103 protein-coding genes, 1 tRNA gene and 2 pseudogenes (2 of these 106 only partly in view) are annotated in these 112,811 nt (G+C 68.8%); 40 read left to right on the forward strand and 66 right to left on the reverse strand.

Features of this window, described 5'->3' with window-relative positions; genetic code table 11:
• Nucleotides 1–462, forward strand: partial view of a 2-hydroxyacid dehydrogenase gene (locus tag HDC34_RS11505; RefSeq protein ID WP_179556931.1) — the 3' end only. 567 nt of this gene lie to the left of the window's left edge; 462 of the gene's 1,029 nt are visible here — the last part of the coding sequence; its start codon lies off the left edge, out of view; the stop codon is at nt 460–462.
• 120 nt (nt 463–582) lie between these two features.
• On the opposite strand, the gene HDC34_RS11510 is transcribed toward HDC34_RS11505, so the two are convergent.
• Nucleotides 583–2,163: an aldehyde dehydrogenase (NADP(+)) gene (locus HDC34_RS11510; RefSeq protein ID WP_179556932.1), complete on the reverse strand. Its 1,581-nt coding sequence runs from the start codon at nt 2,161–2,163 to the stop codon at nt 583–585.
• Between the two features lie 353 nt (nt 2,164–2,516).
• Here HDC34_RS11510 and aqpZ point away from each other — a divergent pair, with 353 nt between their 5' ends.
• Complete coding sequence (aqpZ, locus tag HDC34_RS11515) at nt 2,517–3,281, forward strand: aquaporin Z (protein ID WP_179556933.1); 765 nt, start codon at nt 2,517–2,519, stop codon at nt 3,279–3,281.
• 123 nt (nt 3,282–3,404) lie between these two features.
• Here aqpZ and HDC34_RS11520 read toward each other — a convergent pair whose 3' ends face one another.
• The 3 genes from HDC34_RS11520 to HDC34_RS11530 form a co-directional block, all read right to left on the reverse strand.
• Nucleotides 3,405–4,736, reverse strand: a complete 1,332-nt coding sequence (locus tag HDC34_RS11520; protein ID WP_179556934.1) for a glucose-6-phosphate dehydrogenase — start codon at nt 4,734–4,736, stop codon at nt 3,405–3,407.
• 82 nt (nt 4,737–4,818) lie between these two features.
• On the reverse strand, nt 4,819–5,535 hold the full coding sequence (locus tag HDC34_RS11525) for a DUF4166 domain-containing protein (protein ID WP_179556935.1): 717 nt from the start codon (nt 5,533–5,535) through the stop codon (nt 4,819–4,821).
• Complete coding sequence (locus tag HDC34_RS11530) at nt 5,535–6,275, reverse strand: TetR/AcrR family transcriptional regulator (protein ID WP_179556936.1); 741 nt, start codon at nt 6,273–6,275, stop codon at nt 5,535–5,537. Before HDC34_RS11530 ends, HDC34_RS11525 begins: the two co-directional genes overlap by 1 nt.
• A 26-nt stretch (nt 6,276–6,301) precedes the next feature.
• On the opposite strand from HDC34_RS11530, the gene HDC34_RS11535 reads away from it, so the two are divergent.
• The 4 genes from HDC34_RS11535 to HDC34_RS11550 are packed head-to-tail and all read left to right on the forward strand — an operon-like array spanning nt 6,302 to nt 10,638.
• On the forward strand, nt 6,302–7,318 hold the full coding sequence (locus tag HDC34_RS11535; RefSeq protein ID WP_179556937.1) for an epimerase: 1,017 nt from the start codon (nt 6,302–6,304) through the stop codon (nt 7,316–7,318).
• Nucleotides 7,319–7,364: 46 nt separating this feature from the next.
• Complete coding sequence (locus HDC34_RS11540; RefSeq protein ID WP_179556938.1) at nt 7,365–8,282, forward strand: WcbI family polysaccharide biosynthesis putative acetyltransferase; 918 nt, start codon at nt 7,365–7,367, stop codon at nt 8,280–8,282.
• Nucleotides 8,279–9,256, forward strand: a complete 978-nt coding sequence (locus HDC34_RS11545; RefSeq protein ID WP_179556939.1) for a hypothetical protein — start codon at nt 8,279–8,281, stop codon at nt 9,254–9,256. Before HDC34_RS11540 ends, HDC34_RS11545 begins: the two co-directional genes overlap by 4 nt.
• On the forward strand, nt 9,253–10,638 hold the full coding sequence (locus HDC34_RS11550) for a glycosyltransferase (protein ID WP_218854963.1): 1,386 nt from the start codon (nt 9,253–9,255) through the stop codon (nt 10,636–10,638). The genes HDC34_RS11545 and HDC34_RS11550 overlap by 4 nt, the downstream gene beginning before the upstream one ends.
• A 23-nt stretch (nt 10,639–10,661) precedes the next feature.
• On the opposite strand, the gene HDC34_RS11555 is transcribed toward HDC34_RS11550, so the two are convergent.
• The gene (locus HDC34_RS11555; protein WP_179556940.1) at nt 10,662–10,982 is read right to left on the reverse strand and encodes a hypothetical protein; all 321 of its coding nucleotides are present in this window, start codon (nt 10,980–10,982) and stop codon (nt 10,662–10,664) included.
• A gap of 157 nt (nt 10,983–11,139) precedes the next feature.
• On the opposite strand from HDC34_RS11555, the gene HDC34_RS11560 reads away from it, so the two are divergent.
• Together HDC34_RS11560 and HDC34_RS11565 are read left to right on the forward strand one after the other, a co-directional pair.
• Entirely contained in the window at nt 11,140–12,885 is a 1,746-nt protein-coding gene (locus tag HDC34_RS11560; protein ID WP_179556941.1) for an ABC transporter ATP-binding protein, read from the forward strand.
• Complete coding sequence (locus tag HDC34_RS11565) at nt 12,882–14,768, forward strand: ABC transporter ATP-binding protein (protein ID WP_179556942.1); 1,887 nt, start codon at nt 12,882–12,884, stop codon at nt 14,766–14,768. The genes HDC34_RS11560 and HDC34_RS11565 overlap by 4 nt, the downstream gene beginning before the upstream one ends.
• 75 nt (nt 14,769–14,843) lie before the next feature.
• Here HDC34_RS11565 and HDC34_RS11570 read toward each other — a convergent pair whose 3' ends face one another.
• A complete protein-coding gene (locus HDC34_RS11570; protein ID WP_104311665.1) occupies nt 14,844–15,314 on the reverse strand; it encodes a hemerythrin domain-containing protein in 471 nt (156 codons plus the stop codon).
• A gap of 32 nt (nt 15,315–15,346) precedes the next feature.
• Between HDC34_RS11570 and HDC34_RS11575 the strand changes: the two genes are divergently transcribed.
• The 4 genes from HDC34_RS11575 (at nt 15,347) to HDC34_RS11590 (ending at nt 19,714) form a co-directional block, all read left to right on the forward strand.
• On the forward strand, nt 15,347–16,003 hold the full coding sequence (locus HDC34_RS11575; RefSeq protein WP_179556943.1) for a pentapeptide repeat-containing protein: 657 nt from the start codon (nt 15,347–15,349) through the stop codon (nt 16,001–16,003).
• Between the two features lie 251 nt (nt 16,004–16,254).
• Nucleotides 16,255–16,719 (forward strand): DoxX family protein, encoded by a 465-nt coding sequence (locus tag HDC34_RS11580; protein ID WP_179556944.1) that lies wholly within the window; start codon nt 16,255–16,257, stop codon nt 16,717–16,719.
• A 138-nt stretch (nt 16,720–16,857) separates the two neighbouring features.
• Nucleotides 16,858–18,720: a long-chain fatty acid--CoA ligase gene (locus HDC34_RS11585; protein ID WP_179556945.1), complete on the forward strand. Its 1,863-nt coding sequence runs from the start codon at nt 16,858–16,860 to the stop codon at nt 18,718–18,720.
• A gap of 73 nt (nt 18,721–18,793) precedes the next feature.
• Entirely contained in the window at nt 18,794–19,714 is a 921-nt protein-coding gene (locus HDC34_RS11590) for a DUF1295 domain-containing protein (protein WP_179556946.1), read from the forward strand.
• Here HDC34_RS11590 and HDC34_RS11595 read toward each other — a convergent pair.
• From HDC34_RS11595 to HDC34_RS11630, 8 genes are all read right to left on the reverse strand, one after another.
• Complete coding sequence (locus HDC34_RS11595) at nt 19,695–19,955, reverse strand: hypothetical protein (RefSeq protein WP_179556947.1); 261 nt, start codon at nt 19,953–19,955, stop codon at nt 19,695–19,697. The genes HDC34_RS11590 and HDC34_RS11595 overlap by 20 nt on opposite strands.
• A 188-nt stretch (nt 19,956–20,143) precedes the next feature.
• On the reverse strand, nt 20,144–21,187 hold the full coding sequence (locus HDC34_RS11600; RefSeq protein ID WP_179556948.1) for an LLM class flavin-dependent oxidoreductase: 1,044 nt from the start codon (nt 21,185–21,187) through the stop codon (nt 20,144–20,146).
• A 35-nt stretch (nt 21,188–21,222) separates the two neighbouring features.
• The gene (locus tag HDC34_RS11605) at nt 21,223–21,420 is read right to left on the reverse strand and encodes a 4-oxalocrotonate tautomerase family protein (protein WP_104252646.1); all 198 of its coding nucleotides are present in this window, start codon (nt 21,418–21,420) and stop codon (nt 21,223–21,225) included.
• Nucleotides 21,421–21,425: 5 nt separating this feature from the next.
• Nucleotides 21,426–22,907, reverse strand: coding sequence for an aldehyde dehydrogenase (locus tag HDC34_RS11610; RefSeq protein ID WP_179556949.1), 1,482 nt, complete (start codon nt 22,905–22,907; stop codon nt 21,426–21,428).
• Nucleotides 22,900–23,676, reverse strand: coding sequence for an alpha/beta fold hydrolase (locus HDC34_RS11615; RefSeq protein ID WP_308807319.1), 777 nt, complete (start codon nt 23,674–23,676; stop codon nt 22,900–22,902). The genes HDC34_RS11610 and HDC34_RS11615 overlap by 8 nt, the downstream gene beginning before the upstream one ends.
• 10 nt (nt 23,677–23,686) lie before the next feature.
• Complete coding sequence (locus tag HDC34_RS11620; RefSeq protein ID WP_104311656.1) at nt 23,687–24,238, reverse strand: amino acid synthesis family protein; 552 nt, start codon at nt 24,236–24,238, stop codon at nt 23,687–23,689.
• Nucleotides 24,235–24,891, reverse strand: a complete 657-nt coding sequence (locus tag HDC34_RS11625) for an amino acid synthesis family protein (RefSeq protein ID WP_179556951.1) — start codon at nt 24,889–24,891, stop codon at nt 24,235–24,237. The genes HDC34_RS11620 and HDC34_RS11625 overlap by 4 nt, the downstream gene beginning before the upstream one ends.
• Nucleotides 24,892–24,936: 45 nt before the next feature.
• Complete coding sequence (locus HDC34_RS11630) at nt 24,937–25,644, reverse strand: GntR family transcriptional regulator (RefSeq protein ID WP_104311654.1); 708 nt, start codon at nt 25,642–25,644, stop codon at nt 24,937–24,939.
• Between the two features lie 117 nt (nt 25,645–25,761).
• Between HDC34_RS11630 and HDC34_RS11635 the strand changes: the two genes are divergently transcribed.
• On the forward strand, nt 25,762–26,706 hold the full coding sequence (locus tag HDC34_RS11635; RefSeq protein WP_104311653.1) for a flavin reductase: 945 nt from the start codon (nt 25,762–25,764) through the stop codon (nt 26,704–26,706).
• A gap of 69 nt (nt 26,707–26,775) precedes the next feature.
• Entirely contained in the window at nt 26,776–28,524 is a 1,749-nt protein-coding gene (locus HDC34_RS11640; RefSeq protein ID WP_179556952.1) for a BCCT family transporter, read from the forward strand.
• 91 nt (nt 28,525–28,615) lie between these two features.
• Here the strand turns inward: HDC34_RS11640 and HDC34_RS11645 are convergent, their stop codons facing one another.
• Nucleotides 28,616–29,107 (reverse strand): SRPBCC domain-containing protein, encoded by a 492-nt coding sequence (locus tag HDC34_RS11645; protein ID WP_179556953.1) that lies wholly within the window; start codon nt 29,105–29,107, stop codon nt 28,616–28,618.
• A 211-nt stretch (nt 29,108–29,318) separates the two neighbouring features.
• Nucleotides 29,319–31,058 carry an FAD-binding protein gene (locus HDC34_RS11650; RefSeq protein ID WP_179556954.1) on the reverse strand — a complete coding sequence of 580 codons (1,740 nt, stop codon included), beginning with the start codon at nt 31,056–31,058 and terminating at the stop codon, nt 29,319–29,321.
• Nucleotides 31,059–31,135: 77 nt separating this feature from the next.
• Between HDC34_RS11650 and HDC34_RS11655 the strand changes: the two genes are divergently transcribed.
• The gene (locus tag HDC34_RS11655; RefSeq protein ID WP_179556955.1) at nt 31,136–32,062 is read left to right on the forward strand and encodes a LysR family transcriptional regulator; all 927 of its coding nucleotides are present in this window, start codon (nt 31,136–31,138) and stop codon (nt 32,060–32,062) included.
• 19 nt (nt 32,063–32,081) lie between these two features.
• Here HDC34_RS11655 and HDC34_RS11660 read toward each other — a convergent pair whose 3' ends face one another.
• The 3 genes from HDC34_RS11660 to HDC34_RS11670 are packed head-to-tail and all read right to left on the reverse strand — an operon-like array spanning nt 32,082 to nt 35,297.
• Entirely contained in the window at nt 32,082–33,620 is a 1,539-nt protein-coding gene (locus HDC34_RS11660) for a tripartite tricarboxylate transporter permease (RefSeq protein ID WP_104311648.1), read from the reverse strand.
• A 1-nt stretch (nt 33,621) separates the two neighbouring features.
• Nucleotides 33,622–34,257, reverse strand: a complete 636-nt coding sequence (locus tag HDC34_RS11665; protein ID WP_179556956.1) for a tripartite tricarboxylate transporter TctB family protein — start codon at nt 34,255–34,257, stop codon at nt 33,622–33,624.
• Nucleotides 34,254–35,297, reverse strand: coding sequence for a tripartite tricarboxylate transporter substrate binding protein (locus HDC34_RS11670; RefSeq protein ID WP_257023109.1), 1,044 nt, complete (start codon nt 35,295–35,297; stop codon nt 34,254–34,256). Before HDC34_RS11670 ends, HDC34_RS11665 begins: the two co-directional genes overlap by 4 nt.
• Before the next feature lie 184 nt (nt 35,298–35,481).
• Between HDC34_RS11670 and HDC34_RS11675 the strand changes: the two genes are divergently transcribed.
• Both HDC34_RS11675 and HDC34_RS11680 read left to right on the forward strand, forming a co-directional pair.
• Nucleotides 35,482–36,768: an ATP-binding protein gene (locus HDC34_RS11675; protein WP_257023110.1), complete on the forward strand. Its 1,287-nt coding sequence runs from the start codon at nt 35,482–35,484 to the stop codon at nt 36,766–36,768.
• 115 nt (nt 36,769–36,883) lie between these two features.
• Nucleotides 36,884–37,666, forward strand: a complete 783-nt coding sequence (locus tag HDC34_RS11680; RefSeq protein ID WP_218854965.1) for a response regulator — start codon at nt 36,884–36,886, stop codon at nt 37,664–37,666.
• 31 nt (nt 37,667–37,697) lie between these two features.
• Here the strand turns inward: HDC34_RS11680 and HDC34_RS11685 are convergent, their stop codons facing one another.
• Both HDC34_RS11685 and HDC34_RS11690 read right to left on the reverse strand, forming a co-directional pair.
• A complete protein-coding gene (locus tag HDC34_RS11685) occupies nt 37,698–38,570 on the reverse strand; it encodes a cell wall-binding repeat-containing protein (RefSeq protein ID WP_179557181.1) in 873 nt (290 codons plus the stop codon).
• Nucleotides 38,571–38,573: 3 nt separating this feature from the next.
• Nucleotides 38,574–39,866, reverse strand: coding sequence for a hypothetical protein (locus tag HDC34_RS11690; RefSeq protein WP_179556957.1), 1,293 nt, complete (start codon nt 39,864–39,866; stop codon nt 38,574–38,576).
• Between the two features lie 134 nt (nt 39,867–40,000).
• On the opposite strand from HDC34_RS11690, the gene HDC34_RS11695 reads away from it, so the two are divergent.
• Complete coding sequence (locus HDC34_RS11695) at nt 40,001–40,795, forward strand: alpha/beta fold hydrolase (RefSeq protein ID WP_179556958.1); 795 nt, start codon at nt 40,001–40,003, stop codon at nt 40,793–40,795.
• Between the two features lie 78 nt (nt 40,796–40,873).
• On the opposite strand, the gene HDC34_RS11700 is transcribed toward HDC34_RS11695, so the two are convergent.
• The 6 genes from HDC34_RS11700 to HDC34_RS11725 form a co-directional block, all read right to left on the reverse strand.
• Nucleotides 40,874–41,812 (reverse strand): hypothetical protein, encoded by a 939-nt coding sequence (locus tag HDC34_RS11700; protein WP_179556959.1) that lies wholly within the window; start codon nt 41,810–41,812, stop codon nt 40,874–40,876.
• On the reverse strand, nt 41,809–43,506 hold the full coding sequence (locus HDC34_RS11705; RefSeq protein ID WP_179556960.1) for an ABC-F family ATP-binding cassette domain-containing protein: 1,698 nt from the start codon (nt 43,504–43,506) through the stop codon (nt 41,809–41,811). The genes HDC34_RS11700 and HDC34_RS11705 overlap by 4 nt, the downstream gene beginning before the upstream one ends.
• A 196-nt stretch (nt 43,507–43,702) precedes the next feature.
• Nucleotides 43,703–44,185, reverse strand: coding sequence for a DUF2809 domain-containing protein (locus HDC34_RS11710; protein ID WP_179556961.1), 483 nt, complete (start codon nt 44,183–44,185; stop codon nt 43,703–43,705).
• Nucleotides 44,182–45,426, reverse strand: coding sequence for an NAD(P)/FAD-dependent oxidoreductase (locus HDC34_RS11715; protein ID WP_179556962.1), 1,245 nt, complete (start codon nt 45,424–45,426; stop codon nt 44,182–44,184). The genes HDC34_RS11710 and HDC34_RS11715 overlap by 4 nt, the downstream gene beginning before the upstream one ends.
• A 136-nt stretch (nt 45,427–45,562) precedes the next feature.
• Entirely contained in the window at nt 45,563–46,249 is a 687-nt protein-coding gene (locus HDC34_RS11720; RefSeq protein WP_179556963.1) for an ABC transporter ATP-binding protein, read from the reverse strand.
• On the reverse strand, nt 46,246–47,373 hold the full coding sequence (locus tag HDC34_RS11725) for an ABC transporter permease (protein WP_179556964.1): 1,128 nt from the start codon (nt 47,371–47,373) through the stop codon (nt 46,246–46,248). The genes HDC34_RS11720 and HDC34_RS11725 overlap by 4 nt, the downstream gene beginning before the upstream one ends.
• A gap of 165 nt (nt 47,374–47,538) precedes the next feature.
• Between HDC34_RS11725 and HDC34_RS11730 the strand changes: the two genes are divergently transcribed.
• The gene (locus tag HDC34_RS11730) at nt 47,539–48,831 is read left to right on the forward strand and encodes a sensor histidine kinase (protein ID WP_179556965.1); all 1,293 of its coding nucleotides are present in this window, start codon (nt 47,539–47,541) and stop codon (nt 48,829–48,831) included.
• Nucleotides 48,828–49,454: a response regulator transcription factor gene (locus HDC34_RS11735; protein WP_179556966.1), complete on the forward strand. Its 627-nt coding sequence runs from the start codon at nt 48,828–48,830 to the stop codon at nt 49,452–49,454. The genes HDC34_RS11730 and HDC34_RS11735 overlap by 4 nt, the downstream gene beginning before the upstream one ends.
• A gap of 99 nt (nt 49,455–49,553) precedes the next feature.
• Here HDC34_RS11735 and HDC34_RS11740 read toward each other — a convergent pair whose 3' ends face one another.
• Both HDC34_RS11740 and HDC34_RS11745 read right to left on the reverse strand, forming a co-directional pair.
• A complete protein-coding gene (locus HDC34_RS11740) occupies nt 49,554–51,149 on the reverse strand; it encodes an HNH endonuclease signature motif containing protein (protein WP_179556967.1) in 1,596 nt (531 codons plus the stop codon).
• Nucleotides 51,150–51,330: 181 nt separating this feature from the next.
• Entirely contained in the window at nt 51,331–52,851 is a 1,521-nt protein-coding gene (locus HDC34_RS11745; RefSeq protein WP_308807320.1) for an amino acid permease, read from the reverse strand.
• A 128-nt stretch (nt 52,852–52,979) separates the two neighbouring features.
• On the opposite strand from HDC34_RS11745, the gene HDC34_RS11750 reads away from it, so the two are divergent.
• Nucleotides 52,980–53,483 (forward strand): VanZ family protein, encoded by a 504-nt coding sequence (locus HDC34_RS11750; RefSeq protein ID WP_179556968.1) that lies wholly within the window; start codon nt 52,980–52,982, stop codon nt 53,481–53,483.
• On the opposite strand, the gene HDC34_RS11755 is transcribed toward HDC34_RS11750, so the two are convergent.
• Both HDC34_RS11755 and HDC34_RS11760 read right to left on the reverse strand, forming a co-directional pair.
• Entirely contained in the window at nt 53,480–54,595 is a 1,116-nt protein-coding gene (locus HDC34_RS11755; RefSeq protein ID WP_308807321.1) for a HAMP domain-containing sensor histidine kinase, read from the reverse strand. The genes HDC34_RS11750 and HDC34_RS11755 overlap by 4 nt on opposite strands.
• Nucleotides 54,592–55,287 (reverse strand): response regulator transcription factor, encoded by a 696-nt coding sequence (locus HDC34_RS11760; protein ID WP_179556969.1) that lies wholly within the window; start codon nt 55,285–55,287, stop codon nt 54,592–54,594. Before HDC34_RS11760 ends, HDC34_RS11755 begins: the two co-directional genes overlap by 4 nt.
• 86 nt (nt 55,288–55,373) lie before the next feature.
• Between HDC34_RS11760 and HDC34_RS11765 the strand changes: the two genes are divergently transcribed.
• A complete protein-coding gene (locus HDC34_RS11765; protein WP_179556970.1) occupies nt 55,374–56,084 on the forward strand; it encodes a M15 family metallopeptidase in 711 nt (236 codons plus the stop codon).
• Between the two features lie 237 nt (nt 56,085–56,321).
• The gene (locus tag HDC34_RS11770) at nt 56,322–56,684 is read left to right on the forward strand and encodes a DUF1801 domain-containing protein (RefSeq protein WP_179556971.1); all 363 of its coding nucleotides are present in this window, start codon (nt 56,322–56,324) and stop codon (nt 56,682–56,684) included.
• A gap of 82 nt (nt 56,685–56,766) precedes the next feature.
• Here HDC34_RS11770 and HDC34_RS11775 read toward each other — a convergent pair whose 3' ends face one another.
• The 3 genes from HDC34_RS11775 to arfB form a co-directional block, all read right to left on the reverse strand.
• Nucleotides 56,767–58,191, reverse strand: a complete 1,425-nt coding sequence (locus HDC34_RS11775; protein WP_179556972.1) for a cytosine permease — start codon at nt 58,189–58,191, stop codon at nt 56,767–56,769.
• Nucleotides 58,188–58,604 carry a nuclear transport factor 2 family protein gene (locus HDC34_RS11780; RefSeq protein WP_179556973.1) on the reverse strand — a complete coding sequence of 139 codons (417 nt, stop codon included), beginning with the start codon at nt 58,602–58,604 and terminating at the stop codon, nt 58,188–58,190. The genes HDC34_RS11775 and HDC34_RS11780 overlap by 4 nt, the downstream gene beginning before the upstream one ends.
• Nucleotides 58,605–58,800: 196 nt before the next feature.
• Entirely contained in the window at nt 58,801–59,223 is a 423-nt protein-coding gene (arfB, locus tag HDC34_RS11785; protein ID WP_179556974.1) for an alternative ribosome rescue aminoacyl-tRNA hydrolase ArfB, read from the reverse strand.
• Between the two features lie 89 nt (nt 59,224–59,312).
• On the opposite strand from arfB, the gene HDC34_RS11790 reads away from it, so the two are divergent.
• From HDC34_RS11790 to HDC34_RS18285, 6 genes and pseudogenes are all read left to right on the forward strand, one after another.
• Nucleotides 59,313–59,987, forward strand: coding sequence for a cyclase family protein (locus HDC34_RS11790; RefSeq protein WP_179556975.1), 675 nt, complete (start codon nt 59,313–59,315; stop codon nt 59,985–59,987).
• Between the two features lie 251 nt (nt 59,988–60,238).
• Nucleotides 60,239–62,134 carry an ABC transporter ATP-binding protein gene (locus tag HDC34_RS11795; RefSeq protein ID WP_179556976.1) on the forward strand — a complete coding sequence of 632 codons (1,896 nt, stop codon included), beginning with the start codon at nt 60,239–60,241 and terminating at the stop codon, nt 62,132–62,134.
• A 63-nt stretch (nt 62,135–62,197) separates the two neighbouring features.
• Nucleotides 62,198–62,749, forward strand: a complete 552-nt coding sequence (locus HDC34_RS11800; protein ID WP_179556977.1) for a HEAT repeat domain-containing protein — start codon at nt 62,198–62,200, stop codon at nt 62,747–62,749.
• Nucleotides 62,750–63,073: 324 nt separating this feature from the next.
• A pseudogene (locus tag HDC34_RS11805) lies at nt 63,074–63,424 on the forward strand (ATP-binding cassette domain-containing protein); the annotation flags it as partial.
• Between the two features lie 343 nt (nt 63,425–63,767).
• A complete protein-coding gene (locus tag HDC34_RS11810) occupies nt 63,768–68,630 on the forward strand; it encodes a hypothetical protein (protein WP_179556978.1) in 4,863 nt (1,620 codons plus the stop codon).
• Nucleotides 68,631–68,716: 86 nt separating this feature from the next.
• Complete coding sequence (locus HDC34_RS18285; RefSeq protein ID WP_374757229.1) at nt 68,717–68,989, forward strand: hypothetical protein; 273 nt, start codon at nt 68,717–68,719, stop codon at nt 68,987–68,989.
• Nucleotides 68,990–69,188: 199 nt separating this feature from the next.
• On the opposite strand, the pseudogene HDC34_RS11815 reads toward HDC34_RS18285, so the two are convergent.
• A pseudogene (locus HDC34_RS11815) lies at nt 69,189–69,450 on the reverse strand (transposase); the annotation flags it as partial.
• A 139-nt stretch (nt 69,451–69,589) separates the two neighbouring features.
• On the opposite strand from HDC34_RS11815, the gene HDC34_RS11820 reads away from it, so the two are divergent.
• Complete coding sequence (locus HDC34_RS11820; RefSeq protein WP_179556979.1) at nt 69,590–71,212, forward strand: DUF6119 family protein; 1,623 nt, start codon at nt 69,590–69,592, stop codon at nt 71,210–71,212.
• A gap of 215 nt (nt 71,213–71,427) precedes the next feature.
• Here the strand turns inward: HDC34_RS11820 and HDC34_RS11825 are convergent, their stop codons facing one another.
• Nucleotides 71,428–72,777, reverse strand: a complete 1,350-nt coding sequence (locus HDC34_RS11825) for a RelA/SpoT domain-containing protein (RefSeq protein WP_179556980.1) — start codon at nt 72,775–72,777, stop codon at nt 71,428–71,430.
• Between the two features lie 602 nt (nt 72,778–73,379).
• Nucleotides 73,380–73,453 (reverse strand) — tRNA-Pro (locus tag HDC34_RS11830).
• Nucleotides 73,454–73,666: 213 nt separating this feature from the next.
• Here HDC34_RS11830 and HDC34_RS11835 point away from each other — a divergent pair.
• On the forward strand, nt 73,667–74,929 hold the full coding sequence (locus HDC34_RS11835; protein ID WP_179556981.1) for an MFS transporter: 1,263 nt from the start codon (nt 73,667–73,669) through the stop codon (nt 74,927–74,929).
• Nucleotides 74,930–74,950: 21 nt separating this feature from the next.
• Here HDC34_RS11835 and HDC34_RS11840 read toward each other — a convergent pair whose 3' ends face one another.
• Entirely contained in the window at nt 74,951–75,439 is a 489-nt protein-coding gene (locus HDC34_RS11840) for a hypothetical protein (protein ID WP_179556982.1), read from the reverse strand.
• 272 nt (nt 75,440–75,711) lie between these two features.
• On the opposite strand from HDC34_RS11840, the gene HDC34_RS11845 reads away from it, so the two are divergent.
• Complete coding sequence (locus HDC34_RS11845) at nt 75,712–75,894, forward strand: hypothetical protein (RefSeq protein ID WP_179556983.1); 183 nt, start codon at nt 75,712–75,714, stop codon at nt 75,892–75,894.
• 10 nt (nt 75,895–75,904) lie between these two features.
• Here HDC34_RS11845 and glsA (HDC34_RS11850) read toward each other — a convergent pair whose 3' ends face one another.
• The 4 genes from glsA (HDC34_RS11850) to HDC34_RS11865 are packed head-to-tail and all read right to left on the reverse strand — an operon-like array spanning nt 75,905 to nt 81,232.
• Nucleotides 75,905–76,951, reverse strand: a complete 1,047-nt coding sequence (glsA, locus tag HDC34_RS11850; RefSeq protein ID WP_307852768.1) for a glutaminase A — start codon at nt 76,949–76,951, stop codon at nt 75,905–75,907.
• A 10-nt stretch (nt 76,952–76,961) separates the two neighbouring features.
• Nucleotides 76,962–78,005 (reverse strand): glutaminase A, encoded by a 1,044-nt coding sequence (glsA, locus tag HDC34_RS11855; protein WP_308807322.1) that lies wholly within the window; start codon nt 78,003–78,005, stop codon nt 76,962–76,964.
• 9 nt (nt 78,006–78,014) lie between these two features.
• Nucleotides 78,015–79,727: a flavin monoamine oxidase family protein gene (locus HDC34_RS11860; protein WP_374757230.1), complete on the reverse strand. Its 1,713-nt coding sequence runs from the start codon at nt 79,725–79,727 to the stop codon at nt 78,015–78,017.
• Complete coding sequence (locus HDC34_RS11865) at nt 79,724–81,232, reverse strand: amino acid permease (protein ID WP_179556984.1); 1,509 nt, start codon at nt 81,230–81,232, stop codon at nt 79,724–79,726. The genes HDC34_RS11860 and HDC34_RS11865 overlap by 4 nt, the downstream gene beginning before the upstream one ends.
• Before the next feature lie 134 nt (nt 81,233–81,366).
• Here HDC34_RS11865 and HDC34_RS11870 point away from each other — a divergent pair, with 134 nt between their 5' ends.
• Nucleotides 81,367–82,875 (forward strand): PucR family transcriptional regulator, encoded by a 1,509-nt coding sequence (locus HDC34_RS11870; protein ID WP_179556985.1) that lies wholly within the window; start codon nt 81,367–81,369, stop codon nt 82,873–82,875.
• Here the strand turns inward: HDC34_RS11870 and HDC34_RS11875 are convergent, their stop codons facing one another.
• On the reverse strand, nt 82,876–83,460 hold the full coding sequence (locus HDC34_RS11875) for a hypothetical protein (protein ID WP_179556986.1): 585 nt from the start codon (nt 83,458–83,460) through the stop codon (nt 82,876–82,878).
• A gap of 228 nt (nt 83,461–83,688) precedes the next feature.
• On the opposite strand from HDC34_RS11875, the gene HDC34_RS18225 reads away from it, so the two are divergent.
• The 4 genes from HDC34_RS18225 (at nt 83,689) to HDC34_RS11895 (ending at nt 87,669) form a co-directional block, all read left to right on the forward strand.
• Nucleotides 83,689–85,431 carry an ATP-binding protein gene (locus HDC34_RS18225; protein ID WP_179556987.1) on the forward strand — a complete coding sequence of 581 codons (1,743 nt, stop codon included), beginning with the start codon at nt 83,689–83,691 and terminating at the stop codon, nt 85,429–85,431.
• Nucleotides 85,419–86,099, forward strand: coding sequence for a response regulator transcription factor (locus tag HDC34_RS11885; RefSeq protein WP_179556988.1), 681 nt, complete (start codon nt 85,419–85,421; stop codon nt 86,097–86,099). Before HDC34_RS18225 ends, HDC34_RS11885 begins: the two co-directional genes overlap by 13 nt.
• Nucleotides 86,100–86,173: 74 nt before the next feature.
• Nucleotides 86,174–86,734, forward strand: coding sequence for an RNA polymerase sigma factor (locus HDC34_RS11890; protein ID WP_179556989.1), 561 nt, complete (start codon nt 86,174–86,176; stop codon nt 86,732–86,734).
• The gene (locus HDC34_RS11895) at nt 86,731–87,669 is read left to right on the forward strand and encodes a hypothetical protein (protein ID WP_179556990.1); all 939 of its coding nucleotides are present in this window, start codon (nt 86,731–86,733) and stop codon (nt 87,667–87,669) included. Before HDC34_RS11890 ends, HDC34_RS11895 begins: the two co-directional genes overlap by 4 nt.
• A gap of 137 nt (nt 87,670–87,806) precedes the next feature.
• Here the strand turns inward: HDC34_RS11895 and HDC34_RS11900 are convergent, their stop codons facing one another.
• From HDC34_RS11900 to HDC34_RS11910, 3 genes are read right to left on the reverse strand one after another with little or no spacing between them, the layout of a single operon-like run.
• On the reverse strand, nt 87,807–89,033 hold the full coding sequence (locus tag HDC34_RS11900) for a serine hydrolase (protein WP_179556991.1): 1,227 nt from the start codon (nt 89,031–89,033) through the stop codon (nt 87,807–87,809).
• A 43-nt stretch (nt 89,034–89,076) separates the two neighbouring features.
• Nucleotides 89,077–90,735, reverse strand: a complete 1,659-nt coding sequence (gene dacB, locus HDC34_RS11905) for a D-alanyl-D-alanine carboxypeptidase/D-alanyl-D-alanine-endopeptidase (protein ID WP_218854966.1) — start codon at nt 90,733–90,735, stop codon at nt 89,077–89,079.
• Complete coding sequence (locus tag HDC34_RS11910; RefSeq protein ID WP_179556992.1) at nt 90,732–91,928, reverse strand: serine hydrolase; 1,197 nt, start codon at nt 91,926–91,928, stop codon at nt 90,732–90,734. Before HDC34_RS11910 ends, dacB begins: the two co-directional genes overlap by 4 nt.
• A gap of 167 nt (nt 91,929–92,095) precedes the next feature.
• Between HDC34_RS11910 and HDC34_RS11915 the strand changes: the two genes are divergently transcribed.
• Nucleotides 92,096–92,617 carry a hypothetical protein gene (locus tag HDC34_RS11915; RefSeq protein ID WP_179556993.1) on the forward strand — a complete coding sequence of 174 codons (522 nt, stop codon included), beginning with the start codon at nt 92,096–92,098 and terminating at the stop codon, nt 92,615–92,617.
• A gap of 111 nt (nt 92,618–92,728) precedes the next feature.
• On the opposite strand, the gene HDC34_RS11920 is transcribed toward HDC34_RS11915, so the two are convergent.
• The 12 genes from HDC34_RS11920 to HDC34_RS11975 all read right to left on the reverse strand — a co-directional run bounded on the left by HDC34_RS11920 (nt 92,729) and on the right by HDC34_RS11975 (nt 104,697).
• Nucleotides 92,729–92,956, reverse strand: a complete 228-nt coding sequence (locus tag HDC34_RS11920) for a hypothetical protein (protein ID WP_179556994.1) — start codon at nt 92,954–92,956, stop codon at nt 92,729–92,731.
• A 76-nt stretch (nt 92,957–93,032) separates the two neighbouring features.
• Nucleotides 93,033–93,254, reverse strand: a complete 222-nt coding sequence (locus HDC34_RS11925; RefSeq protein ID WP_179556995.1) for a hypothetical protein — start codon at nt 93,252–93,254, stop codon at nt 93,033–93,035.
• Between the two features lie 211 nt (nt 93,255–93,465).
• On the reverse strand, nt 93,466–94,488 hold the full coding sequence (locus tag HDC34_RS11930; RefSeq protein WP_179556996.1) for an MBL fold metallo-hydrolase: 1,023 nt from the start codon (nt 94,486–94,488) through the stop codon (nt 93,466–93,468).
• Between the two features lie 246 nt (nt 94,489–94,734).
• Nucleotides 94,735–95,682, reverse strand: coding sequence for an agmatinase (speB, locus tag HDC34_RS11935; protein WP_104312534.1), 948 nt, complete (start codon nt 95,680–95,682; stop codon nt 94,735–94,737).
• Between the two features lie 658 nt (nt 95,683–96,340).
• Nucleotides 96,341–97,600, reverse strand: a complete 1,260-nt coding sequence (locus HDC34_RS11940; RefSeq protein ID WP_179556997.1) for a M20 family metallo-hydrolase — start codon at nt 97,598–97,600, stop codon at nt 96,341–96,343.
• Complete coding sequence (locus HDC34_RS11945) at nt 97,597–98,571, reverse strand: NAD(P)-dependent oxidoreductase (protein WP_179556998.1); 975 nt, start codon at nt 98,569–98,571, stop codon at nt 97,597–97,599. Before HDC34_RS11945 ends, HDC34_RS11940 begins: the two co-directional genes overlap by 4 nt.
• Nucleotides 98,572–98,581: 10 nt before the next feature.
• Nucleotides 98,582–99,364 (reverse strand): amino acid ABC transporter ATP-binding protein, encoded by a 783-nt coding sequence (locus HDC34_RS11950; protein ID WP_271982391.1) that lies wholly within the window; start codon nt 99,362–99,364, stop codon nt 98,582–98,584.
• Entirely contained in the window at nt 99,364–100,311 is a 948-nt protein-coding gene (locus tag HDC34_RS11955; RefSeq protein ID WP_179556999.1) for an amino acid ABC transporter permease, read from the reverse strand. Before HDC34_RS11955 ends, HDC34_RS11950 begins: the two co-directional genes overlap by 1 nt.
• Before the next feature lie 40 nt (nt 100,312–100,351).
• The gene (locus tag HDC34_RS11960) at nt 100,352–101,242 is read right to left on the reverse strand and encodes an ABC transporter substrate-binding protein (RefSeq protein ID WP_104311599.1); all 891 of its coding nucleotides are present in this window, start codon (nt 101,240–101,242) and stop codon (nt 100,352–100,354) included.
• 171 nt (nt 101,243–101,413) lie between these two features.
• Complete coding sequence (locus tag HDC34_RS11965; RefSeq protein ID WP_104252584.1) at nt 101,414–102,007, reverse strand: helix-turn-helix transcriptional regulator; 594 nt, start codon at nt 102,005–102,007, stop codon at nt 101,414–101,416.
• Nucleotides 102,004–103,680, reverse strand: coding sequence for a thiamine pyrophosphate-binding protein (locus tag HDC34_RS11970; RefSeq protein ID WP_104311598.1), 1,677 nt, complete (start codon nt 103,678–103,680; stop codon nt 102,004–102,006). The genes HDC34_RS11965 and HDC34_RS11970 overlap by 4 nt, the downstream gene beginning before the upstream one ends.
• Nucleotides 103,681–103,683: 3 nt before the next feature.
• On the reverse strand, nt 103,684–104,697 hold the full coding sequence (locus HDC34_RS11975) for a dimethylarginine dimethylaminohydrolase family protein (protein ID WP_179557000.1): 1,014 nt from the start codon (nt 104,695–104,697) through the stop codon (nt 103,684–103,686).
• Nucleotides 104,698–104,869: 172 nt separating this feature from the next.
• On the opposite strand from HDC34_RS11975, the gene HDC34_RS11980 reads away from it, so the two are divergent.
• A complete protein-coding gene (locus HDC34_RS11980) occupies nt 104,870–105,325 on the forward strand; it encodes an SRPBCC family protein (RefSeq protein WP_179557001.1) in 456 nt (151 codons plus the stop codon).
• A gap of 9 nt (nt 105,326–105,334) precedes the next feature.
• On the opposite strand, the gene HDC34_RS11985 is transcribed toward HDC34_RS11980, so the two are convergent.
• The 8 genes from HDC34_RS11985 to fdhD form a co-directional block, all read right to left on the reverse strand.
• Entirely contained in the window at nt 105,335–105,802 is a 468-nt protein-coding gene (locus tag HDC34_RS11985; protein ID WP_104311595.1) for an SRPBCC domain-containing protein, read from the reverse strand.
• Between the two features lie 158 nt (nt 105,803–105,960).
• A complete protein-coding gene (locus HDC34_RS11990) occupies nt 105,961–107,475 on the reverse strand; it encodes an MDR family MFS transporter (RefSeq protein ID WP_179557002.1) in 1,515 nt (504 codons plus the stop codon).
• 95 nt (nt 107,476–107,570) lie between these two features.
• Entirely contained in the window at nt 107,571–108,728 is a 1,158-nt protein-coding gene (locus tag HDC34_RS11995; RefSeq protein ID WP_179557003.1) for an ABC transporter ATP-binding protein, read from the reverse strand.
• The gene (locus tag HDC34_RS12000) at nt 108,725–109,594 is read right to left on the reverse strand and encodes an ABC transporter permease (protein ID WP_179557004.1); all 870 of its coding nucleotides are present in this window, start codon (nt 109,592–109,594) and stop codon (nt 108,725–108,727) included. The genes HDC34_RS11995 and HDC34_RS12000 overlap by 4 nt, the downstream gene beginning before the upstream one ends.
• Nucleotides 109,591–110,427 carry a molybdate ABC transporter substrate-binding protein gene (modA, locus tag HDC34_RS12005; RefSeq protein WP_307852772.1) on the reverse strand — a complete coding sequence of 279 codons (837 nt, stop codon included), beginning with the start codon at nt 110,425–110,427 and terminating at the stop codon, nt 109,591–109,593. Before modA ends, HDC34_RS12000 begins: the two co-directional genes overlap by 4 nt.
• The gene (locus HDC34_RS12010; RefSeq protein ID WP_104311590.1) at nt 110,420–110,833 is read right to left on the reverse strand and encodes a molybdopterin-binding protein; all 414 of its coding nucleotides are present in this window, start codon (nt 110,831–110,833) and stop codon (nt 110,420–110,422) included. Before HDC34_RS12010 ends, modA begins: the two co-directional genes overlap by 8 nt.
• Nucleotides 110,834–110,932: 99 nt before the next feature.
• A complete protein-coding gene (locus HDC34_RS12015) occupies nt 110,933–111,415 on the reverse strand; it encodes a hypothetical protein (protein WP_104311589.1) in 483 nt (160 codons plus the stop codon).
• Complete coding sequence (fdhD, locus tag HDC34_RS12020) at nt 111,412–112,266, reverse strand: formate dehydrogenase accessory sulfurtransferase FdhD (protein WP_179557005.1); 855 nt, start codon at nt 112,264–112,266, stop codon at nt 111,412–111,414. The genes HDC34_RS12015 and fdhD overlap by 4 nt, the downstream gene beginning before the upstream one ends.
• Before the next feature lie 96 nt (nt 112,267–112,362).
• Between fdhD and HDC34_RS12025 the strand changes: the two genes are divergently transcribed.
• On the forward strand, nt 112,363–112,811 hold the beginning of the coding sequence (locus HDC34_RS12025; RefSeq protein WP_179557006.1) for a ThiF family adenylyltransferase. It continues 766 nt past the right edge of the window; only the first 449 of its 1,215 coding nucleotides appear in the window; the start codon lies at nt 112,363–112,365; its stop codon lies beyond the right edge, outside the window.

Genomic DNA, 112,811 nt, shown 5'->3' on the forward strand with positions numbered 1-112,811 from the left:
CGCCTCTCGGGCTTCGACTGCCCCATCAGCTACCACAATCGGCGTGAAGTCCCCGGCTCCCCCTTCCGGTACGTCGACTCGCTTGTGGAGCTCGCACGGAGCAGTGACGCGCTGGTCGTGGCGACCGCTGGGGGCGCGGACTCGCAGAAGCTCATCTCGGCCGAGGTGCTCGAGGCGCTCGGGCCGAACGGTGTCCTCGTGAACATCTCCCGCGGCTCCGTGGTCGACGAGGATGCGCTCGTCGCGGCCCTGCAGGCTGGCACTATCCGCGGCGCGGGCCTCGACGTGTTCGCCGACGAGCCGAACGTCCCGGAGGCGCTCATCGGTCTCGACAACGTGGTGCTGCTCCCCCACCTGGGAAGCGGCACGCGGGAGACTCGCGACGACATGCGGCAGCTGGTCGTCGACAACCTCAGGTCGTGGCTCGCGAACGGCGCGCTCGTGACGCCGGTCAAGCTCTAGCTGCGCATCGGCCAGATCGCGCCGAGCGGGCCTCGCTCGGACGCCGCGTGAACGGAGCTCACCCGTCCGGGTGAGCTCCTTCCACGTTCAACGAGTCGGCGCTTCGTTGGGCGCCGGGGCTCAGTACCCGCTCGGCAGCTGGATGCGCCCCTCGACGAGGCGCGGCACGCCCCACTCGTTCGCATCGCGCAGCGCCTCGGGCAGCAGCGCGTCGGGCACGTCCTGGTAGGCCACGGGGCGGAGGAACCGTTCGATGGCGAGCGCCCCGACCGACGTGGAGCGCGCATCCGACGTCGCCGGGTACGGCCCGCCGTGCACCATCGAGTACCCGACCTCGACGCCCGTCGGCCAGCCGTTGAACAGGATGCGCCCGACCTTGCGCTCGAGCACCGGCAGGAGCGCGCGGGCCGCGTCGGTGTCGTCGTCGGTCGCGAGGACCGTCGCGGTGAGCTGGCCTTCGAGCTGCTCGGCGAACTCGCGGAGCTGGTCGGCGTCGTCGTAGCGCAGCACGAGCCCGGCAGCACCGAAGATCTCGCCCTCGAGCGCCTCGCCGAACGCCTCGACGGCTTCGCTGAAGACGATGGGGGCCGGCGCGTTCAGGGTCGAGTCGCCCTGCCCCCTCGCCACGACCGTCGCCCCGGACGCCTCACGTTCCGCGACGCCCTCCCGGTAGGCGTCTCCGATGCCGTGCGTGAGCATCGTCTGCCCGTTCGCCTGGGCGATGCGCTCGCCGACTTCGCGCAGGAACGCGTCACCCGCGTCGCCGCCCGGCACGAGCACGATGCCGGGGTTCGTGCAGAACTGTCCGGAGCCGAGCGTGAGGGATCCGACGTAGTCGGCCGCGACCTTCTCGGGGTCGGCCGCGAGGGCGGCCGGGAGCACGAAGACCGGGTTGACGCTGCTCATCTCGGCGTACACGGGGATGGGCTCGGCCCGCTGCTGCGCGATGCGAACGAGCGCGAGTCCACCCGAGCGCGAACCGGTGAATCCCACAGCCTTGATGCGCGGGTCGGCGACGAGCCCCTGTCCGATCACCCGACCCGAGCCGAACAGCTGCGAGAACACCCCGCTCGGCAGCCCGGAGGCCTCGACGGCGCGGGCGATGGCGTGGCCGACGAGCGACGCGGTGCCGAGGTGGCCGCTGTGAGCCTTCACGATGACGGGGCTCCCTGAGGCGAGCGCGGACGCCGTGTCCCCACCTGCCGTCGAGAAGGCCAACGGGAAGTTGCTCGCACCGAAGACCGCGACGGGGCCGAGGGGAATCTTTCGCTGGCGGATGTCGGCGCGGGGCAGCGGGGTCCGATCCGGCAGTGCCTCGTCGATGCGGGCGCCCTGCCAGCCTCCTTCGGCGATGACCTTCGCGAACAGTCGGAGCTGGCCCGTGGTGCGACCGACCTCACCGGTGAGGCGCGCGACGGGAAGCCCGGTCTCCTCGTGCGCTCGGGCGATGATCTCGTCCTTGTCGGCCTCGATCTCCGTCGCGATGCGCTCCAGGAACGCCGCCCGGTCGGCCGGTGACGTCGCACGGTAGACGTCGAACGCGTCGTGCGCGGCCTGCACGGCCAGCTCGAGCTCCTCCGCGGTGTTGCTGCGGAAGGCCGGCGCGAGCACCGCCCCGTCTGCGGCGCGACGGGCGACGAGCTCGTCGCCTCCCCCGAGCTCGCTGCTTCCGGCGATGAGCGAATGTGGTGCCAGCGTCATTGCGTGCCTTTCGTCGTGCGTTGGAGCCTCGTGCGGCGACGAGCCTCGTGCGGTACTGAGTCCTTCTTCGAGGCTATGGCCGTCCGCCGACACTGGCGCTTCAGATTCGGCATGACCCGATGCAGTTTCGACATGCTCCCGGCGTCGGCATCGGTGTCGGCCCCGAGCGAAGCGACACGGGGCCGGGAACCGCCCCGAGCGACCAACCGGTGGGTTTTGTCGTACACTTCAGAGTCGATTCAGGGGGAACGATCCCCCAGGCGAGCCCTGGGTCGTGGGACGAGCATCCTCGTTTCCGAGATCACCGCGCGGTGAGAATTCTGATTCCAGCCGCCCACCTCCTAGGAGCATCTATGACCACCGATGTTGCAATCGCCGACGTCGCCATCGAACGCGACCCCTCGACGACCAGCCGCCTCGCCGCCGAGTTCTTCGGCACCTTCCTGCTCGTCTTCGGCGTCATCAGCGCCGCGATCTTCTCCGCGGCCAACGGCGTCGCCGAGACCGGAATCGGCTGGGTCGGCGTCTCGCTCGCCGTCGGCATCACCGTGATCGCAGGTGCCTACGCGGTCGGCCACATCTCGGGCGGCCACTTCAACCCGGCCGTCACCGTCGGTGCCGCCGCGGCTGGCCGCTTCGCGTGGAAGGACGTGCCCCTGTACGTAGTCGCGCAGATCCTCGGCGGCATCCTCGCCACGACCATCGTCGTCCTCATCGCCTCGAACGGCCCGGACGGCTTCCTCGCCGCGGCGCAGGCGGGCGGCTTCGCGTCGAACGGCTACGGCAAGGCGTCGCCAGGCGGGTTCGGCCTCGTCGCCGTCATCGTGACCGAGATCGTCGCGACGGCGCTCTTCCTCTACGTCATCCTCGGTGTCACCGACCGCCGCGCGCCGAGCGGCTTCGCTCCCCTCGCGATCGGCCTCGCGCTGACGCTCTTCCACCTCATGACGATCCCCGTGTCCAACGCGTCGCTCAACCCAGCCCGCTCCATCGCGACGGCCGTGTTCGGCGGGTCCGAGCCGCTCGCGCAGCTGTGGGTGTTCATCCTCGCCCCCGTCCTGGGCGCCCTCATCGCTGGCTTCACTTACAAGCCGCTCTTCGAGGGGCTTCGCAAGTAGGGCCCTCCATTCGGACCACCGCTCGCCTCGAGCGAGACCGCCGCGGGGCGGCACCAGTTCCTGCTGGTGCCGCCCCGCTGTGGTCCGCTCGCGCTGCCAGCGTCCGGCGTCCGGCGTCAGGCGTCAGGCGTCAGCGCCGACGGTGCCGGCCGCGTACTCGGGCAGCTCTCCTGCGTCGCTTTCCCATGCTTCGAGCACGGGCGTCACGATGCGCCACAGCTCCTCGGCGACGTCGCCGCGCACCGAGAGCAGCGTGTTCCCGGTCAGCAGGCCCGCGATGACGCGCGCGTACGGATCGGCGCTGCTGTCGCCCGCAGGGGCGCGGAGCGGGATGCGTGTGGGCGCCGACCCGTCGCCAGGGGTCAGGACGATCTCCTGCCGCGCCTCACCGATGGCCTTCGCGGAGCGCAGCACGAACGGCACGCCGCGCCACCTGGGGGTGTCGACCTGCAGTGTGATCTCGGCGAGCGTCTCCGTCCCGCGGTCGGCATCCACGTCGTCTTCGTCGACGTACGCCTCGAGCGGCTTCCCGTCGACCTCCCCGGCCGCGTAGCGGGCGCGGCGGGCGGACACTGGATGCTCGTCCCACAGGCGCACGGCCCGCAGGGCCTCCGCGAGGGCGTCGTCGAGCCCACCGGGCTCCTCGTCCGGCTGCCCCATGGCCGTCAGCGCGAGCATGAGCATGAGGTGGCTCTGCAGCATGTCCCGCAGCGCGCCGGTCTCGTCGTAGAAGGCGCCTCGCCCCTCGATGCCGAGGCCCTCCTCGAAGATGATCTCGACGCGGCCGGGTGACGCCGCGTCCCGCGCGTCCCCCGTGCCCTCCGTGTCCTCCGTCTTCGACCCAGCGTCGGCAACCGGCACGCCGCTCGCCTCGATGCGGTCCCGCGACCGGATGAGCTCCACCGCCGCCGGGGTCCCGAGGAAGTGATCGATGCGCCACAGGCGATCCTCCGGCACGACGGCGGCGAGCGCCTCGTTGAGCGCCCGCGCGCTTTCCTCGCTCTCGCCGAACGGCTTCTCGATCGCGATCCTGAGGTCGTCGGCGAGATCCAGTTCGGCGAGCGCCGCCGCGACCTTCTCGCCCATGACCGGCGGCAGCGCGACGTAGAGCAGCGGCGAGCTCGGGCACGCTTCGAGCAGCTCCCGCAGCTCGTCGGCGGAGGACGCGTCGGTCGGCACGAAGTCCGAGCGGGACACGAGCGCGTCGATCGTGTCCTCCGAGACGCCCGTGCCCTCGAGGCTCTGCCGGACGACGTCACGCCACTCGTCGCGCGACTGCGGGGTGCGGGCGGCGCCGATGATGTGCAGCTCGACGTCTGGGCTCGCGTCGGCGACCCTCGCGATCCCCGGCAGGAGGAGGCGCTCCGTCAGGTCGCCACCCGCGCCGAGGATCGCGATCGTCCGCCTGACCTTGCCGCCGGTGGCGACCTCTGGAATCTCGGTGCTCGTCTGCATGTGACCTCCAGGTGCTGGCTTCCTCGGCTGGGCTGTTCCGGCGCGAGACTACGCGCTCGTGCCCGAGAATCCGCCGGTCCTGTCAGGGCTCGCTGACGGTCACGACGTCGTACGCAAATGCACCGACGTAACGGAACACGTCGCCGATGATCGGCGACCGCAGGCGCACGTCAACGCATTGGCGACCGTCGCCGTCAGGATGCGCCCGCTCGTCGAGCGTCATGGTGACGACGCAAGGCAGTGGCACGCGAAGGACCGCGACTGCGACCGGGACCCGCATCCGGAGCCACAGGCCCGTCGAGCGCATGCGCAGGCCACCCTCGTGCACTCGGAGTTCGAGCTCGACCTCGAGGCCCCGTCTGCGACCGAGCCGGTCGACGAGCCGCGGCCTCCCGCCCGGCACTGGGATGGCCCTCATCGTGTCCTCCATGACGCGCGTGACGAGCGGGAACGCGAACTCACGCCTGGCGGAGAGGGCGCCATCGTCCTCCGGTCGGTTGCGGATCGTGAAGGGAACGCTGCGCCCGCGCTCCGGGAACAGGACGTGCCGCCAGGCGAGCCAGGCGAACACCGGCCGCAGCCCCGAGTGGCGGGGGCCCGCCCACGAGTAGACCCCACGACCCCGGCCCTCATTCCCCGCGGGGATGGGGCCGAAGTAGCGGCGAAGCTGCGGGTGGAGGCGTTCGATCTGCGGCCCGAGGACCTGCTCGTAGACCGACTGCAGCGGCTGCGTGTCGTGCTCGTCGACCGCGCTGCGTCCAGACGAGGCCGCTCCGAGTCCGAACACGGAGCGCGCCATCAGGCGCGCACCTCCCCCGCGAGCGCGAGCAGCTCCCGCAGCGGCGCCCGAACGACGGGGATGCGCGTGAGCGGCAGCGTCATGCGCAGCAGGTTGAGGGCGCGGTCGAGGATGCGGTGCGTGCGCTCCCGCCCCGGCGACGAGTCGTAGACCCAGAGGAGCGCCAACAGCAGGTGGCTCAGCACCAGAACCTGCGGAAGGCCGGTCTTGAACTCGTCGGGCAGCGGGGACTTCGCGTCGTCGACGGCACGCTCGAACAGGCCGCGGATCACCGCGAGCGCGGGCGCGGACTCCTCGGAGAGCGGGTTGATGGGCGACCTCGGCGACACTGCGGCGGCGAGGAACTCCGGCGCGTGCGGGTGGTAGGGCTCGAGCTGCTCCAGGCCGGTGCGGTAGACGATGGCGAGGCGCTCGGTGAGCTCGCGGATGCCCTCCAGCTGCGGGATCGCGGCGTCTGCGTGCGATTCCTGCACGTCCAGGTACAGCTCCTGCACGAGGTGGTTCTTGGTCGCGAAGTGGTAGTTGGTGGTGCCGACTGATACCCCGGCCTCTTCTGCGATGCGGCGGATAGTCGTCGCGTCGTAGCCGCGCTCGCGGAAGGAGCGGAGAGCGACGTCGCGGATGAGCGCCCGGGTGCGCTCCCTCTTGGTGGACGGCACCGCTGGTCCTCGCTCTTCTCGGGGTGCCTTGTCGACGGAACCGCCCGAGTCGCCGCTGCCACCGGATTCAAAACTGAACATGTTCAGAAAGTACTACACTCGGCCTCATGAAACAGCACAACCACGCCAGTCACGGGGCAGAGCGCCCCGACGCGCTCCGGGTCGTCATCGCGGGAGCGAGCGGATTCGTCGGCCGAGCGCTGGAGGACGACTTCGAGAGCCGCGGCTGGGAGGTCGTCCGCATCGGCAGGCGCGAGGCCGTGCGCTGGGGCGACGCAGACGCCATCCAGCGCGCCATCGACGGTGCCGAGGTGCTCATCAACCTCGCCGGCAAGTCCGTCAACTGCCGTTACAACGACGCCAACCGCGCCGAGATTCTGCGCTCCCGCGTGGAGACGACGGCCGAGCTGCGGGCCGCGGTCGCAGCAGTGCCGAACCCGCCGCGGGTGTGGTTCAACGCCTCCACTGCCACCATCTACCGCCATGCGACCGACCGGCCGAACACGGAGTCCGAGGGCGAGCTCGGGCAGGGCTTCTCCGTCGACGTCGCCCGCAACTGGGAACGTGCCTTCTTCGAGGGCACCCTCCCGAAGACGCGCCGCGTCGCGCTCCGCATGGCCATCGTGCTCGGCGACGGACCCGCCGCGAGCACCCTCTTCACCCTGGCCCGCCTGGGCCTCGGCGGCCCGAACATCGACGGCTGGGCCCCGAACCACCGGCGCTATCGCGGCATCGGTCCCGCACCGAGCGGTGACGGGCGTGCCCCGCAGTACCGGACGCGGGGTCGGCAGAAGTTCAGCTGGGTGCACGTCGACGACGTCATCGGCGCCGTCAGGTTCCTCATCGACCGCGACGACCTCGACGGTGTCATCAACGTGAGCAGCGCCAACCCGAGCGACAACCGAACGCTCATGGCGAGCATCCGCCGCGTCGTGCGCGCCCCGTTCGGGCTGCCATCCTGGCGGTGGATGCTCGAGCCCGCGATGGCCGTGCTGCGCACCGAGCCCGAGCTCATCCTGAAGAGCAGGTGGGTGACACCGCAGCGGCTCACGAATGCCGGCTACCACTTCGTGCACCCGGAACTCAACCCCGCGCTGCGCCAGGTCGCGCGGGAGCTAAGATAACTCGCCCCCCCACCCACCTCGGCAGGTTCGGAGACCTCTCCCCTCGATGACGCACGCCACCGCACGCCTCGCGCACTACGCAGACTTCTTCGCCTCCGGAAGCGACCCGTCTCCTGCCGGGGACGACCGGCCCATCGGCCTCACGATCGGCAACTGCCAGGCTGAGTCCCTGCGTCTCGCTCTCGGCGACGACGTGCGCTTCGTGCGCACGCCGCCCGTGCACGAGCTCGAGCCAGCCGACCTCCCGCACCTGGCGTCGTGGCTTGCACGCGCCAGCTTCCTCGTCGCGCAGCCCGTGCGCGACGACTACCGGGGGCTGCCTGTCGGCACGAAGCAGCTCAGCACCAGGCTGCGCGCCGGCGCACGCACCGCCCTGTTCCCCGTCATCAGGTTCGCGGGGCTGTACCCGTTCCAGGCGATCGTCCGGCCACCATCCGACACCTCGCTTGTGCCTCCCCTGGTCCCCTACCACGACCTCCGAATCCTGGCAGAGGCCGCGGGCCTGGATGCGCTGCCCCAGTCGCCGTCGCGCGATGCGATCAGGGCGGTCGGCGCCGAGTCGATCGCACAGCTGCGGGCCCGCGAGGACCGCCACGGCACCGTGCGCGTCTCCGAGCTCTTCGCCCGCCCCTCGTTTGCGCAGGCTCGCACGATCAACCACCCGGGAAACCCCATCTGGCTCGCGACCGCGGAGCGCATCCGCGAGCGCCTCGGCCTCCCGGAGCGGGAGCTCACGCTCGACCGGGAGATCCTGAACTCGATCCACGCGCCGCGCGAGCAGGCGGTCATCGACGCCTGGAGCCTCGACGCGGAGGCGACCGAGTCGTGGACACGCGACGGCGAGCCGATCGACAGCGAACGCATCCGTGCCGCTCACCTCGAGTGGTACGCCGAGCATCCCGACGCCGTTGCGGCCGGATTCGCGAGACACGGCGCGACGATCGAGACGTTGAGGGCCGCGTGAACGCCCCTCCGCTGCTCCTGCACCGCGACGACGAGACCCACGGTGTCGACCAGTACGCCCGCGCCGTCGCGACGGCCGTCGCGAAGCTCGACTCCGCCGTGACCTACCGCAGCGCGCACGGGCTCGTCTCGTCGCAGCTCGCGCACGTCCACTTCACCGACCGCCTGTGGGGCAGCACGCCCGAGCGGGCGGCTGAGCGCTTCGAGCGTCTCGCCGCGCGCGGCCCCGTCAGCGTCACGCTCCACGATGTGCCGCAGGCCTCTGACGGAGCGAATGGCTTTCCCCGCCGCACCGAGTGCTATCGCCGAGTGGTCGCGGCAGCCGCCGGTACCGTCGTCAACAGCACGCACGAGCAGCGCCTGCTCGAGGTCGCTCTCGGGAGCCGCGTGCAGGTGCACGTCGTGCCGCTCCCCGCGCAGCCACCCCAGCCGCGACCCGACGGGTGGCTCCCGACCGACGAGGTCGCCGTGCTCGGCTTCTACTACCCAGGCAAGGGGCACCTCGAGGTCGTCAACGCGGTCGCCGCCATTCCGAGCGAGCGGCGGCCCCGCGTCGTCGCGCTGGGATGCGCGTCGGCCGGGCACGAGCAGGAGCTCGCGGACCTGGAGCGGTACGCGGGCGGGCTTGGCGTGGAGTTCTCGAGCACCGGCTTCCTCTCGCCCGAGGAGCGCCTCGAACGTAGCCGCAGCGTGGCCGTTCCCATCATCGCCCACCAGCACGTCTCCGCCTCCGGCTCCCTCACCGACTGGCTCTCCGCAGGTCGCAGGCCCCTGACCGTGGACTCCGCCTACTTCCGCGAGATGGACGCCATCCGGCCAGAGACCATGCACCTCGTTCGGTCCGGCGAGCTCGCAACGGCGCTGCAGCTCGCGCTCCTGCAGCCCGAGTCGACGTGGCTCGACGACGGGACGTCGACCTCCCCGAGCATCGACGAGATCGCCCGCGCCTACCTCAGCTGGTGGGCGGCGCTGTGACCATCAGCACCCCGAGCCGCCCGCCGTTCGGACGCACGGTTCCGGGCAACCGCTGGGACCTGGCGGATGCGGACGGCGCTGACGGCGGCGCATCCGCCAGGTCGGTGTCGGTCATCGTCGCGCACTTCGAGCAGCAGGCCGAGCTCGACCGCACGATCGCGGCGCTCGCCCGGCAGACGCATCCGGAGCAGCTGATGGAGGTCATCGTCGTCGACGACGGCTCCCGCGTGCCCCCGACGGTCCCGGCAGGCGTCCGAGTGCTGGCCCAGGAGAACCTCGGGTTCCGGGCCGGCTCCGCCCGCAACCTCGGCGCGCGGGCCGCGACGGGCGACATCCTGTGCTTCCTGGACGCCGACACGTCCCCGGAGCCCGACTACGTGGCACGCATGGCGGCGCTTCCCTCGCTGCTTCCGGAGGCGGTCGTCGCGGGTCACCGCAAGCACGCCGACTTCACCGGGGTGGATGTGGATGCTCCCGTCGAGGCTGCGGGGCCGGCGCGCGAGCTCCCCGAACCCAGCTGGCTGGCTTCCGCCTACCGCGCGTCGAGGAACCTGCTCGACGCGGACGACCGCTCCTATCGGTTCGTCATCGGGGCCGTCTTCTCCTGCACGAAGTGGTTCTTCACCGAGACCGGCGGGTTCGACGAGGACTTCCTGGGCTACGGCGGTGAGGACTGGGATTGGGCCAGCCGCGCCTGGCTGGCCGGCGCCGTGCTGGCGCACGAGCCCCTCGCCGTAGCCTGGCATGACGGTCCGGACTGGGCGGGACGGAGCTCAGGCGATGCGAAGCGGCAGGAGCAGAAGAACCGAGAGACGCTGCTGCTCGCGCAGAAGATCGGCGTCGCCGGCTCCCGCCCGCGCGCCCTCCGCACGGTCGCCGCCGACGTCGTCGTCGTGCTGGGTGCGGCGCCGAGCGACGGCGCGGCCTTCGTCTGCGTCGACAGCCTGCTCGAGCAGCTGCCGCACGCGAGTGTCGTCGTCCCGGCCGACATGCATCCTCTGTTCGCGTCGGACCCGAGAGTGCTGTCCGCTTCGGGACCGATCCCGCGCGGTCGTGTGCGCATCGACATCGACGCCGCCGTGCACTTCGGCAGCCCTGTTCGGTCTGTCCAAGAGACCGGGGCTGCGACAGGAACGGAGTCCCCCGCGGTCGGGTCCACCGCCCTTCAGGACGCTGCCGCCCGAGTCGGCAGCTCCGACCTCGGCGCCGTGCGCGTCGGCGAGCACGTCACCGTGCGGTCCGAACGCGCGCTGCGACGCGAGGAACGCTGGGGCGAGGCAGCGGGCTGGCGCACCGAGTGCGTGACCGACGACGCTGTTCGCCCGCTTCCCGCCGACGTCAGTGTGGCCGCCCACCTCGGCGGGTGGCTCTCGCTCGACTGAGCGGCCACCGCGTCGCGACCACTTCAGTCAGCGCCACCGCCACCGCCCGGAAGCCTGGTCCGCCAGCTGGCCTCGAAGTCCGGATGCTCGTCCCACGTCGCCGCGAGCGTCACGAGCAGCTGCAGACTCAGCCGCTCGCCCTCGCTGGCGGGATCCGCGCCGAAGAGGTACTCGATCGCCTTCTCCTCTTCGTCGGCCCCGAGCAGCCAGTCGACGATGTCGTCATCCTCCCCGCCGGTGACGGCCTCGCCCGCGAGAGCGAGCAGCCGCCGATACGTGCGCTCCACACCGTCAGGCAGTCCGCCTTCGTCGAGCCGCGCCACCACGAAGTCCCTGGGATTCATGCGCTCATTCTGACGCGACGTGCCCGCACATCCACGGGGAGTGGGCGAAATTCGCGTTTGTAGGGAAAAATGGGAAGGTCGCCCTCACCACGGGCGTCGCTCGTTGCGGCTTCGCGCATCCGGAGCGCCCCGACCGAAGCCGCCAGGAGGCCGCCGCGTGCCAGCAGCAGCAGCAGCTCAGACGACCGGACCGCGTCGCCTCATCGTGCAGACCGCGCTTGGCGTGAAGCGCTGGCTGGCGCCCGCGACCACCCTGTTCGTCTCGCACCAGCTGTGCGAGGTGGCAGTGCCAGTCGTGGTCGGGCTCGTCATCGACCGCGGCATCGTCGACCGCGACCTCCCGCAGCTCGCGGTCTGGGCCGCGGTGCTCGTCGGCGTCTTCGTGCTCCTCGCCTGGTCGTACCGGGCGGGCGTGTACTTCCTCGTCAACGGCATCCAGCGGGCCCATCACGAGTTGCGCATGCGCGTCAGCGAGCGCTCCCTCGACCCGCGCGGCTTCGGCGACCGGCAGCGGCCCACCGGCGAGCTGCTCGGCATCGGCGGCTCGGATGTGCAGCGCGTCGCGTTCGGCGGCCTCCTCTTCGTGCACCCGGTCGCCGAGCTGGCGGCGGTCGCGGCGGCCGGGGCCGTCCTCATCAGCATCGCCTGGCCGCTCGGCCTCGCCGTCATCCTCGGCGGCCCCGTGTTCCTGCTCCTGCTCGACCGCTTCGGGCGGCACCTCCGTGCGAGGGCCGAAGACCAGCAGCGGCTCACCGCAGACTCCGCCTCGCTGGCAGCGAATGCCATCGCCGGCTTCCGCACGCTCACCGCCCTCGGAGCGACGGGGCGCGCCTCGCGCAGCTATGCCGAGGCCAGCGAACGCGCCCGCGTCGCGGCGATCGCGACGCGCCGCGCCGAGGCGTGGTTCGTCGCCGTCTCGAGCACGGCAACGGGCATCTTCGTCGTCGCGATCGGCGTCATCGCCGCGGCCCTCGCGTTCCAGGGCTCCATCACGGTCGGCCAGCTGATCACCGTCGTGGGTGTCGTGCAGGTCGTCATGGGCCCGATGGAAGCGCTCGCCGTCAACGTCGGAGCGGTGTGGGCCCGCGCGGGGGCCTCCGCGAAGCGAGTGCTCTCGCTGCTGGAGGCGCCGTACGCGCGGGAGACGCTCGTCGACACGACGAGGGTCGGCGAACCGCGAGACGACGATCGACGCCCAAACGGGACGGAGCCGGCCCTCGCCGTCGCCCGGCTCGCAGGCAAGCACCTGCGCGACCTGAGCTTCACCGTCGAGCGAGGTGAGACCGTCGGCATCGTCGCTGAGGCGCACGAGGCGGCCGAGCTCGTGCAGCTCCTCGGCGGTCGCATCCACCCGACGCAGGGATCCGTCACGATCGACGGCCTGCCCCTCGCCGAGGTCGACGCCGGCAGCCTCCACGAGCTGGTCACCGCGCCTCCGCACGCCGCGCATACGCTGCCCGGCACCGTCGCGGCCAACGTCGTCGGCATCGGCGCAGCCTCCCGTTCGCTCTATGAGGCGCACGAGGCGCTCGACGCGGCGGCGTTCACGGATGTCCTCGACCAGCTCCCCAACGGCATCCGCACCCCGCTCGGCGGCGCGGGCAGAACCCTCTCCGGCGGCCAACGCCAGCGCCTCGCCCTCGCGAGGGCCCTCGCGGCACCAGCTCCCGTGCTCGTCCTCCACGAGCCGACCGGTTCCGTCGACGCCGTCACCGAGCAGCGAATCGGCGAGCGGATGCGCGCCGCCACCGCGAGCCGGGCCACGGTCGTCGTGTGCTCGAACCCGCAGCTGCTCGTGCGCGCGCACCGCGTGCTGGTCGTCCGCGACGGCGCCCTCGCCGCCGAAGGCAGCCACGACGAGCTGCTCGCGACCAACGCCGACTACGCGGAGGCGATCGCGTGAGCGCCACCACCCCGGGCTCGCAGGCAGAGCCCCACCCCACGGCACCCGAGCAGCCCACCGCACCGGAGCAGCCCGCCGCATCAGGGCTCCCCATCGCGACGGGGAAGCGCTCCGCGCGCCTCGCCTGGCACCTGCTGACGCTGCGCCCGTGGATGCTCGTGCTCGCGATCGTGCTGCTCGGCGCGGCCGCGGCGGCTGCCCTGCTGGTCCCAGCGGGGCTCGGGCGCCTCGTCGATGCCGTCACGGGCGTCGACCGGAGCCTCGTCGAGGTCGCCCTCATGCTGCTCGCCGGCGTCGCTGGCAGCGCGGCGCTCGGAGCGCTGGGTTCGATGGCGCTCGCCGCGGTCCTGGAGACGGCGCTCGCACGGCTCCGCGAGGACTTCGTGGCGGCGTCGCTCGCCCTCCCCGCCGTGCTGGTGGACGAGGTCGCCGACGGCGAGCTCGTCTCGAGGGCAACCGACGACGTCGACACGGTCGGTGAGGTCACGACGGGCGCCGTCCCCGCGGTCGTGTCCGCCGGCCTGGCGGTCGTCGCGACGGGCGTCGGGCTCGCCGTGCTGAATCCGCTCTTCCTGCTCGCCATGGTGACGGTCGTTCCGGTGCACGCGTTCGCGCTCTGGCGCTACCTGCGGAAGGCGCCGCGCCTCTACGCCGCGGAACGCGTCGCCATCGCGTCGCGGTCCCGCGAGATGGTCTCCGCGATCCAGGCGCTCCCCACCGTGCACGCCTACGGCTGGGGCGGGGCCGTCACGGAGCGCATCCGCAACCGCTCCTGGAACGTGCTCAGGTGGGCGCTGCGCACCCGCATCGTGCAGAGCCGGTTCGGGTTCCGCATGAACATGGCGGAGGCGGTCGGGCTGACGTCCGTGCTCCTCGTCGGGGCGTGGCTCGCGTTCACCGGCGCCGCCACGATCGGCGAGGTCACGACGGCGGCGCTGCTCTTCCAGGCCTTGTTCGGCCCCTTCATCTCGCTGCTCATGCTCGTCGACGACCTGCAGTCGGCTGGCGCCTCGCTCGCTCGCGTCGCGGGTGTCATCCAGCTGGCGCCGGTCCCACCGGACGAGCAGCCGCGTGTGCGCGTTGCCCTCGGGGAGAGCCTCGCGAACGCGGGCGCGGCGATCGCCAGCGCCGCCGCTGGCGAACCGCCGGCCCCCGAGATCGCCCTCGAGTCCGTGGAGGCCGCCTACCCCGGGCGCCCGGTCGTGCTCTGGATCGACGAGCTGCGCATCCCCGCCGGCCAGCGGGTTGCCGTGGTCGGTTCGTCCGGCGCCGGCAAGAGCACGCTCGCCCGCGTGCTCATGGGCCTCCTCGAGGTGCGCGATGGGCGCGTCGACGTCGGCGGCCTCGATCCGGCAGAGATGAGCGAGCTCGAACGCGCGAGTCGCATCGTCATGGTGAGCCAGGACGTGCACGTCTTCTCCGGCACCCTCCGCCACAACCTGCTCATCGCGAGGGAGTCGGCGAGCGACGACGAGCTGCGGGATGCGCTCGAGTCGGTCGCGGGCCCCCGCTGGCGGCACACCTTCAGCGACGGACTCGACACGATGATCGGCGAGGGCAACGCAGAGGTGAGCGCAACGGATGCGCACCGCCTCGCCCTCGCGCGTGCGCTCGTGACGCGGGCGCCGATCGTGATCCTCGACGAGGCGACGGCGGATGCCGACACCGCCGACGCTCGCGACCTGGAGGCCGCCGCGGGGCGGGCGCTCGCCGGGCGGACGGTCGTGACCATCGCCCACCACCTGTCGCAGGCGAGCAGCGCCGAGCGGGTGCTCGTCATGGAGCACGGCCGGGTCGTCGAAGATGGAACGCACGACGAGCTGCTCGAGATCGAGGGACCGTACCGCGAACTCTGGGCTGCCTGGACCTCGCACCGCGCGTAGGCGGAGGGCGGCGGTGAGGGTCAGCGCTGAGCACTACCCGGCCCGCTCGGAGTGGCCTGTCGCCTCGCCACCGCGCTACAGGGGTCCGAGCACTGCCGCCGGGTCTGCGTCGAGAGCCAGTGTCTCCAGCACCCCGAGCAGCTGGCGCTCCTCGTAGCGGAAGTGCGACTCCATGATCGCCGCGATGCCCTCCAGGTGCCGGTCCAGCTCGCTCGGCGACTCCCCCGCATCCACGGACGCCTGCAGCCCGGAGATGAGGTGGCCGATCATCGAGTGGTCCTGCTGCAGGCGGGCGAGCGTGTCGCGCAGCTCGGGATGCGCCGCAGCGATCGCGGGGAACAGCTCGCGGTCCTCGCCCCGATGGTGACCGTCGAGCGCGGTGCAGAAGCCGTGGCAGTACAGCAGCAGGTCGCGGGTGGCGGGCTCAGCCGGGTCGCCGCGCTTCACTGCCTCACGCGTGACGGCGAGGGCCTTGCGCAGCCGCGCGTGGACGGCCCTCAGCTCGCTGCTCCACGCGGCCAGCCGGTCCTTCTCCTGTGCACTCATCTGATCGCCTCGCTCACCAAGATAGTCATCGCGTGGCAAGTACGCTCGACGGCATGAGTGCCGCCGACAGCAAGATCCTGCGCGACCGCTGGACCTCCTCGGAGCTCTCGTCGCTGCGGACCCAGCTCGCGCGGCTCTCCGAGGTGGTTCCAGGGCCGCATCGCATCACGCCGAGCTGGCACGATCCGGCATCCTCGGTGACCGACCTCCGAGGGCTGCAGGCCGGCAGCCTCGGCGTGAGCATCACCCACCTCGAGGTCTCCAAGGTCGACGCGAGCGGTTTCACGGGCGGCCTCACCGTCCGGGACAGCACGCTCACGCACGTCCGCTTCGAGCACGCGAAGGTCGCGGCGCACGCACGACTCGAGGGTGCTCTGCGGGCCTGCACCTTCACGGGGGCGAACATCCCGCAGGCGTCCATCGGACCCGAGGTGTCGGACTGCTCGTTCGCCGACTCGAAGCTGCGCCGCCTCCGCGCTGTGCCAGGAACCGTCTTCTCGAACTGCACCTTCGACGGCGCGGAGCTGTCGGGGGCGGAGTTCACCAACACGCGGTTCATCGACTGCAGCTTCACCGGCGCGAAGTTCAATGCGGCCACCACGTTCCACGGCTGCACGTTCGTTGGCGCGTCCCCGAAGTTCGGCAAGGCGAGCGAGACGGGCACGAAGATCGAACCGCTGGCTGGCTGACGTGGCCCGCCACACCCGGGAGCGCGCGGGCTGAGAGAGTCATAGCAACCTCATACGCGCTGGTACGTACTGAACGGGGCCGCGCTCGGGCCTTCCACGCGCAGGCACTGCGTTCAACGGCGCGTGACTGGTTCCGTGAACGGCGTTTCTCTTGCCGAACTCATGACCCGGGTCGTTCCCCGGGTTTCGCGGTGGCACGGTCGGCCGCCCCTCTCAGCATTCAGCTGAGGGGCCTTCCTACCGTCGAGCGCATGTCATCTTCAGCGAACGCCGCACTGCTCATCCTCCGACTCGCCCTCGGCGCCACCATGCTGCTGCACGGCATCCAGAAGCTCACGACGACCGGGATCGGCGGCGTGCAGGAGATGCTCGGCGGCCTCGGCATCCCCCTCGCGGACGTCGCCGGGGCTGCGCTCCCCTTCGTCGAGATCGTCGCCGGCGCCCTGCTCATCGTCGGGCTGTTCACGCGAGTCGCCGCCGCGCTGCTCACGATCGTCTCCCTGGGGGCCATGTTCACCGTGCACTTCACTGCTGGCTTCTTCGCCCAGGACGGCGGGTACGAGTTCGTGCTCGTGCTGGCGCTCGTCGGCATCGCGCTCGTGCTGACCGGTGGGGGCCGCTGGGCGGCGGACGCGCTCATCCGTCGGCCTCGGAGCAACCGCGAGAGCCACCCCGAGAGCCACTCAGAGCGTCGGTCTGCAGCGCAGGTGGCCTGATACCTAGTCCGCCTAGCTACTTGCGGCGGGTCGCGCCCGAGTGGCCGAGGTTTGCGATACGGTCCAATCCACCGGCCCCCCTGCTCCGAATCTCCTCGAACACGGGTGAAGTGACCCGGCGCGCGAAAGGCGGCTGCAGTGCTGGAATCAACCACCCCCCTCCTTGTGGGCCCCGAGACCATCGGATCCGCGGGCACGTACCGAAATGTGACCGACCTGCTCGTCCGACGCCTGGAAGTCGCGCCAGATCACGCCGCATTCGACGTGCCGAGCGACTCCGCTGACCGCTCGGCTCCCTGGCGTCAGGTCTCCACGCGCGAGTACACCGACGCGGTCCGGGCCGTCGCGAAGGGCCTCATCGCCCTTGGCGTGCGCCCCGGTGATTCGATCGCGATCATGGCACCCACCCGGTACGAGTGGGCCGTCGCCGATCTGGCGGTCTGGTTCGCCGGGGCCGTCGTCGTGCCCATCTACGAGACCTCGGCGCCCACGCAGGTCTCCGCGATCATCCACGACGCCCGCGTCGTCCTCGCGTTCGGCGGCAGCGCGCAGCACGTGCGTCTCCTTGAGGAACCGCTCACCGAGCGCGGCAGGGACGCCCTCGGCGTCTGGTCGATGGATGCGACCTCTGGCCGGAACGAGGGACACGACCTCGACCGCCTCGCCGCGCTCGGGGCCGGTGTGGCGGATGAGGCGCTCGAGGAGCGCCGACTGCTCGCGACGCCCGACTCCCCCGCGACGATCGTCTACACCTCCGGGACCACCGGCGAGCCCAAGGGCGCCGTCCTCACGCATGAGAACTTCCTCGGACAGGTGCTCAACATCGCGGCCGCCTACGGCGAGGTCGTGCACCCTGCCGGCAACACGATCATCTTCCTGCCCCTCGCCCACGTGCTCGCGCGAGGCCTGCAGCTCATCTGCCTCGCCAGCGGCATGCGCATCGCCCACCTCGCCGACCCGGCCGCTGTCGTGGGAACGCTCGGGCAGCTCACGCCGACATTCCTTGTCGTCGTGCCTCGAGTGCTGCAGAAGATCCAGGCCGCCGCGGGGGCCAAGGCCGCGGCCAAGGGCCTCGGCAAGGTCTGGGCTTCGGCGCAGCGCACGGCGGTGCAGTGGGGCGCGTTCCGCGAGACCGCCAGCCCGACGACGCGTGCGCCGATGGGTCTGCGCCTCCGCCACGGCGCCTTCGACCGGCTCTTCTTCAGCCGCCTCCGCGAGGTCATGGGCGGCCGCGTCACCCACATCCTCTCCGGCGGCGCCACGCTCGATGCCGAGCTGTCCCTGTTCTTCGGCGGCATCGGCGTGCCCGTCATCGAGGGCTACGGCCTCACCGAGACCACGGCGCCGCTCACCGGCAACCTGCCGAACGACATCCGCTCCGGCACCGTCGGCCGGCCGCTCCCCGGGTCCACGGTCCGCATCAGCGACGACGGCGAGATCCTCGCCCGCGGCATCGGCGTCTTCAGCGGCTACCGCAACCCGGAACACAACCGCGACGCCTTCGTCGACGGGTTCTTCCGCACCGGCGACCTCGGCCGCCTCGACGAGCAGGGGCGGGTCATCCTGGAGGGCCGCCTCAAGGACGTCATCGTCACCTCGAACGGCAAGACGATCGTGCCCATGAGGTGGGAGTCGTCGGTCGAGTCCGACCCGCTCGTCTCGCACGCCGTCATGATCGGCGAGGGACGCAACTACCTGTCCGCGCTCATCATCCTCGACCCGGAGGCGCTCGCCGAGTTCTCGGCGGAGATCGCCGCCGCCACCCACCCGGACCCCGCGCACCACGAGCTGCTCACCGTCGTGGACGCCCGTGCGCGCGACCACGTGCAGGCGGCCGTCGACCGGGCCAACGCGCTCGTCGCCCGAAGCGAGCAGGTTCGACGCTTCACGCTCATCGCGACCGACCTCGAAGACCCCACCTTCATCACGCCGACGCTGAAGCTCAAGCGCGCCGCCGTCCTGCAGCGCAGCACCGACGCCGTCGCGGCCCTGTACGCCTGACGCACGGCCCCACCGACTTTCCCCGTTCACCCGGCGCCAGTTCCAGGCGCCCGACGCCTCGAGAGGCACCAGCATGAGCAGCGAGACCACCGCGAGCAGCAGCACCGCCGGCAAGAAGAACAGGGCGACGATCGTCACGATCCTCATCGCCCTCCTCATCGGGGCGCTCGTCGCCCTCGCCGGGAGCCAGGGCGGAGCGCAGCTCGCCGGCATCCCCCTCTACGCGTGGGCGGTCGCGGCGGCCTTCCTCATCCAGGTCCTCGTGTACCTGCCGTCCGCGGCAGCGAAGACCGAGCGCTTCTTCGACCTCACGGGAAGCGCGACGTTCATCGTCGTCACGATCGGCCTCCTCGTCGCGGCCCCCGAACCGGATGCGCGCGCCTGGGTCCTCGGCGCCATGGTCATCCTGTGGGCGCTCCGCCTCGGGTCGTTCCTCTTCGCGCGCATCCACCGCTCCGGCTCCGACGATCGCTTCGACGACATCAAGGGCGACAAGCTGCGCTTCCTTCGCGTCTGGATCATGCAGGGGCTGTGGGTGAGCCTCACCGCGGCCGCGGCCTGGATCGCGATCGCGGGCGGAACCGACGACCGCGAGCCGTTCGGCTGGCTGGGCGTCGTCGGCGTCGTCGTGTGGGCGGCCGGGTTCATCATCGAGGTCGCTGCCGACCTGCAGAAGAACGCCTTCAAGGCGGATCCCGCGAACAAGGGCCGCTTCATCCGCTCGGGCCTCTGGTCGCGTTCGCGCCACCCCAACTACTTCGGCGAGATCCTGCTCTGGGTGGGCGTCGCCATCGTCGCCGCGCCGGTCCTGGTGGGCTGGCAGTGGGTCGCGCTCATCTCGCCGATCTTCGTCGCGCTCCTGCTCCTGCGCGTCAGCGGCGTGCCGCTCCTGGAGGCGAAGGCCGACAAGAAGTGGGGCGGCGACGCCGACTACGAGGCGTACAAGCGCGAGACGCCGGTGCTGCTGCCGCGGCTCACGAGCCCGAAGGCGTAGCGCCCGGACGGGGGTCCTCAGGTCGAGGGGCTCCCGGACGCCCGCCGCGCTTGGCCAGGCGGGCGAGGATCGCACCCGTCACGATGCCGAGGACGAGCCCGAGGTCGAGGCCGATCGCCCAGCTGTCGAGGATGAGGGCGAGGGCGACGCCGATCGCGAGTCCGACAGCGATGCCGGTCCCCATCTGGGTCGAGCCGTTGGCGCCGCCACCTCGAGTGCCGTCCTGCTGCGTGCTGTCCATGTCATCTCCCATCGTCGTTTCCGTTGCGCTCAACGCTACGGAGCCGACGCGGGCCGTGCTTCCCCCTGGCGGCTGACATCCCTCCCCCTGGTGCCGGAGATGCGCCTCGCCACAGCGGAGGCCGGTGGCGCACCTGCGGGCGGATGCGTGTCCGCACCCGCCCGCCTGTCCACCGTCTCGCGGAGGTCCTACGAGAACTCCGGGACGACCTTCTCGATGAACAGCTCGAGCGAGCGCTTCTTCTGCTCGTGTGAGAGCGAGTTGTCACTCCAGAAGCTGAACTCGTCGACGCCGAGCGCCTCGTACTCGCGCAGCCGAGCGATGACCTCATCCGCCGTGCCGATCATCGCGGTCTTGTGGAGCGCCTCGGGCGTGAACTCGGGCCGTTCGGCGAACTTCGCCTCAGGGCTCGGCTCGAGGAACCCGTCGACGGGGTCGGTCTTGTTGCCGAACCAGGCATCGAACGTGCGGTAGAACTTGTTGACGCCCTCGGCTGCCGGACGCCACCCCTCCGGGTCGGCGTCGTCGTGCACGTAGGTGTGGCGCAGCACCATGATGTCGGGGCGTGCAACCTCCGGATGGTTGGCGACGGCCGTCTCGAACTTGCTCACGAGGTCGGCGACTTCCTCGTCGCCCTTCATGAGCGGCGTCACCATGACGTTGCAGCCGTTGGCGACGGCGAAGTCGTGCGTGTCGGGGTCGCGGGCCGCCACCCACATGGGCGGCGTCGGCCGCTGAACGGGTTTGGGCACGCTCGTCGAGACGGGGAACTGCCAGATCTCGCCGTCGTGCGCGTAGTCGCCCTGCCACAGCTCGCGGACGGCGGGGATGAGCTCGCGCAGGTGCTGCCCGCCCTCCTTGCCCGGCATGCCACCGGCCAGGCGGTCGAACTCGAACTGGTACGCACCTCGGGCGAGCCCCACCTCTGCGCGGCCGCCGCTGATGACGTCGAGCAGCGCCGTCTCGCCGGCCACGCGCAGCGGGTTCCAGAACGGGGCGATGATCGTGCCGGCGCCGAGCCGGATCCTCGTCGTGACTGCTGCGAGGTATGCGAGCTGCGGCATGGGGCTCGGCGAGATCGTGTACTCCATGGAGTGGTGCTCGCCGATCCACACCGTGCTGAAGCCGGCTTCCTCCGCGAGGAGCGTCAGCTCGACGAGCTCCGCGAACAGCTGCTCGGTGCTGACGGAGTCGTCCCAGCGCTCCATGTGGATGAACAGAGAGAAACGCATTGTCGTGTCCTTTCGAGAGTGGATGTGCTCCGCGGTCAGCTGCGGCGGGCTCGTTCTGCGATCGTCGTGTTGCCGCGCGACCAGTGCTCGTGCTCGATCTCGCGGACGACGACCGTAATGTTCTCGGGCGCGGCCCCGACGGTCTCTTCGGCGACGCGGTGGACGCCGTCGATGAGGGCGCGGAGCTGCTCGGGTGTGCGCCCCTTGGCGATCGAGATGTCGATGAGTGGCATGGCCCCTACCCCCGCATCACGAAGGGGTCGGCGACGGGTGACTCGTCGGTGTTGATCCACACGCTCTTGAGGCGCGTGTACTCGTGCATCGACTCGATGCCGTGCTCGATGCCGACGCCGGAGCTCTTGAAGCCCTGCCTCGGTGACATGGGCGACATGGCGCGGTAGGTGTTGACCCAGATCGTTCCCGCCTCGAGTCGGCGTGACATGCGGTGCGCCCTCGCGAGGTTCTGTGTCCAGACGCCGGCGGCGAGGCCGAACTCGGTGTCGTTGGCGAGGCCGACGACCTCATCCTCGGTGTCGAAGGGCATGATCGCGGCGACCGGTCCGAAGATCTCCTCGCGGACGACGCGCATGCTGTTGGTCACGTCGGTGAGCACGGTCGGCTCGAAGTAGTAGCCGGGGAGGGCCACGTCGGGTCTGCCGCCGCCCGCGTAGAGGGTTGCACCCTCGTCGACGCCGATGCCGACGTAGGAGCGGACCTTCTCGAGCTGGTCGCCGAACGCGAGGGGCCCCAGCTCGGTCGCGTCGTCGAGGGGGTCGCCGATGACGATCGACTTCGCCCGCGTCGAGACGCGCTCGAGCAGCTCGTCGTAGACGGACCTGTGGGCGAAGACGCGGCTCCCGGCGATGCACGTCTGCCCCGCGGCCGCGTAGATGCCGGCGATGACGCCCATCGCCGCGTTCTCGATGTTCGCGTCGTCGAAGACGATGTTCGGGCTCTTGCCGCCGAGCTCCAGCGTGCACCCGATGAACCGGGCCGCGGCGCTCGCCGCGATCGCGGAGCCCGTGCGAGTCGACCCAGTGAAGGAGATCTTCGCGATGGTGGGGTTCTCGACGAGCGCGGCGCCCGCCTCTGCCCCGAAGCCCGTGACGACGTTGACGACGCCGTCGGGGAAGCCTGCCTCGCTCGCGAGCTGCGCGAAGCGGAGCACGGTGCGCGACGTGTACTCGCTCGGCTTGATGACCACGGTGTTCCCTGCGGCGAGCGCCGGGGCGAGCTTGGAGGTCGTGAGCGTGAGCGGGGAGTTCCAGGGCGTGATCGCGCCGACGACGCCGAGCGGCTCGTGCTGCGTGTAGTTGAGGATCTGCAGGTTGCTGGTCGGGATCTGCGAGCCCTGGATCTTGTCGGCGAGACCGCCGTAGTAGTAGAGGTACTCGGGCAGTGAGGCGAGCTGGCCGCGCATCTCGCGGAGGAGCTTGCCGTTGTCGAGGCTCTCGAGGCGGGCGAGCTCGTCGGCGTTCTGGGCGACGAGGTCGCCGAGACGCCGGAGGAGCTTCCCTCGCTGCGTCGCGGTGAGGCTGCTCCAGCTGGGCGCCTCGAACGCGCGTCGCGCGGCGGCGACGGCCAGCTCGACGTCGGCCGCATCGCCGCGGGCCGCCTCGTAGAGCACCTCGAGGGTCGCCGGGTTGATGCTCTCGAAGTAGGCGCCGCCTGCGGGGTCGCGCCAGGACCCATCGATGAAGTGTCCGTAGCGGTCAGTCATGGTGTGCTCCTTCGTGATGCCGTTGGATGGAGAGTTCTGCGTCGCCGATGAGCGCTTCGAGCTCGTCGACGAGCGTGGAAGGTGCTTCGACCGGGAGCATGTGCCGCACGCCGGGGACGACTTGGGTTCGCGTGCCGGGGATGGCGTCGGCCAGCCTGCGGGTCATGTCCGGGGTCGATCCTGGGTCGAGCTCCCCCGTGATGGCGAGGGTCGGCGCCGTGATCGCGCCGAGCGCGTCCGACACCTGCTGGTCGCCGGTCGCGAAGATCTCGTACGCGTGCCCGAACGACTCGACGTCGTTGGCCTCGAGCACTCGCCTCGTCTCGGCGATCGTCGAAGCGCTCACGCCGCTGCCCGAGTACCAGCGTTCGAGCGACCGCTCGACGGTCGCGCCGAAGTCGGTGCGCGCCGACGCGAGACGCTCGAGCACCGCGGCACGTTCATCCGGTGTGCGTCGGCAGACCGAGCTGACGCAGGTGAGCGTCGCGACGCGCTCCGGTGCGCGGCTCGCGATGTGCTGTGCGGCGAGCGCGCCGAGCGAGAAGCCGACGAGGTGGATCGGCCCGTCAGGCAGTCGCCGTTCGATGTCGGCCGCGAAGTCGGCGAGCGAGGTTGGTGCGCGCAGCGGGGGCTGGGCTCCGTGGCCGGGAAGATCGAGAGCGACGGCCCGCTCGCCGAGCAGGGCCTCGACCGGGGCCCACATCGTGCGGTCGAGCCCCACACCGTGCAGCAGCACGATGGGGGTCTGCTGCGCCTGGGTCGAGCTCACGGTCGCTCCCCTAGAGCTCGGTGGAGAGCGCCGCGAGCCGCTGCTGCGGGCGTCCCTGCGCCGCGCCTGCCAGCGCGATGAGGATCTCGTCCGGGTGCGGCGCATCCGCGATGCGCACCTCGAACGACTGGTGGTGCGAGCGGATGGTCGCGTCGGTGAAGTGCTTGAGGGGGATGTCGAAGGCCACTCCGGCCGGCCCGCGCTTCTCGACGGCGGGGAGCAGCGTGCTCGCGTTCGCCGCCTTGCGGAAGTGATCGCCGAACTTGAGCGTGTGGATCAGCGCCGACCCGTGCTCGACCTCGCCGTTCAGGCCGATGATCGCCGCCTTGCCGTAGGCCTCGAGCGGAGCGCCGAGCGCCTCGATGACGCGGGGTGCGAGCAGCTCCCCGAGCTCGGAGGCGACCGCGTCGATGCCCGCGGTCAGGTCCTCGACGAAGCCCTGGCCAGCCCACGGGTTGTCGATGATCGCCGCGACGACCGCTGTGCGTGCCGCCGGCGAGACCTCACGGCCTCCCTCGATGAGCGTCTCGTCGACGATGGTGATGACTCTGCGAACCTTCATGCGGTGATTCCTTTCAGGATGTCCGAGGTGACCGGCACGTCAGTCGTGCGGTCGCCGATTCGGGGATGTGGGCGGGGTCCAGAGGAGGCGACCGCGATGACCGCGATCTCATCGCGGTGCGGCGCATCCGCGAGGTGCACGTCGAGCGATTGGTAGTGGCTGCGCGTCGCGGCCGCAGTCTTGTGCCAGAGCGGCACACGGAGGTCGCCGCCGGCATCAGCCCTGGTGTCGGAGAAGCAGATGATCGAGGTGCCCTCGAGGAACTCGCGCAGCAGGTTCCCGAAGTACGGGGTGTGGATGAGGGCACCAGCGTGCTCGATCTCGCCCTCGAGTCCGACAACCGCCGCCTTGCCGAAGGCCTCGACCTTGCCGGCGCCACCGAGGGCAGCGAGGAGTCGGTCGCTGAGGAGCTTTGCGACGACCGGCGCGACCTCGGCGGTCGCTTCGGTGAGGTCGGCGAGCTTGCCCTGCCCGATCCACGGGTTGCGGACGACCGCAACGGCGCTTGCCTGCCGGATCGCTGTGGGCGCGTCGACGCCGCCGTCGGAGATGACGTCCTCGTACGCGGTGAAGATCTTCCGAACCCCGAGCGCGACGGCCCGTTCGAGCAGGGCATCGCCGCGCTGCTCTGTTGCAGTGACGGTGGTGGTCATGGTGGCTCCTGGTCTTCCTATCGTTCGCGAGCGAGCGCCAGCGGGTCAGGCGTGCGCCGACTCGCTTTCGGCGGGGTTGCCGTGGTCTTCCGGTGCGAGCGCTGCCCGACTCGAGGCCTCGACGTGGGTGCGCATCGCGAACTCGGCGCCGATGGCGTCCTTCTCCACGATCGACCGCACGATGGCATGGTGCTCATGGTCGGATGCGAGCAGACGGCCGGGGCGCTCGATGGTGCGGAGCACGATGCGGTGGTACGCAAGCTGGTTCATGAGGCGCTCGTAGTGCTCGGCGAGCTTCGCGTTGTCGGCTCCGAGCACGATCGTCCAGTGGAACTCGTGCACGAGGCGTGCGTACTCGGCCGTGTCGTTCGCGCGGACGGCGGCATCGCTCTCGTCGAGGTTGCGTGTGAGGGCCGCGAGCTCTGAGGTCGGCCCGCGCCGGGCGAGCAGGTTCGCGGCGAGGCCTTCCAGCGACTCCTTGAGTTGGAAGAGCTCCACGATCTCGCGCCGAGTCGGTGTCCGCACGAACGTCCCGACGCGGGGGCGGATCTCGACGAGGCCCTCGTTCTCGAGCTGCTTGAGCGCCTCGCGGATGGGCGTGCGGCTCACGCCGAACTCCTGCGCGAGCACGAGCTCCGGCATCGGATCGCCCGGAGGGTACGTCCCGCTCGTCACGAGGCGCCGGAGCCGCTCGAGGAGCGGGAGGTCTGCGTAGGCCTCATCACCGAGACCCAGGGGCGTGATCTGTTGCATACAAGAAAGCTAGCTGGCATGCCACAGGATTGTCAACGGGTCTCGTCTTTCCCAGGAAACACAACGTTTACAACGAATCGTTGACGCATACATGAACCCGGGGTTACGCTCCGTTGCATGCAAGCAAACATCAAAGATGCTGTCGCAGCTGCATGGTCCGACGCGTGGGATCGGGGTGACTTCGGTGCGTTCGAAGCTCTCGTGACGGAGGACTATCAGCGCGAGAGCACACGGTCAGGTCGAGTCTCCGCGCTCGACGAGTTCAAGCAGGAGGTCACCGAGGTGCGCGCCGCGTTCCCGGATCTCGTCACGCGCATCGATCGAGTCCTGGTCGAGGATGACGCCCTCGCCGTCTTCTGGACCTCCGACGGCACGTTCAGCCAGCCGCTCGGCACGGTCCCCCCGACGGGCAAGCGCGTCGTCACGAACGGATCCAACTACGGCACCCTTCGGGACGGGCTCGTCTCCTCCGAGCGTGTGACCTGGGACTCCGCGGAGCTCCTCGCCAACCTCGGCCTGCCCTCGCTGCGCTCGGCGTTCGAGGACGCTGAGGATGACTACGCTGACGAGTCTGCGGCGCCCCCGCGCGAGATGCTCAAGGCGTTCAACAAGCAGTTCATCTCCGGCGTCACGGTCGTGACCACGAAGGATGAGGAAGGCAAGCCGCGCGGTCTCGCCGTGAGCGCCTACTCCTCGGTGTCGCTCGACCCGCCCCTCGTGCTCGTCTGCGTGCAGAAGTCATCCTCGACCTACCCGTCGCTCTTCCGGTCCACGAACCTCGGCATCAACATCCTGTCGAGCGAGCAGCAGGATGTGCTCGCCACCTTCGCCTCGAAGAGTCCAGACAAGTTCGCCGACATCACGTGGCACGAAGGGCCAGATGGCAGCCCCCTCATCGACGGCTCGTCCGCGTCGATCGAGGTCGAGATCAAGGAACGCTTCCAGGCCCTCACCCACACCATCTTCATCGGCCGCGTGCACCACGCGACGACCACCGACGACGCGCCCATCCTCTACAAGGCCGGCAAGTTCTTCGATGGACGAGGGCTCTCAGAGCTCTGACCAGGTCATCACAACCGCGATGACCGTTCCGCCCTCCCGGGCCTGCCTCCTCCGAAGTGGAGCAACACCATGACTCTTCACCATCCCCCGAAGCCCGAGCTGCATGATGACGACGCACTCGATGGTCACGGGCTCGAGCCGACGTCCGGCCCGAGTCGAGCTCAGGCGGCGGCCGACGCGCTGCGTCACCGCCCCGGCGTCGTCTTCTGGGTGTCGATCGCCCTCATCCTCGCGTTCGTGTCGTGGGCTGCGCTGTCGCCCGAGACGCTCAACGCGTCGATGACGGGAGCCATCAACTGGGCCTCGGCAACCGTCGGCTGGTCGTACCTGCTTGTCACGACCGGCTGCATCGGCCTGCTCATCTACCTCGCGTGCAGCAGGTTCGGACGGGTCCGGCTCGGGGCCGACGAGGACCGCCCCGAGTTCAGCACGTGGGCCTGGCTCGCCATGATCGTCTCGACCGTGATGGGCGTCGGGCTCATCAGCTACGGTGTCGCCGAGCCGATCTCGCACTTCGTGCTGCCGCCGCACGCACTCGCCGACCCGGGCACCGCTGAGGCCGCGGTCGTCGCCATGCAGTACTCGTACCTCGACTGGGGCCCCCACGCCTGGGCCGTGTTCGGCGTCTTCGGCGTCGCGATCGCCTACTCGACGCACCGCAAGGGCAACACCGGTCTCGTCTCCCCCATGCTTCGACCCATTCTCGGCAAGCGCGTCGACGGGTGGCTCGGCAACGTCATCGACGTCTTCGCCATCATGGCGACGCTGTTCGGCACGACGACCTCGCTCGGCCTCGGAGCCTCGCAGATCACCGAGGGCCTGAACCGGGTCTTCGGCCTGCCCGCAGAGACCTTCACGCAGATCCTCGTCATCGCCGTCATCACGGTCATCTTCACGCTCTCAGCGCTGTCGGGCGTGAACCGTGGCATCAAGTACATCAGCCAGTTCACGATGCTCGCCTCGATCCTCCTCGCCATCTACGTCTTCTTCGCCGGCCCGACGAACTTCATCACGAACCTGTTCTTCCGGTCGACGGGTGCGTACTTCGCCGACTTCTTCTCGATGAGCCTCACGACGCCGCTCACGGCAGAGGACGGGCAGTGGATGCAGTGGTGGACGTACTTCATGATGGCCTGGTGGCTCAGCTGGGGTGCGTTCGTGGGCGTCTTCCTCGCAAAGATCTCGCGCGGCCGCACGATACGCCAGTTCGTGATCGGCGTGATGGTCGTCCCGAGCCTCGTCTTCTTCGCCTGGTTCACCATCTTCGGTGGGTCGGCGATCAAGTTCGACATGGACGGGGTCGGCAGCATCGGCGAGGCGGCGAGCGCCGACGTCAATACGGCGTTCTTCGAGATGCTCTCCAACCTGCCGCTGGTGGGCATTACCTCGGTGGTCGCGATCATCCTGGTCGTGCTGTTCTTCGTCTCCGGCGCTGACGCGAACACGTTCGTCCTCAGCATGATGTCGTCCCGCGGCGCGCTCGAGCCGACGAAGCTGGTGCTGGCGATCTGGGGTGCGCTGACCGGGCTCTGCGCGGCCCTGCTGCTCCTCACCGGCGGGTTGCAGGCGCTGCAGCAGGCGGCGATGCTCTCCGCGCTGCCGTTCACGGTCATCGTCGCGCTGCTCGCCGTCTCACTGGTCATGCAGCTGAAGAAGGACCCGCACTTCGACTACACGCGGGACGTGCGTCGGGAGGACCTCCGCACCGGGGTCCTTCGACTGCCCTTCCACGGCCCCGCGCGGAAAACGGAGTCCGATTCAGCGCCTGAGCCACCGGCCTCGGCGGGTCAACGGCCGCTCCTGCCTCCGGCGCCGTAGACGACGATCGCGGAGATGGGGATGGCGAGGAAGAAGATCCACGCCCATCCCCATCCCCATCCCCCGGCGTCTCGCCCCGAACCGGCTTTCGCTACTCCGAAGCCAGTTTCTCGGACAGCTCCGCCAGCGCTTCGGTGACTGCGCCCCAGCCGTCGAAGAAGCCGAGCTCCGCGTGCAGCGCACGTGCTGCCCCATCCACGTGACGGGCGAGAGCAACGTATTCGGTGCCCTCTGGGTGCTCGAGGAACAAGAACGATGCCACGATCGAGACTGGGGCAGGCTCGGCTGGGCGCAGCGCCGACGTGACCGCGTTCGTGAAGACGAGGCGTTCCCCCTCCTCCACGATCAGGAAGATGCCGTCGGTGTGCGGGACGAACATCTCGCCGTCGTCGCTCATCTGCGTCGTAAACGCGCCGCCGGGCCGGACATCGAGCTGCTCGACGCGGGTCATCGTCGGGGCGGGCGTCCACCAGCTAGCGAACAGCTCCGGGGTGGTCCAGGCGCGCCAGACCACGTCGCGTGGTGCGCGGATGACGCGACTCAGGGTGAGGTCGAGCTCGGGGTCGAGTGCTTCAGTTGTCATGGGCGCTTCAGTTCTACGATGACGAACAGCCCGATCCTGGCAGACCGCGAGCGTGCAGTCGACCCGGACCGGGCTGAATCGCCGTTCAGTTCCCGGAGTACGAGGTGTGGCTCTTGGAGCCGGCGCTGGGAGCGAACCTGTGGTCACGTCAGCTGCGTCTTGACGACCACACCTCCGCCACCGGTGCGTGGCCCGTCCGGGCCCCAGCGCGTTATTCGACGAGCTTGCCTTCGACGGAGACCTCTCCGATGAGCTCGGCGATCTCGGCAGGCACCGGCGGGATCTCCTCACGCGTGATGCCGCCCGTCGGCGACCACACGAGGTTCACCTGCATGGCCGGGTCGAGCTCGGGGAAGTCGCTGCGGTTATGGCAGCCGCGCGTCTCGCGACGCTCGAGGGCAGCCTCCAGCGTCGCCCGAGCGGCGAGGGCGGACGACTTGAGGTCGAAGGCGTGCGCGAGGTCCTGGAATCCGGCGATGTCGGGGTGGATGCCGACGTCCTCCATGCGCGACTCGATGACATCCAGCGCTGCGATGCCCGCCTTCAGCCCTTCTTCGTCGCGAACGACGCCCGCGTACTCGGTCATCGTGTCGCGGATCGCGCGCTGCAGGGCGCGCACGTTCTCGCGTCCGTCGGCCGAGAGGAGGTCGTTGATCTCGCCACGTGCCTGCGCGACGGCCGATGCTGAGCGGCGCTGCGCATCCAGTCCCCCGGAGTGGGCGACGGCTGCCTGGCCGACGATGCGGCCGAACACGAGCAGCTCGATGAGCGAGTTGCCGCCGAGGCGGTTCGCGCCGTGCAGGCCGCTGGATGCCTCACCGATGGCGTAGAGGCCGTCGACGTCGGTGCTGTGGTCGTCGGGGCGAACCCACACGCCACCCATCGAGTAGTGCGCGGTTGGCGCGATCTCGATCGGCTTCTCGGTGATGTCGAGCATCTGCAGCTCGAGCATCTGCTGGTAGATGCGCGGCAGGCGGTTCATGATCGTCTCGCGGGGCAGGTGCGACACGTCGAGCCAGACGCCGCCGTTCGCGGTGCCTCGCCCCTCCTTGATCTCCGTGTAGGCGGCAAGGGCGACGCGGTCGCGCGTCGAGAGCTCCATGCGCTCCGGGTCGTAGCGTTCCATGAAGCGCTCACCGAGGCCGTTGGTGAGGATGCCGCCTTCGCCGCGGGCGGCCTCGGAGACGAGCGTTCCGGCCGCGTTCTCGGGCTCGATGATGCCGGACGGGTGGAACTGCACGAGCTCAGGGTCGCGGAGTCGCCCGCCGGCTTCGACGGCGAGGCGGAACGAGTCGCCGGTGTTCTCGTCGCGGCGTGAGGACGTGCGCCGCCAGATGCGGTTGTGGCCGCCGGCCGCGAGGATCACGGAGTCGGCGTGGATGAGGTACCGGGTTCCGTCGTTGATGTCGAAGCCGTACGCGCCGAAGACGACGTTGTCGCTCACGAGGATGCGCGTGATGTAGACGGTGTCGAGGATCGGGATGTCGAGCTGCTCGCTGCGTGCGACGAGAGAGCGCTGGATCTCGAGGCCGGTGTAGTCGCCGGCGAAGGCGGTGCGGCGGAACTTGTGGGCGCCGAAGAAGCGCTGCGAGATGCGGCCGTCGCCTTCGCGCTGGAAGCCCATGCCGTAGCGCTCGAGGTCGCGGATGCCCTGCTCGGCTCCGCGGGTCACGATCTCGACGGTGTGCGGGTTGGCGAGCCAGTAGCTCTCCTTGATGGTGTCGGCGGCGTGCTGCTGCCAGCTGTCCTCCTCGTCCATGGTTCCGAGGGCGGCGTTGATGCCGCCGGCGGCGAGGGAGGTGTGGGCGTCGTGCTTGGGTCGCTTGCCGACGGCGAGCACATCCACGCCCTGCTCGGCGACTTCGATGGCGGCGCGCAGCCCGGAACCGCCGGTTCCGATGACGAGCACGGTGGTGGAGATCTGGCGTTCGATGGACGTTGTCGCGGTCATGACAGCAACGCTAGAGAGCTTCGTGTGATTACTCCAATGCATAGTCCTGCTCGTGGTGATGCGCGTAGGCTATGGCAATGAACTTGGACCAGTTGCGGAGCTTCGTCGAGGTCGCCTCGCAAGGGCACTTCACGCGGGCGGCGGAGGCGCTGCATCTCGCGCAGCCCTCGCTGAGCCGACAGATCTCGACCCTCGAGCAGGATCTCGGGGCGCCGCTGTTCAACCGCACGCCCGGCCGGGTCGCGCTCACCGATGCCGGCGAATCCCTGCTCCCCCTCGCGAGGCGAATGCTCGCCGACGCCGACTCCGTGCGCCGGGAGATGGCGGAGCTCGCCGACCTGCAGCGAGGCACGGTGCGCCTCGGCGCGACCCCGTCGCTCTGCGTGAGCCTCGTGGCGGATGCGCTGCAGTCGTTCCACGCATCGCATCCCGGCATCGAGCTGCACGTCTCGGAGAGCGGCTCGCAGGGGCTCATCGAGCAGCTCGCGGAAGGCGCACTCGACCTGGCGCTCATCACGACCCCCGAGTCTCGGCAGTCTCCGCGCGCGACGCTGAGCCGGATCCCGCTGCTCAACGAGGAGCTGCTCGTCGTCTCCTCCCTGACGGGCGACCGGGCGCTCGACGCCCAGACGCTCACCCTCGCCGATCTTGCGGCCAAGCCACAGGTGGTCTTCCACCGTGGCTACGACCTCCGCGCGACGACGGAGGCCGCCTACCTCGAGGCGGGTCTGCACCCGAACGTCGTCGTCGAGGGGCCGGAGATGGATGCGGTGCTCCGGTTCGTGGAGCTGGGCCTGGGCGTGGCGGTCGTGCCGGCCATGGTGCTCCGCGGACGGCAGGGCTTCCGCTCGGCCCGCCTCACCGACTCGAGCCTGCAGCGCACTGTGAGCCTCGCGCACCGCAGCGACGTGCCCCTCTCCCGCGCCGCACGCGCCATGGCGGCGACGATCGAATCGATCGCCGCCGCCATGGTCGGCCAGACGCCGGGAACCAGCAGCGTCTGAACCAACACGTCCCCGAGGGTTATCGTGCGTCGGAGCTCACGAGCTCCTTCTCCTCCTGCTTCGCACGCTTGCGAGCCACGAGACGGCCGCGCACGGTGAAGGCCAGCACCAGCGCCAGGAGGGTGTAGAGCGCGATCGCGATCGGCCCCTGCACGAGCACGGAGAAGTCGCCATTGGCGCTCATCGCCGCATCCCGCAGGCTCGTCTCGGCCAGTGGGCCGAGGACCATACCGATGATGAGCGGTGCGATCGGGAAGTCGAGAGCCCGCATCAGGAAGCCGAGCAGGCCGACCCCGAGCAGCATGAGCAGATCGAAGGTCGAACCCGACGTGGCGTAGATGCCGAGCGCGCAGAAGATCGTGATGCCCGCGTACAGGTAGGGGCGCGGGATGAGGAGCAGCTTCGCCCACAGCATCGCGAACGGCAGGTTCAGGACGAGCAGCACCACCATGGCGATGAAGAAGCTCGCGAGCAGCGCCCAGACCAGCTCAGGGGCGCGGTCGAAGAGCAGCGGGCCCGGCTGCAGGCCGTACTGACGGAACGCGGCGAGCATGATCGCTGCCGTCGCCGAGATGGGGAGGCCGAGCGCCAGGAGCGCACCCATCGCCATGCCCGTCGTCGCGTTGCCAGCGGCCTCCGGGGCTGCGAGGCCCCTGATCGCGCCCTTGCCGAACTGCGGGTTCGTGCGGCGCGCATCCAGTCGCTTCTCCAAGCCGAAGGCGAGGAACGTGGGGATCTCGGAGCCACCGGCCGGCACCACGCCGAACGGGAGACCGATGACGGTGCCACGCAGCCAGGCCGGCATGGCCTCCTTGAACTCCTTGCGGCTCAGCCACGGGCGCCCCTTCGGACGGATCAGACCCTTGTCGTTGACGTGCCGCTCGAGGCAAGCGACGTAGATGACCTCGCCGAGCGCGAGGACCGCGACCGTCACGGTCACCAGCGATATGCCGTCGAACAGCTGCGGGGAGTCCATCGTGAAGCGCGGGGCGCCGGAGACGCCGTCGATGCCGATGACGGCGATGCCGAGGCCGATGAACAGGGCCGTGAGCCCCTTGACGACGTTGTCAGTGACCACGGTGGAGGTCGCCGCGAACGCGAACACTGCGAGGGCGAAGAACTCCGCCGGCCCGAAGCTGCTGGAGAAGTCGGCAAGCGCGGGGGCCAGGAAGACCACCACGATCGAGGCGATGAAGCCGCCGATGAAGGCGCCGATGGCAGCAGTCGCGAGCGCCTGAGCGGCCCGCCCGTTCAGCGCCATCTTGTGGCCCTCGAACGTAGAGGCGATGGCTGACGCCTGGCCGGGCGTGTTCATCAGGATGCCCATGGTCGAGTCGCCGAAGAGGCCGCCGAAGTAGACGCCGGCGAACATGATGAACGCGGCCGTCGGCTCGAGGGAGAACGTGACGGGCAGCAGGAGGGCGACCGCCATCGAGGAGCCGAGGCCCGGCAGCACGCCGACGGCGGTGCCGAGGAGGCAGCCGACGAAGACCCACATGAGGTTCTGCCAGGTGAGGGCACCGGCGAACCCCTCCATGAGGAGTTGGAGCGTTTCCATGTCAGATACCTCCGAGGATGCCGGACGGGAGCGACATGCCGAGTGCCATGTCGAAGGCGATGTAGGCGAGCGAGCTCAGCGTGAAGCCCACGACGAGGCTCGCCACCGGCTTCTTGGAACCGAAGCCGCGGGCCACGCACCAGAAGAGGAGGGCGGCTGCGATGACCCAGCCGAGCAGGTTGAGCGTCAGCGAGAACACCAGGAACGAGCCGACGACCCAGGCGAACGACTTCACGTCGACGCGCACCTTGCGCGGGGCGTCTGCTGCACCCGCCGCGGCGAGCGCCTCGTCGTCGGCCAGTGCACGGGCGAGAAGCTCCTCCTCGGTCATAGTCGACGCGGAGGCCGCGGCCGCGGTCGCGCGCATCTCCCGGACAGCACCGACGGCGAGCAGAGCCGCGAAGAGGTAGAGGCCGGCGGCGATGAGGCCGGGGAAGAACTGCGGTCCAGGGAAGTCGGCGCCCTCTGGCACCTTCATCGTGACGATGCCGAAGACGAGGTAGGTGGCGAAGGCTGCGATGACCAGCGGCATCGTCAGTCCCTTGAGGAGGGTGGCCGTCTTGCTCGGGCCGGCGGCGAAGGTCAGGTCTCCGCCGATGACCGCTGACGCGGCCGTCGGGTTCGCGTGGTGCGTCATTGTCCCATCTCCTCGTAGAGCTCCTTGATGCGCAGTTCCTCTTCAGCGAGGAAGGTGTCGAGCTCGTCGCCCGTGATGAGGCGCTCGTTCCAGTGGTACCTGTCGATGGCGTCCTGCCACTCGGGCGTCTCCGTCGTCTGCACCACGAGTTCGGCGAGCGCGTCCGTCTGCTCCTCGGTCAAGCCGGAGGGAGCGTGAATCGATCGCCAGTTCGTGAGCGAGATGTCGTAGCCCTGCTCGGCGGCTGTCGGAATGTCGACGCCTTCGATGGGCTCCTTCGCCACGACCGCGAGCGCCCGCAGCCTGCCGGCCTCGATCTGGTCGATGTTGTCCGCGTAGCCTCCGGCCGCGGCCTGCGCCGTTCCGTTGAGGAGCGCCTGAATGGCCTCGCCACCGCCATCAGATGAGATGTAGGTGGTGTCGACGGGCTCGATGCCTGCGCTCAGCGCGAGGTCGGTCACCACGAGCTGGTCGAACGAGCCACCGCCCGTCCATGGAATGGACTTCGGGTCGGCCTTCCATGCCGTGGCGAGGTCCTCGAGGGTCTCGTACGGCGAGTCGGCAGGGACGACGATGACGTCGTACTCCTCGACCATCACCGCGAGCGGCGTGACGTCCTCGAGCTTCGCTGCGGAGTCGTACTGGATGGTGGCGGCCAGCAGGCCGGTTCCTCCGACGAGGAGGTTGTTGGGTTCACCATCGAGCACACTCACGTTGCCGAGCGCGATCGTTCCGCCGGCCCCGGGCATGTTGACCACCTGCACGTTGTTGACGAGCCCGTTGGCTTTCTGCGCCTGTTGCAGTTCGCGGGCGACGGTGTCCCAGCCGCCACCGGCAGCTGCCGGGGCGATGATCGTCATGGACGCGTTGATGTCCTGATCCGCCGCGGCGGACGTGATCGAGCCGAAGCTCGCGACGGCGATCGATGCGGCGGCCACGACCCCGCCGATGACGCGGCCGACGACGCGCCCGCCACCGGACTTGGCCCGCCGACCCGGTTCGTCCGGTGCCACCGGGTCTCTCGTTGCTCGGATCATCATTGCTCCATTCGCGCGGACATCGTTGTCTCCGCAATATCGCCCTAGGATTGCATCGCGTTCGAACGTGGGGAGCTCCACGAGGAGTTGTGCTCATAAGTGCTCGCGAGCCCGGTGCGAAGAGGCATCGAGTGGCGGCAGCGGGCCGGAGGGCCAGAGCGCGAGAGCGCGGGAGGTGAGGGTCACGTTGCCGTTCAAGCTCAGCCAGCGGGCCGTGCGCCTCGGGATGCTCGTGGTACCGAGTCTCATCACGCTCGGTTCCGTCTCGATCACGGCCGCGATCGCGTTCTCGGCGCAGGAACGTGAGCTGCGGGACACGACCGCCGAGCGCGTGCAGGAAGTCGCGTCGAGCCTCGCGGAGCTGGATGAGGTGCGGGGCGCGCTCGAAGGCGTCGCGAACGCGGGAACCGCGTCGGCGCTCGCTGACGCGGATGACCTCGCCGTGGCCACTGATGACCTGCAGCCGCTCGCAAGCCTCGTCGAGAACGCGACGGGCGTCTACTACGTCGTGGTGACCGACGACGAGGGCGTCCGCATCACGCATCCGGACCCCGCCGAACGCGGGGTGCAGGTCTCGACGGCCAATGCGTCCGTGCTCGCCGGTGAGCCATACCTCGGGACGGAGGAAGGCGCGTCCGGCCCCTCGCTGCGCGCGAAAGTCCCGGTGTTCGGGGAGGACGGCGCCATCGTCGGAATGGTCGCCGTCGGCGTGCTCGAGTCGAGCATCTCCGCGGAGGGCGCCGAGGCCCTCGGGGAGCTCCTCCCCTGGACGATCGGCGCGCTCGTCCTCGGCACGCTCGCCAGCTCGGCCCTCGCGTTCGCGGTCGAGCGCCGCTTCCGCAGACTCGACGCGCTCGCCGCCGAGCACGCGCAGATGCAGCGGACGACAACCGCCCTGCGGGAGCAGTCGCACGAGTTCAGCACCCGCATGCACGTGGTCCACGGCCTCGTCTCGAGAGGCGACGCCCAGGACGCGCTCGAGTACATCGACGAGGTCGTGCCGGTGCGGACGGCAGGGGTCGGTGCCCCCGACAGCACCGACTCGAGCGTCCACCTTCCCCTGCTTGACGCCACGACGCAGGCCGTGCGGGCTGAGCTGCACGAGCTGGGAGCGCAGGCGAGCTTCGACCTGGAGCTCGACGACGACATCGACGACGGAGTCGTGACCGTCATCGCGAACCTCTGCCGCAACGCGGGCGAGGCAGGCGCATCCCGGGTGCGCTGCACGCTTCGCGAGAGCGACAACCGCATCATCGGGCTCGTCGACGACGACGGTCCAGGTCTGGATGCCGAGGCGAGCGGCCGCATCTTCGCTCCAGGGTTCTCGTCCAAGGCGGACCCCACTGGGCTCGGACGGGGCATCGGCCTCGAGCTTGTCCGCCGGACGGTCACGTCGCGCGGCGGCACCATCGAAGTCGGGGCGTCCAGACTCGGCGGATCGCGCTTCGCCTTCGAGATCGAGCGTCTGAGGTGAACGCGATCGCGGAGGCAAACGCAGGCGCAGACCCAGACGCCAACGCGGGCGCAGAAGCGGCGGCGGCAGCAGCAGCAGGAGCAACATCAGCAGCGAAAGGGATGAGAGGAGCCGGATGAGCGATCGAGAAGGCAGCAGCCCGCGGGTGATCGCGAACCCGATCAGGGTGCTCGTCGTCGACGACGATCGCGGGGCTCGGGCGCTGCACAGCGGGTTCGTCGCCGACATCCCCGGGTTCGCCCTCGCCGGGACCGCCAGCACGGGTGAATCCGCACTCGCGCAGAGCATGAGCGGCGTCGACCTCATCCTCCTCGACATGCGGCTTCCCGACATCAGCGGCGTGGAGGTGCTGCACCGGCTCAGAACGCTCGGAGCGAAGGTGCCGGACGTGCTGGTGATCAGCTCCTCCCGCGACCAGACCACGGTGAGACAGGCCCTCGCGGCGCACGTCGTCGGCTATCTCATCAAGCCGTTCACGCAGGCGGCCCTGCACGAGCGCCTCGACCTCTACATCGCAGAGCGTCGGGCGAGCTCGGCGAACGACCGCGAGCGGCCGCTCGGCCAAGGCGAGATCGACCGCCTGCTGGCCACTGGCAGCATCCGCCAGCCCGCAGCGCCGCGAGGCCCCTCGAGCGCGGCCCGAAGCGGGGCATCACCGTCCACCGAGCTTCCCAAGGGGCTGGCCCAGGTGACGCTCGAGCGGGTCGTTGCTGCGCTCGACCCGGTGATCCCCGCGACGGTGCTCGACGTGGCCGAGGCATGCGAGATCTCCCGTGCGACGGCCAGACGCTACCTCGACCACCTCGTGGTCACAGGGGTGATCGACCTCGCGCACCGGTACGGCAAGCGCGGGCGGCCGCAGGTGCTCTACCGGTTGTCTCCTTCCCCCGAGCGCTGATCGGCGGTCGCGGGCACTGCGTGCTCGACTCCTACGTGCAGCGCTTCTTGTGGATGTCAGAGACGAGGTCGGTGGTCGTCCCGACGATGCTGTAGTTGGCACCCGGGTACTTCGATGTGACCTCACTCGCCCCCGCAGGGACGCACGATTGCTGGGCGAGCACGAGTGGATACCCGGTGCGCGCTGTGACGAGGAGGGCCACGGCGATGTCAGCGGCACTCCCGGAGTTCGCGATCGCGAAGCCCTTCGGGCGGACGCTGCCGGCATCGAAGTCCTTGAGCAGGGCCGCGTTGACGCTGAAAGCCTCCGAGGAATTGACCCGAGTCGTCGCCGCGACCTTGGCCTTCACCTCGTTGAAGACCGCCGCCGAGATCGATGTTCCTGTGCCGATGACGCGGGCGGAGGTGACCTTCCCGGTCGCGAAGTAGGCCTTGAAGTTGGCGCTGGTCTGCGTCGGGCCGGTCAGGAGCAGGGGCGCCTTGGCGAGTGCGGCCCGCCCGGCGGCGTTGGCGATGTCCGTCGCCATGCCGCTGTTGGCGATGTACACGGCGGGGTCGTTCGGGAAGAACCGCTTCGCCACCGCCAGCGCGGTCTCGGACTTGTCGGCCGCCGCGACGACCTCGAGCCTGGGAGTGAGCTTCCCGAGCGCCGTCTTCTGCGCTTCTGAGATCTGCCCGATCACGAAGATCGCCGAGGGTTTCAGTCTCGTCAGCTCTGCGGAGACGTTCGTCGGCAGTGCGCTGGGTTTGGTGAGCAGCATGCTGCCGCCGATCTTCGCGGCGACCGGGGCCGCGAGCAGCGCATCCACTCCCCCGTCTCCGCTGGCGATGACGAGCTTGCCGCCGACCGTGTTGAACTTCCCGGATGCCGTGACGGCGTTCGCGTAGGTGTCGGCCGAGCCGATGCGCTAGGCGACCCCGGGCTGCACCGTCGGCGTCGGGGTGGCCGTCGGCGTCGGCGTGGCCGTCGCGGTCGGGGTGGCGGTGGGTTTCGGGGTGGAGGTGGGCGCACCGAACTGCGGCAGCTTCGTGCTCGAGGTGATCTCGCCCCACTTGGTGAGGGTCCACGGGATCTTGTTGATCAGGTCGACGTTGCCGTGCTTGTCGTGCACGATGCCGCCAGGCAGGTACGGGTTGGGCTTGCCCTGGGCGGTGAAGGTCACGGGATGCTGCAGGTTGAGCGCCATGGTCCAGTAGTTCTGGTCGGTGACGATGCCCCCGTACTCCTGCAGGTTCTTGACGACGACCTTCTCGAAGCTGGAGAGGCCGAGGGCCGCGATCTTCGCGTTGGTCGCGGCATCGTTCGGGATCCAGAACCGCTGCCCCATCTTCGGCGCGTGCGCCTCGCTCAGCTTGCCATCCGTCTGATAGGCGGGCCACATCGCGGCCCCCGCGCGGGTCGATGGGAAGGTCCAGCTGGTGATGTGGTTGATCGACCCGGCAGCGATCTCCTCGGCGCCCGCCATGAGGAACTCGTTCATGACGCCACCCACGGAGCTCGTGCCGCGCTCCGTCTTGAGCCACTCGTTCTGATCGAACCAGTTCGTCGACTTCGGCGAGTTCAGCGTGGTGAGGTAGCCGCCGCCCATGAGCCAGGACCCGTCGGCCTGCTTGTCGGCGACGTAGTAGCCGCGCACGATGCCCGTGGCGATGTCGACGACGGTCATCGACTTGTCCCCTCCGGGCAGCGGCCCGCCTGGTTCGGCATGCGCCGGGATGACGACTTTCCCGTAGTTCTTGGTGTTCGACTGGAACGGGGTGATCTGGAAGCCGTAGGTGCCACCGGTGGCCGAGGCCGTCGCCTTGCCCTCCATGACGGGATGGATGTCCGGGTAGAGCGCGTAGCTCTGCATCTTGACGGTCACCCAGTTGGCGTCGGCCCTCGAGCTGTCGACCGTGTAGATGGGGATGGTGAAGTTCTCGCGGTTGGTCGAGGTCTTCAGGCGCCCCTTCCAGAAGTCGTTGAGGTACCGGTCGGGGAGGGTGTCGACCATCGCCGCGGTCTGCGCGGAGAGCGACGAGACCGGCGCGCCCTGGGGTGTGGTGGTCGCGTAGCTGCCCTTGGCGACGTAGTTCGCGGGCGACATGACGTCCTGGTTCACGACCCCGAAGGACGCGGCCTGCGCGGGCGTGGTTCCGAGGAACGTGAGGGCCGAGGCCGAGAGCAGGAGCGCGGCGAGGAGGGAGAGCGCCTTTTTCATGGTCACATCCGGGTTGTGTGATCGAGCGGTGGTCCCCCCAGGGTGAATCGTAGGGTGATTTCTGGACGAAACGCCGTTTTGCGTGCAAATTCACGCGGATCCGGACACACCGAAGCAGAGGTAGCGTTGCTGGCATGGCCAACTTCGACGGACATCTCGGCCTCGGCGGATGCACGGTCTGGTTCTCGGATACCGGCCCCGGCGCGGTGCCGGGCTCCGTCGTCTTCCTGCACGGCGCCGGCGCCGACCATACGATGTTCGAGCGCCAAGCCGCCGCGCTCCGTCGCGCCGGCCACCGTGTTGTGCTCGTCGATCTGCGGGGGCATGGCCGGTCACGCCCGACCACGATCGCGGTCTCCCCGGAGCTGCTGGCGAGCGACATCGAGCGGCTCATCGCCCACCTCGACCTCGGCGAGGTGTCGCTGGTGGGGCACTCGCTCGGCGGCAACCTCGCGCAGGAACTCGTCCGTCGCGCGCCGGAGCGCTACGGGAGGCTCGCGGTGCTCGACGCGACCTGGAACGCGGGGCCGCTGACTGTCGGCGAGCGCGCCGCGCTCCGGCTCGCAAAGCCGATGCTGCGGCTCATCCCGTCAGCCCGACTCCCGAAGCTCATGGCAGACGCCTCGGCGACCACGGCCTCCGCGCGAGGTGACCTGACTCGAACGTTCGCGTCCATGTCGAAGGGCGAGTTCATCGCCGTCTGGCGCGCGACGACCGAGTTCGTGCGTCCGGACGCCAGCTACCGCACCCCGGTGCCGACCCTGCTGGTGCGGGGCGAACGCGACACAACCGGCAACATCGCACGCGCCATGCCGGCCTGGGCGGCCGCCGACCGACTCACGGAGGTCGTGATTCCCGACGCGGGGCACGTCGTCACACTCGATGCGCCGGAAGCGACCTCAGAAGCCCTCTTGACCTTCCTCGCCTGAACACCCCAGCGCCCCACGTCCCAGCACCCCAGCGTCCTGAGGGCGCTCTCGTTGCGAGTTGACCAGCTCCTGTGCCGTTCACCGAGGGGCGAGGACCGATGGCACCTCGCGTTGACGCTGTCGCAGCGGCGAGGTCTGTCTGCGTGCTCGCGCAAGATGCAGGACGAGCGCGAGGAGCCCCGCGAGCACCGCGGCCCCGAGGGCAGGGGGCGCGAGCTCTCCCGCGAGGGGAACGAACAGCGTCCTCGCCAGATCCGTCATGAGGTACACGTCTCCGAAGGCGTTCCGCGTGCCAAGCGCGTACTGCACCGAGCCGAAGACGACGGGGAGCAGCCAGACGGCGGCAAGCGACCCCGCCCAGACGCCGATGCGTGCCCATGACGAGACGCCGAGCATCCCGAGCACCACGCCGACGGCCAGGCCGGGCGCCCAGCGGACGAGCTCGTACGAAGCCACCCCGCCGCCGGCCGGGCCGACAGAGAGCATGTACCAGAGGCCGAGCCACGTCCCGATGGGGACCACGCCGAGGCAGAGGCCGAGCGCTGAGACGGGCGCGCGGCGCGAGCTCACGAGCCAGTAGACCGCCTGGGACGCACCGACGACGGCGAGCGTCCCGAGGAGCATCCCGCCCGTGTAGGCGAGCGCCCGGATGCCCATGCCGAGACCGAAGGCGAGCCCCAGGCCCAGGCCGCCCGTGAGCGCGAAGAAGCTCTGGAAGACGGCGAGGAGCTGGACTGCGACGAGCGCGAGCGCCGCCGCCCGGTGAACCTCTGATGCGCGCTCGCGGAGCAGCCGGACGGCGAGGCCGGCCAGGGCTCCGCCGAGAACGAGCAGGGCGACCAGGTCGATGGCGAAGTACTGGTGGATCGGGAGCAGCGCTATCGGCATGTCAGCGGGCAGCGTGTCGGACGACCAGAGGTTCTGCCCGGGCAGGTTCGCGCCGGTGGCGAGCCAGGGCGCCAGTCCGAGGACCCCGGCGACGACTCCGATGACGGTTCCTCTGCCGGGGCTTCTCATCTGATCATCCTCGCATCAGCCACCGACATCGGCGCGGGCCCGCGGTCGGTGTCGCGGTCGCCCGGGCCTTCCAACCGGAGCTGCGGCCACTGCTCGGTGTCCCGAAGCAGCTGGCGGTCGTGCGTCGACAGCACGACGGCGGCCTGCGTCGCGCCGAGTGCCTCCGTGAGCTCGTCGACGAGCGCGATCGAGAGGTGGTTGGTCGGCTCGTCAAGCAACAGCACGTGAGGCCGCGAAGCGAGGACCATCGCGAGATCCAGTCTTCGCTGCTGCCCCATCGAGAGCTCGCCGACCCGTTTCCCGGCCTCCCTGGAGCGCAGCAGCCCGAGGTGCGAGAGGCCGACGGTCTCGCTCGCGGCGAGCATGCCGGATGCCTCGAGTTGTCCGAGATGCGCCTCGAACAGCTCGGCGGCGCGGCGCTCGGCGGGGAGTGACGACTCCTGCGACAGGACCCCGACCCTGGTGCCAGGCTGGACCCGCACCACCCCGGAGTCCGGGGGCAGCTTGCCGGCGAGCAGACTCAGCAGCGTCGACTTGCCGGCACCGTTCGGACCCGTGATCGCCAGCCTCCCCTCCCGTGAGAGCGCCACGGATACGGGCTCGGCGAGACGCCCGGCGACGGAGACGCCCACCGCCGTCAGGAGCTCGGCGCCCGCCCTCGCCTGGAGTTCCGGGAATCGGAAGCGCTGCGGCGGCACTGGCACCGTCACGGCATGCGCCGCCAGCGCTTCCTGCCGGCGATGCACGCTCTGCGTCAGGCCGGCGGCTCGGGTCGCGCGCCCGTGCTTGTTCGCTCCCTTCTCGGGCCGCCACCCCGTGACGAGCCGGTTCTGTGCGGCGCTCAAGCTGTCCTGCAGCCTCGCGTGTTCGAGCTGCTGCCGTTCGTACGTCTGCTCCCAGCGCTCGCGCTCCGCGAGCCGCCCCTCGCGGTAGCCGTCGAACCCGTTCCCGTACACGCGGGGAAGCCCATCCGGTGTCGGGTCGAGGTCGACGATCGTCTCGGCGACGTCTGCGAGGAGGGCCCTGTCGTGGCTCACGATGACCACCCCTCCTTTGCGGGATCGGAGCTGCTCGGTGAGGAAGTCGAGGCCGGAGCGGTCGAGGTGGTTGGTGGGCTCGTCGAGGAGCAGGAAGTCGAGGTCGGCGCCCAGCAGGCAGGCGAGGCGGACCCGGTAGCGCTGGCCGACCGAGAGCTCCGCGAGCCGTCGAGTCTGATCGGTCTCCGCGTCGAGCGCTTCCAGGGCGATCAGGACTCGACGTTCGGCGTCCCACGCGTCGAGCGCTTCGGCGGATTCGAGGGCCGCCGCGTAGCGGTCGTCGGCACCGGGTCCGCCCTCGGCGAGTGCGGCTCCGGCCAGGTCGAGCGCGGCGAGCGCGGCGATGGGCTGGGCGATGGCGTCTGCGATGGCCTGCCCCACGGTCCGGTCGTCGTCGGCGCTCATCTCCTGCTCGGCGATGCCGAGCGTTCCGACCCGATGCACGGTGCCGCTGTCAGGGGCGAGTGTGCCCGCGAGCACGTGGAGGAGCGATGACTTGCCTCGCCCGTTCTCGCCGACGATCGCGGTCCGCGACGCCGGCGTGACCGTGAGATCGACAGAGGTGAGGACCGGTGTTGCGCCCCGCATCAACGAGACGTCCGAGAGGGTGAGCTGCGCGCGATGGCGCGCTGGAAGAGCGATGGAGGTGGCGTGCATGGTGGTTCCTTCGAGCAGGCGCACACAGCGCTGCCAGGCCAGGCGGAAGCTGGCCTGCAGCAGGGTGCGAAGAACGGCGACCCGGGAGGGTCAGAGCTTTCGGCCGCCGCCTGCTCGGAGGGTCTCGAGGAGACCGAGCTCAACGAGCGCGGAGGGCCAGCTCAGCCGTTAGGAGAAAAGCAAAAGGAACACGCGTTCACCGTACCAGCGGTGTCGCGGCTCGTCGAGGGGCCTCAAGGCGTCGAGCACGGATGCGATGGACAACGAGGTCGGCCGCGCAGGCGAGCACGCCGGCGAGCGCGTAAACGAGGAGGTCGCGCGGGTCGAATCCCGCCCCGAGCACCAGTCGGGTTGGCGCGAACGCCTCGGCGGCGCGATGCGGCAGCTCCGTGAGCTGGAGGAACTCGACCGCGAAGGACCAGCCGACCGCGAGCGCGGCGAGCAGCCATGGTCGAGCCCGAGGCGCGAGCAGCATCACACCGAGGTAGACCGCGACCGTGTACAGGGCGTCGCCGGCGATGTCGGAGACGGCCCCCTCCGGAAGCAGGAAGTGGGTCGCGAGGCCGAGGGCGACCGTCACAGCGAGCAGCACGGCGGCGGCGGCGCGACGGCGGCGACGGCGGCGGCCAGCTGGCTTTACCCGTCCGGCGCTGTCGGGCTGCTGGGCGCGGGTCTTCATCGCGCGCCGCGCGCAGTCGCGCCCACGGGTTCGAGCGCTCGAGCCGCGCGCAGCCCGGAGACGACGGCGCCGTTGAGGGTCTGCTCGAGGCCCGTGTGCTCGCCGGCGAACGCGACGCGTCCGGCTGGGGCGTCGAACGCGTCGAGGTCGGCGGGGGTCCAGTCGAGGGACGCCGCCGAGTAGGAGCCGTGAGTCCACGGGTCGGCGCTCCAGTCGGTGAGCAGCACGTCGCCGTCGATGACCAGCTCGGGGCGCAGGGCGCGCAGCTGGCCGACCCAGGTGTCTGGCCCGTCTGCCGTGCGCAGCACGTCGAGCGTCGCGCGGCTGCCCGCGAAGCACGAGAGGGCAGGGATGCGGTGCTCCCCATCCGCAGACAGGGACCGCCACGACCACCAGCTCAGGTCGGCGCTCTGCAGTGCAACGTCGTCGTCGACCGCGGTGAGCGGCACGCCGAGCTTCGCGGCCGTGCCCATGATGCGGTGGTCGAGTGCCGTGCGCTGCGCATCCGGCAGCTCGAACCCGAGCCGCAGTCCGCGCAGAATCGGGAGCGGCACCGCGATGACGGCCGCGTCGCCGTGCAGGGCGGAGCCGTCGGCCAGCGTCACCTCGACCCCGGCCGCGGACTGGTCGACGGCCGTGATGGGATGCTCGAGCCGCACGGCCGTCCCCAGCCGGTGCGCGAGCTCGATCGACAGTGACTGGTTGCCGGCGACGAACCGCCCGCCGTCGTCGATGAACGGCTGACCGGCCTCGGGGTCGTGGAGGAGGGCCGATTCGGCGCTGACGAGCCTCGGGTCGTTCGCGAGCGACGTGACCACGCGCCGGTACACCGGGTCGTGTTGGCAGCCGGGGCCGAGCGCCTCCCTGTGCGCCTCGTCGACGGAGACTTGCGTGGCCCCGTCCGCGAGCATCCGTCGCAGCGTCTCGGTGACGCGCGCGGTCGTGGCCTGGAGCTCGGCGAACGACACGTGCCGGCCGTCGAGGGTGCGCCTGGCGTAGCGGACGTTGTGGCTGAGGATGGGCGCCCCGACCTCGGCGGCGAGGCGGCGGATCGCGAACTCGGTGGGGAACACGTACTCGCCGCCGCGCTCGGTGAGCTGCCCGTTGCCGAGTCGCTGCGACCAGGTGCGGCCGCCGACGCGGTCCCGCGCCTCGAGCACGGTGACCTCGTGGCCGAGCTTGTGCAGTTCCCAGGCGGACGTGAGTCCGGCGAGGCCGGCTCCGAGGACGATGATGCGCATGCGTTTTCGGCCACCTTCCTCAGCGGCCGGAGTTCGGTCGCCTCCCGATTCTCGCGCAGCTCGACCGCGTCCGTGCCAGCTTGGCGGAACCGAGCTCGCCTGGCTGCGTCGAAGCCGTCTGGCGGAGCCGCATCCGTCAGCTCTGGAGCCGCGCGAGGCGCCCGTCGACGAGCTGCACCGACGAATGCAGGCTGGGGAGGTGCGTCGGGTCGTGGGTGACGAGCAGGGTGGCGGTGTCGAGCTCCCTGCTGAGGCGCAGGACGAGCTCGATGATGGCCGCTCCCCGCTCCTGGTCGAGCGCGCTGGTCGGCTCGTCGACGAGCAGCGCGCTCGGACCGTTCATGAGGGCTCGCGCGATGTTGACGCGCTGCCGCTGGCCACCGGAGAGCTGGTGCGGGCGCTTCGCCCGGTGCTCGGTGAGGCCGACCGCGTCGAGCAGCTCGTCAGCGCGGGCGGACACGTCCCGCCGGCGCTCGCGACTGCCCGGCTCACCGAGCTCGTTCATGACGAGGAGCTGCTCGCGCGCCGTCAGCGAGGGAAGGAGGTTCGGCTGCTGGAAGACGATGCCGATGGAAGAGCGGCGCAGGGCGGCCGACTCGGAGCGGCTCAGCGTGCTTGCGTCGACGTCTCCGATGCGCACGCCGCCTGAGTCGGGGCGGATGAGGGTGGCCGCGACGGCGAGCAGGCTCGATTTGCCGGAGCCGCTCGGCCCTGTGATGCCCGTGACGGTGCCGGGCGCGGCCGTGAGGCTGACGCTCTCGAGCGCGGTGAGGCGGCCGGCGCCGTCTGGGAAGGTGAGCGTGACGTTGTCGAGGGTGATCATCGGTTGCCTCCGAGGGCGGTGAGCGGGTCTGCTGAGGTGACGGATCGCAGCGCGAAGGCGGCGCCGGCGAGGCCGAGCGCGACCATGATCGCGCCGGGAACGAGGGTCGTGAGGGGGCTGAGCAGGAACGGGAGCGCCTGGCCGGCGAGGGCGCCAAGGATCGCGACGAGCCCGATGCCGGTGCCGATGCCGACGAGCAGGACGAAGAGCGCCTGCCCCAGCGCATCCCGAGCCAGTGATCGTGTGCTCGCGCCGAGCGCCTTGAGGACCGCGACGTCGCCCTGGCGCTGCATCGTCCACACGGTGAAGAACGCGCCGATCACGAGGCCGGAGATGCCGAAGAGCATGGCCACCATGAGCAGCAGCGACCCCACTTCGGAACGGAACGCGGAGAGAGCGGTGAGCGATCCGACCAGGGTCTCCGAGACGACGCCGGCCTCCGCATCCACTGCGGCCCAGTCGGGGGCACCGGAGACGGCGAGCACGGTGGCGAACGCGTCGGGTGACCCGGTCGCCTCGGCGAGTGCGCGCCAGTCGGCGATGCTGATCTCGACGACGGGCGTGTGGCTGTACCAGGCGTCCGGGCCGACGCTGTCGACCCGGAACGACGTGCCGCCGATCGTGACGTCGTCACCCACGGCCGCGTCGAGTTCGTCTGCGGCCGCCTCGGAGAGGGCGATCGTGCTCTCGGCGGGTGCGGAGAAGGTACTCGCGCCGTCCGAGAGTGCGGAGCTGCCGGTGGTGTCGCCCTCCGCGGGCCCGGACATGCTGGAGTCTGCGGGGACGCCGAAGACGGCGACTGCGGCGCCCGTGGTCGGGCTCTCTGCGCGGAGCTGGCTGATCCCGAGCGGGTCGACCCGAGTCACTCCCGGCATGGCGGCGATCGTGTCGGCCTGGTCTCGGGTGGGCGACGACGTCGAGAAGCTCGGGGCGTCGTCGCCGGTGGGAACCGTGAACGCGAGCCGGTCGGCGGGCAGCGCGAGGATGCCCGAGATGTTCTGGGTGGCGAGGCCGCCGGTGAGGCCGCTGAGGAATCCGACGAGCACGGTGATGAGTGTCACGACGGCGCCGATGAGCAGGAATCGGCCGCGTGCGAAGCGGAGGTCGCGGAGGGCGACGAACATGGTGGTCCTTTCCCGTCGCCGGTTGCGGCGACTCAGGCAACCTTCTCGCCGCGGGTGGGGCGCGGGCATCGGCCGTCGGCACGGACCTTCTGCTCCACACGGCGGAGCGTCCCGTCCAACTTTCGAAGGATGCCGGCGCTCCCGCTCGTGTCTAGGCTGAGCGGCATGTCCCCCTCCGCGCTCACCCCTGTCTTCGTGGGGTTGCGCACGGGGCTCCACGTGCTGCTGTTCGGCCTGCTCGCGCTCGTCGCGGCTCGGTCACTCCTGGCGCCGGAGCCGAGCACGCCCGCTGTGCTCGGCGCGGTTGCGCTGTTCGGGGTGACGTACGCCCTCGGAATCGTCGCGAGTGCCCGCGCCAGCGCCGAGCCTGTAGCTCGCGCCGAGCGTGCAGCCAGCGCCGAGCCTGTAGCTGGCGCCGAGCGTGTAGCCAGCGCCGAGCCGGGCGCTCGCGACGAGCGTGCGGCCCGCTTCGAGCGTCGGCGTCTGCGTCTGCTCTGGCTGACCGCGCTGACGCTCGAGTGGATGCTGCTCCTGTGGCTCTCCAGAGAGGCCGCGTACCTCGTCTTCCCGCTGTTCTTCGTGGTCCTGCACGTGCTCGGTCGGCGTGCCGGGATGCTCGCGGTCGCCGCGATGACCGCCGTCGCCGTCATCGGGCTCGGCCTGCACGAGGGCTGGTCGGTGGCTGGTGTCATCGGCCCGTGCATCGGGGCCGGCGTCGCCGTGCTGATCGGCCTCGGCTACGCGGCGCTCGCGAAGGAGGCGAGGGAGCGGGAGGCGCTGATGCGGGAGCTGCTCGAGACGCAGGCGCATCTGGTTGCGACGGAGCGGGAGGCGGGGACGCTCGCTGAGCGGGCGCGGCTTGCCCGCGAGATCCACGACACGGTCGCTCAGGGGCTGGCGAGCATCCAGATGCTCTTGCACGCCGCCGAGCGCGCGGACCCGGAGGGGCCTGGCGTCGGGCACATCCGTCTCGCCCGGGAGACGGCTGCGGCTGATCTCGCGGAGACGCGGCGCTTCATCCGCGAGCTCTCGCCGCCGGACCTCGACGGTGCTGACCTGGAGCAGGCGCTCCGTCGGCTGGGCGAGGCGACGACCGCGGCGCACGGTCTGCGTGTCGACGTGCGCGCGAGCGCCCACCCGCTGCCGATGCCCGTGCAGACTGCGCTGCTGCGCATCGCCCAGGGTGCGCTCGCGAACGTCACCCAGCATTCGGGTGCTCGCCGCGCGACGATCACGCTTGACGAGACGGATGCCGGACTGGTGTTCACGATCGCCGACGACGGCCAGGGGTTCGATGCGGATGCGGCTTCGAGGGCGGCGCGGCCGAGCTCCGACTCGTTCGGTCTCGTCGCGACCCGCGACCGTGTGCAGCAGCTGGGCGGCACTCTGGCGTTGGCGTCCATGGCGGGCCGGGGCACGACCCTGACCGTCACGCTCCCTCGCGAGGTCGCCGCATGATCCGCATCGTCCTCGCAGATGACCACCCTGTGGTCCGTGCTGGCCTGAGGGCTCTGCTCGGCGGCGAGTCCGACATCGAGGTCGTCGCTGAGGCTTCGACTGCGGAGGAGGCGGTGCGCGCCGCGGTGGACACGCGGCCGGACCTGGTGCTCATGGACCTGCAGTTCGGGGCTCGCGAGAACGAGACGGGGGCTTCGGCGACGAAGCGCATCCGCGCCCTGCCGGCTCCCCCGCACGTGCTCGTGGTGACGAACTACGACTCGGACGGCGACATCCTCGGCGCCGTCGAGGCCGGCGCCAGCGGGTACCTGTTGAAGGATGCGCCCCCGCACGAGCTGCTCGCGGCGGTGCGGGCGGCGGCGGGAGGCGCGAGTGCGTTGGCCCCGCCGATCGCGTCGCGCCTCATGGATCGGCTGCGGGCGCCGCAGCAGAGTCTCTCGCCGCGGGAGATCGAGGTGCTCGAGCTCGTCGCGGCCGGCCGTTCCAACACGGAGGTCGCTGCAGCCCTGTTCGTCACGGAGACGACGGTGAAGTCGCACCTCGCGCACGTCTTTACGAAGCTCGGCGTGACGTCGCGCACGGCGGCGGTCTCCGAGGCGAGGACGCGCGGCGTTCTCCGCTAGTTCCCGCTCGTCCCCGCGGCGGCCCTTGCGTGCAGGTATGACCGCGCGCAGGAGTCAGGAGCAGCAAAGAACACGGCAACGGCAATGGCAACGGCGGGACTAGAACGGTGGAGTCGCGCTGCTGTTGGGCCGCGGCGGCAGGGCTTCACTGACGGAACGCGCTCGTTCGCGTCGCTCCGAGTGAACGGGCTCGCCTCGCCTGGGTTCTTCCGTCGGTCTGAAGAGTTGGTCGCTTGGTCTGAAGATCACGCCGTGTGGTTCGGGTCTGCTGATGTAGATCTTCCCGCTTGGTGTGGTCCATTCGAGGACGCCGCCGCCGAGTTGTCTGACTTTCCAGGCGGTGTGGTGTTTGACGATGTGGTGGTTCTTGCAGAAGTCGCTGAGGTTCCAGACTGCGGTCTTGCCGCCGTGCTGGTAGTCCTCGGTGTGGTCGAGCTCGCACCTCACGGCGGGTTGTCGGCAGCCGATGAAGCGGCAGTGGATGTCGCGGGCCTGCAGGAAGGCGCGCATCGCCGCGGTGGGCTTGTAGGAGTCGACGGCTTGTACGGCCCCGGTGATGGGGTGCGTGAGCACGCGGAGGAACGCTGGTGCGGTCGCGGCGAGGCGTTTCGCGTCCTCGATCGGCATGGGTGTCATCCCGTCGAGCATCGCGGGCGCCCGGCCCGGCTGGTCTCTGGCGGAGTCGCTGTCGGCGAGTACCGTCGTGATCGGGATCGAGAGCTGCACGCTGGCCTGGATACCAGCGGCCGCCGAGTTGCCCATCGGGTCGCTGGTGAGGAGCATGTCCGCGACGACGTCGGACATGACCTCGTTCAGACTCCGCTCGTCCAGGGCCGGGGCACTCTCCGCCCCGCTGTCGACACCACTGTTCAGCGCAGACGCAAGGGCAGGGTCATCGCCTTCGCGAGCATGGTCGACGGCGGCCCCGAACGCACTCTCGGTTTCGGACGCGGAGTTTGCCGACCCCGAGCCGTCTTGGTCTCCGGGCTTCTGGCGCGCTTTGATGATCGCGAGCGCCTGCTTCCGCACCCGGTCGCGGATCGCGTGCGCGACGAACGTGTCCGTCGTGACCCGGATGATGCTCATCCCGTCGCCAAGATCTTCGACCGTCGCGCGGCGTTGCCGCCTCGCCCGCGCGTGCCGCTGATCGATGGACTCGCCAGTCAGCTCCTCCGCGACCCGCTCCGCCGCCTTCCGCAGTGCCTGCGGCGGCAACGACTCCCGCCGAACCCGCTCGAGCATCACCTCCACAAACAGCGCCCGCCGCTCCGCCTGCTCGACCGGATCATCGTGGTTGACCTTGAGGCCTACCTCGACGAGCTTGTGCACCTGCGCGGGCGTCACGACGTTCTCGTCCAACGCGACCGCCAAAGCAGGGAAGTCCTGCTGCGTCATCGACGCGAGCGCCAGCTGGCCCTGCGTCACCCCGCACGACACCTGCATGACCAGCGCCACCTCGTTCGCGATGGACCGCACATGCATTGCCGACTCAGCGCACCCCTCCGCCGCATCCAACGCGTGGCCGAAGTCGTACGCGGCCGCGTGGGCCCGCAACTGCAACGCGGACCCTGCCGCGATCATCGCGGCCGCCCGCTCCTCCATCGCGAGGATCTCCGCCCGCCGCGCAGCAACCGAGGCCGGATCCGAAGGGTCAAACCTCGGGTTCGGGAGGTCGTGCTCGCCGTGCTGTTGCATGTCCCCAACGCTACGGACAACCACCGACATTCCGCGGTTTCGTGGATAACTTTCTGCACCGATCGCGACCGAACATTGGCCACCCTTGGACTTATCCCCAGACGCGGGGGGAACCTAGATGCCCAACTTACCGAACATAGCTTCGAATCAACGGGTCAGGCAGTGCAGAAACGAGGTTCACTTACTTCTTCTGTGCGTTGCCAGATCCGGGCGCCTCAGTTCCTGCAGCCCCTTCGTTCACCTCTCCGCGCAGCAGCTGCACGGGGTCGACGCCCTGCCTGCGCAGGTGCCGGTTGGTGAGCGCGCAGGCGACGGCGATGACCGCGGTCATGCCCAGCGTCGCGAGCAGCTGCTCCCGAGAGCCCTCGTTCAGCATGGTCAGCACGACGATGACGACGAGGATCACGGCCGCCAGGATGCTCAGCCAGGGGAAGCCGGGCATGCGGGCTGTGAGGGTCTCGCCGCGCGCATCCGCTCGCCGCCGCAGCACGAGCTGGGAGGCGGTGACGGTCGCCCACAGCACGATGAGGGTCGAGCCGACGATGTTGAGGAGGGTCGGCAGGACGGCGTCGGGCGCGAGGAAGTTGAAGATGACGGTGAGGAAGCCGACCCCGACGGAGACGAGCACGGCGACGGTGGGCGTGCCGTTGCGGGCGAGGCGCTGCATGCCGCGGGGCGCGAAGCGGCGCTCAGACAGCGAGTAGACCATGCGGGAGGCGCCGTAGAGGTTCGCGTTGAGTGCCGAGAGCAGGGCGATGACGATGATGGCCGACATGATGAGGTCCACGCCGGGGATGTTCGTGAGGGCGAGCACGGCGGCGAACGGGCCGGCGACGACGGCCGGGTCCATCCACGGCAGGGCGGCGACGATCACGAACACGGAGCCGATGTAGAAGAGCAGGATGCGCCAGAGCACGCTGCGCACGGCGCGGCGGATGCTCGTGGCGGGGTCGCGGGTCTCGGCGGCGGCGATCGCGGTGAGCTCGGTGCCGCCGAAGCTGAACATGACGATGAGGAGCGCTGCGGAGATTCCGAGGATGCCGGTCGGCGCGAAGCCGTCGTGCGCGACGAGGTTGGACAGGCCGGGCGAGGGCACGTCGGGGATGAGCCCGAAGAGGAGCGCGGCGCCGAGGGCGAGGAAGCCGATGATGGCGGCGACCTTGAGCACCGCGAACCAGAACTCGAAGGAGCCGTAGCGGCGCACGCCGAGGAGGTTGATGAGAGTGAACGCCACCATGAAGGCGAGCGCCCAGACGCCCTGCGGGATGCCGGGCGTCCAGGCGGCCACGATCGCGGCGGCTCCCGTGGCCTCGGCGGCGATGACGATGACGAGCTGCATCCAGTAGAACCAGCCGAGCGTCGCCCCCGCGGTCGCGCCGAACGCCTTCGCGGCGTACACGGAGAAGGCACCGCTCTGCGGGTCGGCGGCGGCCATCTCGGCGAGCATGAACAGCACGAGGATGACGAGGAGGCCCGCGACCGCGTACGACACGATGACGGCGGGTCCGGCGACCGCGATCGCCTGCCCGGAACCGACGAAGAGGCCGGCGCCGATCGCCCCGCCGAGGCCCATCATCGCGAGCTGCCGAGGCGTCAGCGAACGCTGCAGGTGGTGCGCGTCGCTCTTCTGACCGGCGACGGCTTGCGGTTCGCGCGCGGCCTCATGCGGGTTGCTGTTCTCGGATGCGCTTGCGGAAGTCACAAGCCGGAAGTCTCTCACGAATGGCGAGCGCGGCCCGTCGCCTGTGGAATCCGCCCACCCGCCGGGTATCGTCCGCGTATCGAAACCCGCATACGCTCCCGCAACACGCCCCTCGAGAGGCTGTAGCCATGAGCTACAGCCGCGCAGACCAGACCCTCGAACTCCCGACGACCGGGGCGTTCGTCAGCGCCCAGCGCCAGCCGCGGGCCCGTCGCCCGTCTCGCGCGCCGCGCTTCCTCGTGGCCGTGCTCTTCCTCGCGTACCTGGTGATGCTCACGTGGCTCATCGTGTGGAAGCTCGAGGCCCCGTTCGTCGGATGGGGTGAGATGCGGGCGCTCAAGCTCGTCCCGTTCGTCGCGAGTGAGGGGTACGCGGCGAGCCTGCCGCTCGAGGTGCTCGCGAACGTCGCCGTCTTCATCCCGTTCGGCCTCTGCACGGGCTACCTGTGGCGTCGGTCGCCCGGCCCGAAGACGTTCTTCGCGGCCGGGTTCGCGAGCCTCGCCATGGAGACCACCCAGTTCGCGCTTGCCGTCGGCAGCTTCGACACGAGCGACATCATCGCGAACACGGTCGGCGCGCTGATCGGTGCCGCGGTCGTCGCGCCGAGCGTGCGGCGCTCGGCGTTCAGCTAGGCGTTGCCGCCCGCCGGTGCGCCCGCCGCGGCATCGGTGGCGAGCGGCAGCCGCACGGCCACCCGCAGCCCGCCGCCGTCTCGCGCCGCGAGCCGCATGGACCCGCCGTGCGCCTTGACGACGCTCTTGACGATCGCCAGCCCAAGCCCGACGCCGGCGTGGTCGCTGCGCGCACGCTGCTCGCCTCGCTGGAACGGCTCCGTCAGCGTGGCGAGCAGGTCATCGCCGATCGGGCTGCCGGTGTTCTCGACGACGAGGACTGCCGCATCCGTCGCCGGACTCGTCGTGAGGGTGACCGAGCCGCCCTGCGCCAGGTTGTGCACGATCGCGTTGTGCAGCAGGTTCGTGGTGAGCAGCGAGATGAGCGCGGGCGAGCCGATCGTGGTCGCGGCCTCCCCCGCCGTCTCGATGGCGACGCCGCGCTTCTCGGCGAGCGGCAGCAGCGTCTCGGCGGCCTCCTCGGCGACAAGCGAGAGGTCGACGCGCTCGGTCGCGAAGGTGCCGTGCTCGGTGCGGCTCAGCACCAGCAGCGCCTCGGTCAGCTCGATAGCGCGGGCGTTCACCGAATGCAGGCGCCCGAGGACCTCGTCGTGGTCATGGTCCGGGTCCTTGCGGGCCACGTCGAGGAGCGTCTGCGAGATGGCGAGCGGCGTGCGCAGCTCGTGCGAGGCGTTCGCGGCGAACCGCTGCTGCTGGGCGACGTGCGCCTCGAGCTGCGCGAGCATCGCGTCGAAGCTGTCGGCCAGCTCGGTGAACTCGTCGCTCTTCCCGTAGAGGCGGATGCGGTGCGACAGCGATCCGGCCGCGGCGGCCCGCGTCGCGGAGGTGATGCGGGTGAGCGGGGCGAGCATCCGCCCGGCGAGGAACCAGCCGCCGACGAGCGCGAAGACGAGCAGGAACAGCAGTGCCCACGCCGCGGCGGGAACGAACGCGCGCACGAGGTCGGTGCGGCCGGGGAAGAACGTCCACTCGCTGGCCATCGCCTCGGCGGGCACGTAGCGGAGCAGGAAGGCGTAGACGACGGCGAGCAGCAGCGCGCCGGCGATCATGAGGAAGCCGGCGTAGCTCAGGGCGAGCTTGAGGCGCACGCTGAGCCCGCGCTGCCTGGTCACCGCTGGTCGTCTTCGTCGAGCACCGAGTTCGCTTCGGCGTCGATGCGGTAGCCGACACCGGGCACGGTCACGATGAGCCACGGCTCCCCGAGGCGCTTGCGCAGGGCGGAGACGGTGATGCGGACGGCGTTCGTGAACGGGTCGGCGTTCTCATCCCACGCCTTCTCGAGCAGCTCCTCGGCGCTGATCACTCCTCCGCCCGCGCTCATGAGCACCTCGAGCACCGCGAACTGCTTGCGCGTCAGCGCGACGTAGCGTCCGTCTCGGTACACCTCGCGGCGGAACGGGTCGAGCTTCAGGCCAGCGATCTCGTGGATGGGCGGGCGGCTGTGCGCGCGGCGACGGTTGAGGGCGCGGAGACGCAGCACGAGCTCCTGCAGCTCGAAGGGCTTCGTGAGGTAGTCGTCGGCGCCGAGCTCGAAGCCGGACGCCTTGTCATCGAGGCGGTCGGCGGCCGTGAGCATGAGGATGAGCACGCCGCTGTTCGACGCGACGATGCGCTTGGCGACCTCGTCGCCGGAGGGGCCAGGGATGTCGCGGTCGAGGACGGCGACGTCGTAGTCGTTGACGCTGAGCAGCTCGAGCGCCGCGTGCCCGTCGCCGGCGATGTCGGCGGCGATCGCCTCGAGGCGCAGCCCGTCGCGGATCGCCTCCGCCATGTAGGGCTCGTCCTCCACCAGCAGCACACGCATGTGCCGATGATACGAGCCGCGGCATATTGCCGGCGTATGCGAAAGAGGCAACACCCCGGCAACGAGCGCGCACGTGGACTTGTCGTATGACGCTCACCAGCCCGACCCGCCACCAGCGCACCGACGACGACCAGCCACCTCGCAAGCGAGGCGTGCGACTGCTGCTCGGCGGCGCATCCCTCGTCGCCCTCGCAGGCCTCGGAGTCGCGCTGTTCTCGGCGCAGCTCGGTGAGACGACGGCGTCGCACACCGAGCTGCCGGTGCAGGACACGGTGCTCGCGGAACCCTCAGACCTCGGGCCTGTCGAGACCGGCGACTCACCTGTCTCGGAGACAGACGGCTCCGAGAACCCAGACGGGCGCCTCCAGTTCGGCACGACCGCCTTTGACACCGAGTACGCGGGCATCGGCAAGCTGTCTCCCGAGTTGCGTGACGCCCTGCAGGCCGCGACGCGCGACGCCCAGTCCGCGGGCGTCTCCGTCATGGTGAACAGCGGGTGGCGCTCCGCCGAGCTCCAGGCGCAGCTGCTGCAGGATGCGGTCGCCGAGTACGGGTCGGAGGAGGAGGCCTCGCGGTGGGTCGCGTCGCCCGAGACGTCGCTCCACGTGTCGGGCGACGCCGTTGACGTGGAAGGGAACGGCGCATCCGACTGGCTCGCTGCCAACGGCGCCAGCTACGGCCTCTGCCTGACCTACCTCAACGAGCCGTGGCACTTCGAATACCAGGCCGCCGCATCCACCAACGGATGCGCGGAGCCGTACGCCGACCCGAACGACGACCCGCGGCTGCGGCGATGACTCGCCATCGCTGGCCCGCTCAGCCGCTTCCTCGTTCGCAAGGCGTCTTGCTACCCTGATCGTCGGCACGCTCCGTGCCCTCGCGCAGTCGATGACGAAGTGCTCGTCTGACACATCCGTGGAGAGACCTGGTTTCGATCAAGGCACGTCCGCGGTGGAGATTGCGCAACCTGCCCCACCCGGGGTTGGTTGTGATCACCATGCCGCCGACGCGGTGCGAGAGAAGGGTGGGACCTCGTGTCCACAACGAAGACAGACAAGGCGACGAAGGACCTGCAGGAAGTCCTCGAGAAGATCGCCTCCTGGCCGAAGCAGTACGCCGACATCGGCACGAAGCTGCACGACGCGATCCTCGGGGCCGGACCGAAGCTGAAGCCGCGCATCTGGTACGGCATGCCGGGGTACGCAACGGGTCGCAGTGCGCCGGTGCTCGTGTTCTTCCGTCTTGACGACGGGGTCATGTCGTTCGGCATCTCGGAAAAGGCCCGGGTCGAGCGAGAGCCGGACAGCACGTTGCGCCCCTCCGCTTGGTTCCTCGAGGAGATCGACGACGCGACGCTGGGGAAGATCAGCGACCTCGTTCGCACGGCGTTCTCGTAGCGCGGACAGTCCGCGGGCGGGGTGGTCGGCTGAGCCGAGCAGCACTCCACCCGACGGACGACCCACACCTGCGGGGGTAGGGTCAGCGCTCCCGCGTCGGCTCCCCCGCCTCTTCCTCCTCGTCGAGCAGGTGCCCCGCCTTGATGGCGTCGCGCGGATCGGCGAGCGCGAGCGGCTTCACGCCGCGCAGCGCCCAGGTGAGGCCGAGGTAGAGCGCGAAGCTCACCGCGAAGGCCGGGATGTTCGCGCCGATGGGGCTCGGCACGACGTACGCGAGCACGTAGGAGAGGGCTGCCCCGACGATCCATACGACCACGGCCACCCAGTTGATGCCGCCGAGGTACCAGTAGCGGCTCTCGCGCCGCTCCTGCAGGATCTGCCGCGAGTAGCTGCGGCGCTTGAGCAGGTAGTAGTCGGCGATCATGATCGCGAACACGGGCACGAAGAACGCGCTGATGATGAAGAGGAAGTCGGTGAACTGGTTCAGCAGGCCGAGGAACGTCGAGCCGATGATCGAGATGATGCCGAGGATGATCGCGGTCGGCAGGAAGCGCAGGTGCCACTTCGACTGCGCGTTGATGACGGAGGTGACCATGCCGAAGACGACCATGGTGTTGGTCGCCATCACCGACAGGAAGATGGCGATGCCGAGCGGCCAGCCGAACTCGGCGACGATCACGGTCGGGTCGAACGCGATCGCCTCGCCACCGCGCAGGAGCACGACGCTGAACGCGACGAGGCCGAGGAACATGGCGATCGTGGTCGAGAGCGTGTAGCCGACTCCTGAGCCAACGACCCCGGCGACGCTGTTCTTCGCGTGCCGGTTCATGTCGGCGGAGAGGACGGTCCACGAGATCGCGGTCGCGATGACCAGGTCGAGGGTGATGAACGCGGTGCCGCCGAGCTCCGCATCCACGGGCATCGCCGCGAAGTCACCGGGGCTGAACGCGCCGAACGCGGCCGCGAACACGAAGCCCATGACCACCAGGATCACGAGCGCCAGCCACGGCTCGACGCGCGAGATGCCCGTGTGGCCGAAGATGGCGAGCACGACGACGATGCCCTGGCAGATGGCGGAGAACAGCATCGGGTTGGAGAAGCCCGTCGCCTCGTACACGAGGTAGTCGACGGTGACGCCGGCGAGCATCGCCTGCACCCAGCTCCACCCCATCAGGACGATGAGGTTGGAGGCCGCCGGCACGAGGCTGCCGCGGATGCCGAACGCACCGCGCGTCAGGGCCATCGTCGGCAGGCCGGTGCGGGTGCCCATGTTGCCGATGAGCACCAGCACGACGACGCCGAGGAGCGTGCCGAGCACGATCATGCCGGTCGCCGTGCCGAACGAGACGCCGGGAACGAAGAGCGTGCCGGTGAGGAGCGTCGTGACGACGAGGTTCGCGGCGAGCCAGATGAGGGCGATGCGGATGAGCGACTGGGTGCCGCGGACGGGGCCGGCCGAGTCGTCCTGGCCGTCGAGGTTCAGGGCCATGGTCTTCGGGCCGGTCATGAGGTGGCCTCCGTGTCCGTCGTCGGCGCGGACAGGTGCTCGTGGATCGCGAGGAGGGATCCGTCGTCGCCGACCGTGAAGACGATGCTCTCCCGCTCGAGGTACGAGTCGGGGCCGTCGGCCGAGTCGATGCTGGTCGCAACCGTGTGGCTGAAGACCGCGCCGCCCGGGAAGACCTGCACGAGGCGGTCGGTGGATGCGCAGGAGGTGACCCGCCAGCCGCCCGCGATCCAGCCCGCCCAGAGCGCTTCGTACTCGGCGCGCGAGTCGAGCCGCGCGGGCTCCGGGTGGAAGATGAACGACGCGTCGGGCGCGAACCCGGCGAAGTACGCCTCGGTGTCCGTGGCGCGGAACGCGTCGATGATGGCGTCGGCGGCGTCGAGCACCGCGTCGTGTGTGGGTGTGGTCGACATTCAAGTGCTCCCTTGGACTTGGCGTGCGCTGCCTTGCAGGTGTCGCACGGCGATGATGCTTGCGACTGCCGCGTTGCGGCTGCCGCTCTGCACCAAGGAAACACCCGCTGCCCGAGTCTCGTCCAGGGAACAATCGAACAAGTTTCGGTTCTTGAGGGGCGATTCGCCCGGACGACCCCAAGCTGCGCGCGCCGTCTTAGTCGGCGGCAGGGCGCCGGCGCTGCGCTTTGGTGGCTGAGCGCTGGCCCTTCGACTCGAGTCTCCGCCGCTGTGACCCCTTCGTGGGCTTCGTCGCCCGACGCTTCGGTCCGGGCGGGGCGAGGCCTTCGCGCACGAGGTTCGCGAGCTTCTCGAGCGCCGCCTCGCGGTTGCGGAGCTGCGAGCGCCGTTCAGAGGACGTGACCGTGAGCACCCCGTCGACGAGGCGCTTCTCGAGTCGATCCAGGAGCATCCGGCGCCGGTCGTCGGTGAGCACCAGGGATTCGGTGATGTTCCAGGAGAGTTCGACGCGACTATCGGTGGTGTTGACGTGCTGCCCGCCCGGCCCTGAGGATCGCGAGAATCGCCAGCCGAGCTCCGCGGCCGGAATCGTGAGCGAGCGCGACACCTCCAAGTCCATGCGCCAAGCCTCCCACGCGCACGCAACCCGTGCCGGCCGCGGAAGGCGCAGCGCCTCGCGGGACGGCCGTCGGTGCCTAAGGTGGCCCCATGTCGCAACCGCATCGGAAGCTCGTCGACCTCACGCATCCGCTCGCCTCTGGGATGCAGATCTACCCCGGCGACCCGGAGGTGCGGATCGCGCCCGCCACCTCGCTGGCCGAGCACGGGGTCGTCGTCCATGGTCTTCAGCTCGGCACGCACGCGGGCACGCACCTGGATGCACCCTCGCATTCGATCGCCGGCGGAGACACCGTCGACAGCCTCGACCTCGCTCGGCTCGTCGCGCCGCTGCACCTCGTCGACGTGACGGCAATTGCGGCTCCCTCGCGTCGGATCGCGCTCGCCGAGGTCGCCTCGCAGCTCGATGCGGTGCAGCCTGGCGCGATCGTCGTCTTCAGAACGGACTGGTCAGCGCGGTTCGGGCAGCCGGACTACCTCGAGCATCCCTACCTCGACGTCGCGATCGCCGAGCGGCTGCGTGCTGCGGGCGTGACGGTCGTCGGTGTCGACACCCTCAGTCCGGACCGCACGGACCCGACTGCCGAGTCTGCCGAGCTGCCGTTCCACGAGGTCTTTCTGGGCGCCGGCGGCGTCATCATCGAGAACCTGACGAACCTGTCGGCCGTCGACCCAGCGCGCGACCCCTGGATCTCGGCGCTGCCGCTGCCGTTCACGGGCCTCGACGGGTCCCCGGTTCGAGCGGTCGCGATGCATCGCGCCTGACCGTCGGCGGCGTCGCGATCGCCGAGTGGGTCTCCGTGCAGGCGGCGTGGAACGGAGACCTCGCCGAGCACTCCTTCTCCCCGATTTCCCGCGCGTCCCGAGCAGCGACTCGCCTTAGACGCATCTGTCGAGGCCGACTCCAAGCAGGTGTGGATTACCTACATCGAACGTCCTTCGCCCCTGGCGGACAACGGCAAACGCGGGCAAACCGCGATCTAGGCTGAGCCTCCTGCCTAGGGGAAGGAACCGCTATGAGCATGGAAGGCGCGGCCTGGAGTTCGCTCTACAAGATCTCGTCCGCGAGGGATGGGAAGCACGGCTTCTCGCGTGAGTCGGTGCGGCGCATCCTGACGTTCGCGGTGCCCTACCGGTCGAAGCTGGTGCTTTTCATCGCCCTCTCGATCGTGGGTGCGTTCCTCGCGGTCGCGACGCCAGTCCTGGCCGGCCAGGTGGTCGACGTCATCGTCGCCAAGGGCGCGCTCAGCACGATCGTGTGGCTCGCCGTCCTCATCGCCATCGTCGCCGTCGCCGACGCGGGCGTCTCGCTCGTGACGCGCTGGTACTCGGCGAGGATCGGCGAAGGCGTAATCCTCGACCTCCGCACCGCCGTCTTCAACCATGTGCAGAAGATGCCGATCGCGTTCTTCACCCGCACGAGGACGGGCGCCCTCGTGAGCCGCCTCAACAACGATGTGATCGGTGCTCAGCAGGCCTTCAGCGGCACACTGTCGGGCGTGGTCACGAACCTGGTGGCGCTCATCCTGACGCTCATCGTCATGCTCAGCACGTCCTGGCTCGTGACGGTGCTCGCCGTCATCATGCTGCCCATCTTCCTGATCCCCGCGCGGCGCATGGGCAGTCGCCTGGCCGCGCTGCGCCGCGAGGCCGCCGATCACAACTCGGCCATGAGCACGCAGATGACGGAGCGCTTCTCGGCGCCCGGCGCGACGCTCGTCAAGCTGTTCGGTCGGCCCGACGAGGAGGCCGAGGAGTTCCGCGTCCGGGCGGCCCGTGTCCGCGACATCGGGGTCCGTACCGCAATGCTGCAGTTCGTCTTCTTCACCGCGCTGATGCTCGTCTCGGCGCTCGCCCTCGCGCTCGTGTACGGACTCGGCGGCGCCCTCGCGCTTGGCGGCCAGCTGGAGACCGGTGACGTGGTCACCCTCGCGCTGCTCCTGACCCGCCTCTACGCGCCGCTCACGAGCCTCGCGAACGCGCGAGTCGAGATCATGAGCGCGGTGGTCAGCTTCGAGCGCGTCTTCGAGGTGCTGGATCTCGAGCCGCTCATCAAGGAAAAGCCGGACGCGGTTTCCGTTCCTGAGGGCCCGGTGTCTGTCGAGTTCGACGACGTGCACTTCGGCTACCCGTCTGCGGACAAGGTGTCGCTCGCCTCCCTCGAGGAGGTGTCGACGCTGGATACGCGCGGCGGCGAGGAGGTGCTGCACGGTGTGTCCTTCCGGATCGAGCCGGGGCAGACCGTTGCCCTCGTGGGCACGTCGGGTGCCGGCAAGTCGACGATCGCGCAGCTCCTGTCGCGCCTCTACGACGTCGACAGCGGCGCTGTGCGCCTCGCGGGGACGGACGTTCGCGACGTCACGTTCGCTTCGATGCGGCACACGCTTGGCATGGTGACGCAGGACGGCCACCTGTTCCACGAGACGATCCTCTCCAACCTGAAGCTCGCGAGGCCGGAGGCGTCTGACGACGAGGTGTGGGATGCGGTGCGCCGTGCACGGCTCGAGCCGCTCATCCGGTCGCTGCCTGACCAGCTGGACACCATGGTGGGCGAGCGCGGCTACCGGCTGTCGGGCGGTGAGCGTCAGCGGATGACGATCGCGAGGCTACTGCTGGCCCAGCCGCGGGTTGTCATCCTCGATGAGGCGACGGCAGCGCTTGACTCGACGTCGGAGGCGGCCGTGCAGGCGGCGCTCAGCGAGGCGCTCGAGGGGCGAACGGCGATGGTGATCGCCCACCGCCTGTCCACGATCCGTAGCGCGGACATGATCCTCGTGGTCGAGGACGGCTCGATCGTGGAGCGCGGCACGCACGAGGAGCTGCTCGCCGCGGCTGGACGGTACGAGGAACTGCACCGGACGCAGTTCGCCGTGCAGAAGAAGTTGGCCGCGGATGCGGATGCCAACGGTTGAGTTCGCAACGGGCAGGTGCCGCTCGCGCACCTGCCCACAGCACGGTCGGCGTAGGGTGAGGTGATGCCTGACATGCCCTCTTCAGTTCCTGCGCCCGTTCCTGTCGACCTCCCGCTCGAGCAGCGGCTGGCGGCTGCCGTCGAGCGATACGGCCAGTCCGAGTTTGTTGAGCGAGCACTCGGCCTCATCAAGGGGCATGACGAAGGCGACGACCTTCTGCTCTTTGTTGGCGGCGATCACGCGCAGGGAATCCTCGATGGTGCGCCCGTGCTCTACTGGCCCGAGCTCTGGGGCACCCGCGCGTTGCTGTATGTATGGGATGAGTCGGCGGCGCCAGCGGTGATCGGCACGCTCGGGAACCCGGCTTGGCGCGTCCGTGAAATGGGAGCAAGGGTTGTCGCGGCGCGCGAGCTCACAGCAGTATCCGAACTGGCCGGGCTGCTCGGCGACAGCGTGGCTCGAGTGCGATCGGCAGCCGCGAGGTCTTTGGGAGCCGTAGGCGCGCTCGAAGAAGTGGATCGCCTGCGCCCGCTACTGAAGGATCCCGAGATCGAGGTGCGGCGAAGCGCTCAACAGGGCATGGACGCACTGCGCGCGCGGTTCCCGAAGAACTAGGGCGCGTCACGCTTGGCTCGACCCACCGACACTGGGTGAGGTGGAGTCGGATACTACGCACAGAAAACACGACACGGGCGAGCGCGCTGACGAGCCTCCGCGATCCGTGGCGGCAATCGCTCATGTGCCGACTATCGCTACAGTGCCTGCGAGGTTGCACGCGAAGCAGAGGTCGACCGAGGCGCACGACATTCAGAGGTGGAGGGTCCCCAATCGATCACTTCTCATCGGGGAAGTTCTGTCTAACTGACCGTGTCCTGCGGGCCAGACTCAAACCTCGTCGCGAGACATCGGCATACCCGTCATCCGCTCCTGATCGATTAGCTGAACAGCATGTTGGGCGAGCGCGACTACCACACCTCTCGGGCAGTGAGCGTCAGCGCATGACCATCGCCAGGCTCCTGCTCGCTCAGCCCCGCGTCATGATCCTCGATGAGGCGACCGCCACGCTCGACTCGACTTCGGAGGCCGCTGTGCAGGCGGCGCTCAGCGAGGCACTCGAGGGACAGACGACGATGGTGATCTCTCACCGCCTCCAAGATCCGAAGCGCCGACCAGATCCTCGTGGTGGAGGACGCCTCGACCGTGGAGCGCGGGGCGCATGAGGGAACGCGCTTGACACAGCTCGCCGTGCAGAAGAGGGCGGTGGATGCGGATGCTCTTGGTGGCAGCTAGAAGCTGAAGATCGTGCCGCGTCGCTGGCAAACTACCGACCACGATCACCCCCCCCACTGCGTACCATCCTTCGCTCGGCGAGACCGGGCGGAAGCGCCTGGAAGACTCAGCGGGGTGTCACAGGCTCTTCAAGTCCGTTCCACCTGGGATGGGTGCTTACCATCGGGATTCTGCCCGGGGGCTCAGACACGGGTGTCGAACGATCCCACACGGTCATAGCGCTGCAACACCACCGCCAGAATCACGTCACGTCTTGCGGCATGTAAGTGGATCCTTTGGCGGCAGAGTCGAGTACGTTCAGATCAGTTGGGTCGCGGCCGAGGCAAGGAAGCACAAGACGATCGTGCATGACATAGATTTCCGGAGGATCCGGGCGCATGAGGGTTCGCAGCATCGCGCCTGGGAAGAACTCGCCTACATCCTCGCTCCCGAGCTCGACCAGCTACCTGCGGGCACAAGACTGATCCGGCGCGCCACTCCCGACGGCGGGGTTGAGTTCAGCTGCCCGGCGCCATCCGGACGCGGCGTAGGTACTTGGGCCTGGCAGGCAAAATACCTCTTCGACTTTCGCACCACAACATTCCAGCAAATGAAGTCAAGTTTTGAAGACGCGCTAAAAAATACGCCCGGCCTGTCACGGTACATCTTCGTTCTACCCGAGGATCGACCCGATGGCGCTGTTGGTGCGAGCGCGATGAAGAAATGGGCGGAGCAATCTGCCAAATGGGCGCGGACCGCAGCCGATGAGGGAGCCGAAGTTGCGTTCGAGTTCCATGGGCATTCAGAGGTGCTCACGGCGTTGCTCCGCCCAGATCAAGCGGGCACGGCACGATACTTCTTTGACACCACAATTCTCAGCCCAGAAGCCATGGCGGCTCAGGTCTCGAGGGCCATAACCGATCTCGGACATCGCTACGACCCCGCCTTGAACGTGAAAACGGACTTTCCCTCGCTTGTTGAGGGACTCTGCCTAGACGATCGCTTCATTGATGAGGTTGGTCGCGTGCTCTCTCTGGCCGAGAAAAGCGCGACAGAAGCCGAGCATGCACTAAGGAGCTACAGCCGGGCGGCCTACGAGACTGGCCCGGCCCCGTCGGCGGACTGCGGCGTCGCCGAAGGAATCGTGCTGGCGCCGGACTTCCTGGCCGACGACGATCCACTTGGTCCCCGGCCGGTCGTTTCACCCCTCAGGCAAGCTGGCGATGTCTCGGCCGTTAGCGCGGTGCTACCGGATCTCGGTGCAGCCATCAGGGCTTGCGGCATGGCACTGGACCATCACGACCCCTCTCGCCTAGAGGCGACAAGACAGTCGCTTAAGCGCTGTCTTGACGCCGTAGCGATGGATAAACGCGCTCACGACGAACTCTCCTCGAAGCGAGACACAAACGAAAAGATCAAACTCAATTCTGATGCAGCGCAGACAGGCCGTACCTCCAACGACTCAGACCAATTCACGACTCGAGGCTCTACTCCGGCTCAGGCCGATGTGCACATGGCCCTCGCTCGAGCCAGGTCCGCCCTCTCGACCGCGATCGGCTTCCTGGGGAGTCAGACCGCGTCAGCGGCATCACAAGCGGCCGTTGCGCTCGTCGGCCCCGCCGGTTGCGGCAAGAGCCACTCAATAGCGGACGTCGCCCGCGAGAGACTCGCAGCCGGCGCGCCAACAGCCCTCATTCTCGGGCAACAGCTCTCGGTAAACACTTCGTTAGGTGCGGAGCTCGGTCACTTCCTCCAGTTCAACGCACCGTGGAGCGAACTGCTTAGTTCACTTCAAGTCGCGGCTCAAGTTGCCGGCCAGGGCCGCGCATTGCTCGCTATCGACGCGATCAACGAAGGGCCCGGCGCAGACCTCTGGGCGGACCGACTCGGCGGGTTCCTGAATGAGATCGGACAGTATCCGCTGGTCGCGGTCTTAGTCTCAGTGCGAGACACTTATGAGTCCGCCCTGATAACGGACTCTGTTCAGGATAAAGTAGTTCGTTCGGTGCACCGCGGACTCGCGGGGCACGAGGCCGAAGCTATCCATTTGTACGCCGACTATTATGGCCTGCAAGTAAGCAACGTTCCCATATTGCATCCCGAGTTCAGCAATCCGCTGCTTATTAGGTCAGTGTGCCGATCAGCCGAGAACCGGGGACTCACGAGCTTCCCAACGACTGCCCTCGGCCAAAATTGGGTCTTCGACGGATTGCTTGACGCCGTCAACGCGACTGCGTCGGTTTCTCTTGATCGCGACAGCCACGACCGAGTGGTACATAGAGCCGTTAGGCAGCTTGCGGAGCGCATGCTTAGCTCAGACTCGGAGGCGATCTCCTACGACGATGCCAGAGCGGCCTGCAGGACAGTGCACGACGACCATGGTCAAGCCAGTCGCAGCCTGATAGCCGTTCTTGAGAGAGAGGGGATACTGCTTCGCGAAAGAGCCTCGCACCCCGCGAAAAGTCCCGCCGATCCACCGCACTCTGACCAAATTCGATTCACCTACCAGCGGATGTCCGACCATCTGCGTGCCCAGACAATCCTCGCCCAGAACGTAGATGACCAGGCATTGGTTCAGGCGATCGCTACTCTGCTTACAGACCAAGCGTGGCGGGCGTCCGGACTCATCGAATCTTTAAGCGCGCTCGTCCCCGATTCACGAGGCCGCGAACTCATGGATCTCGTTTCCGATCAGGGCTGGTTCGACTCCTGCCATCGACAGTTAGCCAATGCACTGCTAGACAGCCTGACCTGGCGCGCCTCCTCAACGATCAGCACCCGCACCATCACACTCGTCCGGGAGCACGTTCAGACGGGGTTCATCGACAACGACGCTTGGCTTGCAGCACTCCTCAGTCTTGCCTGCGTGCCGGACCATCCGCTGAACGTGGACTTCCTCCATCCACGACTCGCGAGTTGGACGCTGATCGAGCGCGACATGGCGTGGTCGCAGGCAGTTGCTTGGATCTGGCAAAACGACGACAACCCGCTCGCCCGCACCATTGATTGGTTGTGGGGAAGCTGCCATCAACTGGACGCGACGGGCGCCCGACTCGTGGGTCGTCTCCTAGCGTGGCTCCTCAGCTGCACCAGTCGACGGCTACGAGACTCCGCGACCAAGGTCCTCGTCGAAGTTGTTGACCACTGTCCCGAGACGTTGCCGCAACTGCTTGTGGACTTCGCCGATGTCAACGATCCCTACATTCGTGAGCGTCTCATGGCTGTTGCCCTCGGACACGCCACCAGAGTCCGAACTAGTCATCTTTCGCCCTCGGTCGCGACGCTTCTCCTCAAAACCCACGAAGCGGCGATCCGGATGGCATCAGCTTCCGACCATCCACCTCATGCGTTAATCACGCACTACGCCCAGCAACTCACTTACGAAACCCGGCGACGACTGCCCGAGGTCGATCTTGCCCCCCATGCGGAGGCCCGCGCTGCATGGCCGCTGAGTCCACCGTCCAATGCTGAATTACGCCAACTGTTTGGTGACGGCAGTGACCGTTACCTACCAAGTTCTCCGGTGATGTACAACTTTCGGGAGTACGTCCTCAAGAGGGGAATCGCCCGCGACTTCGTCCCCCCGGAACAGGCTAAGCTCCTGCGGCGGCGGAAGGCGAACGCAAAAGCGCGCTACCAACGCGCTATACAGGAGCTGGCCTCGGCAACGGAGCAGACGGCCCACGAAATTGACCGGATTCTCACTACGCCAGAGCGCCGGCCGTCGCTTGAAACCTTCCGACGAGTTCGAGGTGACACCGTCTTCCCTGGGGAAGGTCCCCCGTCAGAGCAGCTGCGAACCGCGCAACCGGACCTGTTCTTTCGCGCAAGTCGTGCGCGACAGGATTACGTGACCAACGAACCGGTCCGGGTTTCAACCGAGCTGCTTGAGCGCCATGTCATCGCGCGTGCTCTCGAACTGGGCTGGACGCCCGCCAACCAGGGTGGACCTGATACATCCGCAACCCACGAGCGCTGGGCGGGGCAAGCCCAAGACAAGGTCGAACGTATCGGGAAGAAGTACAGCTGGATCGCCTTCTACGAACTCCTTGCGGTCCTGGGGCAACATTGCGCGGTCCGTCGTTGGAACGACAGCGAGGAGGCCTACGCATCCATCTGGCAGTTGTCTCACGTCTATGACATTGACCCCACGATTACACTCCGCGGTGACTCGCCGGGAAGCGAGTCGGCGAGCGCGCGGCTCCTGGCACGGGCTCGGATGACTGACCATGTAGGAGCTTGGTGGCTCCATGGCTTCAAGTCGCCTTTGCACCAAGCTAACGAATCAGACAGCGAGTGGCTACAAACCAAGTCAGACCTGCCAGTCCCTCGGCGTCTGCTGTCGGCGCGCGATCCGAGCGGAGATGAGTGGATTGTGTTGGAGTCGCACACTGAGTGGCAGAAAAACACCCCCGGTGCCGCTTACGAGGCAGGTCCTCATCGGCGTGATATGTGGGTCCGGAGCCAGTCTTACTTGGTGTCCAGTACCAGCGTGGAGGACATCCGCGAGTGGAGCGCCGGAAAGAACTGGATGGGGCTCTGGATGCCCACTCCTCCCGACTATGGGCTCGGCCACTACCGACAGTACCCGCACGGGGAGCCGTGGACGGAGTGGATTGTTCAGCTCTTCTCAGAGCGTTCCGATGCGGGGGAACTGGGCAATCCTCCTGAGGGTTACGACCCGGACGAGTATGCAGCGACCGATGGTTGGATAACGCCAACGGAACGCGACTTTCCTGCGCACCCAATAGCTCTGACCACCCTTGGCTACGCAGCCAATGCCGATGTAGACATGTCAGCCAAGAACCTGCCGCGAGGCCTCCTGCCGTCACCCCTTCTGCTCCGATTACTGGCTGCAGGGCCAACGCCAATCGACGCCACTTTGGGAGATGACTGCGACCGACTCGACCTTGGTGCTGTCGAGCGCGCTTACAGTTGGAGCCAGAACAACCGAGTAGTGATGTTCGGCACCGACGGGGTGGAATGGGGTTCCCCGACAGCCCTCTTTGTTCACGCCGAGACACTCGAGGCCGCTCTCACTGAACGCGGGCTCACATGGTGGACCTGGATGCTCGGCGAAAAAATCAGCTGGCGGCATGGCGACCCTACGGGCGACCGCATGGACATGTTCGGCGCAGCGGGCTTGCGAGACGGAGTTCTGCACGACTGGCACTTCGATAGTTGCTACTACGCTAGAGGCGACCACAGATTCGAGGTGGACACTTGAGGTCCGCAGCACAGGCGTCGGGCTACCCGTAGAGTTCTGATCCAGATTGTGGGAATCGGTCGCCATCTCATCATTGATGATGAATCATGCCTCACCAACCGGGGTGGAAAACGCCCACCTGTCTCGCGAATTCGAGGAATCTCAGTGGACGCTGCGTTGCTGGCAAGGAAACGCGTGACGGACGGCCCGCCAAATGGGTCCGCCTCATCAGCGGACAAGGTGAAGCCTCGGAGCATGAGCGCCAGTTTGAGAATGGCTCAGACCACTCGTTTCTCGATAGAATTGATGTTCCCCTGCCCTCTGCGCAACCAACCACGTATCAGTCTGAGAACTGGCTGCTCGATCCGACCACGTATTGAGAGAAATTCGGCGAAATTTCATGGGCGGATTTGGACCGGCTAACGGACGACGATCCACTCTGGCCGGAGGGCACGTCAAGCAGCTTTAGTGGTGCAATGAACGTGTTGAGGAAGAAATCGCATCACGCTTGGGCGACTCTCCGCTTCATTCACATTAATTCTCTGGAGCTACGCGTCCACAGACCTGGCGCACCACCTAGACGTCGCGCCGGAGTCGCTTGTTCTCGGCGCGCAGCTGGCGAATACATATGCGTGTTCCTCGCTGGTCTGACCGTCACGCTCCGATATCGGCTTGGAGCACCCACCGCCGCAACGATTCCGCGCCGACGCCCTCTTGCCTCGCCACGGCTGCGATCGCTTTCGCTCGAGACTGGTTGTCGCAACAGTGGTCGCGCACGAGCCGCACGGCTCGCGCCCCGTAGCGCGTGGTCAATCTCTTTTGGCCGCCGCCATCCTTGCAACTCGAAAGGACACTGCGACAAGCCCAGGACGGTTCACGCACCTGCCCCAACCCCCATACACGACTCGCCGCGTTCGGGCTTGCAGAAAAGCCAAACGTCACTTAGCCTCACTGCCACCGTCCAGGGAGAGGGGTACGGCATGCGTACACAGCGTCTAACGATCTTCCTGCTGCGAGATATCGACCAATTTGACGACGCTATCGCCGATGATGTCTGGGCTGACCTCGAGATCAGCGAACTCACTAAGTCCTCCGGTCTAACCGGACGCTTCTACTCAAAAAGGAACGCCGCGAGTACCCCGAGCTGGGCACAGTACGTCGAGCCAGCCGTCGAAGGTGGAGTTCACGGCGTACAATCCGCTTCCGCATCTGGATTGCTCGTGATATCGGTAGACGGCCTCACCTTTGCCCTGACCTTTGGATACGGGCGGAGTTTCATCGATCAGGCAAGAATCGAGCGACGCTTCGGCCTCAAGGTCGCCCTAAACCTAATTGACGATAAACAGATCCGTAGCCTCGACACCAAGGTCTTTGACGAAATGGTGGTATCCCGGAACACCCAAACCAGCCGCACGGCTGAACTCCCCGCATTTGGGGTTGACATATTGCGGGACATTGTCCGAGCTGTCACAGGGATGGCACCGGCCTCCACTGGATACAAGGGAGTAAGCGGCGCCGATGCCCTGGTTCTTGGCGTGAAAGCTCCTGTGACGGATCTTCCGAGCCTCCTACGTGATCTTTATGGCCACTACACCGCCACAAAATATAAAGCAGCGTTCGGATGGGTGGATCACCTTGCTGAGGTGAGAGATCCTGCACTCGCGAACCGACTGGACGCGCAGCTCATCGAGCAGTTGCGAGTTTCCGACACCACTTCAACTCATATGGCGATGTCAGAAAATCTCGATTGGGAAGACATCGAGTATTTTTCGATCGTCCCGACGCGTCGGCAGACACAGTTCGTGGAGTTGGATCTTGACGCTTACCTAACCCAACCAACCACCAGGGCGGGCGAACTCACGATTGAACAACTCAAGCGACGCAAGGTCGCTGTGAAGTTCAACAGCAGCGCTGACGCAGTCGACCGCTGGAGTATCTACCAGTGCGTCGTGACGGAGCAAAAGATTGACGGAAACCTTTACGCCCTGGTCGAAGGACGCTGGTTCGAGATCGCAGGTTCTCTCGTCGCCCAAGTCGATTCCGCCGTCTCAGCGATTCCCCACATGTCCGTCACCCTGCCCGCAGGATACTTAGGCGAATCCGAGGGCGACTACAATGCGAGAGCGGCAGCCGGCTCGAGCGACCTCGTGCTGCTGGACAAACAGCTGGTCGCCCCCGACGGCGCCAAGACCCGGCTGGAGTTCTGCGATCTCATCTCCACCAACGGTTCCCTAATTCATGTCAAGCGCAAGTCCCGCTCATCCACGTTGAGCCACCTCTTCGCGCAAGGTCACGTCTCGGCCGAGGCAATGGTGGACGACCTGCTCCGCGAACAAGTGCGCACCGCGATCGCAAGCGCCGTGGGCCTTGGAGATGCCAGCCGCTGGCTGGAACTCGTGCCTCCGAGCGGAACCGCCCCCTATCGCGACAGGATAACGGTCACGTACGCGGTGTTGGCCAACTCCAAGGCGAGAGGTATCGAATGGCTCCCCTTCTTCAGCCGCCTGACGCTGATGCAGACAGTACGTGACCTTAATCGCCTCGGGTTCACGAAAATAGCGCTCGCCCGCATACCAGTTGAGAATGCGGCCTTGACCGCCTGATCACGTCCCGCCAGGTCGAGGTTGGACTGGTGTCTACAGCAACCCCCGCGAAGTCGTGATACACAGTTGAGATGTCGGTCCCGCATCGTGAGCTGACGAGCATGCACCTTTCTCCCGGCTTGGGACTGTGGAACGTATCCGTCTGTCCGCGCATTGCGGCCCAGCCCTGCGAAGTCCGGCAACGCACCGGTCATCACCGACCCGACGAGGTTCTTCTAGCGCCCGTCGACCTTAAGCTCGATAGTTCGGGTTAAATGACGAAGCCACGCGGCCGATTCCCGCAAACTCTCTGGAGTCACGTCCGCCGCCCCTCCGTGAATGACTCGATTTCGCAGGTCGCGCATGATTCTCAACTCCGCGTCCTCTTCAGACGTGATCAGTTCACGAGCAGCAAGCTGCCGAAACAGCACCGGTAGCGGGGGTAGCCTTGCCTTGTCGACTTCCAGGATGTCTTTGAGGAGTGTTTCTAACAACACCCAAGCGGTGACGAACTCACCAAGAGCGAGCGTACGCGGTGCGTTGGCTCTCAAGCTCGCGGTCGTAGTGCGACGAAGATTCGACGGATGGCGCGATGTCTCCATGGCTCGCAAGTACGCCTTATACCGCGATTCATCCCCGGACAGCATTAGATCGGCCAGTTGATCGGCAACGGGTCTATGTTCGAAGTCTCGCTCGAGCGAATCGAGATACGACTCGACTATGGACGCAGTTGCAGACTCTTCTGTGGAGAGGTAATCGAAAAGTGCGTCAACTTGACCGAGAGTCGAGTCGGTGACATTTACACCGCGGTCCGATAGTCGTGAGCGAAGAAATTCGGCGAGTTCGTAGTGGTCGCGGAACGGCGTGTCGGCCATCGAAACTCTCGCGTCTCCGGCCTTCTGAAGCTGCTCAAGAGCAATTTCGCCGGCAAGAACAAGGCCGTTGAGCTGATCAAGAAGTGCGTACTCCGATGATGAAAGCTCGCCTCCCAACGGTTTGTATACGAGATCATGCTCCACCTCAGACCAAGCGTGCATGAGCACCGAAGCCATTTGCACCTCAACGAGAGCAGACGCGTAACGATCTTGACCTGTGGTTAGTCTCGAATCGGGAATGAGCACGCGGAAGTGCCTAGCACCGTAACCGGAGAAACGATGCACGTGAGCCGTCTCGCCCGGAGAAGCAGCTTGCTCGCCTAAGAGAATGAGGGGGTCAGGTGTGCCCACCTTGGGGCCGGTCGAGGCCCTATCGGGTGGGAAGCGCTTGTCATGTTGAACATCGAGCGTTGTTCGGATCACTTGCTCTGCCTCGTCCATCTGCCCCGGGAAGTACAAGGCAACCCGAACTCCGGCGAGATCAACAATATCCTTCTTGATCTGAGCAACAGACCTGTAGGCCATATCGCGATTACGTGCATGCAGCTTGACTGACAGACGATCTACCGACTTGGCGCGACTCGTCACGATGGCGCGCAATCCCGAGCTCGCTAACGCGGACTCAAGCAGGCCACGAGCTATGCGCGCCGACGCGTCCCAGAAATCGAACTGCCGCTCGTAGTCCTCTAAAAAGTCGTCAATGACAGCCACGCCAACCCTCTTTCGCCCGGCACCCTTCGCCGAAGTCTACGGTCAACACAACGAACTCAACATCCACGTTCGGACACCGCAGGAGATACGGAGGTGGGTGGGAGGAGCCGGCACGATGCGAATTGAGTCGATTCTTCGATATTCGCGCTTCACATATGGGACGAACACGTGCAGGAGCGAACAGCGCCTCCTGATCAGGGCCGTCCTCGCTGGCCCGAGCCATTCAGGCACCGCCGCAGATACTCCGTCAGCCAGTCCTGAACCTCGAGCCCCATGACCCACGAGCAGCGCGAGAGCGAGCAGCTCGCTGCCAGTCCCGCCATCGATGTCTCGAGAACGTAAGGCAAGGGCGTATCGGTCACTCGGGGCCGGCTGCGAGGCGGAAGAAGCTACGCCCGAACCCACGTCAAACTCCTCATCCAAGACCTCGACATGACCGTCATCAACGCCACCACCGGCGAAGTCCTCCGCGAGCTCACCATCGATCTCAGCAAGGACTACCAACCCACCGGCAACCCCAAAGGACCCACCCGAAAAACGAAATAGCCCGAACCTGCAACTGCAGGTTCGAGCTATTTCCGATGTCTTGCGACATCTCACCGTCGGGCTGACAAGATTTGAACTTGCGACCCCCTGACCCCCAGTCAGGTGCGCTACCAAGCTGCGCCACAGCCCGTGGCTTTCGTTCTCCGCGAGGACAACTCGACCATCCTAGCGGAACCTGGAGCGCTCTGCGCACCACCGTGTCGAACGTGTCGCGACAAACAGCCCACCGCATCCACTTGCCCGATTGTTCGCACAATCGGCCGCCTGGGAATAGCCTGGTAGGCGCGCAGCGTTGCGAACCCAGTCCCCGAACTCAGAACCAGAGGTCCGCAACATGCAGGTCATGCCCGAACTCACCCCCTTCCGGCGAGGAATCGCCCTCTTCGCGCTCGCGCTCGGAGGGTTCGGCATCGGCGTCACCGAGTTCGCCACCATGGGCCTGCTGCCCGACATCGCACGCGAACTGCTCCCCGGCTTCGAGCAGAACCCGGATGCGGTGATCGCGCAGGCGGGCATCCTCATCTCCGCGTACGCCCTCGGCGTTGTGGTCGGTGCCCCCGTGTTCGCGGTGCTCGCGGCCCGCATGTCGCAGACGAAGCTCGCGTTCTGGCTGCTCGGCATCTTCATCGTCGCCTCCGCCGCATCCGCCCTCATGCCCGACTTCGGTACGACCGCCGTCATGCGCTTCATCGCCGCGCTCCCCCACGGCGCGTACTTCGGCGTCGCTTCGCTGCTCGCCGCCCGCATCATGGGCCCTGGCAAGCAGGGCCAGGGCGTTGCGCTCGCCCTCTCCGGCCTTACCATCGCCAACATCTTCGGCGTGCCCCTCGCGACCTGGCTCGGCCAGGCCAGCGGCTGGCGCTACGCCTACGTGCTCGTCGCCGCGATCTTCTTCGTCACGTTCCTGCTCGTGTTCTTCTTCGTGCCCCGCTACCCCGGCAACCCCGAGCGCAGCGCCATGAAGGAACTCATCGCCTTCAAGAACCCGCGCCTCTGGATCATGGTCGCCGTCGGCGCCATCGGCTTCGGCGGGTTCTTCGCCGTCTACTCGTACATCGCCGAAGTCACGACCCGCGAGACCGGCCTCGGCGCTGGCATCGTGCCGTGGGTGCTCGCGACCCTTGGCGTCGGCATGACGCTCGGCAACCTCATCGGCGGATGGGCGGCCGACCGCAACCTGACCCGCACGATGTTCGTCGGCTTCGGCTCGTTCATCGCCTCGCTCGTGTTCTACAGCCTCATCGCCTCGAACCCGGTCGGCCTCTTCATCGCCGTCTTCTTCCTCGGCCTCACCTCGTCGTCGCTGCTCCCGGCCATCCAGTCGCGCCTCGTGCGCATCGCAGACGAGGCCGCGCTCCTCGGCGCGGCCATCAACCACGCCGCGTTCAACGTCGGCAACAGCCTCGGCGCGTGGCTCGGCGGCATGGTCATCGCCGGCGGCCTCGGCTACCTCGCCCCCGGCTGGGTCGGCGTCGTGCTCGCCGTCCTCGGCATGGGCCTCACCGCTCTCGGCGTCTCCGTCGAACGCCGCGACAAGCGCCACTCGCTCGACACCACCGGGCTCCGCACGATCCCCGCCGCCGAGCGCGCCGACGTCGGGGCCTAGCCCCGCCAGCAGTCTGCTTCGCTACGCTGTCGCCTCCGCACGCTTGCGGAGCCGCGGCAGGAAGCCGACGTAGCTCGGCCGCGACAGCCAGCCGAAACCGACTAGGGCTTCCACGCTGAGCGCCGTCACCGCGCACCACAGCGGGACGCAGAGCCACACCCACGCGAGCGCACTCGTCGCCGGCACGCTCAGCACCTCGAGCGTCACACCGAACTCGGCCACGCACATCCCGACCGCCACGACCACAGAGCTCACCAGCGAGCCGACGGCCGCGAACACGACCGCCCAGCGCGCGTCCCTGGCCCCGCCGACCACCCACGCGGCAGCCTCCGCGAAGATCACCGCAAGCACCGGCAGCAGGAACTCGCCAGCAGCGACCGGGCGGATCCCCTCCTCCGGTGTCGTCCCCCACACGCCCCACAGCACCGACACCGCGAACGTCACCAGAAACGCCAGCAGCTGCGCTCCGAGACTCGACGCGTACCAGGCAAGAGCCGGCCGAAAAAGCAACCCACGAACCCCCATGAAGACCCCCATCCCCCGCGCCCGAATGTAGCACCGGCCTGAGACGCCCAGCCCCTGCCGGGCGCCAGCGAGTCCACATAGGTGCGCCAGCCTCGGAACTCCGAGAAAGCGGCCATGCGGCCGCGATCACCGCCTGTGTTTTCAACCGCCGAGTCAGGCTCAGAGGTTGGGAACTCAGGCAACGAGACAACGCCCCTAGGGTTCAGAGACCCCCGACGATCAGACATCCAATGGCGGGAGCCGCGTAGGCTTCCGGCGTGAACCGATACCCGAGACCGTTCGCGTTGACCATGGTCGTGGCCGCCAGCCTCCTCTTCATCGGCTCCGTCGTGGTGATCGCGGGAGACCCGAGCCAGTTCGGCCCGTGGCTCACCGCCGGCGCGATGCTGCTGATCGTCGTCATCTTCGCTCCGTCACTGCGGCGCGACCGCAACGACTGAGCGCCCACCGCTACTGCACGGTCGACGCGAACATGTTCAGGCCAAGCTTGTTCGAGAGGTGGCGCGTCGCGCGGATGCCGCGCACGCTGTTGCCGGCCGCATCCAGTGGCGGTGAGAACGTCGCAAGCGACCCCTTGCCGGGCGCGATCGTGACGATGCCGCCCGAGACGCCGCTCTTGCCCGGCATGCCCACCTCGAACAGCCAGTCGCCGCTCGCCTCGTACATGCCGTTCGTCGCCATTACGGACAGCACGTCGCGGCTCACCGACGGATCGACGACATCGACGCCGGAGATGGGGCAGTCGCCGCCGTCGGCGAGCGTCGCCCCCATCGTGGCGAGGTCCTCGGCCGTGACAAGCAGCGAGCACTGCCGCGTGTACAGCTCGGTCACCTGCGTCGGGTCGAGCGAGATGTGCCCGTAGCTCTCGAGCAGCCTCGCGATGCTGCGGTTGCGCGTGTTGGTCTGCATCTCCGACTCGTAGACGCGCTCGTCGATCTCGAGCGGGTGGCCGACGAAGTTCGACAGCCCCGCGTGGATGAAGTCCCACTTCTCATCCCACGTCTTCCCGGGCACGAGCGACGTGGTCGCGATCGCCCCCGCGTTGACGAGCGGATTCATGGTGCGTCCGCCGTTGAGCTCGATCGCCATGACCGAGTTGAACGGCAGCCCCGTGTTGTTGACGCCGATGCGCTCGCGCACCTCCTCGTGCCCCAGCTCCTGCACGACCAGCGCGTAGACGAACGCCTTCGAGATCGACTGGATCGAGAACTTGAGCTGCGCGTCCCCGAACGAGAATCGGTGCCCCGTCGCCGAGGTGAGGCTCAGCCCAAACCAGGACGAGTCGGCCTCCGCGAGCGCAGGGATGTAGTCGGCGACGGCGCCGTCCTGCACGTGGCGGTACCGCTCATAGGTCTCGGAGAGCATCTCCCGCACATGCTCGGCATCCGGCAGACTGCCGGTCGACACCACGCGAGTGTCGGGATGCACGAGGTCCGGCTCGCTGGGGAACGCGGTCGGGTGTTCCGGCAGGAGTGTCTGTTCGGGGAGAGTCGTCACGACCCCGAATCTAGTCTTGAACGGTGCCTGACGCGAAGAGGTTCATGCCGAGCTCGTTCGAGAGGTGCCTGGCCGCCTTGATGCCGCGCACGCTGTTGCCGGCGTCGTCGAGGCGCGGCGAGTAGCTCGCGAACCCGCCCTTGCCCGGGGCGATCGTGACGAGACCACCCGAGACGCCGCTCTTCGCGGGCATCCCGATCTCGTACAGCCATTCGCCGCTCGCCTCGTAGAGCCCGTTCGCGGCCATGACAGCGAGGGCATCCCGGGAAGCCCCCTGCCCGATCACCTGCTCACCCGTCTTCGGGTTCTTCCCGCCGTCGGCGAGCGTGGCCCCCATGACGGCGAGGTCTTCCGTGCTGACGAGCAGCGCGCACTGCCGCGTGTACAGCTCCGTCACCTCGTGCGGGTCGAGCGTGATGTGCCCGTAGCTCTGCAGCAGGCGCGCGATGCCCTGGTTGCGGATGTTGTTCTCGCGCTCCGACTCGAACGCCTCCTCGTCGATCTCGAGGTCACGCCCCGCGAAGCCGGAGAGGCCGCGGAGGATGAAGTCCCACTTCTCCTCCCACGTCTCCCCCGGTGCGAGCGCCGACGTCGCGAGCGCGCCCGCGTTGACGAGGGGGTTCATGGTGCGACCGCCGTTGAGCTCGATCGCCATGACCGAGTCGAACGGCAGGCCCGTGTTGTTCACGCCCACCAGCTCGCGCGCCTTCGTGTGCCCGACCTCCTCGCGCACAAGCGCGAACACGAACGCCTTCGAGATCGACTGGATCGTGAACAGCAGCTCCGCGTCGCCGCGACTGTAGCTCTGACCCTCCGTCGAAACGATGCAGATCCCGAACAGGTCAGGATCCGCATCCGCCAACGCCGGAATGTAGTCGGGCACCTCGCCGTCGTCGACTGACGAGAACTGCTCGTACGTCTCGTCGATCGCCGTCTTCACGTCGCCGGAGTCGGGCAGCTGCCCCGTCGAGATCGCCGAGCGGCTCGAGTGCACCATCTCCGGCTCGTCGCCGAACATGTGCGTCGCGTCTATGGATCTCCCGGTGTCAGTCACACGGGAAGGCTAGTCGAGGCGCACCGGAGCAAGCTCCGACCACACGTCCCCCGGCCCCGGGTTCTCGGCAGCGGATGCGCCGCCCAGGTGCTTCGCGACGCCCCACACGGCGTTGAGTGCCGTCGTGACGGCGCCCTCCGCCCAGCCCGCCGTGAAGGAGATGTCGTCGCCCGCGAGGAAGATACCCCGCTGCTCGGCGGCGAGATCGTCCTGCACGAAGTGCCCGAAGAGGCGCTCCTGGTACCGGTAGTGGCCCGGCAGGTTGTTCTTGAAGGCGCCCATGTAGTTGGGGTCGGCCTCCCACGACACGGTGATCGGCTCGCCCACGATGTGCGCGCCGATGTCGAGCCCTGGGTAGATCTTGTCGAGCGAGTGCAGCATGAGCCGCGTGCGCTCCGACGCGTCGAGGGCCAGCCACTTGAGGGCGTCGTCGTTCCACGTGTAGGAGAGCAGGATGACGGCGGGCTTGTCCGGCCCCTCGTCGATGAGGTACGTCGCGCGGGGCAGACGGTCGGTGAGGGTCATGCTCATGACCGGCTTGCCCGTCGCCGGGTCGAGGTCGCGCCAGAACGGGCGGTCGACCATGACAAACGTCTTCGACGAGAGCATGTAGTGGCTCTTCTCGATGGCCGTCCACATCTCCGGCGTGAACAGCGCCTCGTCGGTGTCGATGCGGGCCGAGAGCAGCCACGACTGGCACGTCACGATGGCGGACGCGAACTCCTGGGTGCGCCCCCACTTCTCCGTGATGCTGACCCCGCCGTTCGCACCGCGCCTGATCGCGGCGACCGCGCCGCGCGGCACGCCGCCGTGGAGGCTCGCGAGGCTCGTGCCCTCTGGCCAGTGCTCGAGCTCGGTCGGCTCGTGGTGCCAGAGGTCCACGGGCAGCTTCTGCGCCCCACCCACGATGCGGCGGTGCGCGTCGTCAGCGTTCGTGAACACGACCCGCAGGATCTCGAGGATCGAGTTGCCGAAGTCGGTGTCCCACCCACCCGTGCCGAAGCCCACCTGCCCGAAGGCCTCGATGTGCTCGAAGCTGAGATCCCTGAAGGCCGCGCTCTCTGCCACGAAACCGTAGAACGAGCGGTTGTCGAACTTCCCCACCAGCTCGTTCCAGGCGGCCTTCAGGGTCTCGGTGTCACGCGCCCGGATGGCGTCCTGGATGCGAACCAGGTCGGCCTCCTCCGTCAGCGCGCGCTTCCACGCCTCCGCCACCTCCGTGAAGAACGGGGGCAGATCGGCGGGAGTCTCCGCGTAGAACGACCTCCCGGCGAGCTCGATGACGGTCGACGGGGTCACCTCCGCGAGCGGGTTGGGGAACGCCTGCGTCTCGAGCCCGAGCAGATCGACGTAGTGGTAGAACGCGCGGCCCGACTCGGGGAAGCGCATCCCACCCAGGTCGGCGATCACGCTCGGAGCGGCGTCGAACGAGCGCGTCTTCAGGCGCCCACCGATGCTGTCAGCCTCGAAGATGACGGGCTTGAGCCCCATCTTCATGAGCTCGTACGCGGCGACGACACCTGCGACTCCGGCGCCGACCACGGCCACCTCGGTGCCGTGGCGGTGCTCCGGCACCGAGCCGAGGCCAGCCGGGTGCGCGAGGAACTCGTCGTAGCTGAACGGGAAGTCCGGGTTGAGCATGGTCACCGGCTGCGGGTCCTGCGGCGTGGATGCGCCTTCAGCGCGCTGGGGGCCGCTCGGCATCGGGGTCGCGATGGTCACTTGTGCTCCTTCATGATGACGGGGGTCGCGGCCGTTGCCGCGTTGACGTAGTCGTTCTCGCTCATGGCGCCGACGATGGAGTGCTTCCGACCGTACGCGAAGTACAGGGCGACGCCCACGACCATCCACAGACCGAACACCATCCACGTGGTGCCGCCCAGGGTGACCATGAGGCCGAGGCACATGACGATGCCGAGAATGGGAACGACGGGGAAGAACGGCACCTTGTAGCTGCGTGGCAGCTCGGGGCGTGCCCGGCGCAGGTAGATGACCGAGAGGTTCACGAGCGCGAACGCGAACAGGGTGCCGATACTCGTCGCATCCGCCAGCTCGCCGAGCGGGATGAACGCGGCCACGATCGCGATGATCGTCCCGACGATGACCGTGCCGGCGACCGGGGTGCCGGTCGAGGGGCGCACGCGGCCGAAGATCTTCGGCACCATGCCGTCGCGCGACATGCGGAACAGGATCCGCGTCTGCCCGTAGTACACGGTCAACACGACGCTCGCGATGGCGATGACGGCACCCACCGAGAACATGAGGGCAAGCGCCGGCTGGCCCGTGATGTCGGTGAGGATGCGCACGAACGCGGCCTCGCCGTCGTTGAACTCGGTCCACGGGAGCGCGCCGATGGCGGCGACCGCGACGAGGATGTAGACGACCGTGACGATGATCATCGACAGGATGATGGCGCGCGGCAGGTCCTTCTGCGGGTTCTTCGCCTCGTCGCCCGCCGTGGAGGCGGCGTCGAAGCCGATGTACGAGAAGAAGAGGCGGCTCGAGGCGGCCGCGACACCGGCGGCGCCCATGGGGGCGAGCGGCTCGAAGTTCTGCGTCGTGAACGCCGTGAAGGCGATGAACACGAAGATGAGCAGCACGATGACCTTGATGGCGACCATGACCGTGTTCACCCAGGCGCTCTCCTTCGCGCCGCGCACGAGCAGCAGCATCGCGACGATCACGAGGGCCGCGGCCGGCAGGTTGAAAAAGCCGCCGTCGAGGCCGATCGGGTTCGCGAGGGCCGGCGGCAGGGCGAGGCCGAAGACACCGAGGGTCTCGTTGACGTACTGGCCGGCGCCGACCGCGACGGCCGCGACGGACACGCCGTACTCGAGCACGAGACACCAGCCGCACACCCAGGCGACACCCTCGCCCATCGTCGCGTACGAGTACGAGTAGCTCGAGCCGGACACGGGAACGGAGCTCGCCATCTCGGCGTAGGAGAGGGCGGAGAGGAGCGCCGCGAGGCCAGCGACCGCGAACGCGATCCAGACGGCCGGCCCAGCGAGCGGGACCGCGGTGCCGAGAATCACGAAGATACCCGTGCCGAGCGTCGCACCGACGCTGATCATCGTCAGCTGCCACATCCCGAGCGTGCGCTTCAGGCCGCCCTCGCCAGACTCGGTCAGCGACTCGTCGGTGAGCTGCTCCAGCGGCTTGCGGCGCAGGAGCTGCGCGCCGAGCGGCGTGCGGGACCTGCCGGTCGTGGTGGATGATGTCGCCATTGACGGTTCCGTTCTTGATCAGGGATCGATCAGCTCTGTTGAGCGTGGCCATCGTATGGTCGCACCGCGCAGCGCAGACACGGGCGATATGCTCGGTTCGTCGCGAAGATGCGACAGAATGCACGGGAGCTCGCATGCCATCACCCTCGTCACCGCACGGCCAGATCACCATCGCCCAGCTGCTCGCACGCCCCGAGCTGCACCTCGAGGCGGTCGTCGACGGATCCCTCGACACGAGCATCCGCTGGGTCGCCTCGAGCGACCTCCCCGACCCGACCCCGTACCTTCTCGGCGGAGAGTTCCTGCTGACCGCCGGTGTGGGCCTGCGCGGCCTCGACGAAGCCGGCCTGGCCCGCTACATCGAGCGGGCCGTCCGGGTCGGCGTCGTGGCGATCGGCTTCGGCATCGACCCCGTCTTCACCGAAGTTCCCCCCGCGCTCGTCGACGCGTGCCGGGCGCACGCCCTCACCCTCATCCGCATCCCGAGCGACACCCCGTTCGTCGCCGTCACCCGCACCTTCGCCGAGATGACCGAGCTGCGGCGAGTGGATGCGCTGCGCACGCTCGCCGACGCGACCCGCAGGCTCCTGCGCGCCGCATCCGCCGACCAGCCGGAGACCGCCGTCGCGGCGGCGCTCGCCGAACGCCTCCACTCGTGGGCCGCCGTCGTCGGCCAGGGCGGAACCGTGCGCGCCCGGGCGGGACAGGTGCCGCCGGCGCCCGTGCTGGGCGCCCTCGCGGAGGCCGCCGACCCGACCAAGAGCGGCCACGCCATCTACCCGCTGCGCAGCCTTGGCGGCGCGTCCCTCGGCACCCTGCTCGTCGAGGCCGCTCCCCCGGCCGGCTCGACAGCCCACGCGTTCCTCACGACGGCCCACGGCATGCTCGAGCTCATCGCCCGACAGCGCACCTCCGGCAGCGTCGCGCCCGGGCAGCTGCTCGTGCCGCTGCTCCTCGAAGAGGGTGACGTCTTCGCGCGCTCGAACGTCGGCCAGGACGGCGAGCTCTGGCGCGAGCTGCTCGCGCAGGCCGCAGGCGGTGATGCGCGCGCCCGGACGCTTCGGGTCGTCGTCGCCTGCGCACCATCCGCCGCGAAAGGCACCAGCGAGCTGCACCGCTGGCGGAGCCTCTTCGACACGAAGCTCGTCACCATCTCCGCCGAGCACGCCACCGTGACGCTCATCACGCGCCTCGACGTCACCGAACGACGACTCTCATCCCTCGTCGACGAAGGCTGGAGCTTCGTCGTCGGGCGGCCCGTCGCACCCGAGCAGCTGCGCGCATCCGCTGCCGAAGTCCGCGCCCTCGAGCGTCGCGCGCGCGAAGACGGTGGAGTGGTGCGCGTCGGCGCCGACCTCGCCCCCGTGCACTCGTTCATCGGCACAGCCTCAGGCCGGGCGCTCGCCGACCGGCGCCTCGAACCGCTGCTCGCCCTCGACGCCGAGGCGCGGGATGCGAAGCTCGCGCTGCTCCGAGCCTGGCTGCACGCCAACGGGCACTGGGACGCGACCGGTCGAGAACTCGGGATCCACCGCAACAGCGTGCGCCGCGGCATCGACCAGCTGCGGGGGCTGCTCGGTCTCGACCTCGACGACGCGCGCGTGCGCGCCGAACTCGTGATCGCCCTCGACTACGTCGAATAGCTACCCGGCGAGCAACTCGGTCAAGGCCCAGAGCAGCACCAGCGCTGCGACGACGATCGCGAACGCCGGCGCTCCCGCCACGAGAACCTCGCCGACGCTCGCCCCGCCCCGGTACCGGCGCCGCACGCGCATCGGCGAGAGCGGTTCGCTGATGCGCGTGACGCGGCACCCCGCCGCCAAGAGCGCGTCCACGACCCGGAGGCCATGCGGCGTGAACGCCGCGATCGTGTCGTCACCGCGCCGCAGGACAACTCGCGCGGCAGTCCCCGGGCCCGTCCTCGTCGGGAGCAGCAGGCGCTCGACGACGACGACCTCGTCGATGACGTCGACAGGGATGACCCGCTCCCTTCGCCGCACGGACCTGATCACGAGACCGGCCCCCTCGACCCTCGCCTCGACGAACCGACCGAAGAGCACCGCGCCCACGCTGAGCGCCACGGCCCCGAGCAGCGCCAGCACCGCGCCACCCGTCGAACCCTTCGCCCACGGCCCCGCGACAGCCTCGACGAGCGCGAACCACGCGAGGCCGGCGATAAACGCGACGGCCGCCACCACCAGAAACCACCGCCCAGCCCGTACCGACACGCGTCTCCTCCGCCCAACCCGCCGCGAGTGCCCAGCACCGGTCCACTCCGTCACCCGCGCCCACGGCGAGCAGCCGCCCGCACGAGCAAACCACCAGGGTAGCCCGCGCGACACCGCAGGGATAAGCTTCGTCCACGCTCCCCCAGCGCGCAGCACCGCATCTCCGCGAGACGAGCGCTCGCGGGACGCACCGTTGCATTTCGTGGCCTGAGCCGAGGTGAGCTCGACGTGACCCGATCCACCGATGCCCGAGCAGCACGAGTCCCCCTCCGTGCGACGCGAGGCGATGCGCTGCGCCCAGCCTTGCTGCTCATCGCCGTGCTCGCGATCGCCCTCGGCGGCATGCAGGTCGCCGTCGGCGTGGATGCACCCGCCCCGTTCTGGGTGCCGGTCGCGTTCACCGCCGTCTTCTTCGTCTGGACCGCCGCCGGCGTCATCGCGTGGTGGCAACGGCCGCTGAGCATGGTCGGCGGTCTGCTGCTCGTCGGCGCGATCGCGATGTTCCTTGGCGGGGTCGGCAATCTCGGCCTGCCCGTGCTCGTCGAGCTGAGCACCGTCTTCGCCACCCTCATCCTCTCAGTGACCGTGCACCTGCTGCTCGCGTTTCCTTCCGGACGGCTCCAGGGGCGGCTCTCCATCGCCACGGTGTCCGTCGGCTACGGGGTGACGCTCCTGCTGCAGATCCCGCTCTACGCGCTGCCGCCCGACTCCACCTCGCACGTCATCGCCGTCTGGGTGCAGGCGGCCGTCGGACTCAGCGTCATGGGCGTCACCGCCGCGCTGCTCATCCGCCGCCTCCGCTCCGCCGACCCGAAGAACCTGCGGGTGCTGCTCCCCCTGTACCTGTACGGGATCCTGGCGGTGCTGAGCATTCCCATCTCCGCCAACGTGTTGCGTGTCCTCGGGGCTCCGGGCGAGGTGATCGGCTCCATCCAACTGGTCGTCATCGCGGGCATCCCCGTCGCGTTCCTCCTCGGTGTGCTCATCGGCGGTTACGCGCAGACAGTGGAGGCGGAGGCGCTCAGCGCCTGGTTCAGCCTCGCCGGCTCCGCGCGCACGGTCGTCGGCCCGGCGCTCGCCCGTTCCCTCGGTGACGACTCGCTGCGTGTCGCGTACTGGGCGGACGAGCGGGAGGCGTTCGTCGACGAGGACGGGCTCGACGTGGATGTGCGCGCCCAGTCCGAGCCGCGCCGCTGGCAGGAGGTGCACGTCGAGTCCCGACTGGTCGGTGCCATCAGCTACGACGGGCGGATGATCGCCGACCCGGAGAGCGTGCGCCGGGCCGGTCGCGTGCTCGCCATCGCACTCGACCGCGAACGACTCACCGCGGCGCTCCTCGCCAGCAACGAAGCGCTGCAGCAGTCGAGGCTCCGCATCGTCGAGACCGCCGACCGCGAGCGCGGCCGCATCGCCCGTGACCTGCACGACGGGCTCCAGGTGCAGCTCGTGCTGCTCGCCCTCGAAGCGCAGCAGATCGCGAACTCCGCCGACGCGCATCCGTCGACCGTGACCGAGGCGACCGCCTTGCGGCACCGCATCGACGTCGCCGCCGCCGACCTGCGCAGCCTCGTGCACGCCGTACTGCCGTCGGCGCTCGTGGAACGCGGCCTGACCGCGGCCGCGGAAGACCTCGTCGACCGGCTGGAGATCCCCGCCAGGCTCGTGAGCGACGCCGACGACGCCGCTCTGCCCTCCGCCACCTCGCAGTCGGCGTACCTTATCGTCGCCGAGGCCCTCACCAACGCCGTCAAGCATTCGGAGGCGCGCTCAGTGGAGGTGCGCATCACGCAGACGGGAAGCCTGCTGAGCGTCTCGGTGCGCGACGACGGACGCGGCGGCGCTCGCCTCGAGGGCGGCTCCGGGCTGAAGGGGCTCGTCGACCGCATCGACACCCTCGGCGGGTCCTTCGCCTTGATCTCCCCCGTCGGGTCGGGAACGGAAGTACGAGTGGAGCTGCCATGCGAGTCGTGATCGGAGAGGATGGGGTGCTGCTGCGGGAGGGGCTCGGGCATGTCCTCACCAACGACGGCTTGGAGGTGGTCGCCTCGGTCGGGACGGCGGTCGAGCTGGAGGTCGAGGTCGAGCGGCACGTCCCCGACCTGGTGATCACCGACATCCGGATGCCGCCGAGCTACACCGACGAGGGTCTCGTCGCGGCGCTCCGCATCCGCCAAGCCCACCCCGAGGTGGCGGTCGTCGTGCTCTCGCAGCACGTGCAGCGGCGATACGCGAGCGAGCTCATCGGGCAGCGCGACGGGGGCGTCGGCTACCTCCTCAAGCAGCGCATCGCGGATGTGCGCGCGTTCACCGCGGACCTGCGCCACGTGCAGGCCGGCGGCACGGTGCTCGACCCCGACGTGGTCGCGGTGCTGCTTGCGCGAGCGAGCAAGCTCAGCGGGCCCGTCGGCGACCTCACACCCCGGCAGCTCGAGGTGCTCGGCCTCATGGCCGAAGGGCGCAGCAACAGCCACATCGCCGCGCGCCTCGGGTCGTCCGAGAAAGCGGTGGTGCACCACACCTCGAACATCTACGACACCTTCGGCCTGCCCGTCGCCGCCGACGACCACCGCCGCGTGCTCGCGGTCGTCCGCTACCTGGCGGCGGCGGGCGACCTGGATGGCGGAGCCGGCATCCACTGAACGCACCCGCGTGTCCGTCGACCTCGATCTGCGCGGATTTGTAACAGTCACGCGTTTCTGGGCATGTAGGAGATGTGAGCCCAAACAGACTCGAGAACCACCGCGCGGAGCGCTTCTCCGCGCTGTACGACGACAGCTACGTCGACGTGCTGCGATTCCTCGCCCGCCGCACGTCTCTCCACGCGGCCGAGGACGTCGCTCACGAGGTCTTCCTGACCACGTGGCGCCGCCTCGACGACGTGCCGCCACTGCGCGACGAGGCGCGCGCCTGGCTGTTCGGCACGGCGCGCAACTGCCTGCTGCGCGAGTGGCGCGAGAGGGGCAAGCGGAACGACCTCAGCGTGCGGATCGCGGACGCCGAGCAGACGCTGCCGTTCAGCGACGAGGCGCGGGCAGCTGACACCCGCCTCGACCTCGCCACCGCGTGGAGCCGACTCGACCCGAGCCACCAGGAGGTCCTCTCGCTCGCGATCTGGGAGCAGCTCCCCTCCTCCCTCGCCGGGACGGTGCTCGGCATCAGCGCCCAGAGCTACCGCGTCCGCCTGCACCGCGCCAGAGCCGCGCTGCGTCAGCACCTCGAAGAGCCGACACCACCACCGCATTCCCCCTCGACCGTCACGGAGCACCAGGCATGAACGTCGACGACGAAACCCTGAAGCAGCTGCGCAAGCTCGACGCTGCACCGTTCACGACCCTGACCGAGAACCAGCGGGCACGAGCCGCGACGGGCAAGGCGAACATCCTCGCCACCCCTCTCGAGAGTGAAGCGCAGCCGGTCCCCTCCGCCCGTTCTCGCAGAGGCCGCGCACGCACTCGCTCGCGCCTCGCGTGGAGCGTCGGCCTCGTCGCGGTGACGGGCGCAGCCGTGGCAGCACTCGTGTTCGCCGCGACCACCTATCTCGGCGCCCCGGGCCCCGTCGTCGGCACCACGCCGGACGCGACGAGTGAGCCGTCACCGTCGACGCCCGCGCCCGCAGAACAGCCGCAGCTGACCGAAGCCGAGGCTGTTGCCGGATGCGTCGAGGCGTGGCGACCAGATCCGTCCATCCAGTCACCAGAGCGGTACAACGCCACCTACGTGAACGACAAGGCCATCGCGAACGTCGTGGACGGCGAATGGCAGATCACCCTCGTTCCAACGCGGCAAGTTGAGGCCGAATGGAACCTCTTCTGCAACTCGTTTGGCGAGGTCGTGACGACGTTCACCAACGGCTACGAGGATTGGCCGACGCTCCCGTCACTCCTGGCGACAACCACCGGTGAGACCGTGCTGCTCACACCGGAGCACTCGCCCACGCGCCCGATGTACAACCAGGTGATGGGGACACTCGAGTTGAGTGACACCGGCTGCTGGTACCTCGTCGATGGCCGGAGCCGGGCGCTGCTGCAGTTCCCGTTCGGTTCCGTCCTGAGCGACGACGGCCAGAGCGTCGACGTTCCAGGGCTCGGCACCGTGCGCGCAGGCGTCGCGATCGATGGGACCGGTGAAGTCGGATCGGCCCCGTCTGATACCCCGGAGAGCTGCGGCGGACCGGCGCAGCCGATGGCGTTCTGGCACGTGACCTCGTGACGCGCCGGCCCCAACCTCTTCAAGACGCCGACACGTCCGGTGCCATAGGTCGTTGTCACCCCATTCGACCGCCCCAAGAGGGGTGAAAACGACCCAATCGCGGGGAGCGCGGGGAGCGCGGGGAGCGCGGGCGGACACTAGCCCTCCACGGGCTTGCTGTACAGCTCCCCGATGAGGGCCCTCGCGATCATGGTCGCCGGCCCCTGACCGTTGGCTGCCGGGGCGAGGTTCGCCCACACCACCAGCGTGACGTCGGCCTCCGGGTCGTAGCCCATGAAGGAGTTGAAGCCGGGAAGCTCGCCGGTGTGGCCGTAGAACTGGCCGAAGTGGGCGATGTTGTAGCCGTACGACGGGTCGGCCGGGTTCTTCGTCGTCGGCTGGAAGCTGTCCATCCGCGCCTGCTGCATGTCGGGCTCGAGGATGTCGCCGCTCTTCCCGCCGAGCGCTTCCACCCAGTCGGCGAGGTCGCCCGCGGTCGAGATGCCTGAGCCAGCAGACCAGGCCCACGACGGGTTGTCGAGCGTGCCGTCGTTGGGCGTGAACGTGCCCTCCTCGACCTGCTTCATGAGGTCCGGCGGCAGCTTCGACGAGCCGAGCGTGTTGACGTTCGTCCACCAGAAGTAGCCGTCCGAATGCGGTGACGGGATGCTGCTGTCGCCGATCTCGGGGAACGACGTCTCGTCGAGGCCAAGCGGCGTGAAGATGCGGTCCTGGTAAATCTCGGCGAGGGGCTTCCCGTCGAGGTCCTGGGCGATGAGGCCGAGCAGGATCGTGTTGGTGTTCGAGTAGTGGTAGTCGGTGCCCGGCTCGAAGTCCACGGGCAACGGCAACGCCAACTTGATGAGCTCCTCCGGTTGCCACACCCGGTCGGGTTCCTCATCCAGTGCCGTGTTGAGCGCGAGCGTCTCCGTGTAGTTGGCGAGCCCGCTGCGCATGAGCAGCATCTGCTCGATCGTGATGCTGTCGCCGTTCGGCACGTCTGGGCGGTACTTCGACACCGGATCCTCGAGCGCGATCTTGCCCTCCTGCACGAGCTGCAGGATGACGGTGCCCGTCCACGTCTTCGTGTTGGAGCCGATGCGGATGTGGTCGTCGACCGAGACGGGCGTGCTGCCGCCCGGCTTCGTCACACCGTAGGTCGCCGTGAACTCCCCCTCCGGCGTGCGCAGCAGCATCACGGCGCCCGGCTGCCCGAGCGCCTCCGCGGTCTCCTCGAAGACGGCCGTGACCGCGGCTTCGTCGAACGGCTTGAGCGTGGATGCGGGTGCCGAGGCTGCCGGCGTCTCAGCCGCGCAGGACGCCAGCCCCAGAAGGGCCACCAGTGCTGCGGCGGTCACCGTCGTGCGCTTCGCGATCGTGGACATGTCCTGTCTCCTCATCTGGTTCGTGCGCGTGCATCCTGGTCGGTCAGTAGGCCTGTTGGATGATCGCCGCGACCTGGCCGACGTTGTCGTTCGCCTCGAAGACGCCCGGCATGCCCTCGTAGAAGCCCTGGTTCACGATGATCGTGAAGGCCAGGTTGCGGCCGGACTCGGTCTGCATGACGCCGCCGAGGGTCTTGGTTGCGAGGCGGAGCCGATCGTTGAAGGCGTCGCCGCCCACGAGCGTGCCCGTCTTCGCGTAGACCTTCCCGGCTGCCGGGCTGTCCTTCTGCACGTCGGCGAGCGACCCGTCGACGCCCAGGATGGGCATCGTGTCGCGCCACCGCTCGGCATCCGGCCGCTCGGCCATGAGCGACTGGATCTGCACGGCGTTCTTCGGCGTGATGTAGTTGCCCTCGAGGCCGGAGCCGTCGACGAGCGAGGCGCCAGTCGTATCGAGGCCGGCCTCGGCCCAGATCGCCTGCGCGACGCCCATGCCATCCTCGTCGCAGTCGTTCTTGCCTGCGTCGACCGCGAGGCGGCAGATGAGGGTCTGGGCGCCGCGGTTGTAGCTGACCTTCATGACGTAGGTGATCTCTTCGGCGAGTGGGAGCGACTCGAGCTCGGCGACCGCGGGCAGCGCCTCGACGGCATCCCACTCGGGAAGCGCCGACGTCGGGTTTTCCGCGAACGGGTCCGCACTGACCGTCACTCCCGCGCGTTCGAGCGCCTCGATGAAGGCCGTACGGGCGAACGTCGACGGGTCGTCGAACTCGAAAACGCGCAGCACGGGGTCAGCATCCGCGGCGATCGTGCCGGACACGACAAGCGTGTTGGGGTCGCTCGCCGATACCTTCGGCGCGGAGACCTTGGACTCCTCGCCCGCAGGCACCGTCTCCACCTGCAGGTCCAGCGTCCACTTGCCGACGGCTGGCGTCAGCGCGGCAGTCGCAGGCTGGCCCGCCTCGCCCGGCGTGACGAGCACGTCGAGGAGGTTCTGGTTGATGACGATCGGGGTGATGGGCTGCTCGGCGAGCGTCCCCTCAAACAGGCGGTCGTCGATGATCACGTCGCCGTTCACCGTCGTGATGCCGGACGCCTTCACCTGCCCGGCCAGCTCGTCGAGGCCCGTGAGCGGGTCCTCCGGGGTGAGCGTCGCGCCCGGCAGCGGGTTGGCGTCGTTGTGATCGAGGTTCGCGAAGCTGACCGTGCCGTCGTCCTTGGTGCGCCCGCCCATCGTCAGGTCTCCCTGCCCGACGAGCACGAGGTCGCCGTCGAGGGTGCCCGCCGAGACCTCACCGGACTGCTTCACTGGCGTCGTGACCGTGTGGTCCGGCCCCCACTTCACCCACGCAGCTCCTGCGCTGTACGTCTTCACGAACGAGCCGGGCTCGGCGAGCTTCCCACCGTCGAGATCGATGAGCGTCTCCCCCGTGTCGAGGTCCTCGACCGAGATCGACCAGCGACCGCTCGCGAACTGCGGCTGGTTCATCACTTCCAGCGCCTCATCCGGGAGCCCGGGAACCGAGACGAGCGTCGTCCCGTCCCACACCGGGACCTCCGCGTCGTTCGCGTCGGCCGCGACGCACCCCGTGAGCAGCAGCATCGCGACGGCCCCCGCCGTCAGAACGCTTGCGCCGCGGCCGAACTTTGGTCGGCGCATCCGCCCGGCGCGCTCGCCTGGGTTCGCTGTGCCGAAGATCATGCGCCCGTTCCGTTCGCGAGAACCTCGGCGAGCGCGCGGAAGCCCTGATCCGCTGGATGCGCATCCGGATTGTTCGAGACGTTCATGTAGACGACGATGCTCGCCCCGGTCGCCGGGTCGTGGAAGGTCGCGGCCGTGAAGCCGAGGCCCTCCCCGTTGTGCCCGAACCAGCCGTTCGTCTCCCCCATGCCGACCGCGTACAGGTCGTAGGGCGGGCTCGGGATCTTGTGCCCGACCTCCCGCAGCTCCTGCGTCTCCGGCTTCAGCAGCGCGCCCGTGCCGAGCGTCTCGGCCCACGCCCTGCCGTCTTCGAGGGTCGAGAACAGCGAACCGGCCGGCCCGAGGATCGAGGAGTTCTCCTCCATCGGCATCGGCTCGCCGTCGATGACGTACCCGGTGGGATGCGGCTGCGCCCAGTCGTCGACGTCCGTGATGTACGTCGTGCCGGTCTGCCCGAGCGGCGTCAGGATGCGCTCCTGGATGGCGTCCGCGTAGGCCGCGCCGGTGACCTTCTCGACGACCGCGCCGAGCAGGTTCGTGTTGGCGTTCGTGTACACGTACTCGGTGCCGGGCTCGAACTGAGCTGGCTGGTCGAGGACGAAGCTGTTGAGCTCCTCGAGCGTGTAGACCTTCGTCGGGTCGGCCAGGAACTTGTCCTGGAAGGCTTCGGTGACGTAGTCCGCGTTGCCGCTCGACATGTTCGCCAGCTGCAGCAGCGTGATTTTGTCGCCGTTCGTGACGCCATCCACGTACTGGTCGATCGTGTCGTCGAGGCTCAGCTCGCCCTCGTCAGCGAGCTGCAGGATCATCGAGACCGTGTACGACTTCGTGATGCTTCGGATGGGCCACGACATGTCGGTTGTCGTCGGTGCGTTTGCCTCCACGTTCGCGAGGCCGGCAGCGGTCGTCCACGAGCCCTGGCCCGGAATCCACACACCGACAGCAGCGCCCGGAACGTCGTACTCGGCCATGACCTCGTCGAGCGCTGCCCGCAGCTCGTCCTGCAGCTCAGCGGGCAGCTCGCCCTCCGGGGCGGCCGACCTGGTCACCTGCGGCGAGGCCGGGTCTGCGGAACTGCCGCCGCCGTCACCGCCGGCACTCGTGCATCCGCTCACCAGCAGGCCGAGGACGGTCGTCAGCGCCGCGAGCGGCAGGATTCGGGAGGTTCGGTGTGGAGCCTGGTGCGTCGGCATGATTCCTCATTCGTCGAGGTTCCCTGAGACGCGTCGGGGGCGTGTGGCGTCTCAGAAAACAGACTCGCGGACGAGTGCGGGGCGCGGAAGGGACCTAGGTCCCTGCTGGTCAGGCGCGGTCGAGAGGCTTCTCGGAGGTGTTCCTCAAATTCAGTAGCATCACGCTCATGAGCGAAGCGCGCGTGAGGGCACGACGAACCAAAGCAGGCCGGGCGCCGGCGGCGAGACGACGCCGCGGGGTCAGCGTCGTGTTCGGCGGCGTGCTCGGCGTCGCGATCACCTTCGGAGGGGCACTGACCGCGTGTGCGCCGACCGCGCAGCCATCAGAACCGGGCGAGACGATCTGGCCAGCGCCGGGGCCCGCGAGCACGACGACCACCGACACGACCATCCTCTACGCGGCTGGCCGCGAACCGACGGCCGTCATGGAGGCGAGAGTCACGGGCACGCTCGCGCTCAGCGAGGGCGGATGCTGGGTCGTGGGCACGGGCGATGAGCAGACCTTCGTGCAGTTCCCCTTCGGCTCGGTGCTCACGCCCGGCGGGCAGAGCATCGACGTGCCGGGCTTCGGAACCGTCGGCGCCGGCGACACCATCGACGGAGGCGGCGGGTACGGGAGCGCACCGGCTGATGCACCCGAGGCCTGCGGCGCCCCCGGTCAGCCGATGGTGTTCTGGCAGACGACCTGAGCGGCCCCGGAGGGCGAGCGGTGGGGCTCAGACGGAGGGGTCGGCTTCACCCGGAGGCGTGGACCTCAACCGGAGCGGGTGGGCTTCAGCCGGAGCGCGAGCGACGAGGCCTCAGCCGGAGGGATTCTCAACCGGGAAGCCGTCGGCATCCGTGCCGGCTTCAGGGTCGACCTCGCTCGGTGGGGTGGGCACGCTCTCGTTTCGGGCCGTGTCCGGGTCGCCGCGGTCCTCGCCCACGGCGCGGACGCTTCTCAGCGCGTCGCGCTCGGCAGCTTCGGCGGCCTCCGCTGCGCTTGGACCCTCGTCGGACGTGTCGGCACCTGCTGGCTCATTGGTCATGGCCCGGACGCTACGCGACGAAGATCTGTGGCCCCGAGGGGTTGCGCGCCAGCGCTGGTGGTGCATCCCTCCGCGATCAGCGGCGGCCGGCGTCCTGGTCGCCGCCCTCACCCGACGAGACCTGTGCGTCGCGTCGCCGGCGGGCCGCCTCACGGTAGACGACCCAGAGGAGCGTCGTCGGCAGGATCAGCAAGATGCGATGGAACAGGTCCCCGGTCTGGAAAGACGCGGCGACGACGAGTACCGACAGCAGCACGAGGCCCGCGAGAATCCAGCGGCGTTCGGTCCTGGTGTTCATATCGACCTCCGGTGTTCGACATTGTGGCTCGCGTTCCGGTAGCGCTCCCGAAAGCGCCCGCGACCCAGCCAACCAGTCGTCGCTCCGCGTTCGCTCCGCACGCTCCCGCGCATCTGCCAGGAACGTTGGTATGGCGACGCGGCGACGCTCCAGCAGTCCGGCGTACCGGCGGTCCGGCGCACCGCCGACGGAAGCCCGGGCAAGGCTGCGCTCACGCCGAGCCGGTTCGCACCGTGTCAGCGTGCATCGCCGTCTGCTGGAGCGCCGAGCGCAGCGAGAAGCCGGCGAGCTTCTCCCAGCCGGCCGACCACGTAAGGCGCGAGGCGATCTCGAAGATCGAGGCTTCCGGCGAGGCGGCGAGGGCGTCCAGCACCTCATCGGTGCGCTGCTGGTGGTGGCGCGCATGCTCGACGCACCGCTGCGCGAGACCCGTGAACCGGTAGCCGTGGCCCGGCATAGCCTCGTCGACGCCGAGGCCGCCGAGGCGCCGCAGCGAGCGCTGGTACTGCAGCACCGGGTTGTTGCCGTCGTCGCCGCCGAGACCAAGACCGGGGTGCAGCACCGGCGAGACGTGGTCGCCGGTGAAGACCAGGCGAGCGTCGACGTCGACGAGCGAGAGGTGGCCCGGCGTGTGTCCCGGCGTGTGGACGGCGCGCATCCGCCGCCCAGGGACGTCGAGCAGCTGAGCATCATCGACGAGCACGTCGGCCTGCAGCGACACGGGCGTCGCCGACCGCCCCACGAGCGTGAGGATCTCGGGGTGGCGTTCAACCGGCACTCCCCACGCGGTGAGCCGCGTGCGTTCGGCGGCGACGTCCGGGCGGTCGGCCGCGAGCCGGTCGAGTGCCGCCTGTTCGGCCCGGTGCAGCACGATCGGCGCCCCCGTCGCACTCCGAAGCCGTTCGGCCAAGCCGAGATGATCGTGGTGCAGGTGCGTGACGATGATCGATCGCACCTGATCGAGCCGGTGTCCGGTGGCCGCGATGGCCGCGGTGAGGACGCCAAGGTTCTCATCGGAGTCCGAGCCTGGATCGACGACGTGCACCCCGCCCGCATCATCGGTGACGACCGACGTGAGCGTGCACGGGATGCGCCCGCCCGGCGTCGGCCCCGGTGGCATGGGAATGCCCACGGTCCAGATTCCGTCCCGGACGAGTTCGAGCGGCGCGACGGCTCCCGCGTTCCAGGCCGCTTCCTGCAGGGCGCTGCTGGCTACGACCCCGGAGCTGCTCATCGCTCGTTCACCAGGTCGGACACGATGCCGCACGCAGTGCTTCCCATGCCTGAAGCCTAGGACGTCGCCGCCTCTGGCTCACCGGGTTCGTCCGGGCGGCTCGGAACGGCAACCCGCCGCGCCCTGCCGCGCCTCGTGTCCAACATCAGTGCGAAATCGGCCGAAACCGCCTCCAGAACGTCGATCGGGCCCGATATTGCACTGATGTTGGACAGCGAACGCGGCGAGCGCGCGCCGGTGGACGCGCTAGCTGCGCACCGCGAACATCGACACGAGTTCGTACACGACGTGGGCCGCGGCGACGCCGGTGAGTTCCGCGTGGTCGTAGGCCGGCGACACCTCGACGACGTCGGCGCCGACAACGTTGAGGTCAGCGAGCCCGCGCAGGATCTCGAGGAGCTCGCGGCTCGTCATGCCGCCTGCCTCCGGCGTTCCTGTGCCCGGCGCATGCGCCGGGTCGAGCACGTCGATGTCGATCGAGATGTAGAGGGGGCGGTCGCCGATGCGCTCGCGCAGCTGCTGCACGACGGCGTCAGCTCCACGGCGGTAGATGTCGGCCGAGCTGACGATGCCGAAGCCGAAGCGCTCGTCGTCCTCGAGGTCCTGCTTCCCGTAGAGCGGTCCGCGCGTGCCGACGTGGCTGAGCGCATCCGTGTCGAGCAGCCCCTCCTCGAACGCGCGACGGAACGGCGTGCCGTGCGTGTAGGCAGCCCCGAAGTAGGTGTCCCACGTGTCGAGGTGCGCGTCGAAGTGCAGCATCGCGACGGGGCCGTGGATGCGCGCCATGTTGCGCAGCAGCGGCAGCGCGATCGTGTGGTCGCCGCCGATGGTGACGATCTTCGCGCCGGTGTCGCTCAACGCCTTAGCTGCCGCCTCCACCGTGCCGAGCGCCTCCTCGATGTCGAACGGGTTGACGGGCACGTCGCCCGCGTCCGCGACCTGCTGGGCGGCGAACGGGGACACATCGAGCGTCGGGTGGTACGGCCGGAGGAGGCGGCTCGACTGGCGCACGTGCGCCGGACCGAAGCGGGCTCCGGGGCGGTACGAGACGCCACTGTCGAAGGGAACGCCGAGGATCGCGACGTCGAGCTGCTCGACCTCGTCGACACGCGGCAGCAACGCGAACGTCGCGGGGCCCGCGAAGCGCGGAACCTGCGCCGAGTCCGTCGGTCCGATGTTGCCGTTCTGCGTCACCCGAGGCGGGTTCGTCCAGAAGAAATCGTTGCTCACTGTGGGGCCTCCTTGCCGCGTGCTTCTCAGTCGAAGCTAGCGAAGGTGGCCCATCGTGATGCGCGCGCTTTGCACCGTCGTCTACGACGGCGGGTGCAAAGCGCACCCGTCCGGGCGATCTCGTCCCGAACGGTGCCGACGGCCGTGACTCTGCGCATCCACCCCTCGCCTGACCAAGCCCAGCCAGGACCATCAGAGACCAGCAATGCCCCGGCTGTGTCGCTCGCGACCGCGATCGCTGCCAGCCGAAGCGCCCTTCAGAACCGCCGTATAGGGGCCATCTGGCTGGCAGCGATCGTCGCAGAGTCAGCCGGAGCGGCCAATTGGCTGGCAGTGATGGGCGATGTGCGAGCGGATGCATCCACCTGGCCGGCGGCGACCAGCGCGCACGGCCCGCTCATGCACGGGTCTCACCCAAACAATCGCGATCACTGCCAGCCGAAGCGCCCTTCAGAACCGCCGTAAAGGGCCATCTGACTGGCAGCGATCGTGGCAGAGCCAGCCGAAGGGGCCAGCTGACTGGCAGCGATCCGGCCCGTCGGCAGCGGATGCGGCCGCACTGGCAACGGATGCGCCTACACCGGCAGCGGATGCGGCTAACCGGCTGGCAGCGATCAAGGGCCTAGGAGAGCTCGCCCCGAACGAGGCGCCGGACGACTTCGGTGAGCACGTCGAGCCCTGCGACGAGGTCGTCGGGCTTCGTGTACTCGCCTTCGTTGTGCGAGATGCCGTCGACGGAGGGCACGAAGAGCATGACCGTGGGCACGAGCTCCTTCATGTTCGTCGAGTCGTGGCCGGCGACGGTCATGATCTCGTCGTTCGAGAGCCCGAGCTCCTCGGCGACCGAGCGCGCCAGCTCCACGCCGGCGGGCTGGTACGGGTTGACGTCCCACGAGTGCGAGAGGGTGCGCTCGATCTCGACGCGGGCCTTGGCCTCGATCTCCGCGAAGCGCGCGTCCAGGAGGGCGTTGGCCTCGGCGAGCAGCTCCTCGTCGTCGCTGCGCAGGTCGAGCAGCAGCGTGACCTCGCTGGCGACGACGACGGGCGAGTTCGGGTACACGTCGAGCTGCCCCACGGCCGTGTGCAGCTTGCCGGGGAAGCGGTCGGTGAGCTCCCGCGCGAAGACGACGAGCAGCGAGGCGCCGTAGAGCGCATCCTGGCGGTCTTCCATGACGGTCGCGCCGGAGTGCGCCTGCTCGCCCTTGACGACGACGCGGTACTTGCTCGCGGCCCAGGTCGCGGTGACGAGGCCGATGGTCGTGCCGGCGTTCTCGAGCAGGCGCCCCTGCTCGATGTGGATCTCGGCGCAGAGCGCGGCGACGGGACCGTTGCCCTCGCCGAGGAATCCGGTCGGGCGCAGCGCCTGCTGGACGCTGATGCCCGCCTTGTCGCGCACGGCGAGCGCATCCTCGAGCGGCAGCACGCCCGTGTACACGGAGGACCCCATCATGGAGGGCACGAAGCGCGATCCCTCTTCGTTGAACCAGTTGACGACGGCGACGTTGTACCTGGCGCCGGCGACCCCGCCGGAGACGGCCTCATCCGCGATCCGGAATGCCGCGTGGGCCGCGGCGAGCACCCCGTAGGCGCCGTCGTACTTGCCTGCCGTCGGCTGCGAGTCCATGTGCGAGCCGATGAGCACGTATGGCGCACCGGGCACGAGCTCGAGCAGCCCGAACTGGTTGCCGATCCGGTCGTACTCGACCGTGAAGCCGTGGCCCTCGAGCAGGCCCTGGAACCAGCGGCGCTGCTCGTTGTCGGCGTCGCTCGCGGCCTGCCGGTCGACGCCCCCGTGCCCGGTGGCCCCGAAGTCACCCATCGTGTCGAAGTCGCGCAGGAAGCGCTCGTGCGCGTCGGAGAGGAGGATGCTGCTGTCTGTCATGAGGGACTCCAGGTGGGGTCGGCGGGTGCGCCGAGCTCGGCGATGATGTTGAGGGCCGGCTGGGCCTCGTAGCCGGCGAGGGCCGCATCCGACCACCAGGCGGTGTGCGGGGTGATGAGGGTGCCGGGGTCGGTGCGCATGGCGTCGCTCGGATGCGGCGGCTCGCCGTCGAGGACGTCGGCCGCGTAGGTACGCAGCGCACCGCTCGCGAGGGCAGCCTGGATGGCGGCCTCGTCGACGAGGCCCGCCCGTGAGACGTTCACGACCACCGCGCCGTGCGGGAGCAGGGCGAGGGCGGCTGCGTCGAGGATGCCACGCGATTCGGCGGTGAGCGGCAGGTGGAGGCTGAGCGAGTCGGATGCCCGCAGCAGGTCTTCGAGCGAGTCGACGAGCTCGACACCCGCCGGCGCCTCCTTGGCGTAGGGGTCGAAGGCGAGCACGCGCCCGAAGCTGGGTCGAGCGATCTCGGCGAGCCTGCCGCCGATGCGACCGAGGCCGACAAGTCCGAGGGTGAGGGAGCTGAGGCGGCGCGGAACCTGGAGGCGGGCCGTGGCCTCGTCGGTCCACTCGCCGCTGCGCACGAGCTGCAGGCTGCGGAGCAGCGAGCGCTCGGCGGCGAGCAGCAGGGTCAGCGCGTGCGCCGCGACCTCCTCGGTCGCGACCCCGGCGAGGGTCACGACCTTCACGCCTCGGGCGGCAGCCGCATCCGCATCGATCATGTCGGTGCCGACGGAGCTCGTCGCGAGCAGGTGCAGCGACGGGAGCTGCGCGAGCACATCCGCCGTGATGCGCGCGTAGCCGACGATGGCCGCGACCGCGTCGAGGTGCTCGCGCGGCACGACCGCGTCGAGTCCGGGCGAGGTCGGCAGCTCGAGGTGGGCGGTTGCGTACCCCGCCTCTCGCAGGAGCCTGGCTGCAGGCTCCTGCGAGAGGTCGGTGGTGTCGGTGAAGATGACGAGGGGACGTGTCATGTCAGCTCTCTCACTTGAGGACGCGTGCGAGGAAGCGCTTCGTGCGCTCGTGCTGCGGGTTCTGGATGACGTCCTCCGGGGCGCCCTCCTCGACGATGACGCCGCCGTCCATGAACACGACGCGGTCGCAGACGTCGCGTGCGAAGCCGATCTCGTGGGTGACGACGACCATGGTCATGCCCTCCTTCGCGAGCTTCGTCATGACCTGCAGCACCTCGCCGACGAGCTCCGGGTCGAGCGCGGACGTCGGCTCGTCGAAGAGCAGCACGCTCGGCTTCATGGCGAGTGCGCGGGCGATCGCCACGCGCTGCTGCTGTCCGCCGGAGAGCTGCGACGGGTAGTTGTCGCCCTTGTCTCCGAGGCCGACCTGCTCGAGCAGCACCTTCGCGTCGGCGATGGCCGCCGACTTCTTGTGGCCGAGGATCTGCACGGGCGATTCGATGATGTTCTCGATGGCCGTCATGTGCGGGAAGAGGTTGAAGCGCTGGAACACCATGCCGATGTCGCGCCGACGCTTGGCGATCTCGTTCGGACGAAGCTCGTAGAGCTTGCCGTTCTTTTCCTTGTAGCCGACGGGCTCCCCCGCCACCCGGATGACGCCGCGGTCGGCGGTCTCGAGGTGGTTGAGGCAGCGGAGCAGCGTCGACTTCCCTGAGCCGGAGGGGCCGAGGATGCTGACGACCTCGCCCGCGTGGACGTCGAGGGAGATGTCCTTGAGCACCTCGACGCTGCCGAATGACTTGGCGACGTTGCGCAGCTCGATCATCGGGGCGGACCCAGTGGATACGGGCATCAGCGGAGTCCCTCTCTGCGGTTGGGCAGAATCGAGTTGAGCACTCGCTTCCACACGGGTTCGGGGGTCGCGAAGCCGCGGGACTTGCCGAGCTTGCGCTCGAGGAAGCCCTGGCCGATGCTCGCGATCGAGGTGAGGATCAGGTACCAGATGCTCGCGACGAGCAGCATCTCCATGCGGCTGAAGTCGGCGGCGCCGATCTGCTGCGCCCTGGTGAGGAGGTCGCCTGCGCCGATGACGGACACCAGCGAGGTCTCCTTCAGGAGCGTGACGAGCTCGTTGCCCATGGGGGGAACGATCGAGCGAAGCGCCTGGGGCAGGATGATGCGGAACATGATCTTGCCCTGCGTCATGCCGAGCGCCTCTGCCGCCTCCTTCTGACCTGGGTCGATGGAGATGATGCCGCCTCGGATGATCTCCGACATGTAGGCGGACTCGTTGGCCGCGAGCCCCAGCACGGCCGCGGTGAGCGGCAGGATGAGCGCGTTGGTGTCGAGCTGCACGAACACGAGGTCGATCTGCGGGAAGAACAGCGCCAGGTTGAACCAGATGAGGATCTGCACCAGGATCGGCGTCCCGCGGAAGATCCACACGAAGCCGCTCGAGATGGCGCGGAGCACGGCGTTGCTGGAGATGCGCATCACGGCGAGCGTGATGCCGCCGATGATGCCGAGGATCATGCTGACCACGGTCAGCATGATGGTGATGAGGAGGCCCTGCATGATGGCCTCTGCGAAGACTCTCGAGCCGACCTTCTCCCAGCGGATGCTCGATCCCGTCGCGACGTCGTAGACGAGCTTCGCGAGGAAGAGGAGCACGATGGCGGCGAAGATCCATTGGCCGTAGTGCCGTAGCGGGACGATCTTGGGGGCGTCGGCCGCGGGCGCGGCGGGGGCGGTGGTGACCGCTCCCGTCGCGCCCGTGGATGGGCCGGTCGAGGTGTTCACTGTTCTTCAGCTCCGTTGTTGTTCGTCAGCTCCGCGGGCGCTATTCGGCGCCGTTGATGGTGACTTCTTCGACGGCTCCGCCTTCCTGGCCGTGGGCGGCGAGGATGTCGGTGTAGGTGCCGTCGGCGACCAGGGACTGCAGTGCGGCCTGGATGGCTGCGCTCAGCTCGTTGTCCTTCGCGACTGCCATGCCGAGGGGCTCAGGCTGGAAGGGCTCCTCGTTGGCGAGCTCGAAGCCGCCGGCCTGCTCGACGTTGTAGCTCGCGACCGGGTACTGGCTGACCGACGCTGCCGCGCGGCCGGACTGCACCTGGATGAGGGCGTCGTTGTCGGTGGCCTGCGCCGAGATCTCGATGGGGCTGGAGGCGCAGATGTCGCTGTTGAAGGCTTCGAGGATGCCCTGCTGCGCGGAGTCGCGGAGCACGGAGACCGCCTTGCCGCAGAGGTCGGCCTCTGCGGTGATGCCCTCGGGGTTGCCTTCCGCGACGACGATGCCCTGGCCCGCGTTGAAGTAGTCGACGAAGTCGTAGTTCTCCTGGCGCTCCGGGGTGTCGGTCATGGCTGCCACGACGACGTCGTAGCGGGCCGTGTCGAGCGACGGGAGGAGCGTGTCGAAGGCGACGTTCTCGATCTGCACCTCGAGGCCGAGCTTCTGGCCGACTGCCTTGATGAGGTCCATGTCGAGGCCGATGACGGTCGCGCCGTCAGCGTCGAGGTACTCGTAGGGCGGGTAGTACGCCTCGGTGCCGACCGTGAGGGTGCCGGCGTCAGCGATCTCCTGCGGGAGGAGCGCGACTGCGGCCTCGTCCACGGCGACCTCGGAGACGTCCGCCTCCGGTGCATCGCCTGACGAGCATCCTGCGAGCAGTGCGGTGAGGGCGACGAACGAGGCGCCAGCCAGGCCCGCCTTCATGAGCTTCTTGGATGCCATGTGAATTTCTCCTTCTCTCGATCACCAGCGGTGATCATCTGTAGGCAACATGCGTAATCTAGGAGGCAACTTGCCGCTGGATGGGCCAAGTCACGCAGGGTTTACAAGGGTGTTACGTGCCGAGCGAACGCTCGGTCTGCCAGGGAACCGACAGTACTGCGTGGATGGAGCTCAGGTGGTGCCTCCCCACGCTGCGGGAGCGAGCACCCAGAGGAGCTCGACCCCCTCAGTCGAGTCGCGTGTGTGCCACGTGTGCGGTTCGCGCCCGTCGAGGGTGATCGAGTCTCCGGACTCGAGCTCCCACGTCTCGGAGGCGAGGACCACGGTGATCGATCCGCGCAGGACGTGCAGGAAGTCGACCTCGCAGTTCACGGAGTAGAGCTCCGCTCCCCCGGTGCCCGACATGCCGGCGTCGACTCGCGAGCGCACCACCTGGAAGCGCGGATCGTTGCGGGGGCTGAGGAGCCGCTCGTACACGTTCGTGCCGCCGAGGTTGATCTGCGGCGCGTCCTCGAAGCGCACGAGCTGCGCATCAGGCGCGCTGAACAGCTCGCCGACCTCGATGTTGAGCACGTCGCAGAGCAGCACGAGCGTCGACACGCTCGGCGACGTCTGGTCGCGTTCGACGCGGCTCAGGAAGCTCTTGCTGAGCCCCGTCGCGCTGGCGAGCTGCTCGATCGTCATCTGCCGCAGCTGGCGCACCGATCGGAGCCTGCCGCCGATGGCGGCCGGCTCGTTGCGGGGAACGACGGGCAGCGCCCTCATCGGTGCACCGCGGGCCGATGCGTGTGGGTCGCCTCGAACAGCTCGAGGGTGGCGGGCAGCACGAGCACTCGTGGGCCGGGGGTGCGGATGCTGTCGGCGAGCTCCTCGGCGAGCGTCTCCATCTCCACGGCCCGCGACTCGACGCCGAAGGCTCGGGCGACGGCGAGGTAGTCCGGCCCGGTGAGCTCGGTGGCCGTCGCTCGCCCGTACGCCTCGTTCATGTAGCCGCGCAGCACGCCGTAGCCGCCGTCGTCGACGACGAGCCAGGTGACGCTGAGCTGCGACTGCGCGAGCGTCGACAGCTCGGCGACGCCGTACAGGCCGCCGCCGTCTCCGGAGATCGCGACGACGGGCGCACCGTTGGGGTTCTCGCGCGAGCGCGAAGCGAAGGACGCGCCGATGGCACCAGGCAGGCCAAAGCCGAGGCCGCCGCACTGCCCGTTCTCGTACACGCCGCCGCGAGCATCCCACGCCGACCATGCCCAGTAGGCGCTGATCGTCATATCCCAGAAGGTCGCGACGTCGTCCGGGATCGCCGAGCGGAGCGTGTCCAGCAGCTCGCGCTCCTTGGCGAGGGGCTGCGCATCCAGCCGCGTGCGGACGGTGGCGAGCAGCTCCTCGATGGCGGGGCGCGCATCCGCTCGCTCGCCGACACCCATCGTGCGGAGGCGGTCGAGGATGCCCTGCAGCGCCAAGCCTGCATCCGAGCGCAGCGTGATCGTGCCGTCGTGGTTGGCGCCGAGCACCCGCGCGTCGGCGTCGATGTGGATGACGGTGCCTTTGGGCGCCAGGCGGAAGTAGTTCGAGGAGAGCTCGCTGAGGCCCGTGCCGATCACCAGCAGCACATCGGCAGCCTCGAGGAACTCGGTGGTCGCGATGTCCTCGATCCAGCCCTCGGCCGACAGCGGGTGCGCCCACGGGAACGCGCTGCGCCCGCCGTACGTGGTGACGACCGGTGCCTGCAGCTGCTCCGCGAGCTGTTCGAGCAGCTCCCCCGCGCCGGACCGGACGACGCCGCCGCCCGCGTAGACGCGGGGTGAGCTGGACGCGGCCAGCAGCTTCGCGACGGAGGCGAGCTGCGTGTCCGATGCCTCCGGCGCGAGCGCGTAGGCCTCGGCCGCGATGCCGCCGAGCTGCCCGTCGACGAGCTCGATGCTCGCCTGCTGCACGTCGTGCGGCACCTCCACGTAGACGGGACCGGCCGGCGCGCTCTGCGCGGTGCGCCACGCGTCGACGAGCATCGGCACGATCTGGTCGACCGAGCGGATGCTCCAGGTGGCTTTCGCGATGCCGCGGAAGTGCGCCTCCTGGTCGCGCAGCTCGTGCAGGTAGCCGTGCGCCTGGCCGCCGATCCCCGGGGTCGGGACCTGCGCGGAGATGAGGAGCACGGGCGAGCTCGCCGTTGCCGCTTCCTGCATGCCAGGCAGCGCGGTGAGCGCGCCCGGCCCGGCGGAGAGGAGCAGCGGGGTCACGGTCCCGGACACGCGGGCGTGCCCGTCGGCCATGAACGCGGCGTTGTTCTCGACGCGCGCGCCGAGGTAGTCGAGCGAGCTGTCGCCGAGCGCGTCGAACATGGGCAGCGCGTGCTGCCCCGGGAGCCCGACGACCCGTTCGGCGCCGAGCGCCTCGAGCGTCCGGATGACGAGTTCTCCGCCGGTGACGTTCTCTGACATCGTTTACCAGTCCCTCTGCAGTTCCATCGTCGAGCAGTGCAGCCCGCCGCCGTTCTTGTTGATCTCCCGGTACGTGACGGGGATGATCTCGACCCCGTACTTCGAGTTGAGGAGCTCGGCTGTGCGCGGCAGGTGCGACGGGAAGAGCAGCTTGCGGCGGTCGAGGGTGAGCAGGTTGCACGCCCAGTCCTCCTGCGGCGCGACATCCACCGTCTCGATGCCCAGCTTCCAGAGCGCGTCGAGGAAGTCGTACGGCGCGATGCGCGAGTTCACGAGCGCGAGGTCGTCGTCGAGCATGGCGCAGCACAGGTCGAGGTGGATCTGGTAGCCGGGCATCTGCGAGTGGATGAGCTGGATGCCCTGCTCTTCGAGGATGTTGCGCAGCTGGCGGTAGCCTTCGACGTTGCAGCGCACCGACGTGCCGAAGAACGCGAGGTCGGGGCGCACCTTGATGAAGCTGCCGCCCTCGACGAGGCCGGTGCCGGTGATGGTGCCGAGGATCGGCATGCCCTGGGCCGCGACCGTCTGCGTGATGGACTGCTCCTCGCCGCGGCGCATGCGCGGGGCGAGTCGTCCGATAATCGCGCCGCCCGGGATGGTGACGAGGGGGTCGCGCGTGAACACCGATTTGGTGAAGCTGGGCGCGAGGTCGGGGGCCATGACGACCTCGACGTCGTTGTCCTCGAGCACCGTGACGAAGCTGTCGAACTCGGAGTGCAGCTTCTCGAGGTCGGGGAACTCGCGACCTGACCAATACCAGCGGCGGTCCGGGTCGACGTAGGCGCCGATCTCCGGCATCCAGGTCGACTCTCCGGCCTTCTCGACGGCTTCGAGGCCCGCGCTCGGGCGGCGCATCATGATCGTGCGGAGCCGTCCGACCTCATCCTGCGCGCCCCATTTGCGACCCCAGTATGCGGGCAGCTCTGAGTCGGCGAGGAAGCCCGGCTCTGCTTCTGGGCCGAGGAGGCGGTGGAAGGCGCCGTCTGACATCTCGAGGGTGGGGTCGACGTCGGTCATGTGAAAACCTTTCGTGGTCGCGTCGTTGCGACTCCAAGAGTTTCGCTCACGACATCATGCGTTGTCTAGTGCGAAACTACGACCGCTGTTTTCCGAGCGCGTCACGCCCATGTTTCCGGCCCGTAACTTCTGCTGAGTCCACGCATAGCCACGTTTCTGTCACTATGCACGCATGACCACGTACGAAGTGCAGCGCGAGGCCGTGATCCCCGCGGACATCGAGCGTGTGCACGCGCTCATCGACTCCTTCCACAACTGGAGCTCATGGTCGCCCTGGGAGGACGTCGACCCGACGATGCGACGCGAGCACTCCGGACCGCAGGCTGGGCCCGGCGCCCACTACGCGTGGGAGGGCAACCGCAAAGCCGGCAAGGGCTCGATGACGATCGTCGCCTCCGCGCCGCAGCGGATCGACCTCGTCATCGACTTCGACAAGCCCTTCAAGGCGCACAACCCGACGTCGTTCGTCCTCGAGCCCGTCGACGGCGGCACGCACGTTCGATGGCTCATGACGGGCGAGCACAGTGGCGTCGCGGCCATCGTCTTCCGGTTCATGTCGATGGACAAGCTCATCGGCCCCGACTTCGAGCGCGGCCTCACGCGACTGGAGGCGGCGGCCACCGCCTGACGCGTCCGTCTAGGGCAGCGGCAGGTCCTCCGCTGGTGCCTCACCGAGTGCCTCGCGCAGCAGCGGCAGCGCCGCGGTCCACGCCATCGTCTCGATCTCCGCCGACGTCGAGTCGGCGGCAAGGCCCTCGAGACCCTCGAAGCCCGAGTGGCGCACCGTCAGCGCGGAGCCGCCGTCGGCCGGTTCGATCGTGAACTCCACGACCGTGCTGTTCTGCGGCTGCGGGTCCTCCTCCGGCACGGCCGCGAGCCGGTAGCCGAAGCGGCGCGGCGACTCCACGAGCATCACCTCGCCGCGGAACGTCCCGTGCTCGGGCCAGTGGACGGCGAGCACGCCGCCAGGCTCGGCCTCGATCGTGGCGCCGCCGAACGCGTACCAGCTGGCGAACGACTCCTGCTCCGTGAGCATGCTCCAGAGCCGCTCCGGCGCGGCCTCGAAGGTGACGGACTTCTCGACGATCTCTGGGGCTTCAGCCATGGTCGCTCCTCAGCGCGGTGGATGCTCGACGCCCCATCTTCGCAAACCTCGCCGGGAGGCGCGCCCGAGCGGGCACGCAGAAGGGCCCGGCACCAGAGGCGATCTGATGTCGGGCCCTTCTGATGCGACGCGCTGAGCTCAGCGATCGCCGGATGCGCCTAGTGCATGGCCGGCGCTTCGGCGCCTTCACGCTTCGGTGTCGCCTTCACGAAGAACGCGCCGACGATGGTGACGATCGAGATGCATGCGCCAACGAGGAACGCGGAGTGGATGCCCTGCGCCTCCGCCGCGATCGGACCGAAGCCCTCGCCTGCGGCAGCGACCGTCGAGTTCGCCATGACCACGACGAACATCGCCGTTCCTGCGGCTCCCGCGAGCTGCTGGGCCGTCGAGACGACCGCCGAGCCGTGGGAGTACCGCGAGCGGGGCAGGTCGCCGAGCGCGCTTGTCATGAGCGGTGTGAACATGAGCGCCAGGCCCACCGAGAGCGTGACGTGTGCGGCGATGACCATCCACTGCTCGGAGTTCTCGGTGAGCATCGTCATGCCCCAGATGGCGGCGCTGACGATGATGGAACCGGGGATGATGAGCGGCTTCGTGCCGAGCTTGTCGAAGAGACGGCCGACGAACGGCGCGAGCAGCCCCATCGTGAGACCACCCGGCAGCAGGGTCAGGCCGGCGCGGAGCGTGTCATAGCCGAGCACCTCCTGCATGTAGATGGGCAGCAGGATGATCGTGCCGAAGAGCGACATGAAGCTCACCGCGAGCAGGACGAGCGACACCGTGAACTGGCGGCTCGTGAAGACGCGGAGGTCGAGCAGAGCCGAGTCGGTCTTCTGGCGGGAGATCTGACGCCAGATGAACGCGGCGAGCGCGAGCACGCCGACGAGGATCGGCACGAAGGCCGGCATGACGGCGGTTGCCGAGCTCTCGCCGAGGCCAGAGAACCCGTAGACGAGGCCACCGAACGCGAACGCGGAGAGGATGACGGAGAGCACGTCGATCTTCGCCTGGCGCGGCTCGGTCACGTTCTTGATGAACAGCGCGCCGAGCACAAGCGCGACGAGGGCGATGGGCAGGACGAAGCCGAACATCCAGCGCCATTCGAAGACCTGCAGGATGAGGCCGGAGACGGTCGGCCCGATGGCCGGGGCGACGGAGATGACGATGGAGATGTTGCCCATCGTGCGCCCGCGGCGCTCCGGCGGCACCATGTTGAGCACCGTCGTCATGAGCAGCGGCATCATGATGGCCGTGCCGGAGGCCTGCACGATGCGGCCGAGCAGCAGGATCTCGAACCCCGGGGCCAGGAAGCAGAGCAGGGTTCCGAGCGAGAAGAGGATCATCGCGGCCATGAACACCTGGCGCACGTGGAAGCGCTGCAGCAGGAAGCCCGTGATCGGGATGACGACGGCCATGACGAGCATGAACGCCGTCGTGAGCCACTGACCAGTCGCCAGCGGGATGCCGAGGTCCTGGTTCAGGGCGGGCAGCGCCACACCCATGATCGTCTCGTTCAGGATGACGACGAACGCCGAGACGAGGAGGAGCGGGATGACGAAGCGAGTGCGCGGGTCGGTGCCCTGCTCGCTCGCGGATACGGCTGAGCCCGCGGATGCGGACTCGGCTGGGGTCGGTTCGGCGTCGCGTGTCGCGGTGCGCGAGTCGGTCACAGTACTCCTTGAGAGGTTCAGATCTTGGCGTGCGGGCACGCCCGCACGTTCGCTCTTAACGCTGAAAGCGCGCGCGGCATTCCCCGGCGCGTCGCTCAGCGGGTCGCGGCGAAGGCGACGTGAGCGGGTGGAAGGTGGACGATCACCGACTGGCGTTCTCGCAGTCCCCCTGGAATGCGCGAGCCGGTGTCGAGCGGAAGCCGCGCCGTGAGGCGGGGCGTCGTCTGCTCTTCGCCAAGAAGGAGTGTAGCCGTCACGGAGCCGAGGTCGCGTTCGAGGCGCAGGACCTCAGCGTGCCAGGTGTTCGGGGCGAGGGGCCGGGCCTGGGCGACAGGTCCCCGAGCATCGTCCGCACCGGGGAGGATGAGCTCAAGACGGTCAGTGCGGATGCTCGCGAACAGCGGCTCGCCCGGTCCGGCCCGCCCGTCAGACTCCCCTGGCGCGCCCGCCTGGCCGACGAGGTGGCCACGGATCTCACCGAGATCGCTGTGCGTCGCGAGCCCCGGCTCCCGCAACTCCACCTCGAACCCGGTTCGCCCGACAAGCGCCGCGACGTAGGCGGTCGCCGGCCCCGCGGCGATGGCTTCCGGTGTGCTGAGCTGCGTGATCGCACCTCGTTCGACGATCGCGATCCTGTCGGCCAGCGCAGCAGCATCCGCCGGGTCGTGCGTGACGACGAGGGCCGCACCCTCGAAATCCGCGAGCACGCGGCGCAGCTCGGCACGAACTTCCGAACGAGACTCCACGTCGAGGGCGGAGAGGGGCTCGTCGAGCAGAAGGACACGAGGCGAGGTCGCCAGCGCCCGGGCGAGCGCAACCTTCTGCGCCTGCCCTCCCGAGAGCTGGGCAGGGCGACGGGACGCGAGGTCGTGGATGCCGAGGCGCTCCAGCCATTCGGCGGCGACTCGGCGCGCCTCGCCGCGGCCGATTCCCCGAGCGCGCAGCCCGAAGGCGACGTTGTCGAGCGCGCTGAGGTGGCCGAAGAGGACGTAGTCCTGGAAGACGACGCCGAGCTGTCGCTCCCGCGCGCCGAGCCGGACGCCCCCCGGCGCCTCCTCCGCGAGACGGCCCCCAAGCTCCAAGGTGCCTCGTTCGAGTGCCGTCAAGCCGGCGATCGCGCGCAGGAGCGTCGACTTGCCTGCCCCGTTCGGGCCGAGCACGGCGAGCACCTCGCCAGGCCGCACCTCGAGCTCGTAGCTCGCGTGGAAGCCGCCGACGGCGACGCTCGCGCGGATGGCCAGCCCCGCGCTCATCCGCGCCGCCCCGAACCCCTCGCGCGCACCGACCCCGAGGCGCCGAGCACCGCTGGAGTCCCTGCGACGCCGGACACCCAGCGACCCCGCAACGCGAAGAGCACGACGACCGAGACGAGCAGCAGCAGGAGCGCGAGGGCGATCGCCGCATCCGGATCCGACTGCATGGCGAGGTAGGTGGAGATCGGCATCGTCCGAGTGACCCCGGGGAGGCTGCCCGCGAGGGTGATGGTCGCGCCGAACTCGCCGAGGGCGCGGGCGAAGGCGAGCACCGCACCGGCCCCGATCGCAGGCCCGACCATCGGCAGCGTGACCCGCGAGAAGGTGAACCAGCGGGTCGCGCCGAGCGTCGCCGCCGCGTCCTCGACCCGGCGGTCCGCCCCGAGCAGCGCCCCCTCGACAGCGATGACGAGGAACGGCAAGGCCACGAACGTCTGGGCGACGACAACCGCGGCGCTCGTGAACGGAAGGCTGAACCCGGTGAGCTGGGCGATCGGGGCGCCGAGCAGGCCGGAGCGGCCGAAGAGGAGCAGCAGTGCGAGGCCACCGACGACCGGCGGGAGCACAAGCGGCACAAGCACCAGCACCCGGACCACGCGATAGAGGCGCTGACCTGGCAGCTCCGCGAGCGAGACGAGCCACCACGCGAGCGGCACACCGATGACCAGGCAGACGGCCGTCGCCACGACGGCGCAGGAGAGCGAGAGCCACAGGGCCTGGCCGACGACCGGCTGAGCGACGATCTCCGGGAACTCAGCCCACGGCACGCGGAGGACGAGGGCCAGGATGGGCAGCGCGAGCAGCGCCAGAGCCACGAGCGCGAAGGGCGTCAGCGCCGCAGGCGGGCGGCGGCTCATCCCGGTCATGTCAGGCTGAGGAAGCCGGCTTCCTCGAAGACCTCGACGCCGCGGGCCGTCAGGATGAACTCGGTGAACGCGGCCGCCGCCTCAGGGTTCGGCGCCGCCTTGAGCGGGACGATGCCGTAGTTGTTGACAGCGTCGAGCGCTTCAGGGAACTCGATCGGGTCGACCTCGAGAGCCGCCGACTTCGCGTCGGTCGCGTAGACGAGGCCGGCGTCGACCTCCCCGAGACTCACCTTCGTGAGCACTGCCTTGACGTCGCTCTCGAGGGTGTCCGGCTTCGGCACGATGTCGGTCTGCTCGAAGATCTTCGCCGCGGCGGCGCCGCATGGCACCTCTTCGTCGCAGAGCGCGATCTTGAGCTTGGGGTCGGCGAAATCCTTCAGCCCCGTGATGCCAGCCGGGTTTCCTTCCGGGGTCACGATGACCAGCGCGTTGCGGGTGAACGTCGCCGGTGTCCACTCGACAAGCCCCGCATCCACGACCGTCCTCATCGTCGTGTCGTTCGCGGATGCGAAGACGTCGACGGGCGCCCCGCCCGTCACGATCTGCTCGGCCAGCGTCGAGCTGCCACCGAAGTTGAGCGTCACCGTGACGCCGGGGTGGTCGGCCTCGAACTCCTCCGCCAGCTGCGTGAACGTCTCGGTGAGCGAGGCGGCCGCGTAGACGGTGACGGTACCGGTCGGGCCTGTCTCGGTGGGCGATGGCATGGGGTCGGCGCTGCCGGAAGGTGTCGCCGGACCACCTGCGGGCGCGCAGCCCGCCAGGGCAGCCAGCAACAGCACGCCAGCGGAGGCGGCGAGCGCGCGCACCATCCCGAGTCTCCGCGTCTTACGCACTGTGCACTCCTTCGATTCCCACGTTGGTGGCCTTCACGCTCGCCACGACAAGGCTTCCGACCACGAGGCCGAGCTCGTCGACGGCCTCGCGCGAGACCAGTGAGACGATTCTGAACGGCCCCGCCTGGACGTCGACCTGGGCCATGACGGTGTCGAGCGTCAGCTTCGTGACGATGCCGCGCATCCGGTTGCGAGCGGATGCGGGTGGCAGCTCCACGAGGTCACCGCGCGCGTCGCTCTCCGCGAGCTCCTTCGCGAGGGAGGCGAGCTGCACGCCGGAGACCGTCTTCGCGCCAGCCTCGCCCTCGAGGTCGAGGCGGCCGCTCGCGCCCCAGCGTCGCAGGGTGTCATCGCTGACTCCGAGGAGCGAGGCTGCCTCGCTGACGCGGTATCGCTGTTCCGGCATGGGGGCATCTTCTCACGGTGAACCGCAGATGCGTCCGTCGAGTCCGCTTTCGACCCGCAGGTGCGCTCAGGATCGTCGGCTGAGCGCGAGCTCGCGGCGCTACCGGAGGATCTCGACGAGCAGCACCCACGCGTTGAGGGTCGCCCCGGCGAAGGTGAGGAGGAACCCCGCGGCCACCCAGGAGAGCGCCTCCCACGTGCCGAACGCGAGGACTCCGCCGATGAGCATCGGCAGGAGCTGCAGGACGGTGAACGCCACACGGAGGATGTGCTCGCGCAGGTGCCCGTTCGGATTCCTGAAGCCGATGACGCTCGTGCGCCAGTACAGCGCCGCCACGACCAGCGTGACGGCGAGTGTCACACCGCCGAACGCCATGTTGCTGATGCCGGGGATGAGGCCGGCCGCTCCGACGATGACGATGAGCAGCAGGGACGCGATGGTCGCGCCTGCCCTCGACGGCATGCTCTTGATCTTGATGATCATCGCGACGTTCACCGACATCGCCACGATGATGAGGCCGGCCAGAGCTGCGCCAGCGCCGACCGTGGCGACGAAGAAGCTCTCCCAGGCGTCGACGCTCATGCCTTGACCTCTTCCGTGGGCAGGATGCGGTCGGGGCGCGAGTAGATGACCATCGACTCCCCGCGGAGGAAGCCGATCAGCGTCATGCCGCTGGCTTCGGCGAGCTCGGCGGCGAGCGATGACGGCGCGGAGACGGCGGCGAGGATGGGGATGCCCGCCATCTTGGCCTTCTGCACGAGCTCGAAGCTCGATCGCCCTGAGACCTGCAGCACCGTTCCGGTGAGGGGCAGCCGGTCGTTCTGCACGGCCCAGCCGACGACCTTGTCGACGGCGTTGTGGCGGCCGACGTCCTCGCGCAGCACGAGCAGCCTGCCGGTGGCGGCGTCGAAGAGCGCGGCGGCGTGCAGGCCGCCCGTCTTCTCGAACACCGCCTGCTGCTCGCGGAGCTTGTCGGGGAACGTCACGAGCAGCCCCGCATCAAGCGTCACCGGGTCGCTCGCCACCTCGTAGCTGGAGGTCAGCTCGACGGCGTCGATGCTCGCCTTGCCGCAGAGCCCACACGAGCTGGTCGTGTAGAAGTTGCGCGCGAGGTCGGGGTCAGGCTGCGGGGTGTCCGCCGACAGGAGCACGTCGAGCACGTTGTAGGTGTTGAGCCCGTCGGCAGTGCCATCGGCGCCCGCGCAGTACATCGCCGACCGGAACTGATCGCCTCGGGCGATGACCCCCTCCGAGACGAGGAAACCCGCCGCGAGCTCGAAGTCGTTGCCAGGCGTGCGCATGGTGATCGCGAGCTGCTGGCCTCCGACGCGGATCTCGAGGGGCTCTTCGGCCGCGAGGAAGTCGGCCTTCCGGCTCGGGGGCTTCCCGAGACTCAGCCGCGTGACGCTTCGCCGCACCGTGATCCGACCCACGCGCCCATGCTAGCCGCCCCCGCGCATCCGCACGCGGACCTGCACCGGAACGACGCCGGTCCCGGGCGGCTCGGGATGCGGCGGTAGGGTGACGCCATGCGTCTCGCCCCGCTTGTCGACCCCTCCCCTGAACTCGGTGGTGACGAGCTCGCACGCACGGCACGCCAGCGCCGCCTGCCGGAGCTCGGTGAGATCGGCCAGCGTCGCCTCGCGGCGAGCAGGGTCGCCGTACTCGGCGCCGGCGGCCTCGGAGCCCCCGCCCTGCAGTACCTCGCGGCCGCCGGGGTCGGCACGATCGGCATCATCGACGCGGATGCGGTCGAGCCGAGCAACCTGCACCGGCAGGTCATCCACGGCATCGGCGACGTCGGCGCTCGCAAGACCGCGAGCGCTGCCCGCAGCCTCCGCGAGCTCGCGCCGGACGTCACCGTCATCGAACATGACGAGCGGCTCGACGAGTCCAACGCGACGCGTATCCTCGGCGGCTACGACCTGGTGCTCGACGGGGCAGACAACTTCGGGACCCGCTACGCCGTAGCCGACGC

This window comes from Pseudoclavibacter sp. JAI123, from assembly GCF_013409665.1.
Classification (GTDB): Bacteria; Actinomycetota; Actinomycetes; order Actinomycetales; family Microbacteriaceae; genus Pseudoclavibacter.

Coding starts and splice junctions, on each gene's coding strand:
- HDC34_RS11510 (WP_179556932.1), bottom strand. CDS start 2,163: ATGACGCTGGCACCACATTCGCTCATCGCCGGAAGCAGCGAGCTCGGG.
- aqpZ (WP_179556933.1), top strand. CDS start 2,517: ATGACCACCGATGTTGCAATCGCCGACGTCGCCATCGAACGCGACCCC.
- HDC34_RS11520 (WP_179556934.1), bottom strand. CDS start 4,736: ATGCAGACGAGCACCGAGATTCCAGAGGTCGCCACCGGCGGCAAGGTC.
- HDC34_RS11525 (WP_179556935.1), bottom strand. CDS start 5,535: ATGGCGCGCTCCGTGTTCGGACTCGGAGCGGCCTCGTCTGGACGCAGC.
- HDC34_RS11530 (WP_179556936.1), bottom strand. CDS start 6,275: ATGTTCAGTTTTGAATCCGGTGGCAGCGGCGACTCGGGCGGTTCCGTC.
- HDC34_RS11535 (WP_179556937.1), top strand. CDS start 6,302: ATGAAACAGCACAACCACGCCAGTCACGGGGCAGAGCGCCCCGACGCG.
- HDC34_RS11540 (WP_179556938.1), top strand. CDS start 7,365: ATGACGCACGCCACCGCACGCCTCGCGCACTACGCAGACTTCTTCGCC.
- HDC34_RS11555 (WP_179556940.1), bottom strand. CDS start 10,982: ATGAATCCCAGGGACTTCGTGGTGGCGCGGCTCGACGAAGGCGGACTG.
- HDC34_RS11570 (WP_104311665.1), bottom strand. CDS start 15,314: ATGAGTGCACAGGAGAAGGACCGGCTGGCCGCGTGGAGCAGCGAGCTG.
- HDC34_RS11580 (WP_179556944.1), top strand. CDS start 16,255: ATGTCATCTTCAGCGAACGCCGCACTGCTCATCCTCCGACTCGCCCTC.
- HDC34_RS11590 (WP_179556946.1), top strand. CDS start 18,794: ATGAGCAGCGAGACCACCGCGAGCAGCAGCACCGCCGGCAAGAAGAAC.
- HDC34_RS11595 (WP_179556947.1), bottom strand. CDS start 19,955: ATGGACAGCACGCAGCAGGACGGCACTCGAGGTGGCGGCGCCAACGGC.
- HDC34_RS11600 (WP_179556948.1), bottom strand. CDS start 21,187: ATGCGTTTCTCTCTGTTCATCCACATGGAGCGCTGGGACGACTCCGTC.
- HDC34_RS11605 (WP_104252646.1), bottom strand. CDS start 21,420: ATGCCACTCATCGACATCTCGATCGCCAAGGGGCGCACACCCGAGCAG.
- HDC34_RS11610 (WP_179556949.1), bottom strand. CDS start 22,907: ATGACTGACCGCTACGGACACTTCATCGATGGGTCCTGGCGCGACCCC.
- HDC34_RS11620 (WP_104311656.1), bottom strand. CDS start 24,238: ATGAAGGTTCGCAGAGTCATCACCATCGTCGACGAGACGCTCATCGAG.
- HDC34_RS11625 (WP_179556951.1), bottom strand. CDS start 24,891: ATGACCACCACCGTCACTGCAACAGAGCAGCGCGGCGATGCCCTGCTC.
- HDC34_RS11630 (WP_104311654.1), bottom strand. CDS start 25,644: ATGCAACAGATCACGCCCCTGGGTCTCGGTGATGAGGCCTACGCAGAC.
- HDC34_RS11635 (WP_104311653.1), top strand. CDS start 25,762: ATGCAAGCAAACATCAAAGATGCTGTCGCAGCTGCATGGTCCGACGCG.
- HDC34_RS11640 (WP_179556952.1), top strand. CDS start 26,776: ATGACTCTTCACCATCCCCCGAAGCCCGAGCTGCATGATGACGACGCA.
- HDC34_RS11645 (WP_179556953.1), bottom strand. CDS start 29,107: ATGACAACTGAAGCACTCGACCCCGAGCTCGACCTCACCCTGAGTCGC.
- HDC34_RS11650 (WP_179556954.1), bottom strand. CDS start 31,058: ATGACCGCGACAACGTCCATCGAACGCCAGATCTCCACCACCGTGCTC.
- HDC34_RS11655 (WP_179556955.1), top strand. CDS start 31,136: ATGAACTTGGACCAGTTGCGGAGCTTCGTCGAGGTCGCCTCGCAAGGG.
- HDC34_RS11660 (WP_104311648.1), bottom strand. CDS start 33,620: ATGGAAACGCTCCAACTCCTCATGGAGGGGTTCGCCGGTGCCCTCACC.
- HDC34_RS11665 (WP_179556956.1), bottom strand. CDS start 34,257: ATGACGCACCACGCGAACCCGACGGCCGCGTCAGCGGTCATCGGCGGA.
- HDC34_RS11670 (WP_257023109.1), bottom strand. CDS start 35,297: ATGATGATCCGAGCAACGAGAGACCCGGTGGCACCGGACGAACCGGGT.
- HDC34_RS11680 (WP_218854965.1), top strand. CDS start 36,884: ATGAGCGATCGAGAAGGCAGCAGCCCGCGGGTGATCGCGAACCCGATC.
- HDC34_RS11690 (WP_179556957.1), bottom strand. CDS start 39,866: ATGAAAAAGGCGCTCTCCCTCCTCGCCGCGCTCCTGCTCTCGGCCTCG.
- HDC34_RS11695 (WP_179556958.1), top strand. CDS start 40,001: ATGGCCAACTTCGACGGACATCTCGGCCTCGGCGGATGCACGGTCTGG.
- HDC34_RS11700 (WP_179556959.1), bottom strand. CDS start 41,812: ATGAGAAGCCCCGGCAGAGGAACCGTCATCGGAGTCGTCGCCGGGGTC.
- HDC34_RS11705 (WP_179556960.1), bottom strand. CDS start 43,506: ATGCACGCCACCTCCATCGCTCTTCCAGCGCGCCATCGCGCGCAGCTC.
- HDC34_RS11710 (WP_179556961.1), bottom strand. CDS start 44,185: ATGAAGACCCGCGCCCAGCAGCCCGACAGCGCCGGACGGGTAAAGCCA.
- HDC34_RS11715 (WP_179556962.1), bottom strand. CDS start 45,426: ATGCGCATCATCGTCCTCGGAGCCGGCCTCGCCGGACTCACGTCCGCC.
- HDC34_RS11720 (WP_179556963.1), bottom strand. CDS start 46,249: ATGATCACCCTCGACAACGTCACGCTCACCTTCCCAGACGGCGCCGGC.
- HDC34_RS11725 (WP_179556964.1), bottom strand. CDS start 47,373: ATGTTCGTCGCCCTCCGCGACCTCCGCTTCGCACGCGGCCGATTCCTG.
- HDC34_RS11730 (WP_179556965.1), top strand. CDS start 47,539: ATGTCCCCCTCCGCGCTCACCCCTGTCTTCGTGGGGTTGCGCACGGGG.
- HDC34_RS11735 (WP_179556966.1), top strand. CDS start 48,828: ATGATCCGCATCGTCCTCGCAGATGACCACCCTGTGGTCCGTGCTGGC.
- HDC34_RS11740 (WP_179556967.1), bottom strand. CDS start 51,149: ATGCAACAGCACGGCGAGCACGACCTCCCGAACCCGAGGTTTGACCCT.
- HDC34_RS11750 (WP_179556968.1), top strand. CDS start 52,980: ATGAGCTACAGCCGCGCAGACCAGACCCTCGAACTCCCGACGACCGGG.
- HDC34_RS11760 (WP_179556969.1), bottom strand. CDS start 55,287: ATGCGTGTGCTGCTGGTGGAGGACGAGCCCTACATGGCGGAGGCGATC.
- HDC34_RS11765 (WP_179556970.1), top strand. CDS start 55,374: ATGACGCTCACCAGCCCGACCCGCCACCAGCGCACCGACGACGACCAG.
- HDC34_RS11775 (WP_179556972.1), bottom strand. CDS start 58,191: ATGACCGGCCCGAAGACCATGGCCCTGAACCTCGACGGCCAGGACGAC.
- HDC34_RS11780 (WP_179556973.1), bottom strand. CDS start 58,604: ATGTCGACCACACCCACACACGACGCGGTGCTCGACGCCGCCGACGCC.
- arfB (WP_179556974.1), bottom strand. CDS start 59,223: ATGGACTTGGAGGTGTCGCGCTCGCTCACGATTCCGGCCGCGGAGCTC.
- HDC34_RS11790 (WP_179556975.1), top strand. CDS start 59,313: ATGTCGCAACCGCATCGGAAGCTCGTCGACCTCACGCATCCGCTCGCC.
- HDC34_RS11795 (WP_179556976.1), top strand. CDS start 60,239: ATGAGCATGGAAGGCGCGGCCTGGAGTTCGCTCTACAAGATCTCGTCC.
- HDC34_RS11800 (WP_179556977.1), top strand. CDS start 62,198: ATGCCTGACATGCCCTCTTCAGTTCCTGCGCCCGTTCCTGTCGACCTC.
- HDC34_RS18285 (WP_374757229.1), top strand. CDS start 68,717: ATGCCTCACCAACCGGGGTGGAAAACGCCCACCTGTCTCGCGAATTCG.
- HDC34_RS11820 (WP_179556979.1), top strand. CDS start 69,590: ATGCGTACACAGCGTCTAACGATCTTCCTGCTGCGAGATATCGACCAA.
- HDC34_RS11835 (WP_179556981.1), top strand. CDS start 73,667: ATGCCCGAACTCACCCCCTTCCGGCGAGGAATCGCCCTCTTCGCGCTC.
- HDC34_RS11865 (WP_179556984.1), bottom strand. CDS start 81,232: ATGGCGACATCATCCACCACGACCGGCAGGTCCCGCACGCCGCTCGGC.
- HDC34_RS11870 (WP_179556985.1), top strand. CDS start 81,367: ATGCCATCACCCTCGTCACCGCACGGCCAGATCACCATCGCCCAGCTG.
- HDC34_RS11885 (WP_179556988.1), top strand. CDS start 85,419: ATGCGAGTCGTGATCGGAGAGGATGGGGTGCTGCTGCGGGAGGGGCTC.
- HDC34_RS11895 (WP_179556990.1), top strand. CDS start 86,731: ATGAACGTCGACGACGAAACCCTGAAGCAGCTGCGCAAGCTCGACGCT.
- HDC34_RS11900 (WP_179556991.1), bottom strand. CDS start 89,033: ATGTCCACGATCGCGAAGCGCACGACGGTGACCGCCGCAGCACTGGTG.
- dacB (WP_218854966.1), bottom strand. CDS start 90,735: ATGATCTTCGGCACAGCGAACCCAGGCGAGCGCGCCGGGCGGATGCGC.
- HDC34_RS11910 (WP_179556992.1), bottom strand. CDS start 91,928: ATGCCGACGCACCAGGCTCCACACCGAACCTCCCGAATCCTGCCGCTC.
- HDC34_RS11915 (WP_179556993.1), top strand. CDS start 92,096: ATGAGCGAAGCGCGCGTGAGGGCACGACGAACCAAAGCAGGCCGGGCG.
- HDC34_RS11920 (WP_179556994.1), bottom strand. CDS start 92,956: ATGACCAATGAGCCAGCAGGTGCCGACACGTCCGACGAGGGTCCAAGC.
- HDC34_RS11925 (WP_179556995.1), bottom strand. CDS start 93,254: ATGAACACCAGGACCGAACGCCGCTGGATTCTCGCGGGCCTCGTGCTG.
- HDC34_RS11930 (WP_179556996.1), bottom strand. CDS start 94,488: ATGAGCAGCTCCGGGGTCGTAGCCAGCAGCGCCCTGCAGGAAGCGGCC.
- HDC34_RS11940 (WP_179556997.1), bottom strand. CDS start 97,600: ATGACAGACAGCAGCATCCTCCTCTCCGACGCGCACGAGCGCTTCCTG.
- HDC34_RS11945 (WP_179556998.1), bottom strand. CDS start 98,571: ATGACACGTCCCCTCGTCATCTTCACCGACACCACCGACCTCTCGCAG.
- HDC34_RS11950 (WP_271982391.1), bottom strand. CDS start 99,364: ATGCCCGTATCCACTGGGTCCGCCCCGATGATCGAGCTGCGCAACGTC.
- HDC34_RS11960 (WP_104311599.1), bottom strand. CDS start 101,242: ATGGCATCCAAGAAGCTCATGAAGGCGGGCCTGGCTGGCGCCTCGTTC.
- HDC34_RS11965 (WP_104252584.1), bottom strand. CDS start 102,007: ATGAGGGCGCTGCCCGTCGTTCCCCGCAACGAGCCGGCCGCCATCGGC.
- HDC34_RS11970 (WP_104311598.1), bottom strand. CDS start 103,680: ATGTCAGAGAACGTCACCGGCGGAGAACTCGTCATCCGGACGCTCGAG.
- HDC34_RS11975 (WP_179557000.1), bottom strand. CDS start 104,697: ATGACCGACGTCGACCCCACCCTCGAGATGTCAGACGGCGCCTTCCAC.
- HDC34_RS11980 (WP_179557001.1), top strand. CDS start 104,870: ATGACCACGTACGAAGTGCAGCGCGAGGCCGTGATCCCCGCGGACATC.
- HDC34_RS11985 (WP_104311595.1), bottom strand. CDS start 105,802: ATGGCTGAAGCCCCAGAGATCGTCGAGAAGTCCGTCACCTTCGAGGCC.
- HDC34_RS11995 (WP_179557003.1), bottom strand. CDS start 108,728: ATGAGCGCGGGGCTGGCCATCCGCGCGAGCGTCGCCGTCGGCGGCTTC.
- HDC34_RS12000 (WP_179557004.1), bottom strand. CDS start 109,594: ATGACCGGGATGAGCCGCCGCCCGCCTGCGGCGCTGACGCCCTTCGCG.
- HDC34_RS12010 (WP_104311590.1), bottom strand. CDS start 110,833: ATGCCGGAACAGCGATACCGCGTCAGCGAGGCAGCCTCGCTCCTCGGA.
- HDC34_RS12015 (WP_104311589.1), bottom strand. CDS start 111,415: ATGAGCGTCGACGCCTGGGAGAGCTTCTTCGTCGCCACGGTCGGCGCT.